This window comes from Halomonas sp. SS10-MC5 (genome assembly GCF_015992245.1).
GTDB classification, from domain to species: domain Bacteria; phylum Pseudomonadota; class Gammaproteobacteria; order Pseudomonadales; family Halomonadaceae; genus Halomonas; species Halomonas sulfidoxydans.
Map to the genome: position 1 here is coordinate 4,127,732 of NZ_CP065435.1, position 113,254 is coordinate 4,240,985.

A 113,254-nucleotide genomic window follows, 5' to 3' on the forward strand; every position below is an offset into this window, starting at 1 on the left:
GGTCAACATTCTGTTCCACCACCTCGGTCACGCCCGTCTCCCCGCACCCGCGACCAAGCAGGCCGACCTCGCCAGCGAACACATCAAGAGCAAGTAGAAAGGAACCCCATGGACACTCCGTCACAGGCCCGCAACGCCGCGGGCCGGGGGGCACTCTGCCCCGAGTCTTTCGCAGCCGACACTCTTCTGCTGCTGCCCGAGGAGGTACTGCTGGAGAGCGGCTGCGCCAGGAACAAGGCGGTCCTCGTCGCGAACGGCAAGTTCGCCGAGATCGACGAACGCGCGGCGCTGCTCGCTCGCCATCCCGAACTGGCGCCGATTGCACTGCCCGGCAAGCTGCTGATGCCCGGCTTCATCGACGCCCATCATCACCTGACCCAGTCGCTCGGCAAGTCGCTGGTGTTCGGCGAACCCTCCGAGATCTTCAAGCGCATCTGGGTCCCGCTCGAGGCCAGCCTCGACGAGCGATTGCTCTACCTCTCGGCCAAGCTCGCCGCGCTGGAGGCGCTGCGCGGCGGCTTCACCACCGCGGTGGACGCCGGCACCCGCGCCTCGGCGGAGATCGGCAGCATCGCCCAGGCCGTCGAGGAGACCGGCCTGCGCTGCGTGTTGGGCTTCATCTGCAATGATATGGGCGGTGGCAGGGAAGCGCACCAGGATGGCGCCGCGATACGTCGCGACGCCGAACGGCACCTGGCCCGTTGGGCCGGCCATGCGCTGGTCGTCCCCTCGCTGGCGGTGTCGATTCCCGAGGTGGCCAGCGATGGCATGCTGCGTGACGTGGCCGCACTCTGCGGCGAAGGCGGTGCCATCTTCCAGACCCACGTCAACGAGCATCTCCAGGCGGTGGAGCGTTCGCTGGTCGCACGCCGCCAGCGCCCCTTGGAGCACCTGCACGCGGTGGGCGCGCTGGGACCGCAGACGCTGATTGCCCACGCCACCCTGGTCACGCCAACGGAGCTCAACCTGCTGCGCGACACCGATACCGCGGTGGCCTTCAATCCCGTCGCCAGCGCGTGGAAAGGCAACGCCGTGGCGCCGGCCCTGCAGATGGCCGCGCTGGGTATTCGTTTCGGCCTGGGGACCGACGGCACGCGCAGCGATGCCTTTCGCCTGATGGATGCCGCCGAGACCAGTCAGCGTCTGTCCGCCGGCCTGGCAACCGGGGATTCATCGTGCGGCGGCGGCTGGCTGTGGCTCGAGCACGCCACCCGCGGCAGCGCCGAGGCGGCAGGGCTCGCGCGCCTGACCGGCGAGATCGCCCCGGGCCTGGCCGCCGATTTCCTGCTCCTCGACCTCGACGTGCCGGAAATGACGCCCTCCTGGGACCTCCCCTGGGAGCTGGTGCGCTATGCCAATCGCGATCAGATCGAGGCCGTGTTCACCAACGGCCGGCTGCGCCTGTGGCAAGGCTGGCCGGTAGACTGGGATGCTCGCGCGCTGCTTGCCGAGGTGCGCGAGGCGGCCGGCGCCGCCGTGGAACGCGCGCCGATCCAGCGGGTGCACGCGACGTCGTCGACGCACCGGGCAGCGGCCAAGAGGAGCGGGAATGACGACGCCGAGCCGACGGTGAAAGCGGCGCAACGCTCATGAACGAGATCGTCGTCTTTGCCGTCATCGCCACCGCCACCGGTATCGCTGCCTTCGTGCAAGGCGCGATCGGGATCGGCTTCGCGCTGATCGTCGCCCCGGTGCTGGGTTTCCTGCGCCCCGACCTGCTGCCGGTGGCCCTGCTGATCCTGATGCTGCCGCTCAATCTCTACGTCGGCCTGCGGGAACGTGAGGCGATCGACTGGAAGGGCGTGGGCTGGATCGGCCTGGGCCGCCTGCCGGGGACTTTCCTCGGCCTGTGGATCCTGGTCGTCCTGAGTGCCGACAGCCTCAACCAGGTGGTCGGCGCCTCGACGGTGATCGCCGTGCTCGCCGCCCTGTTCGCCCCGGTGTTTCGCCCCAAGGCGGGCGCCTGCGCCTCGGTCGGGGTCATCACCGGCATCACCGAAACCGCCACCGGCGTCGGCGGCCCGCCGCTGGCGCTGCTCTACCAGCATCGACCTGGCCCGGAGCTGCGCTCGACCATCGCCTGCTGCTTCCTGATCGGAGAGATCGTCTCGCTGGTCATTCTGGCCGTGGCGGGCAAGTTCCACCTCGACCAGCTGCGGTGGGCCCTCTACCTGCTGCCGCCGCTGCTCATCGGCAGCGTCGCCAGCCGCGTGACGCACCATTGCATCGATGCCCGGCGCCTACGCCAGGGCGTGCTGCTGTTCGCGCTGGTGTCGGGCGTCGTCCTGATGGTGCCCTACTAGCGCCCCCTCAATGCGCCTCGTCCCAGTTGGCCCCACTCTCGGCCTCGACGATCAGCGGCACGCTGAGTTCGGCGGCGGCCTGCATGCGCGCCTTGACCTCGTCGATGAACTCGCCCACCTGGGCTTCGCCGACCTCGAACACCAGCTCGTCGTGCACCTGCATCACCATGCAGGCGTCGAAGGCGCTCTGCTGCAGCCAGGCGTCGACCTCGATCATGGCGCGCTTGATGATGTCCGCCGCGGTGCCCTGCATCGGCGCGTTGATCGCGGTGCGCTCGGCGGCCTGGCGCCGGGCGTGGTTCTGGGCGCGGATCTCGGGGAGGTAGAGGCGGCGGCCGTACACGGTCTCGACGTAGCCATCGTCGGCGGCCTGGGCGCGGATGCGCTCCATGTAGCGGGCCACGCCCGGGTAGCGGTCGAAGTAGCGGTCGATGTAGGTCTGCGCCTGGCCGCGCTCGATGCGCAGCTGCTTGGACAGCCCCCAGGCGCTCATGCCGTAGATCAGCCCGAAGTTGATCGCCTTGGCGCTGCGCCGCTGCTCGCCGGAGACCTGCTCCAGCGGCACGCCGAAGACCTCGGCGGCAGTGGCGGCGTGGATGTCGCGCCCCTCGGCAAAGGCCGAGAGCAGCCCTTCGTCCGCAGAAAGATGCGCCATGATGCGCAGCTCGATCTGCGAGTAGTCGGCGGCGACGATGCGATAGCCGGGCCGGGCGATGAAGGCCTGGCGAATCTTGCGCCCCTCCTCGGTACGAATGGGGATGTTCTGCAGGTTGGGGTCGCTCGAGGAGAGCCGGCCGGTGGCGGCGACCGCCTGATGGTAGCTGGTATGCAGCCGCCCGGTGCGCTTGTTGACCAGCCGCGGCAGCTTGTCGGTATAGGTCGACTTGAGCTTGGCCAGGCCGCGGTGCTCCATGATCACCTTGGGCAGCGGGTAATCCAGCGCCAGCTCCTCGAGCACCGCCTCGGCGGTGGAAGGAGCGCCCTTGGGCGTCTTCTTGAGCACCGGGATCTTCTGCTCCTCGAACAGGATCTCACCGAGCTGCTTGGGCGAGCCGAGGTTGAACTCGCGCCCGGCGAGCTCGAAGGCTCGCGTCTCGAGCTCGCCGATGCGCGCCTCGAGCTCCTGGCTCTGGGCATGCAGGCGCGCGGCGTCGATCGCCACCCCGGTGCGTTCGATGCGCGACAGCACCGGGATCAGCGGCCGCTCGATGGTGTCGAGCACCTCGGCCAGGCGCCCCTCCGCCTCGATGCGCGGACGCAGCTCGCAGTGCAGGCGCAGGGTGACGTCGACGTCCTCGCAGGCGTAGGGCACGGCCTGCTCGAAGTCGATCTGGTTGAAGGTGAGCTGCTTGGCGCCCTTGCCGGCGATCTCCTCGAAGCTCACCGTCTTCTGGCCCAGGTACTTCAGCGCCAGCGAGTCCATGTCGTGACGGGTGGCGGTGGAGTTGAGCACGTAGGACTCGAGCATGGTGTCGGTGAGCGGCCCCTGGACGCGAATGTCGTAGTTGGCCAGCACCGAGATGTCGTACTTGAGGTTCTGGCCGATCTTGCCGCGGCAGGGGTCCTCCAGCAGTGGCTTGAGCGCGGCCAGCACGGCGGCGCGGTCGAGCTGGTCGGGCACGTCGAGGTAGTCGTGGGCGAGCGGCACGTAGGCGGCTTCACCGGGTTCGAGCGCCAGCCCCACGCCGACGATCTCGGCATCCATGTAATTGAGGCTGTTGGTCTCTAGGTCGAAGCAGAAGGCCTCGCAGGCGCCGAGCCGCGCCAGCCACTCGTCGAGCTCGGCCTGGGTCAGGATCAGATGGTTCTGGCAGGCGGCCACGCTGGCCGGCGGCGCCTCGGGGTCGAGGTTGCCCGCCGCGGCGGTACCGGCGACCCCGCTGCCGCGCTCGACGTCGTCGACCCCTTCATCCTTGCCCGAGAGCAGCTCGGAGAGCCAGGCCTTGAACTCGAGCTCGGTGTAGAGCCGCTTGAGCGCCTCGCGGTCGGGATGGGCGATGTCGAGGTCGCCGAGCCCCACCGGCAGCTCGCAGTCGGTCTTGATGGTGGCCAGCTGGTAGGAGAGATAGGCCATCTCGCGATGCTCCTCGAGCTTGCTCGGCAGCGACTTGGCACCGCGAAAATCGAGGGTGGCGACACGCTCGAGGTCGGCATAGATGGTGTCGAGCCCGCCGCCCATGCCTTGCAGCAGGCCCAGCGCGGTCTTCTCGCCCACCCCCGGAACGCCGGGGATGTTGTCGACCTTGTCGCCCATCAGCGCCAGGAAGTCGATGATCAGCTCCGGCGGCAGGCCGAACTTGGCCTTGACCCCTTCCACGTCGAGGGTCTCGTCCTTCATGGTGTTGACCAGCGTGATGTGGCCGTTGACCAGCTGCGCCATGTCCTTGTCGCCGGTGGAGATCACCGCGTCGCGGCCGGCCTCGGTGGCGAGCCGGGCCAGGGTGCCGATGACGTCGTCGGCCTCGACGCCCTCGACGCACAGCAGCGGCAGCCCCAGGGCGCGGACGCAGGCGTAGAGCGGCTCCACCTGGCTGCGCAGGTCGTCAGGCATCGGCGGACGCTGGGCCTTGTACGCCTCGAACAGCTCGTCGCGGAAGGTCTTGCCCTTGGCATCGAAGACCACCGCCATGGGGCTGTCGGGGTAATCCTTGATCAGCCGCTTGAGCATGTTGAGCACACCCTTGATGGCGCCGGTGGGCTGGCCGTTGGAGGTGGTCAGCGGCGGCAGGGCGTGAAAGGCGCGGTAGAGATAGGACGAACCGTCGACGAGAACGATGGGGGTATCGGCCATGTATCGGCATCCGTTGGGTCTGTGCAAGAAAATGTGATCTTGATCAGCCATGATACGCATTGCGCGCCGCTTTTGCCGCCATCGTTGGGATCGCGAGGTCCAACGTCATACACTGAGGTTAATCGCACACCGGGGCAGTCGCTCGGTGCAGCGTTCGTCGCAAGCGGTCTCTGGAGGCCCACCATGAACGTTTCACGCCGCATCCTCGCTGTCACTCTGCTCTCCCTGGGGCTCGGCATGGTGTCGGCCGCCCCCGCCCTGGCCCAGTCATCCGCCGATGTCGAGCCCGACATCACCATTCGCCAGGAGGAGGATCGCACCATCCGCGAGTACCGCGTCAACGGCCAGCTCTATGCCATCGAGATCCGACCCCGCCAAGGGGCCAGCTACTACCTGGTCGACCACGACGGCGACGGCAACTTCGAACGCCAGGAGGGCGACCGGATCGCCGTGCCCCAGTGGGTACTGATGCGCTTCTAGCCGGCGGTACCCTCGCCACAGCTGAGTGCCGGAACGTGTCCAGCAGGCGTGCATCGGAGTGCCAAGACGCTACAATAGTCGGCTTGGCAACCTGGGCGAGAGACACATGGCCGTATTCACCCCGTTGAGCGACGCACAGGTCGCGGAGTTTCTCAGGCGTTTCGATGTCGGCGAGCTGATCTCCCTGGAGGGAGTCGCCGGCGGTACCGAGAACACCACATTCTTCGTCACGACCGACCGCCGGGAGCTGGTGCTGACGTTGTTCGAGCAGGGCGAGCACGAGGAGCTGCCGTTCTTCGTCGAGCTGCTCGACTACCTCGACGAGCACCGCCTGCCGGTGCCCGGGCCGGTACACGATCGCGAGGGCATTGCCCTGCACAGCCTGGCCGGCAAGCCCTCACTGCTGTTCCCTCGCCTGCCCGGTCGTCACCCGATGGCGCCCAACCTGGCGCAATGCCGGGCCTTGGGCGACGCACTGGGACGCATGCATGCGGTGTCCCAGCATTTTCCCGGCCACCGCCCCAACCCGCGCGACCTCAACTGGCTGGTGGCCATGCACCACAAGGTGCTGGGCTATCTCTCGCCCGAGGATCAGGCACTGATGAAGGACGAGGTGGAGATCTACCAGGGCGTGTTCGGCTCAGCCCCCGAACTGCCCCACGGCGCGCTGCACGGGGACCTGTTCCGTGACAACACCCTGTTCGAGGGCGACCGCCTCGGCGGCCTCATCGATTTCTACAACGGCTGCACCGGCGACCTGCTGTTCGACCTGGCCATCGTGATCAACGACTGGGCATCGGGCCCCGAGGGGCTCCTGGACCACGAACGCCACGATGCCATCCTGCGCGCCTACCAGGCGCGCCGGCCGCTGACCCACGCCGAACGCGAGGTGTGGCCGACGATGCTGCGCATGACGGCGCTGCGCTACTGGCTGTCGCGGCTGCTGGTGGTCTACGTGGACCCGCCGGCCCACGACCTGACCCCGCACGACCCGACGCAGTTCCATACCATTCTCACGGCACGCCTGAAACATGGCGCTCTGCCCCTGCCCGAAGCGAGCCACACATGAGCCTATCCATGGGAGCTGCCTCCGGCCCCGCCCAACGCGCGCGCCGGACCTGGAACATCGACCAGTGGGGCAGCGGCTATTTCGACGTCGATGACAGCGGCCACGCCCTGGTGCGCCCGCTGGGCAGCGAAGCCGAAGGCCCCGCCCTGCCGCTCGCCCCGCTGGTGGATCAGCTGCGCGAGGCCGGCCTGCGCCTGCCAGTACTGGTGCGCTTCAGCGACATCCTGCACGATCGCGTCGAGCAGCTGTGCGAAGCCTTCGACCTGGCCATGACCGAGGAGGAGTACGCCGGCGGCTACACGGCCGTCTACCCGATCAAGGTCAACCAGCAGCGCCGCGTGGTCGAGGAGATCCTCGCCACCCGCGAGCGCGGCCATGGGCGGGTCGGCCTCGAGGCCGGCAGCAAGCCGGAGCTGCTGGCCGTGCTGGCGCTCTCCGCCGACGGCCCGTCGCTGATCGTTTGCAACGGCTACAAGGATCGCGAGTACATCCGCCTGGCGCTGATGGGCGAAAAGCTCGGCCATCGGGTCTACCTGGTGGTGGAGAAGTTCTCCGAGCTACCGCTGATTCTGGAGGAGGCTGAGCATCTCGGCGTCACGCCACGCATCGGCCTGCGCGCGCGCCTGGCCTCGGTGGGCATGGGCAAGTGGCAGGATACCGGTGGCGAAAAATCCAAGTTCGGCCTCACCGCCGGTCAGATGCTGGCGGTGGTGGAGCGCCTGCGCGAGGCCGACTCGCTGGCCAGCCTGCAGCTGGTGCACTTCCACCTCGGCTCGCAGATCGCCAACATCCGCGACATCCAGGTCGGCCTGCGCGAGTGTGCGCGCTTCTACCAGAGCCTGCTGGCGCTGGGTGCGCCGATCGATACCGTCGACGTCGGCGGCGGGCTCGGCATCGACTACGAGGGCACCCGCTCGCGCAGCTTCTGCTCGATCAACTACTCCATGCGGGAGTATGCCCGCAACGTGGTCAGCGCCTTCGCCCAGGCCTGCAACGAGGCGGAGATTCCCCACCCGCATCTGATCAGCGAGTCGGGCCGCGCGCTGACCGCGCACCACGCCGTGCTGATCGCCAACGTGATCGGCGAAGAGCGCGTCAACGACCGGGCGCCTGAGCGCCAGGCCGAGGACGACCCCCAGCTCGACGAGCTGTGGCGGGTGCACGATCTGCTGGGCAACTCCGTGGAGCCGCGCGAGCTGGTCGAGGCGTGGCACGACCTGCTGCAGGCGATGAGCGAGATGCACGACCGCTTCCTCATGGGGCTGGCCGACATCACCGTGCGCGCCGAAGCGGAGGGCGTTTATTTCGCCGCCTGCGCGCGGCTACGCGAGCGCCTCGACAGCCGCAACCGCGCCCACCGGGAGATCGTCGACGAGCTCGCCGAGAAACTCGCCGACAAGCTGTTCGTCAACTTCTCGCTGTTCCAGTCGGTACCCGACGTCTGGGGCATCGACCAGATCTTCCCCGTCCTGCCGCTCACCGGACTGAACCGCGAACCCACCCGCCGCGGCGTGATCCAGGACATCACCTGCGATAGCGACGGCCGCATCGACGGCTACGTCGATGGCCAGGGCGTGGAAACCACCCTGCCGCTGCCGGAGTGGCGCGACGACGAGGAGCGCCTGCTGGGCTTCTTCCTGGTCGGCGCCTATCAGGAGATTCTCGGCGACCTGCACAACCTGTTCGGCGACACCGACTCCGTCGATGCCGCCCTCGACGAAAACGGCGACTGGGTGCTCAGCCACGCCCAGCAGGGCGACCGGGTCTCCGACGTGTTGGCCTACGTCAACTTCGACGCCAAGGTGCTACGCGACCGGCTCGCTGGCCAGCTGCAGGAGAGCGGCCTCTCAGCCGCGGAGCAGGAGCACTTCCTCGACGACCTCTCCGCAGGGCTTCAGGGCTACACCTATCTGGAGTGAACGCCGCCGTGATCAATGCGGCCGAGAAGACGCCCCCTTGGATAGATGCCTTGGGGGCGTTTTCGTGACTGCCGGGCGCGGAACGGGGTTATTCCGCTACCTGGCCCTCGACCTCCAGCCCGCCGGTGAGCGTCAAGCGCAGGTTCGCACCACGCGGCAGCTCGCCGACGCCCGCCGGCGTGCCGGTGAGCACCACATCGCCGGGCTCGAGCGTGAAGTGGCGGCTCATCTCGGCCACCAGGGTAGGGACCGGAAACAGCATGTCGGCCCCTTCGCCGCGCTGGCGCAGCTCGCCGTTCAGCTCCAGCGTGAAACTCAGGGCGCTCCAGTTCGGCACGCGACTCAGCGGCAGGAAATCGCTCAGCGGACAGGCCCCGTCGAACGCCTTGGCCACCTCCCAGGGTTGCCCCTTCTCCTTGAGACGCGCCTGCACGTCGCGCAGCGTCAGGTCGAGGGCCAGGCCGATACCGACGACCGCCCGTTCGGCCTCCTCGGTCGTGGCGTGAGTCAGCCGCTCACCGATCAACAGCGCCAGCTCGGCCTCGAAGTGAACCTCGCCGCGAGCAAACGGGGCCTCGATGGGCCTATCGAAGCTGGCCGCGCTGGTGGCGGGCTTGATGAACAGCAGCGGCTCGCTGGGGATCGGGTTGTTAAGCTCCTTGGCATGATCGGCATAGTTGCGGCCGACGCAGACGATCTTGCCAAGCGGGTGGGAAAACGCCTGGCCATCGGTGAAACGGGGGACAAAGCGCATGGCGGGTCTTCTCCTTCTGGGTAGGCGTGCCGCATGTCGACGACAGGCCTACCAGTCTACCTCACCACACGCCCCGTTCCATCCACCCCCGACCGCACCGAGGGATCAGCCATGTGGCGTCCACGGCTCGTCCGGCGAATGCGCCAGGAAGCGCGGACGCCGACGGCGCGCGGCGAAGGGTTCGACACAGGCGTTGTCGCGCCGGTTGTAGACGAAGAAGACGTTGCTGCGCGGATCCGGCGACATGTTGGCGTTGGAACCGTGCAGCGTATTGCAGTCGAACAGCAACAGCCCGCCCGCCGTGCCCTTGGGCGCCTCGATGCCGTGGCGCGCGACCAGCTCGCGCAGCGCATCGCGGCCCGGCACGCCGAACTCCTGGCGCTTGAGCGACTGGCGATGATGATCGTCCGGCGTCTCGCCCAGGCACGGCACGAAGACACGATGCGAGCCCGGGATCAGCATCAGCGGGCCATTGAACTCGTGGTTGTCGGTCAGCACGATCGAAGCGCTGACCGCGTGCATGGCCGGCATGCCGTCCTCGGCGTGCCAGGTCTCGAAGTCGGAATGCCAGTTGAAGCCCTTGCCCTCGAAACCCGGCTTGTAGTTGATGCGCGACTGGTGCACGTAGGCATCGCCACCGAGAATCTGGCGTACCCGGCCCACCAGGCGCTCGTCGCGCGCCAGGCTGGCGAAGCGCTCGGACAGGTAGTGCACCGCGAACAGCGAGCGGATCTCCCGACTGCCGGGCTCGGTGATGCTGAAGTCGCGGCCGCGAAAATCATCGCGGTTGAGCAGCTCGCTCAGTTCACGACGCAGCTCGTCGAGCTCCTCGCCGCGGATGAAATTGGGCTCGAACAGGAAGCCCTTGCGCTCGAACTCGTCGAGTTGCGCCTGGTTCAGCGGCCCCTCTTCGTCGCGGCCACGCACCACGCCCTCCCGGCGCTCCAGCCAGAGGGTGTCGAGCGGCTCGGCCAGCCGGGTGGGATAGGCATCGCACATACGGTCGAGTACGCTTCCGACCTGCGAGGTCAGGGTTTCGCTACCGGCGTAATCGGTTGCCTGCTTGAGCTTACGGTTGGACGAAGTCTGTACTGTCATCCAATCACCTCCTGTGTATCCGTGATCAGTTTCAGTCCCAACTCGTGCAACGGCGTAGCGCCGCGGTGGGAGGCCCCACAGGGCCCTGCAGCGAAGATGTGGTGGCGTCGGGCTGCGCTTTCAAGAGCTTCGCGAAGGTCGGGCTTTTCCATGGCTTCGGCCCGGCTCGCCTTGCTACATTAGCGGCATCGAGGAGCGGCGAGCGCTCCTCGCTCCAGTTTCCACCGCCAGGAGAACCCGCATGCCGCCGACACCGGAACCGCCAACGCCTGGTCAAGGCCGCTGGGAGCGGCGCTTCGAACGCTGGCTGTGGAGCAGTCGCTTCCTCGTGCTGCTGGCCGTCATTCCCAGCCTGGCAGCCGCCCTGGCACTGTTCATCATCGGCACCATGGACATCCTCAAGCTGGTGCTTGCCACTGCCGGGTACTATCTCGTCGGGGGCGGGCCAGACATTCACGATACCGTGGTCCCCAGCGTGGTCATGGCCGTGGACATCTATCTGGTGGCGATCGTGCTGCTGATCTTCGGGCTCGGCGTCTATCGGCTGTTCGTTTCTCCCATCGAGCAGGCCGAAGAGCATGCGCCGGGTCATCCGTTCAACGTGCAGTCCTTCGATCAGCTCAAGGACAAGATCGCCCGCGTCGTCATCCTCGCGGTGATCATCGAATTCTTCCGGGCCGTCGTCGACATTCGCTTCCAGACCCCGCTGGAGGCCATCTACCTGGCACTGTCGGTGCTGGCGTTGGCCGGCGCGCTTTATCTGATGAGCCGCGCCCAGCCCCATTGAGCCGAGGACAGGCTACTTTCAGGAGTCGGCGTGGCGCTTACGCGATAACGAAAAAACCGCCCATCGAGGCGGTTTTAAATCTCTGCAAGTCGCTGATTTCCCGAAAGTCTTGATGGTGCCGGCACCAGGAGTCGAACCCGGGACCTACTGATTACAAGTCAGTTGCTCTACCAACTGAGCTATGCCGGCTCGGGACCGACGCTTGCGAACTGCAGAGTCGGAAAAGGGTTGGCGTGGCTGGGGTACCAGGATTCGAACCTGGGAATGCCGATACCAAAAACCGGTGCCTTACCACTTGGCGATACCCCAGCAGTGTGGTGGCCAGAGACGGAATCGAACCGCCGACACGGGGATTTTCAATCCCCTGCTCTACCGACTGAGCTATCTGGCCGCTGCCAACGGTGCGTATTAAACAAGATCAGCCTTGCAGCGTCAAGCCTTTCGTTTCATGCAGATGCCGCGACCCAGCGGGCGTCGTTCGGGCTAGCGCTCGGGCGGTACGTAGCCTTCCGCCTGGTCGGTTTCACGGTTGTCGAGGAAGCGCTCCATCTGCTCGTTGAGATAGGCCCGCGCCTCGGGGTCGAGCATGTTGAGGTGCTTCTCGTTGATCAGCCGGGTCTGCAACGCCTGCCACTCCTCCCAGGCACGCTTCGATACACTGGCCTGGATCTCCTGGCCCTTCTTTCCCGGCAATGGCGGGAACGGCAGCGCTTCGAGCTCCTGCTGGTACTTGCGACAGAAAACGGTCTGACTCATGGCGATCTCCTCGGCGATAGGGTGGAACGAGATTTCAAGAGGGCTCGGGGGCGGTCAGGGCGAACGGCGCTAGCGAGGCGAGCAGTGCCTTCACCGGAGCCGCCAGGCCAATGCGCCCGGGACTGCCTGGATCGTACCAGCAACGTGCCTCGCCAACCGAATCCAGCCCGTCGATCCGTGCCGGCTGCGGGGTGATGTCGAGGCGAAAGTGACTGAAGACGTGGCTGAAGGCCGGCCAGGCCGGATGGAGCAGCGCACCGGGGGCGTGCACATCGAGCCAGCACCGCAGCGCCGCCAGGTCATCGAACTGGGGCAGGCTCCACAGCCCGCCCCACAGTCCGCTGGCGGGGCGCTGTTCCAGCAGGACGCGGCCCCCTGCGTCCTGCAGCATCAGCATCAGGGTGGTGCGCGTCGGCAGCGCCTTCCTGGGCTTGGATTCCGGAAAGCGGCGCTGCTCGCCCCGCGCGTGGGCCACGCAGGCGTCGGCGAACGGGCAGCGGCCGCACTCCGGCGTGCCGCGGCGGCATAGCGTAGCACCGAGGTCCATTATCGCCTGGGTGTAGTCGGCCACGCGGTGTTCTGGCGTGTAGTGCTCGGCCAGCGCCCACAGCCTGCGCTCCACCACCGGACGCCCCGGCCAGCCCTCCACCGCATGCAGCCGCGACAGGCTGCGCTTGACGTTGCCGTCGAGGATCACCGCCCGACGTCCGGTGCTCTGGGCAATGATCGCCCCGGCAGTGGAGCGGCCGATGCCGGGCAGCCCGGCAAGCGCCTCCAGGCTATTCACCGGCAGCTCGCCGCCATGCTCCTCCATGACCCGCCGGGCCGCCTTGTGCAGGTTGCGCCCGCGGGCGTAGTAGCCGAGCCCGGTCCACAGGTGCAGCACCTCGTCCTGAGAGGCCGCGGCCAGCTCGGCGAGGGTGGGAAAGTGCGCCATGAAGCGCTCGAAGTAGGGGATGACGGTCGTCACCTGGGTCTGCTGCAGCATGATCTCGGAGACCCAGACGCGATAGGGCGTGCGCTCGCGCTGCCAGGGCAGATCGTGACGCCCGTCGCGATCGAACCAGTCCAGCAGGCGACGCTGGAACTCACCGGCGTCGAGCACCGGCGCAGGCATTTCACTCATGAACCACCTTGACACGGAAGTGACGAAAAAAAGCGCCGACTGGTGAGTCGGCGCAGAGACTGGCTTGTTGGGTCATCAGTTCAACAGACCACGCAGGGTGTCGCGAAGTTCCCGACCGGCTCCCTCGCCGAGACGCTCCTCGAGCCGCTCGAGCGGACGCTCCAGGCGCTCCTCCAGCTCCTCGCCGGCGCGGCGGGAGGCTTCGTCGCGCAGCAGCTCGGCCAGTGTCGCCTGAAACGCCTCACGATCGAAGCGACACCATTCGCCGCTGTCACCGGAGAGCTCACCGCTACAGCGCACCGGTAGCGGCACTCGCTCCAGGCGTCGATTGACCGGGCAGGCGGCATCCGCACCATCGACGAAGCGGGCGGCAGCACGCAGGTCGAAGCGTTCGCTGCCCAGGTCAAGCTCGCCGCTGCCGCCCAGCTCGATGCCGGGAATGAGAACCAGGATGTCTTCACTGCGAGCAACGCCATCGTTGATGCGCAGGCTCGCTTCGGCACGCTCGAAGCGCGTATCGGCGCTCCAGTCACGGCTGGTCTCGCGGCCTTCGAGCGTGGCCGCCAGGGTGCACAGCTCCTGCGATACGTTGACGTCGAGAACGGCCCCCTCGTCGATGTGCCCCTTCAGCCGCCCGTTGAGGTTGCGCTTGAGCGCCGGCCAACTGTTGGCACGCGTTTCAAGTTCACCGTCGAGGGTCAGGCGACCGCGCAGCGGCGCAGCGCTGCCGTCCTCGCTCAGCGCCTGCAGCAGCGGCTCCAGTCGCACCCGCGAAAGGCTGGGCTTCAGCTGCCAGTGAATCGGCTCGCGGGTCAAGTCGAGTGCACCGCTGGCGCTCAGCTCGCCGTCGTAGAAGACCGAGCCGAAGCGCTCGAGGCGCTGCTTTCCATCGCCGCCGGACAGGGCCAGCCCCACCTCGGTAAAGTCGAGCCCCGAAAGGTGCAGCTGCGCCAGGTCAAGCGTGCCGCTCAAGTTCAGCTGGCTCAGCCACTCGGCGGGCACCAGCGTGCCTGCATCCTGCGCATAGGCCTTGCCGAGGCCCGGGAGGTCACGCCGAGCGGCACTCTGGTCGGCGGGCTCGGGCGGCGGCAGGTAGCGATCCAGATCGAGGCGGTCTCCCTGCAACTCGAAGTCGAGCAGTTTTCCGTCGAAGCCGGCGCCCAGCCTGCCGGTAAAGGTGCTGCCGTCGAGCACCATGGTCAGGCCCGCCAGCTCGAGGCGCTCCAGATCGCCTTGCACCGGGCTGGTCAGCGCCACGTCGGTGAGCGCCTGCGGATCCGCCGTTTCGACCATCTTGCCGAGCCGCGAGAGCCAGGGCCGCAGCGAGAAGGGCGCCACGCTAAGCTGGCCGCTGTAGGCGGGCGCCCGGTCGAGGTCGGTGAGATTGAGATGTCCGCTCAGGCTCAGGTCATCGGGCCCGGTCAGCTGCAGGTCACGCAGCTGTGCCGAGTTCTCGGCCAGATCGGCATCCACCGCCATCACCAGCGCCAAGGGCACCGGTTCCTCGCCCAGGGCGGGATGCCGCAGCCCGGCCTCGAGCCGCCCCTCCTGCAACTGCAGGCGCTGCTGCGAGAGATCGAGAATGAGCTGCTGTCCGCTCAGATCGAGCTGTTGCCTGCCCTCGAGACCCGCCAGCAGGCTGGCGGTGCTGAGTTTCAGCCCCTCGAGCAGATAGCGGCGCTCGGCAAGGACGAGCCGCATCCGTCCCTCTAGCGAAATGTCGCTCGCCAGGGCCGGGCTTCGCTCCAGCTCCCGCCAATCGAGGGTTGCGTACGATTTCAACTTGAAAGAGGACTTGAACGGAAAGGCGCGCTGGGGATTGACGTTGGTACCGGAGAGATTGATCTCCTCGACGACCCACTCGGTTCGCTGTGTCAGGTCGCGGTATGTCGCCGCGCCGTTGCGCACCTGCACGCTGGCGATGTTGAGCGCCACGGCCAGGTTGCTGCTTTCCCGGCTAGGTCCGGCGCTGGCCGGCGCCAGCGCCGATTCGGCCCCCTCACGGCGTTCGTCGAGACGCTGCAGCAGGGTTTCCCAGTTGCCGCGTCCCTCCTCGTCGCGCGCCAGGCGTAGCTGCATGCCGTCGAGCGTCAGCCCTTCGATGGCGATCTCGCCGCGCAGTAACGGCGCGAACGCCAGGCTGACCTCGGCATGGGTGAAGGCCAAAAACGGCGCCTCCTCCTCGCTCTGCTCCGGGAGGCGGCCTTCGGCCTGCTCTACGCTGACCCCCAGGCGCGGATAGAAGGACCAGGAGAGCGGGCCGTCGAGGGTCAGCTCCAGCCCGCTCTGCTCGCGCACCACCTCGACCAGGCGCGGCTTGAAGTCCTCGGGGTCGAGAAAGGTCGTGACGTAGACCACGGCCGCCGCCACCACGACGCCGAGCACCCCGATGGCGGCCAGCAGCATCTGCAACAATCGCTTCATGGGTTACCGCCTCCTTGCAGCGGTGGAGCCAATACGAAATGGTCGCCGGTGATATCCAGGCGATATCCCAGGCGGGTCAGTAGCACCTGATCGGCGACCGGCAGCTGCCAAGAGTGCGTGCGCAGCTCCCGGCCCGCGGTGCGGGCGGCATCGCTGACCAGCGCCAGCAGCCGCGAGCCGACGCCGCGCCGGCGGGTGGCCTTGCGCACGCACAGTTCCGACAGCCACCAGGCCTGATCGTCGGCGCTCACCGCCACCGCGCCCAGCAGGCGTTCGTTGAAGCGTGCGCAAGCGAAAAAGTGGCCGGCCTCGAGGTGTTCGCGAAGGAAGGCGGCCACAGGCACGCCCAGGCGCTCGGCCGGAGCATCGGCATAGATCCGCTGCAGGTCGTGCTTGATCTGTGGATCGGTCGCCCAGACGGCCTGGTCTACGAGGTGAAGCGTTACCGGCATGACGGTCTCCCTGGGCCGCGGCACGGAGCCGCCGCTGTGAATGGGCGCATTGTAGCGGATGGGGGGGGCGATTCTCTATAATGGACGGCCCATGACGGCAAGCGCAGAGGCTTGCCCGCCCGGAAGCCGCCTGCGGTCAAGCCGGGCCCATACCATGCGACGCGCGCCAGCGCCAGAGAGAGTCCGACATGTCCGAGCGAATCGCCACGGTAACCCGTGATACCAAGGAGACCCAGGTCACGGTCAGCGTGAACCTCGATGGCGAGGGGCAGCTGAACTGCGAGACCGGCGTGCCCTTCCTCGATCACATGCTGGATCAGGTGGCTCGCCACGGCCTGATCGATCTTGACATCAAGGCGGTGGGCGACCTGCACATCGACGACCACCATACCGTCGAGGACCTCGGCATCACCCTCGGCCAGGCCTTCGCCCAGGCGATCGGCGACAAGCGCGGCATCCACCGCTACGGCCACGCCTACGTGCCGCTGGACGAGGCGCTATCGCGCGTCGTGGTCGACTTCTCGGGCCGCCCCGGACTCTACATGAACGTCGAGTTCACCCGCGCCACGATCGGCCGGCTCGATACCCAGCTGTTCTGGGAGTTCTTCCAGGGCTTCGTCAACCACGCCCGGGTCACGCTGCACATCGACAACCTGAAGGGTTTCAACGCCCATCACCAGGCGGAGACCATTTTCAAGGCCTTCGGCCGCGCCCTGCGCATGGCCGTGGAGCCCGACCCGCGCATGGCCGGCCAGATGCCGTCCACCAAGGGCTGCCTGTAACGCCTTCGACCGAACCTGAGAGGAGCCGCCATGACCATTGCCGTCATCGACTATGGAATGGGCAATCTGCATTCGGTTGCCAAGGCGCTGGAACACGTCACCCACGAGCACGTCGTGATCACGCGGGACCCACGCCGCATCCAGGGCGCCACCCGCCTGGTGCTGCCCGGCCAAGGGGCGATCCGCGACTGCATGGGCGAGCTCGAGAAGACCGAGCTGCGAGGCCTGGTGGAGGAACTGCTGGCCCGGCAGAGCAAGCCGCTGCTGGGCATCTGCGTCGGCCAGCAGATGCTGCTCGACCACAGCGAGGAGAGCGGCGGCATTCCCTGCCTGGGGTTTCTTGCCGGCGAAGTGAAGCGCTTTCCCACCGACATGGTCGACGACCGCGGGCAGCGTCTCAAGGTGCCCCACATGGGCTGGAACCTGGTGCACCAACACCATGACCACCCGCTGTGGCAGGGCATCGACCAGGACGAGCACTTCTACTTCGTGCACAGTTACTACGTGGCGGCCCAGGACGACGCCTGCGTGTTCGGCACCACCCGCTACGGGCGGATCGACGCGCATGTCGCCATCGCTCGCGACGCCACCTTCGCGGTGCAGTTCCACCCCGAGAAGAGCTCGCGGGCCGGACTCAAGCTGCTGGAAAATTTCGTTACCTGGGCGCCCTGAGGCTCCACCAGGCCATCCAGGCGCACCCGACCTGCGCAGCCGGCCAGGCCGCCCGACAACCCGGCGCCCCGAACGCGCCCGAGAGGACACGACATGCTGGTAATACCCGCCATCGATCTCAAGGACGGCAAGTGCGTCCGCCTCAAGCAGGGGCGGATGGACGATGCCACTACCTACGGCGACGATCCGGTGGCCATGGCGGCCCGCTGGGTCGAGGCCGGCGCGCGCCGCCTGCACCTGGTCGACCTCAACGGCGCCTTCGAGGGCAAGCCGATCAACGGTGAGGCGGTGACCGCCATTGCCCGCCGCTGGCCCGAGCTGCCCATCCAGATCGGTGGCGGCATCCGCAGCGCCGACACCATCGAACACTATCTCGCCGCTGGCGTCTCCTACGTCATCATCGGCACCAAGGCGGTCAAGGAGCCGGCCTTCGTCGGCGAGATGTGCCGCGCATTCCCCGGCCATGTGATCGTCGGCCTCGATGCCCGCGACGGCTACGTCGCCACCGACGGCTGGGCCGAGGTCTCCACGGTCAAGGCCACCGAACTGGCCCGGCGCTTCGCCGATGATGGCGTCTCCAGCATCGTCTACACCGACATTGCCCGCGACGGCATGATGAACGGCGTCAACGTCGAAGCCACGGCGCAGCTTGCCCGTGAGGGCGGCCTGCCGGTGATCGCCTCGGGCGGGGTGACCAATCTCGACGACCTGCGCGCCCTGGTGGCCGCGGGCGAGCCGGGTATTCTCGGCGCCATCACCGGCCGAGCCATCTACGAAGGCAGCCTCGACGTGGCCGAGGGCCAGGCGCTGTGTGACGAACTGACTGCAGGGCTCGATCGAGCCGGGAGCTGAATCATGGGACTGGCCAAACGCATCATTCCCTGCCTCGACGTCGACGCCGGCCGTGTGGTGAAGGGCGTCAACTTCATTGGCATCCGCGATGCCGGCGATCCGGTGGAGATCGCCCAGCGCTACAACCTGCAGGGCGCCGACGAGATCACCTTCCTCGACATCACGGCCAGCCACGAGGATCGCGACACCACGGTGGAGATGGTCGAGCGCATCGCCGGCGAGGTGTTCATACCGCTGACCGTGGGCGGCGGCATCCGCACCTGCGACGATATCCGCACCATGCTCAATGCCGGTGCCGACAAGGTATCGATCAATACCGCCGCGGTGACCAATCCCGACTTCGTGCGCGAGGCTGCCGAGCGCTTCGGCAGCCAGTGCATCGTGGTGGCCATCGACGCCAAGCGGGTCTCGGCCGAGGGCGAAGCGCCGCGCTGGGAGATCTTCACCCACGGCGGACGGCGACCCACCGGCCTGGACGCGGTCGAGTGGGCGAAGAAGATGGTCGAGTATGGGGCCGGCGAGCTGCTATTGACCAGCATGGACCGCGACGGTACCAAGGCCGGCTTCGACCTGGGCGTGACCCGCGCCATCAGTGATGCCGTGACGGTGCCGGTGATCGCCTCGGGCGGGGTCGGTAACCTCGATCATCTGGTCGACGGCGTGCTGGAGGGCGGCGCCGACGCGGTGCTCGCCGCCAGCATCTTTCACTTCGGCGAGTACACCATTCCCGAGGCCAAGCGCTACATGGCCGAACGCGGTATCGAGATGCGCCTTTGATCACGGCGCCGAGGAGCATGATCGTGCCGGCTGCCTTGGGGGGTGTCCTGCGCCGGGTGCTCGCCGCTCTCGCCACGCTCGTGCTGCTATCGTCGGCAGCCGTGGCCGCCCCGATGCCGAGCTGGCCACCACGGCTCGCACTCGACCACGCGCTACTGCAGACCAGCCTGTTCACGCGCCACTTCGATCCCGAGCCCGATCACAACGACTACCAGCAGCTGATCGGCCTCGAGCTGCATAACCCGCAGCGTTGGCTGCTCGGCGGGGCTCGCTTCCTCAACTCCTTCGACCAGGAAGCCTTCTATCTCTATGCCGGCCGTGAGTTCCCCTTATGGGCGCCACGCGACGACGTCACCCTACGCGCCAAGCTGACCGCTGGCTTGCTGCATGGCTACCGTGGCGAGTATCGCGACAATATCCCCTTCAACCGCCACGGCACCGCGCCGGCCGCCCTGCCCAGCGTGGGCCTGCGCTGGGGGCGCTTCGAGACCGACCTGATCGTCTTCGGTACCGCCGGCGCCATGGTCATCGGCGGTATCCGGTTCTAGGCGTCGGTCCTTCCGCGCCTAGCCGGCCTCGAGCCCCAGATTGCTCACGCCGTCGTTGCGCCCCAGACGCCGCAGCGCCCTGAGCGCCTCGCGATCGAGATTGCCCTCCACCGCCTCGAGCACGGCATCCTGGAAATCGTTTTCGTCCGCCATGAGTGGGTGCTCACGTACCAGTTTCGCCAGTCTGCCGGCATCCTCCTCGCCTTCGGTCAGCTCGATGTAGGCGCGCACCCCACCCTTGGAGATACGGCTGACCTCGAGCACCGCATCGGCGGATTCGCCGCGTAGCGTATCGAGCAGCGAGGTCAGGGCGACGACCATCTCCACGGCACGGCGGGCACCGAAGCTGTCGTCGTCGGCCGGCGGCTCGAGTTCGGCGAGCTTCTCGGCCTGGCGCTCGAAGTCGATGCGCGCCTCGCGCACGCTGAGCTGCTCCCACACCAGATCGAGGATCGCCTTCACTCCCGCCGGGTTCCCGGCCCCCGTCATCTGGGCATAGAGCGCATAGTTGGGCAGCAATCGCTCGCACAGCGCCGCCATGAAGACCTGCTGTCGGCGCGGCGAGAGGGCCTGGAGCCGCTCATGGAAGCCCCCCTTGGGCTGACTCATGGATTCTCCTCGTCAATTGGCGGTCTGATGATAGGAGTGAAAAAACGCCCGCTCATGGCCACAGCACCTCGGGCGCCACACGCCCTCGCGCATCGAACAGCACGCCCTCGGCGACCAGCCGCTGGCGCTGCTCGTGGGCGCCGGGATGATCGGCCAGCCGGCGCGAGGCGGTGATCACCCGAAACCACGGCAGGCCGTGATCGTCGGGCAGTTCGCGCAGTGCCCGTGCCACCAGGCGCGGCGTGCCGCCTTCGGTCATGGCGGCGATACGCCCGTAGGTGGTCACCCGCCCCGGCGGAATCGCGGCCAGGATGGTCAGGATCTGTTCGCGCAGTACCGGTTTCATGTACGCTGCCGCTCCCTGTCTGCATCACCTGAATGGCGAGGTCTCCATGCACCTGCATCTGCTTCAACACAGCCCGCATCACGGCCCGGGACGGATCGTCGACTGGCTGACCAGCATGGGCCACAGCCATACCGTCTTCCATCTGCATGACGGTGAAACGCCACCCAGCCTGGCCGATGGCGATGCGCTGATCCTGCTCGACGGGCCGATGGATATCCTCGACGATGCCCGCTATCCCTGGCTCAAGCGCGAGCGCAAGCTGATCGCCAAGGCGCTGGACGGCAACAAGCCGCTGCTCGGCATCGGCATGGGCGCCAAGATGATCGCCGCCGAACTCGGTGCCACGGTGGGCCGCGGTACTTACGCCGAAGTCGGCTGGCATGAGGTAACCCTGGCCCCCGAGAGCCCCTTCGACCTGCCGGAGCAGTTTACCGCCTTCATGTGGCATCGCGATGTCTTCGCTCTGCCCGACGACGCCCTGCCGCTCGGCGGCAGCCTGGGCAGCCCGGTGCAGGGTTTCGCCTGGGATGCCGGGCGGGCGCTGGGGCTGCTGTGCCATTTCGAAGTGACCCACGCCAGCGTCAGCGAACTGCTGGCGAACGGCGAGCAGCCGGAAGGCAGCGAGGCCAGCCCCCACGCGCAACCCGCCGCCAGCATCCTGGCCGATGGGCGGCGCTTCGATCGCCTGGCCCCGCTGCTTGACCGCCTGCTGAGCCAGTGGCTACGCAGTGCTCCGGCATGAGAGTTCGCTGGCCGGCGGCGTCTGCCCCGCGCCTTGCCGCATCGCCTCCGCCGACCACTCCCGTGCCGCCGCCAGGCAGCTGTCCCAGTCGCCCACATGCAGGAAGCGCGCGGGGTCGCGCTTTTCCAACTGGTAGCGGTACATGGGGTCATAATATTCGGTGAGTAGCGGTGCCAGCCAGGCCTCGTGGGCCTGGCGATTGCCCCGTTCGTGCTCGCGAAAGGCGAGCTGCTGAAGCCGCTGAAGGCGCGCCAGGCGGGCATGGCCAAGACGCTTCTTCAGCCTCGCCAGCGCCGTCGAGAGCTGCTTGCGCATCAGCGTCCAGCCCAGCCACTCGCCGCACTGCTGGCGATAGATCGCCCACAGGTCGTCGATGTAGTCCTTGCGGATCTGTTCCAGGCGCCAGTCGAGAGGCATCTCCACGCGCAGCCGCGGGGCTTGCTCCATCGCCCGCCAGAAGGCGAGCGGCACGTTGGCCGCACCGATATGGCGCGATTCGTCCTCCACCACCAGCGGGCCGTGGAGCTCGAGCAGGCGCCTCCCCATGGCGTGCTCGAAATCGATCTGGCTGGGCGCCGGCAGCGGATGCCGGCCGAAGGCCGAACCCTTGTGTCGGGCGCAGCCCTCAAGGTCGAGACCATTGGGCAGCGCCTGTACCAGGGCCGTCTTGGCACAGCCGGTCAATCCGCCGACCACCAGCAGCGGCTGCGCGGCCGCCGTGTCGATGCGCCGGCACAGCGCCTGGCGCATCGCCTTCCAGCCGCCGCGAATGCGTGGCCGTTCGATGCCGCTCTCGGCCAGCCACTGCTGGGCGATCTGTGAACGCAGCCCGCCGCGAAAGCAGTAGATCACGGCATCGGGATGCGCCTCGACGAGGCCCCGCCAGGCAGCGATTCGCGCTGCCCGGATACCGCCGCTGACCAGTCGCTGGCCCAGCGCGATGGCGGCCTGCTGGCCGTGCTGCTTGTACTCGATGCCGACCTGGTGACGCTCCTCGTCGTCCATCAGCGGCAGGTTGACCGCCCCCGGCAGGCTGCCCTGGGCGAACTCCACCGGCGCGCGCACGTCGATCAGTACCCGCCCCTGACGCAGCAAGGAGAGCTCGGGCTCAAGCAACGGCAGGGTCACCCGCGCACCTCGATCAGCGCCTGGCCCTCGGCCTTGACCATCTCGCCGAACGGCACCAGCTCGATGCCGTGCTCACGGCCGATGCGCTCGACGTCGTCTTCCCAGGAAGGATGCACCGAGAGCAGCAGCCCACCGGAGGTCTGCGGGTCGCACAGCCACTGCCAGTGCGGCTCGTCCATGTCCTTGAGCGCAGCCCCCAGGGCGTTGCGGTTGCGGCCGGTGCCGCCGGGTACCGCACCGCGGCGGCGATATGCCTCGGCCTCGGCCAGCCGTGGCAGGCGGCGGAAGTCGATGCGCGCGGCCACGCCGCTGGCCTGGCACACCTCGGTGAGGTGCCCCGCCAGGCCGAAGCCGGTGACGTCGGTCATGGCGTGTACGCCCTTGACCTTGGCCAGCGCCATGCCGATCTGGTTGGGCTTCAGCATGGTCTCGCGGGCCAGGGTCTGATGACCGGACTCCAGCAGCCCCTGCTTCTCGGCGGTGGTCAGAAAGCCGACACCCAGTGGCTTGGTCAGGAACAGCAGGTCACCCACCTGGGCGCCCTTGTTGAGCTTCAAGTGTTCGAGATCGACCAGGCCGTTGACCGCCAGGCCGAAGATCGGCTCCGGCGCGTCGATCGAGTGACCACCGGCCAGCGCCAGGCCCAACTCGCGGCACACGCCCTGGGCCCCCGCCACCACGTCGCCGGCGATCTCCGGGCCCAGCTTGTCCAGCGGCCAGCCGAGGATGCCAAGCGCCAGGACCGGCCTGCCGCCCATGGCGTAGACGTCGCTGATGGCGTTGGTCGCGGCGATGCGACCGAAGTCGAAGGGATCGTCGACGATGGGCATGAAGAAATCGGTGGTGGCAATCATGCCGCGGCCATCGCCCAGGTCATACACGGCCGCATCCTCACGGCCCTGGTTGCCCACGATCAGGCGCGAATGGGTGGCCCCCGGCCCGGCCTTGGCCAGGATGCCGTCGAGGACATCGGGGGCAATCTTGCAGCCGCAGCCGGCGCCATGGCTGTATTGGGTCAGGCGAATCGCGCTCATCTCGTTCTCCTTGGCGGTCGTATCGTCATTCTATCGCAGTGAGCGGTGCTTTCTCACAATGCCTCGAGCGCATCGGCCAGCTTGTCCACCGTCACCACCTCCATGCCCTCGGGGGCACGCTTCGGTGCATTGGCCCGCGGCACGATGGCACGGGTGAAGCCGTGCTTGGCCGCCTCGACGATGCGCTCCTGGCCGCTGGGTACGGGACGGATCTCGCCGGAAAGCCCCACTTCGCCGAAGGCCACCAGCTCGCGTGGCAAGGGACGGTTCTGCAGGCTCGACACCACCGCCAGCAGCACCGCCAGGTCGGCGCTGGTCTCGAGCACCTTGACCCCACCGACAACGTTGAGAAAGACGTCCTGGTCACCGGTGAACAGCCCGCCATGGCGATGCAGTACCGCCAGCAGCATGGCCAGGCGGTTCTGGTCGAGACCCACCGCCACCCGCCGCGGATTGCCCAGTGCCGACTCGTCGAGCAGCGCCTGCACTTCCACCAGCAGCGGTCGCGTGCCCTCCCACACCACCATCACCAGGCTGCCGGGCGAGCGCTCCTCGCTGCGGGAGAGAAAGATGGCGCTGGGGTTCTTTACCTCCTTGAGGCCGTTCTCGAGCATGGCGAACACGCCGAGCTCATTGACCGCCCCGAAGCGGTTCTTCTGCCCGCGCAGGGTGCGAAAGCGCGAATCGGCACCACCTTCGAGCAACAGCGAGGCGTCGATCATGTGTTCCAGCACCTTGGGCCCGGCCAGGGTGCCATCCTTGGTCACGTGCCCCACCAGCAGCAGCACGGTGTTGGACTGCTTGGCGAAGCGCGTCAGCACCGCGGCGGATTCGCGTACCTGGGCCACGCCGCCGGGAGCCGAGGCGATATCCTCGAGGTGCATGGTCTGGATCGAGTCGATGATCAGGATCTCGGGACGCTCCCGCTCGGCCACGGCGAGCACCGTCTCGACGCTGGTCTCGGCCAGCATCTTGAGCCCCTGGCTGGGCAGCTGCAGGCGATGCGCCCGCATCGCCACCTGAGAGAGCGACTCCTCGCCGGTGACGTAGAGCACCTTGCGCGCCTGGGCCAGCTTGCAGGCGGTTTGTAGCAGCAGGGTCGACTTGCCGGCACCGGGATGGCCGCCGAGCAGCACTGCCGACCCCGGCACCAGCCCGCCGCCCAATACGCGGTCGAACTCATCGAAGGTCGAGGAAAGTCGTGGCACCTCGGAGAGATCGACGCTGCCCAGGTCGACGACTTCCTTCGACAGTGCGCCAGCATAGCCGGAGCGCCCGGCACCACTCGAGGCCGCGGCCCCCGGACGCGGGGCGGCGAGCCTCACTTCGCTCAAGGTGTTCCACTCCAGGCAGCTCGAACATTGCCCCTGCCACTTGCGGTACTCCGCACCGCACTCGGTGCAGACGAAGGCACTCTTCGCTTTGGCCATGCAGGCCCCTCTCCGGCTTCATTTCGGCCCATTCTATCAGGCCAACCAAACGCGCGAAGGCGGCCCGCAGGCCGCCTTCGCCACTGCTCGAGCCCGACCTTACCGGCGCTGCAGCTGCAGGGCTTCGTTGTTCTGGAAGCGCCGACGCTGAGGGTCGATCAGCTCCAGGGTCTGCTCGTCGACGCGCAGGAAGTAGTAGACCTGCCCTTCGCCATCCGGTGTCAGCTCGTATACGGTGGCGTCGGGATCGACCGCGGTACCGCTAAGTACCTCCCAATTGCCGGCGTACTCTTCATCGGGCGGCTCCTGAGGGTGCTCCTGATAGCTGGCACGCAGTTCGAAGGTGCGCTCCTCGAGCGCCGCCTGCTCGTCGCCTCGCAGTGTCACGTTCAGGTCGATACCCGCACAGTTGCGGCAGGGCAGGGTACCTTGGTAAACGACTTCGGCATCGTCCATTGCCATGTCGGCACGGTCATCAGCCGGGCCGGCCGCACAACCGGCCAGGAAGGCCAGCATGGCCGAGCCAGCCAGCAGGGTCCTCACTTGCATTTGTACACTCCTAACCTATGGGTTTGTCGCCATGTACCGATGTCAGCGTATGTCACAGCATAACCCCTCAGGGCGCTGGCAGACAGTCTCGTCTGTTCCCGCCTGACAAGTCGCGTTTAGACGACCCCTGGGTGAACGTACATGAAGACCAGCGCCAGCACGAGGGGCATCACCACCAGGCTACCCAGGTTGCCGATCAGCACCAGGGAGGCGACCTTGTGGGGCTCCTGGCGATACTGCTCGGCCACCAGGTAGTTGAGCACGGCGGGGGGCAGCGCGGCAAACACCCATAGTGCCGCGGCCTGCAGCCCCGTCAGTTCCAGCCACAGGATCATCGGGGCAGCCAGCACGAGCCCCGACAGCGGGCAGAGTACCGCGCCGAGCAGTCCGGTTCTCCAGTCGCCGAAATCGATATCGAGCATGCGTACCCCGAGCGCGAACAGCATCAGCGGGATGCACACCCCACCCAGCATGTGCAGCGCCTCGAGCAGCCAGCCGGGCAGCGGTACGCCGCCCAGGTTGACGCCCAGCCCCGCCAGGCTGGCCAGCACGATCGGCATCCTCAGTAGGCGCCACAACGGCGTTCGCGGGCTGAGCATGTAAAGCCCCACCGAGAAGTGCAGCAGCATCTCGACGATGAACACCACCACCGCAGCGGGCAGCGCTGCCTCACCGAAGGCGAGCACCAGCAGAGGGATGCCCATGTTGCCGGAATTGTTGAACATCATCGGCGGCAGGAACGTCTTGGGCTCGAGCCTCAGCAGCCTGACCAGCGGCCACAGCACCAGGCCCGATCCCAGCACCACGACGACCGCCCCCAGCGCCAGGCCCGCATACTCCGCCAGCGGGGCTTGCCGGTCCGCCAGCACCGCGAACACCAGCATGGGCACGAAAATCTCCATGTTGAGGGTGTTCAGGCTGCGTATGTCCGGAGTACGAAAACGGCCGTAGAGGGTGCCGCAGCCGGCGATCAGGAACACCGGCAGCAGCGTAGCAATGATCTGGGCGGTCATGTATGGGTTCCAGCGTCCACGCGAAAGCGCCTAGGCTAGCACGCTAGCGGCTTGCGCGGTCAGGCCGCAGCGGTCAACATGGCCTAAAGTTCCGTCCGACGAGAAACGAGACACCATGAGCCAGTTCTGGAGCCCGGCGGTGCGCGAGCTGACGCCCTATGTCCCGGGTGAACAGCCACGCGAGAAGCTGATCAAGCTCAACACCAACGAGAACCCCTATCCCCCGGCCCCCGGCGTCGAGGCGAAGCTGCGCGAGTACCCGGTCGATCACCTGCGCCTCTACCCCGATCCGCAGTCCTTGGCCTTGCGCCAGGCACTCGCTCGAGAGCATGGCGTCGAGGTAGGGCAGGTCTTCGTAGGAAACGGCTCGGACGAGGTGTTGGCCCTGGCCTTCCAGGCCTTCTTCTGCCACGAGCGCCCGCTCGAGATGCCGGAGATCACCTACAGCTTCTACCCGGTCTACTGCAAGCTGTACGGTATCGAGCGTCGCGCTCTACCGCTCGACCATGAGTGGCGGGTCGATTTCGACGCCTTCACCGCCGGGAGCGGCGGCGCCATTTTCGCCAACCCCAACGCCCCCACGGCACACGGCCATCCGCGCGTGGCCATTGCCGCGCTGCTCGAGCGCCTGACCGAACAGGTCGTGCTGATCGATGAGGCCTATGTCGATTTCGGCGGAGAGAGCGCCGTGCCGCTGATCGAGCGCTTCCCCAACCTGCTGGTGACGGGAACCTTCTCGAAGTCGCGCAGCCTGGCTGGTCTGCGGCTGGGCTACGCCATCGGTTCGCGCGAGCTGATCGAGGGCCTCGAACGGGTCAAGGACTCCTTCAACTCCTATCCCATCGACAGTCTGGCCAGTGCGCTCGGCATCGCCTCACTGGAGGACCGCGAGCACTTCGACGCCTGTCGGGAGCGCGTCATCACCACCCGTGAACGTACCGTTCGCCGTCTTGCCGAGCTCGGCTTCGAGGTACTGCCCTCCCAGGCCAATTTCGTTCTTGCGCGCCACCCCGAGCACGATGCCGCCCAGCTCTTCGTCGGCCTGCGCGAGCGAGGCATCCTGGTGCGCCACTTCAACACCGAGGCCCTGCGCGACTTCCTGCGTATCTCGATCGGCACCGACGACGAGATGGACAGCCTGGTCGAAGCCTTCGAGCTGCTCTGTCGTTGATCCATACCAGGGCGCCGCCAGGCGCCCGACCCAGCCGAGGTGCCGTATGTCCACGTCTCCCCTCCCGCTGACGGGAGTCCATCATGTCGCCCTGATTACCGCCGACTATCCCCGCGCCAGGCGCTTTTATACCGACGTGCTGGGCGCCGAAGTGCTCAACGAGACCTACCGCGCCGAGCGAGACAGCCACAAGCTGGACCTGCGTCTCCCCGGCGGTATCCAGTTGGAACTCTTCTCCTTTCCCGAGCCGCCGGCCCGCCCCAGCTACCCCGAAGCCTGCGGCTGGCGTCACCTTGCCCTGGCCACCACCGATCTGGATGCCTGCGTGAAGCTGCTCGAGGCACGCGGTGCACGGCCCGAGCCCATTCGCACCGATGCCTCGACAGGGTCGCGTTTCACTTTCCTGAGCGACCCCGACGGCACCCCCATCGAGCTGTACGAAGTGAACTGACAGGCAAAGAAAAACCCCGAGCACTTTCGTACTCGGGGTTTTGGAATGGATGCCTGACGATGACTCGGGCGGCGCTCCGCTACTCTACGTGGGAGGCCCCTAAACGGCGAAACCCCGACCAGTTGGCCGGGGTTTCTGAAAAGATGCCTGACGATGACCTACTCTCGCATGGGGAGACCCCACACTACCATCGGCGCTGAGCGGTTTCACTGCTGAGTTCGGCATGGGATCAGGTGGTTCCCACTCGCTATGGTCGTCAGGCGAAAACGGTTGGAATCATGCTGCGTGATCGTCTCGCCCGCGCCTACAGGCGCGGTGCGTATCCGTCAATCGTGCGCGATGCGCAGACCCCTTGGGGTTATATGGTCAAGCCTCACGGGCCATTAGTATCGGTTAGCTCAACGCCTTGCAGCGCTTCCACACCCGACCTATCAACCAGCTGGTCTCGCTGGGCCCTTCAGGAGGCTCGAGGCCTCGGGGATGTCTCATCTTGAAGGGGGCTTCCCGCTTAGATGCCTTCAGCGGTTATCCCGTCCGCACGTAGCTACCCGGCAATGCCACTGGCGTGACAACCGGAACACCAGAGGTGCGTCCACTCCGGTCCTCTCGTACTAGGAGCAGCTCTTCTCAAACATCCAACGCCCACGGCAGATAGGGACCGAACTGTCTCACGACGTTCTAAACCCAGCTCGCGTACCACTTTAAATGGCGAACAGCCATACCCTTGGGACCGACTTCAGCCCCAGGATGTGATGAGCCGACATCGAGGTGCCAAACACCGCCGTCGATGTGAACTCTTGGGCGGTATCAGCCTGTTATCCCCGGAGTACCTTTTATCCGTTGAGCGATGGCCCTTCCATACAGAACCACCGGATCACTAGAACCTACTTTCGTACCTGCTCGACGTGTCTGTCTCGCAGTCAAGCACCCTTATGCTCTTGCACTCAATGCACGATTTCCGACCGTGCTGAGGGTACCTTCGTGCTCCTCCGTTACGCTTTGGGAGGAGACCGCCCCAGTCAAACTACCCACCACACACTGTCCTCGATCCGGATCACGGACCTGAGTTAGAACGCCAATGATGCCAGGCTGGTATTTCAAGGTTGGCTCCACCCGAACTGGCGTCCGGGGTTCCTAGCCTCCCAGCTATCCTACACAAGCAACATCAGCGTCCAGTGTGAAGCTATAGTAAAGGTTCACGGGGTCTTTCCGTCTAGCCGCGGGTACACAGCATCTTCACTGCGATTTCAATTTCACTGAGTCTCGGGTGGAGACAGCGTGGCCATCATTACGCCATTCGTGCAGGTCGGAACTTACCCGACAAGGAATTTCGCTACCTTAGGACCGTTATAGTTACGGCCGCCGTTTACCGGGGCTTCGATCAGGAGCTTCGCCCGAGGGCTAACACCATCACTTAACCTTCCGGCACCGGGCAGGCGTCACACCCTATACGTCCGCTTGCGCGTTTGCAGAGTGCTGTGTTTTTAATAAACAGTTGCAGCCACCTGGTATCTTCGACCGCCTCGTGCTCCAGCCGCGAGGGCCTTCACACTAACGCGGCGTGCCTTCTCCCGAAGTTACGGCACCATTTTGCCTAGTTCCTTCACCCGAGTTCTCTCAAGCGCCTGGGTATTCTCTACCTGACCACCTGTGTCGGTTTGGGGTACGGTCCCACTGTATCTGAAGCTTAGAGGCTTTTCCTGGAAGCGTGGCATCGATGACTTCCACCCCGTGGGGTGTTCGTCTCGCCTCTCGGCCTTGGGATCCCGGATTTGCCTAAGATCCCAGCCTACTGGCTTTCACCAGGACAACCAACGCCTGGCCCACCTAGCCTTCTTCGTCCCCCCATCGCAATACAGTGAGGTACGGGAATATTGACCCGTTTCCCATCGACTACGCCTTTCGGCCTCGCCTTAGGGGCCGACTCACTCTGCTCCGATTAGCGTCGAACAGAAACCCTTGGTCTTCCGGCGGGGGAGTTTTTCACTCCCCTTGTCGTTACTCATGTCAGCATTCGCACTCGTGATACCTCCAGCAGACTTCTCAATCCACCTTCATCGGCTTACACGACGCTCCTCTACCGCGAGCATGCATCCTTGATACCACTCTTCCCCTCCCGACTCGACGTTCGGGACGGCTTGGACGTCGCTTCGCGACGCCAATCGAATAGCATCAAGTGATGCATGCTCACCCGTAGCTTCGGTACCTGGTTTAGCCCCGTTACATCTTCCGCGCAGGCCGACTCGACTAGTGAGCTATTACGCTTTCTTTAAAGGATGGCTGCTTCTAAGCCAACCTCCTAGCTGTCTGAGCCTTCCCACATCGTTTCCCACTTAACCAGGATTTCGGGACCTTAGCTGACGGTCTGGGTTGTTTCCCTTTTCACGACGGACGTTAGCACCCGCCGTGTGTCTCCCACGCTTGCACTCACCGGTATTCGGAGTTTGCCTCGGGTTGGTAAGCCGGGATGGCCCCCTAGCCGAAACAGTGCTCTACCCCCGGTGGTGATACGTGAGGCGCTACCTAAATAGCTTTCGAGGAGAACCAGCTATCTCCGAGCTTGATTAGCCTTTCACTCCGATCCACAAGTCATCCAAATCTTTTTCAACAGATCCTGGTTCGGTCCTCCAGTTGATGTTACTCAACCTTCAACCTGCTCATGGATAGATCGCCCGGTTTCGGGTCTATTCCCAGCGACTGGTCGCCCAGTTAAGACTCGGTTTCCCTACGCCTCCCCTATTCGGTTAAGCTCGCCACTGAAAATAAGTCGCTGACCCATTATACAAAAGGTACGCGGTCACCCCACGAAGGGGCTCCCACTGCTTGTACGCATACGGTTTCAGGATCTATTTCACTCCCCTCTCCGGGGTTCTTTTCGCCTTTCCCTCACGGTACTGGTTCACTATCGGTCAGCCAGGAGTATTTAGCCTTGGAGGATGGTCCCCCCGTCTTCAGTCAAGGTTTCACGTGCCCCGACCTACTCGATTTCACGACACTCAGGTTTCGGCTACGGGACTATCACCCCCTATGGTCGAGCTTCCCAGCTCGTTCGCCTACCAGTCGTGCCGCTTAAGGGCTACTCCCCGTTCGCTCGCCGCTACTGGGGGAATCTCGGTTGATTTCTTTTCCTCGGGGTACTTAGATGTTTCAGTTCCCCCGGTTCGCCTCCCAACACCTATGGATTCAGTGTGGGATACCCAGCTGGTGCTGGGTGGGTTTCCCCATTCGGAAATGCCCGGGTCACAGGTTGTTTGCCACCTCACCGAGCCTTATCGCAGGCTACCACGTCCTTCATCGCCTCTGGCTGCCAAGGCATCCACCGTATGCGCTTAATCGCTTGACCATATAACCCGAAGGGGTCTGGTCTGCGATCACGTACGACAATTGCCGGATACGCTTGAAACGTATCACTTTTGCTTTCTCCTTGCGGAGAAAACGTGTCAGCATGATTCACATTGTTAAAGAGCAGACTGTCAATCGACAGTCATAAACCCGACATCGCAAGGTGCGACGATGGCTTATGACTGCAGATCCGATCAGGGTAGACTGCGGGGAAGTGGTGGAGCCAAGCGGGATCGAACCGCTGACCTCCTGCGTGCAAGGCAGGCGCTCTCCCAGCTGAGCTATGGCCCCACTGATCACCGCATTGCAACTGGCGATGAATTTCGTCGGAGACAAGGCGCTTTGGGCCGACGCATAGCTCGCTATGCGAGGTTCAAAGCAACGCCGTATCCGGCGAAATTGGTGGGTCTGGGCAGATTTGAACTGCCGACCTCACCCTTATCAGGGGTGCGCTCTAACCAACTGAGCTACAGACCCGGCTTACAACCACTGGGTCGTCGACCCAAACAGTCTTTGCTCTGGCCGATCAGGTAATTCATTGTGGGCACTTGCCGCGAGGCGTGATACGTCGTTTAAGGAGGTGATCCAGCCGCAGGTTCCCCTACGGCTACCTTGTTACGACTTCACCCCAGTCATGAACCACACCGTGGTGATCGCCCTCCCGAAGGTTAGGCTAACCACTTCTGGTGCAGTCCACTCCCATGGTGTGACGGGCGGTGTGTACAAGGCCCGGGAACGTATTCACCGTGACATTCTGATTCACGATTACTAGCGATTCCGACTTCACGGAGTCGAGTTGCAGACTCCGATCCGGACTGAGATCAGCTTTCTGGGATTGGCTCACTCTCGCAAGTTCGCAACCCTTTGTACTGACCATTGTAGCACGTGTGTAGCCCTACCCGTAAGGGCCATGATGACTTGACGTCGTCCCCACCTTCCTCCGGTTTGTCACCGGCAGTCTCCCTAGAGTTCCCGACCGAATCGCTGGCAAATAGGGACAAGGGTTGCGCTCGTTACGGGACTTAACCCAACATTTCACAACACGAGCTGACGACAGCCATGCAGCACCTGTCTCTGCGTTCCCGAAGGCACCCCTTCGTCTCCGAAGGGTTCGCAGGATGTCAAGGGTAGGTAAGGTTCTTCGCGTTGCATCGAATTAAACCACATGCTCCACCGCTTGTGCGGGCCCCCGTCAATTCATTTGAGTTTTAACCTTGCGGCCGTACTCCCCAGGCGGTCGACTTATCGCGTTAACTGCGCCACAAAGTCCGCGAAGGACCCAACGGCTAGTCGACATCGTTTACGGCGTGGACTACCAGGGTATCTAATCCTGTTTGCTACCCACGCTTTCGCACCTCAGCGTCAGTGTCAGTCCAGAAGGCCGCCTTCGCCACTGGTATTCCTCCCGATCTCTACGCATTTCACCGCTACACCGGGAATTCTACCTTCCTCTCCTGCACTCTAGCCTGACAGTTCCGGATGCCGTTCCCAGGTTGAGCCCGGGGCTTTCACAACCGGCTTATCAAGCCGCCTACGCGCGCTTTACGCCCAGTAATTCCGATTAACGCTCGCACCCTCCGTATTACCGCGGCTGCTGGCACGGAGTTAGCCGGTGCTTCTTCTGTGGGTGATGTCTTTCCTTCCGGGTATTAGCCGGAAGGCGTTCTTCCCCACTGAAAGTGCTTTACAACCCGAGGGCCTTCTTCACACACGCGGCATGGCTGGATCAGGCTTGCGCCCATTGTCCAATATTCCCCACTGCTGCCTCCCGTAGGAGTTCGGGCCGTGTCTCAGTCCCGATGTGGCTGATCATCCTCTCAGACCAGCTACGGATCGTCGCCTTGGTGAGCCGTTACCTCACCAACCAGCTAATCCGACATAGGCTCATCCGATAGCGCAAGGCCCGAAGGTCCCCTGCTTTCTCCCGTAGGACGTATGCGGTATTAGCCTGGGTTTCCCCAGGTTATCCCCCACTACCGGGCAGATTCCTATGCATTACTCACCCGTCCGCCGCTCGCCACCAGGGAGCAAGCTCCCCGTGCTGCCGCTCGACTTGCATGTGTTAGGCCTGCCGCCAGCGTTCAATCTGAGCCATGATCAAACTCTTCAGTTTCAAATCATTGCGGTTCTTGCTCGTCCCTTCCCGAAGAAACGGACGAAAGCGAACCAAACTCGGCTCAAGGTCAAAGCTTCTCAAAAGACCCGAAGGTCTCGACGAGTCGCTTGCCTTGAAATGGTGTGACTTCTCACCACCTCATCGACAAGCGCCCACATGAATTACCTGATCGATTGTTAAAGAGCAGCTCGCTTGCTGTCGTGGCCGTCGATCCCGTGACCGAGGGGCCTCGCCAGCGCCCTGCGAGGAAGGCGTATTCTACTGAAGCGTCGGAGTTTGTCAACTCTCTTCGAGGCCGTCACCGAGGTGATCCTGACCGCGAAGACCCGCCTGAGCCGGCGACCGCAAGCCCGCTTGCGGACTTGCCTTCGAGTGGGGTGCATTCTACCGAATCCACCGCGGGCGTCAAGCGCGAATCTTGCGAAACGAGTCGAAAAATTCAAAGCATGACAACCACTTACCACTCCTCCCACCGCTGGCCACGTTGCCCGTCGCCGGCAGCGGATGCGTACTTTACGGTTTTCCCTGCGTCCCTGCAAGAGCCGTTTGTAAAAAAATTTCACGACGATGACGGAGCGATGGCGCCACCTGGGCGAGCGGACTATCCACAGCCGCTCGGCGGCGAGGGGTTGTGGATGGCTTTGCGTGCCACAGCCGCTCGGCGGCGAGGGGTTGTGGATGGCTTTGCGTGAGGGGCGGAGACGACGACGCCCGCACGGGGCGGGCGTCGGTAGAGCCACTGACTTGGCATCAGTTGGCCGGAGGAGCGGTGAAATAGCTCAGCGTAGCGTCACCCGGGCGTAGCGCTTCTTGCCGGCCTGGATCACGTAGCTCTTGCCGGTGTCGAGCATGGCATCCTTGGCGACGACCTCCCCGTCGACCTTGACCCGGCCGTTACCCAGCATGTCCTTGGCCTGGGCACTGTTGCTGGCCAGCCCCGAGCGGTTGAGTACCGCGGCGATCGGCGCCTGGGCGCTGCCCTCGAAGTCGACCTCCACCTCGGGCAGGTCTTCGGGTAGCTCGCCTTCGGCCAGGCGGTTGCCGGCCGACCTGTGGGCATTGGCCGCGGCCTCTTCGTCGTGGTAGCGGCCGATCAGCTCGCGCGCGAGGATCATCTTGATGTCGCGCGGGTTGGCACCGGCCTCGACATCGCGCTTGAGCGTCTCGATCTCTTCGTTCGACTTCAGCGACAGCAGCTCGAAGTAGCGCCACATCAGGCTGTCGGGCATCGACACGAGCTTGTTGAACATCGAACCCGGTGCTTCGTCGACGCCGACGTAGTTGCCCAGCGACTTGGACATCTTCTGCACGCCGTCGAGCCCCTCGAGCAGCGGCATGGTGATGACCACCTGTGGCTCCATGCCGAAGTGCTTCTGGATCTCGCGCCCCATCAGCAGGTTGAACTTCTGGTCGGTGCCGCCCATCTCGACGTCGGCTTCGAGCGCCACGGAGTCGTAGCCCTGCACCAGCGGGTAGAGGAACTCGTGGATGGAGATCGGCTGACCCGACTTGTAGCGCTTGTCGAAGTCGTCGCGCTCGAGCATGCGCGCCACGGTGCTCTGGGCGGCCAGCTCGATCATCTTGGCCGCGGTGAGCTCGCTGAACCACTCGGAGTTGAAGCGCACCTCGGTTTTGTCGGGATCGAGGATCTTGAACACCTGCTCCTTGTAGGTCTGGGCGTTGATCCGAACCTCTTCCTCGGTAAGCGGCTTGCGGGTGACGTTCTTGCCGGTGGGGTCACCGATGCGCCCGGTGAAGTCGCCGATCAGGAAGATGATCTGGTGGCCCAGGTCCTGGAACTGGCGCATCTTGGTCAACAGCACGCTGTGGCCGAGATGCAGGTCGGGAGCCGTCGGATCGAAACCGGCCTTGATGCGCAGCTTGCGGCCGGACTCGAGCTTCTTGACCAGCTCTTCCTCCAGCAGTATCTCCTGGGTGCCTCGCTTCAGCAGCGCCAGCGCGCTTGCAACGTCGGTCATCGTCTCCCACTCCACGAATTGCGTTGATCCACCCTACGGCAGGGTCCACCGAATGGGGCACGATGGTAGCATGACTTGATGCCTCGCGGTCCCCCCAGCCTTCAGGGAGAAGTAGAGATGGCACTATTCGTGGGCTTGATGTCCGGCACCAGCCTGGACGGCATCGATGCTGCCCTGGTCGAGATCGACTCGGCGGGCCACCCCCGGCTCCTCGGCACTCACGCCGAACCGATGCCCGACACGCTTCGCGAGCGCCTGCTGCTGCTGTGCCAGGCCGACCGGGTCGCCTTCACCGATCTTGCGGCCGCCGAGGTTGCCTTCTGCCGGCTGCAGGCCGATGCCGTGCGGCAGCTGCTCGCCAGGCAGGCCATCGACGCGCCCCGCATCACCGCCATCGGCAGCCACGGCCAGACCATCGAGCACGCCCCCTGGGGGCACGCCGAGGGGCCCGCCTATACCTTGCAGCTCGACAACCCGAGCCTGCTCGCCGAGCTGACCGGCTGCACGGTTGTGGCCGACTTCCGCCGTCGCGACCTGGCGGCCGGCGGCCAGGCCGCCCCCTTGGCGCCGGCATTCCACGAGGCACTGTTCCGGCATCCGCAGCAGTGGCAGCTGGTGCTCAACCTGGGCGGCTTCGCCAACCTGACGTTGCTGCCGCCGAACGGAAGCGGCGCCGACATTCTCGGCTTCGACACCGGCCCGGCCAACGCCCTGCTCGATGCCTGGCATGCGCGGCACCGTGGCGGCCGCTTCGATGCCGATGGCGCCTGGGCGGCATCGGGCCGAGTGGACGAAACGCTGCTGGAGCGCCTGCTCGCCGAACCTTTCTTTCATCATCCGCCGCCGCGCAGCACCGGGCGCGAGGTGTTCCATCTCGACTGGCTGGGCCAGCACCTGACCGGACGGGAACGTGCCGAGGACGTCCAGGCCACGCTGGCGGAGTTGACTGCCACCAGCGTGGCCCTGGGCATCGAGATGGCACGTGAGCGGGTCGGTGCGCCGGTCGCCACGGCGCTGATCCCCTGCGGCGGGGGCGCTCACAACCGTGACCTGCTCTACCGCCTCGCCCAGCGCCTGCCCGAGACCGCCCTGGTGCCCAGCAGCGACTGGGGCTGGCCGGCCGACTGGCTGGAAGCCGGGGCCTTCGCCTGGCTCGCCTGGCGGCGCCTGGAGCACCTGCCCGGCAACCTGCCCAGCGTCACCGGCGCCGCTGGCCCTCGCGTCCTCGGCGGCGTCTACGCGCCTTGAAGCAGGAGGCCAAGGCTAGAAGTCATCATCGTCGCGCAGCGAAAACCGCTGCGCGCCGTCCTGCGCCTTGGCCAGCACGTCGCTCTTCTCGTCGCCGTACTTGATCATCATGCGCAGCTCGTTGGCCGAGTCGGCGTGCACCATGGCCACTTCCTCGCTGATCTTGCCGGCCTTGTAGAGCTCGAACAGCGCCTGGTCGAAGGTCTGCATGCCCTGGTCGCGCGAACGTGCCATGACGTTCTTGATCTCGCCCACGTCGCCCTTGCGAATCAGGTCGGCGATCAGCGGCGTGCGCAGCAGAATCTCGATAGCCGGGGCGCGCCCGCCATCGCGGGTGGGCAGCAGCTGCTGCGCGACGATGGCATGCAGGTTGAGCGACAGGTCGAGCCAGATCTGCTCGTGGCGTTCGTGGGGGAAGAAGTGAATGATGCGATCGAGCGCCTGGTTGGCGTTGTTGGCGTGCAGGGTGGCCAGGCACAGGTGGCCCGTCTCGGCGAAGGTCAGGGCGTGCTCCATGGTTTCGCGGGTGCGCACCTCGCCGATCAGCACCACGTCCGGTGCCTGGCGCAAGGTGTTCTTCAACGCCACCTCGAAGGACTCGGTATCGATGCCCACCTCGCGCTGGTTGATGATCGCCTTCTTGTGCGGGTGCACGTACTCGATGGGGTCCTCGACGCTGATGATGTGACCGCCGACGGTCTCGTTGCGCTGCTGGATCATCGACGCCAGGGTGGTCGACTTGCCGGTACCGGTGCCGCCCACCACGAACACCAGCCCACGCTTGAGATTGGCCAGCTCGCCCAGCTGCGGCGGCAGCGAGAGCTCTTCGAGATGGGGGATCTCGTAGGCGATGCGACGGATGACCATGGCCCACTGGTTGCGCTGCTGGAAGGCGCTGACACGAAAGCGCCCCCGCCCGCTGAGGCTGAGCGCGAAGTTGGCTTCGCGCTCCTGCGCAAAGCGCTCCCTGAGCCCTTCAGGCACCGCGGTGTTGACCAGCTCGCGCACCTGTTCCACCGAGAGCCGCTGGTCGCCCAGCGCGGTGAGCTTGCCGGCGGTCTTGATGGTGGGCGGCGCCTGCACCGAGATCAGCAGGTCCGAGGCCTCCTGGCGGGCCATGATGTCGAGCAGCTGCTCCAACCATTCCTGTGCTTTCATCTCCCTGCTCCCATGTCGGATAGCTTGGCGCTCAGCCAGTCAGCACGCTCTTGGCACGCGCCTGCGCCTCGTCGCGATTGATGACGTTTTCGGCCACCAGCTTGGCCAGGGCGGCGTCGAGGGTCTGCATCCCCAGGTTGCCGCCGGTCTGGATGGCCGAGTAGATCTGCGCCACCTTGTCCTCGCGGATCAGGTTGCGCACCGCCGCGTTGGCGACGAGGATTTCGTGGGCCGCCACCCGCCCCCCGCTGCGGCGCTTGAGCAGGGTCTGGGAGATCACCGCCTGCAGCGACTCCGACAGCATCGAGCGCACCATGGCCTTCTCCTCGCCGGGGAAGACGTCGATGATCCGGTCGATGGTCTTGGCCGCCGAGGTGGTATGCAGGGTACCGAACACCAGGTGGCCGGTCTCGGCGGCGGTGAGCGCCAGGCGGATGGTCTCGAGGTCGCGCAGCTCGCCGACCAGGATCACGTCGGGGTCTTCGCGCAGTGCGCTGCGCAGCGCCTGGGCGAAGCCGTGCGTGTCACGGTGCACCTCGCGCTGGTTGATCAGGCAGCGCTTGCTGCGGTGGACGAATTCCACCGGGTCCTCGATGGTGAGGATATGGTCGTAGCGGTGATCGTTGATATAGTCGATCATCGCGGCCAGGGTCGTGCTCTTGCCCGACCCGGTGGGGCCGGTGACCAGCACCAGCCCGCGCGGCAGCAGCGCCAGGCGGCGGAAGACCTCGCCCAGACCCAGGTCCTCCATGCTCAGCACCTCGCTGGGAATGGTGCGAAACACCGCACCGGCACCGCGGGCCTGGTTGAAGGCGTTGACGCGGAAGCGAGCCACCCCGGGGACCTCGAAGGAGAAGTCGGTCTCGAAGAACTCTTCGTAGTCACGGCGCTGGCGGTCGCCCATGATGTCGTAGATCAGCTTGCGGACTTCGCGGTCTTCCATGGCCGGCACGTTGAGGCGACGAATGTCGCCATCGACCCGAATCATCGGCGGCAGACCGGCCGACAGATGCAGGTCGGAGGCGTTCTGCTTTGCCGAGAACGCCAGCAGTTCGGTAATATCCATGCGTTTCCCCAGCTCCCCGGTTAAGGTTCCTGCGAGTATGACAGACCTTGTGGACATGATGGACTTCATGTGGATGAGATGACGGATAGCATGCTTTGCGAGTCGCTGGCCAGTGCCCGCCGGCGTCTGACCGAGGCCCTGGTGTCGGCCGGACGCCCGACCGACGCAGCCAGGCTGCTGGCAGTCAGCAAGACCAAGCCGGCCGGCATGATCCGCGAGGCCTGGTCACTGGGCCAGCGGGAGTTCGGTGAGAACTACGTGCAGGAGGCGCTGGAGAAGCAGGCCAAGCTGGCCGACCTGGGCGATATCGTCTGGCATTTCATCGGCCCGCTGCAGGCCAACAAGACGCGTGCCGTGGCCGAGCACTTCGACTGGGTCCACAGCCTCGACCGCGAGAAGGTCGCTCGACGGCTGAACGACCAGCGCCCCGAGGAGTTGGGGCCGCTCCAGGTGTGCCTGCAGGTCAACGTCAGCGGCGAGGCCAGCAAGTCGGGGGTCGCTCCCGGCGAGCTGGAGGCACTGGCGGAAGCGGTGCTCTCGATGCCGCGCCTGCGCCTGCGCGGACTGATGGCCATTCCGGCCCCGGCCCGGGACATCGCGAGCCAGCGCGAGCCCCTGGCGCGTTTGCGTCAGGCCCTGGAAGCGCTGCGCCGACGCTTCCCCGAGGCACCGCTGGATACCCTGTCGATGGGCATGAGCGACGACCTGGAAGCCGCCGTGCTCGAGGGGGCCACCCTGGTACGGCTGGGCACGGCCATCTTCGGTACACGAGACACCTCGCGTCGCTAGGCGGCGTATCCGCATCGGCCGCGAGCCGATCGCGCAATGACACAGAAGGACAAGATGCAATGGCCAGCAGAGTCACTTTCATCGGCGCCGGCAACATGGCCGGCGCCATCATCGGCGGGATGATCGACAATGGCCATCCGGCCGCCGCCATCACCGCCACCTCGCCGAGCGATGAGATCCTGGCGCCGCTGCGCGAACGTTTCGGCATCCGTACCGAGACCGACAACGCCGCGGCGGTACGCGATGCCGACATCGTGGTGCTGGCGGTCAAGCCGCAGATCATGCGCGATGTCTGCGAGGGGCTACGCGAGACCTTGCAGCGCCAGCGCCCGCTGGTCATCTCGGTAGCCGCCGGTCTCACGGCCGAATCGCTGCAGGCCTGGATGGGCGGCGGCCTGCCGCTGGTGCGCTGCATGCCCAACACGCCCTCGCTGGTCGGTGCCGGCGCCGCTGGCCTGTTCGCCACGCCCGAGGTCGGCGCCGAGCAGCGCGACCAGGCGACCACCCTGCTCGAGGCCGTGGGCCTGGCCGAATGGGTGGAGAAGGAGGAGCAGCTGGACGCGGTGACCGCGGTATCGGGCAGCGCCCCGGCCTATTTCTTCCTGATGTTCGAGGCCATGGAAGAGGCCGGCGTCAAGCTCGGCCTGCCGGCCGAGACGGCGCGCCGCCTGGCGATACAGACCGCCCTGGGTGCCGCACGCATGGCGCAGGGCAGCGAGTTCACCCCGGACCGCCTCAAGCGCAACGTGATGTCACCCGGCGGCACCACGGAGCGGGCCATCGAGCACCTCGAGCAGGCCGGCCTGCGCCGGATCATGGCCGAGGCCATGGAGGCCTGCGCCGCCCGCGCCCGCGAGATGGCCGAGGAACTCGGCAAGCGCTAGCCTTTCTGGCCGCTCGCGGTTACGCGGGCGGCCGTCTCGACGATAGGGAGGAGCCCATATGGGCCAACTGGGAAATGCCGGCCTGCTGCTGGTCAACACCCTGATCAACATCTACCTGTTCCTGATGATGCTGCGTTTCCTGCTGCAGGCGTCCCAGGCCGACTACTACAACCCCATCAGCCAGTCGGTGGTCAAGATCACCCAGCCGGTGGTGCGGCCCTTCCAGGGCTTCCTCGGCCCGGTGTTGGGGCGCTTCGACATGGCGACCCTGGCCGCCGCCTTCGTGCTCAAGGCGGTCAGCATCGTGGCGATCCTGCAGATTGCCGGTTTCGGCATGCCGCCGCTCACCCAGGTCGCGATCGGCGCCGTGGCGGCGATCGCCAATGCCATCCTCAAGATTTACTTCTTCGCCCTGATCGTGATGATCATCCTGAGCTGGGTCGCCCCCAACGCCAGCCACCCCGGGGCGCTGCTGGTCATGCAGCTGGTGGAGCCGATCATGGCGCCGGTGCGCCGGGTCATCCCGCCGCTGGGCATGATCGACCTGTCGCCGATCGTGGTCTTCATCGCCATCAGCCTCATCGATGGTATCGTGGTCGGCGCACTGACCCGTGCCGCCGGCATCGCCGGCGCCCTGGTGGGCCTGTGACCCCATCGCCGTGAAGAGGGCCCAACGACAGGACATGGAACGACACATGCCCGAGTTTCCCGACGACTCGGTCGGCCTGGTGACGCCGCAGACGGCGCACTTCGACGACCCCCTGGCGCTGGCCTGCGGCAGGACGCTGCCGGCCTATGATCTGGTCTACGAGACCTACGGCACGCTCAATGCCGCACGTTCCAATGCGGTGCTGATCTGCCATGCCCTCTCGGGACATCACCATGCCGCCGGCTACCACGGCACCGACGAACGCAAACCGGGGTGGTGGGATGCCCATATCGGACCGGGCAAGTCGATCGATACCAATCGTTTCTTCGTGGTCTCGCTGAACAACCTCGGCGGCTGCCACGGCAGCACCGGCCCGATCAGCCTGAATCCCACCACGGGGCGCCAATGGGGCCCCGACTTCCCCATGGTCACGGTGAGCGACTGGGTGCACAGCCAGGCGCGCCTAGCCGACCGCCTGGGCATCGAGCGCTTCGCCGCGGTGATCGGCGGCAGCCTCGGCGGCATGCAGGCGCTGCAGTGGAGCCTGACCTACCCCGAGCGGGTGGCCAACGCCGTGATCATCGCCGCCACGCCCAAGCTCTCGGCCCAGAACATCGCCTTCAACGAGGTGGCGCGCCAGGCGATCCGCTCCGATCCGGATTTCCACGACGGCTGGTACGCCGAGCACGCCACGGCGCCGCGACGCGGCCTCAAACTGGCGCGCATGGTGGGGCACATCACCTACCTGTCCGAAGACGCCATGGGCAGCAAGTTCGGCCGCGACCTGCGCAGCGAGGACCTGAACTTCGGCTATGACGTCGAGTTCCAGGTCGAGTCCTACCTGCGCTACCAGGGCGACACCTTCTCCACCGCCTTCGACGCCAACACCTACCTGCTGATGACCAAGGCGCTGGACTACTTCGATCCGGCGGCCGAGCACGGCGGCGTGCTCGCCGACGCCGTCGCGCCCAGCCGGTGCCCCTTCCTGGTGGTGAGCTTCACCAGCGACTGGCGCTTCCCGCCATCGCGCTCGCGCGAGCTGGCCAATGCCCTGACCCGCGCCGGCAAGCCGGTGAGCTACGTCAACATCGACTCGCCCCACGGCCACGACGCCTTCCTGCTACCGGAGCCGCGCTACCAGGCGGTCTTCGCCGCCTTCATGTGCCGTGTTGCCGGCGAACTGGGCCTGGAGGAGACCGCATGATGCGCGCCGACCTGGAGCTGATCCATCGCTGGGTACCCGAGGGCGCCCACATTCTCGACCTGGCCTGCGGCGATGGCACCTTGCTCGAAGCCTTGGCGCGGGACAAGCGGGTGACGGGCTACGGCCTGGAGATCGACCCCGAGGGCATCACGGCGTGTATCGCCAAGGGCGTGAGCGTACTCGAACAGAACCTCGACGAGGGCCTGGTCAACTTCGAGGACGACACCTACGACCTGGTGGTCATGACCCAGGCGCTGCAGGCACTGCGCCGGCCCGACCGCATGCTCGACGAGATGCTGCGCGTCGCCCGCGAGTGCATCATCACCTTCCCCAACTTCGCCTACTGGCGGCACCGGGTGCACCTCGGCATACGCGGCTACATGCCGGTCTCCAAGTCGCTGCCGCATGCCTGGTACGATACCCCCAACATTCATCTGTCGACCTTCAACGATTTCGAGCACCTGTGTCGTGAGAAGGGGCTGCGCATCACCGACCGGGCCGTCGGCATCGGCGATCACGAGGGACACTGGGCCACGCGCCTGTGGCCCAACCTGTTCGGCGAGATCGCCATCTTCCGCGTCGAACGCCAGAACCGCCGATAACCGTCGGCGGCGTCGATCGACAGCGCATCCAAGGAGAGCGCCATGCTGAAACGCATCGTGTCGTCCCCCCGTTCGCTGGCCGCCGCCCTGCTGCTGGGGCTGTGGCCGCTCGCAGGCCAGGCCCAGCAGTTCGAGCAGGTCGGCGACTACCAGATTCATTACAGCGCCGTGAGCACCAGCTTTCTGCCGGCGTCGGTGGCCGAGGCCCACGGCATCCAGCGCAGCCCGGCCATGGCGCTGCTCAACGTCAGCGTGCTCGAGGAGGTCGATGGCGAGCTGCGCCCGGTCAATGCCTCGGCCAGCGGCAGCGTGGGCGAGGTGCAGGGCAGCGAGCGGTCGCCGCTCAGCTTTCGCACTCTGCGCAGCGGCGATACGCAGTCGCAGGTCGCGGTGTTCCGCATCCGCGACGACGAGCCGATGCTCTTTACCCTCGAGGTGCGCTACGACCGTAACCGGGAGCCTGCCGAAGTGAGCTTCATCCAGCGCTTCCACATCGAGCGCTGAGTCGCCGCATGGGGCACCTGGGCCAGCTCGAGGCCGCGCCCTCGCGGGGCGTGGTACTGCCCGACGGCAGGAGCGCCTTCCTCGTGCGCGTGCACGGCCGTGTCAGCGCCTTCATCAACCGCTGCCCGCACCAGCGCGTGCCGCTGAATCGACCGGAGGGGAGTTTTCTCGAGGCGGGCGGCGAGCTGATCCAGTGCGGCATGCATGGCGCGCTGTTCCTGCCGGAGAGCGGCGAGTGCGTGTTCGGCCCCTGCCAGGGCCGCTTCCTGGAGCCGGTGGCGATCTCAATCGATGCCGAGGGCAACATTCACCTGGCGGGTGAGTGACACCGGAAGCGGGGCACCCAGGGTGATCGACACGGGCCGGCCATGGCGCCAGCCGATCTCGCAACCATGAGCCACGACCTCTACCCCACGCTCGACTGCCGCTTTCAGCGTGGCCGCATAGGCGGGGTCGAGGTGCACCGCCGGCGCCACGTCGCGGATGCCGGTATGCGCGACGCAGAACAGCAGCACCGCGCGCCGGCCCTGTTCGGCCAGGGCCGCCAGCGCCAGCAGGTGCTTGCGCCCGCGCTCGCTCACCGCATCCGGGAAGTAGCCGTGACCGTCGAGTTCCTTGAGTGTCACCTGCTTGACCTCGACGTAAGCCGTGCCGCGCCCGGCATCGTCGAGGCGAAAATCGAGCCGCGCCCCCTCGACCCCGGCCTCGCGCTTGAGGGTGGCGTAGCCGGCCAGCGGCACCACCCGCCCCGCCCGCAGCGCCTCCTCGACGATGCGGTTGGCGCGCCCGGTATGCACCGAGGCCAGCGCCACGCTGCCGTCGGGCTGGGTCAGCTCGATCAACTCCCAGGTCCAGGCCAGCTTGCGCGCCGGGTTGTCACTGGGCGCCAGCCATACGCGGCAGCCCGGCACGTTGACCGCCCGCATCGAACCGGTATTGGGGCAGTGCGCCACCACCTCGCGGCCGTCCTCGAGGCGCACGTCGGCGAGGAAGCGCTTGTAGCGGCGCAGCAGCACGCCGGGGACCAGAACGGGGTAATCCACGACGCCCCCTATTGCCGCGCCAGGAAGCGCTCGAGTCGGCTCACCGCCTCCTCCAGGCGGGCGATGCCGGTGGTGAAGGCGATGCGCACGTGGTGCTCGCCGCCACTGACGGCGAAGTCGACCCCGGGGGTGATGGCGACGTTCTCCTCCTCCAGCAGGCGCTGGCAGAAGGCCTGGCTGTCCCCCCCGTAGCGCGAGATATCGAGCCATAGGTAGAAGGCCCCCTGGGGCGGCAGCGAAGGCGCCAGGCCCAGCCGGGCGAGGCCTGCCAGCAGCGCGTCGCGGCGCCGGCCGAGTTCGCGACGGCGGCTCTCGAGGATGTCGCGGCACTCGGGGGTGAAGGCCGCCAGTGCCGCGTGCTGGGCCGGAGTGGGGGCGGCGAGGAAGACGTTCTGTGCCAGCCGGGTCAGCGGCTCCACGGCCTCCTGCGGTGCCAGCAGCCAGCCCAGGCGCCAGCCGGTCATGCCGAAATACTTGGAGAAGCTGTTGACCACGAAGACATCGGGGCTGAGCGACGCCACCGAGAGCGGCTCGAGGTCGTAGCTGAGGCCCTGGTAGATCTCGTCCACCAGCAGATGGCCACGGCGTGCCGCCACGGTCTCGGCTACCGCCTGCAGCTGTGCCGCATCGAGCATATGCCCGGTAGGGTTGGATGGCGTGGCGAGCATCGCCAGCCGGGTCGCATCTTGCCAGTGCCGTGCAATCAGCTCGGCATCGAGCTGCCAGCCGCTCTCCAGGCCCACGGGAACGGTGTCCACCTCGGCGCCGGCCAGGGCCATGAAGTGGCGGTTGCAGGGGTAGTTGGGATCGGCCATCAGCACCCGGTCGCCGGGCCCGACCAGCAGCTGGCTGGCCAGCAGCAGCGCCCCGGAGGCCCCGGGCGTGACCAGGATCCGTCGGGGATCGATGTCTGCATCGAAGTGCTCGCCGTAGTGCCCGGCGATCGCTTCGCGCAGCGCCGGCAGTCCCGTCGCCGGGCTGTAACGGGTGTGCCCTGCCGATAGCGCCGCCTGCCCGGCCGCCACCACCGGCGCGGGGGTGGCGAAATCGGGTTCGCCCACCTCCAGATGGATGACGTCATGGCCTGCGGCCTCGCGCGCCTGGGCGGCTTCCAGCAGGCTCATCACACGGAAGGGCGCGACGCGTTCAACGCGCGGATTCCACGACATCTAAGGCTCCTGAATAGTGATTGAACGACCGCCGGTGGGCACTTTTTCCGTTCCGACGGTCAAAAAACCATACCATCGATTCAGGTCGCTGGGAGGCCTCGGCCGATTTCGCCGGGTATTGCAAAACGCGGCGAATTCCGATAAACAAGCATGCCTTTGGCGTGAGATACCTTGCACCATGTTGCGGCGGGTATTGATCAGCAGTCACTCAAGTAATGAGGCAATCCCATGCCAGTAGCAGACAAGAAAGCGGAAGCGCCCAAAAAATTCACCCCGTACGAGGCGGCACCGGGTGAAGAGTACATGAACGAGCAGCAGCTTGAGCACTTCCGACAGATCCTGCTGGGCTGGAAACAGGAACTCATGGAAGAGGTCGATCGCACGGTGCGCCATCTGCAGGAGGAGGCGAACAACTACGCCGACCCGGCGGACCGCGCCACCCAGGAAGAGGGCTTCAGCCTGGAGCTGCGCACCCGCGATCGCGAACGCAAGTTGCTCAAGAAGATCAACGAGACGCTCGAAAAGATCGATGAGGACGACTACGGCTTCTGCGAGGCCTGCGGCGTCGAGATCGGCATTCGTCGCCTGGAGGCACGCCCCACCGCGACCCTGTGCGTCGACTGCAAGACCCTGGCCGAGCTCAAGGAAAAACAGCTCGGCGGCTGATGCCGGCGTGATGCGCCTCGCAGTTCACCGCAACGGGCACCGCTGGGTGCCCGTTTGCGTGCCAGCCACCGCCCTCAGGAGCCCGCCATGACCGGCTACCGCGGGCGCTTCGCCCCCACCCCCTCCGGCGCCCTGCACTTCGGCTCGCTGATCGCCGCCCTGGCCAGCTTTCTCGATGCCCGCCGCGCCGGCGGCGAGTGGCTACTGCGCATCGAGGATATCGACCCGCCACGCTGCCCGGCGGGAGCGGCGGATACCATCCTGCGTCAGCTCGAGGCCTTCGGTCTGAACTGGGACGGCCCGGTGCTGTGGCAGCACGACCGCGATCCGGCCTACGCCGACGCCCTCGAGCGTCTGAAGGCCCGCGGGCTGGCCTATGCCTGCAGCTGCTCACGCAAGCAGTGGCGTGACCACCCCATCTATCCCGGCTGGTGCCGTGACGGGGTGCGCGAGCCGGGCAAGCCGGTGGCCTGGCGCCTGCGCAGCGACCTCGGCCTGCGCCCGGTGACCTGGCAGGACCGGCTGTTCGGCGAGCAGCGCTTCGACCCGGCCGCGCTCGGCGATGTGGTGCTCCAGCGCAAGGACGGCCTCTGGGCCTATCAGCTCGCCGTGGTGGTGGACGACGCCGACCAGGGCATCAGCGACGTGGTGCGTGGCTACGACCTGCTCGACAACACGCCCTGGCAGCGCCAGCTGCAGCACGCCCTGGGGTTGCCCGAGCCGCGCTATCTGCACTTGCCCTTGATCGTCAACCGCGAAGGCCAGAAGCTGTCCAAGCAGAACCTGGCGCCCGCGCTGCCGCTCGAGGACAGCGAAGTGCGCCCGCTGCTGCACCGCGCCCTCACGGCGCTCGACCAGGCCCCACCTGCCGAGCTGAACACGGCGGCGGCGCACGAACAGTTGGACTGGGCGATCACTCGCTGGGAGCCGAACCGCATCCACCCCGAGGCCCAGCGCAGGGAGTAAGGAGCGCTCATGTACGTCTACCGCATCATGCTGTTCCTGGTCTTCGGCGGCTACCTGCTGTCGCCGCTGCTGATGAGCGGCTGGTCGAGCCCCGGCGTCGCCTGGTACCGCCCCTTCGCCATCTGGGGCGTGCTGATCGCCTTGACGCTGTGGCTGGAGCAGAAGAGGAAGCTCGATGAGCGCTAGCCTGGCCAGCGTCTTGTTCCTGGGCATCGGCTACCTGCTGCTGATGTTCCTCTGTGCCCTGGCGGTGGAGCGCGGCTGGCTCAGCCGCAGGGTGACCCGTCATCCCGCCGTCTATACCCTGGCGCTCGGCGTCTACGCCAGTGCCTGGGCGGTCTATGGCAGCCTGGAGCTGGCGGCCAGCTCGGGTTATGGCTATCTGGCCTACTACCTGGGCGCGGCGGGCGCCTTCCTGCTGGCGCCGGTGCTGCTGGTGCCGATCCAGCGCATGGCGCGGACCCACCAGCTCGCCTCGCTGGCCGACCTGTTCGCCTTCCGCTTCCGCTCGCGCTGGGTCGGCACCCTGATCACGGTGGTCAGCCTGCTGGCGGTACTCCCGCTGCTGGCGCTGCAGGTCCAGACCCTGGGCGACGCCATCCAGCGGATGACCGGCGCCGCCTCGCCGGCCCTGCTTGCCCTGGCCCTGTGCGCACTGATCGCGCTGTTCGCGATGATCTTCGGCACACGACACGGCAACGGAGCGGCCCGCCACGACACCCTGCTCGCCGTGATCGCGCTCACCTCGGTGGTCAAGCTCGTCGCCATGCTGGCCCTGGGCGCCTTTGCCCTGCTGGTGGTCTTCGACGGCCCCGCCGGCCTGCAGACCTGGCTGGATGGGCCCGGACAGGCCTTCCAGGCCAGCGTGGTGCAGCCGGACGCCGCCCACTGGCGCACGCTGCTGCTGCTGTTCTTCGCCACGGCGCTGCTGATGCCCCATATCTTCCACATCACCTTCGCCGAGACCCTGTCACGTCATACCCTGCTGCAGGCAAGCTGGTCGCTGCCGCTGTTCCTGCTGCTGATGGCGATCCCAGTGCCGCTGGTGCTGTGGGCCGGGCAGCGGCTGGGCAGCCATGAAGCGATGAGCGCCGCCTACCTGGCGTTCGGCCTGTCCGACGCGCTCTGGGTCCAGGCGCTGGCCTTCCTCGCCGGCCTCGCCGCCACCAGCGGCACCCTGGTGATCATCGCCATGGCGCTGTCGGGCATGATCCTCAACCACGTGCTGCTGGTCGCCCACCCGCCCGAGGCCCAGCCCAACCTCTACCGCTGGCTGCGCTGGCTGCGTCGAGGGCTGATGGCCGGGGTCATTCTCAGCGGCTGGCTGTTCTATCGCATGGTAGGGGTCCACCACGACCTGACCACCCTGGGGCTTGCGGCCTTCGTCGGCATGGCCCAGTGCCTGCCCGGGCTGCTGGCGCTGCTCTACTGGCCGGGCGCCAACCGCAAGGGCATGGTCTCGGGCCTGATCGTCGGCGTGCTGGTCTGGCTCGCCGGGCTGTGGCTGCCGCTGCTCACGGGCCTGCCCACCCTGCTGCTGATTCCGCCGGGCCTGGAGCTGCTCATCGGCGAGCCCGAGTGGTACGTGGTTACCCTGGTCTCGCTGGCGCTCAACATCCTCGTCTTCATCGTCGTCTCGCTGGCCACGCCCACCTCCGAGGGTGAACGCGCCGCCGCCGAGGCGTGTTCGGTGGATGCCGTGATCCGCCCCAAGCGGCTGCCGCTGATCGCCACCACCGGCGAGGAGTTCAAGCAGCCGCTGGCCCAGGCGCTGGGCGAGGACGTCGCCCAGCGCGAAGTGGAGCGCGCCCTCACCGACCTCGGCATGTCGCCGCTCGACGGCCGCCCCTATGCCCTGCGCCGGCTGCGCGACCGTATTCAGGCCAACCTCTCGGGGTTGATGGGCCCCTCGGTGGCGCAGGACATCGTCGACCGCTACCTGCCCTACCGACGCAGCAGCCAGGAGCCTACCGACGACATCCACTTCGTCGAGAGCCGGCTCGAGGCCTACCGCTCCCGGCTCACCGGCCTGGCACGCGAGCTCGACGGTCTGCGCCGCTACCACCGCCGCATCCTCGCCCGGCTGCCGGTGGGGCTGTGCGCCTTCGGTGTCGATGACGAGTTGCTGATGTGGAACGATGCCTTGGCGGAGCTGTCCGGCATCGACGGCGCAAGCGTGGTGGGGGCGCGACGCGACGGCCTGCCGCCCCCCTGGGGAGAGCTGCTCGGCCGCGCCCTGGGCGAACCCCACGATCATCTCTACAAGCAGCCGGTCGAACTCAAGGACGGAACGCGCTACCTGACGCTGCATCGCGCCGAGCTGCAGGCCGACGACGACGTGCGCGGCGGCACCGTGATCCTGATCGAGGACCATAGCGAGATGAAGTGGCTCGAGGACGAACTGGTGCATGCCGCACGACTGGCCTCGATCGGCCAGCTGGCGGCCGGCGTGGCCCACGAGATCGGCAACCCGGTGACCGGCATCTCGTCCCTGGCGCAGAACCTGCGCTACGACACCGACGACCCCGAGGTGCTGGAAACCGCGCGCCAGATCCAGCAGCTCACCGATCGCATCTCGCGCATCGTCGGTTCGCTGGTCGGCTTCGCCCACGGCGGGCGCCACGTCAAGGGCACCAGCCTGGCCCCGGTCTCCATCGCCGCGATCACCGACGAGGCCCTGCACTTGATCCAGCTGGCACGCTCGGGAGAGGATGTTCGTTACCGCAATCTCTGTCCTGCCGAACTCAGGGTGCTCGGCGACGCCCAGCGGCTGCAGCAGGTCATGATCAACCTGCTGAGCAACGCGCGTGACGCCAGCGAGCCGGAAGGCGAGGTGGTGGTCGATGCCGAGCCGGAAGGCGGCATGCTGAAGGTCACCGTCACCGACGAGGGGCATGGGCTCGACGACCGGGTGCGCGAGCACCTCTTCGAGCCCTTCACCACCACCAAGCCGCCGGGCGAAGGCACGGGGCTCGGCCTGCCGCTGGTCTACAGCATCGTGGCCGAGCATCATGGCAGGATCGAGATCGAGTCACCGCCCCCAGGGCAGGAGCGTGGCACCCGCATCTGCCTGTGGCTGCCCACCGAACGAGAGGATGGTGAAGATACCGATGAGCCGGATTCTGATCGTTGAAGACGAAGCCATCATCCGCACCGCACTGCGCCGGCTGCTGGAGCGCCACGGCTATGAAGTCAGCGAGGCCGGCTGCGTGGACGAGGCGCTGGCCCTGGAGCCGCGCGGCTTCGACCTGGTGATCAGCGACCTGCGCCTGCCCGGCGAGCCCGGCACCGACCTGATCGAGCAGGCCGCGCCGGTGCCGGTGCTGATCATGACCAGCTACGCCAGCATGCGCTCGGCGGTGGAGTCGCTCAAGCAGGGGGCGGTGGACTACGTGGCCAAGCCCTTCGACCATGACGAACTGCTGGAGACCGTGGCCCGCGTGCTGCACCAGCAGTCGGCGCACCGCGCCCCGCCACCCGATGTCACCGATGCCGGCGGCTCGCGTCAGCAGATGATCGGCGAATGCCCGGCGATGCAGGCGGTCTATACGCGCATCCGCAAGACGGCGCCGGCCGACGTCACCGTGCTGATCCAGGGTGAATCGGGCACCGGCAAGGAGCTGGTGGCACGCGCCATCCACCAGCAGAGCCAGCGCATCCATGCGCCGCTCATCTGCGTCAACTGCGCCGCCATCCCCGAGACTTTGATCGAGTCGGAGCTGTTCGGCCACGAGAAGGGCGCCTTCACCGGTGCCAGCGCCGCCCGCACCGGCCTGGTGGAAGCCGCCGACGGCGGCACCCTATTCCTCGACGAGATCGGCGAACTGCCGCTGGACGCCCAGGCGCGCCTGCTACGCGTGCTGCAGGAGGGCGAGATTCGCCGCATCGGCTCGGTCGAGACCCGCCATGTCGACGTGCGCCTGATCGCCGCCACCCACCGCGACCTTCGCGCTCTGTCCAAGACCGGCGAATTTCGTCTCGACCTCTACTACCGGCTCAACGTGATGCAGATCGACCTGCCGCCGCTGCGCGAGCGCGAGGACGACATCCTGCTGATCGCCGAGGTGCTGCTGGAGAAGGCGTGTCGGCGCCACCGGCGTGACGGGTTGCGCCTGTCCCGCGCGGCGCGCCGCGAAATTCGCGACTACCCCTGGCCCGGCAACGTGCGGGAATTGGAGAACGCACTCGAGCGGGGCGTCATCCTCGCCGAAGGCCACCTGATCCATCCCGACGACCTGGGGCTGAACCCGAGCCCGGTCACGCAGCTGCGCAGCGTCATCGAGCCCAGGCCGATGCCCGCCGACCAGGCGAGGGACGAGGAGGGTGACGACGAGGAGGATCTCTCGCTCGAGGACTACTTCCAGCACTTCGTGCTGGAGCATCAGGACCACATGAGCGAAACGGAGCTCGCCCAGAAACTGGGAATCAGCCGCAAGTGCCTGTGGGAACGCCGTCAGCGTCTGGGCATCCCGCGCAAGAAACAGGCCCGACGCAGCAACGCCTGACGCCCCCCTCCGCTCTCTTCGACTAATGTCCAAGCGCCTCGGCCGGCACGCCGCAGGCGCTTTTTCATGTCCGATCGGACTCGCCTGCACCAGGTGTTACCTTCCCACCCAGAGTGTGCCCCGACATGGCGCAACAGCGGTAACACATCTACCGCGCCGGACGGAGACTCGCCAAGGGTCGATTCATAATCGCTTGTTTTGTGTGGACTAAAAACCACCTTGGCATGTGCCGTGCAACATTCAGGGCAAGAAAAACAACATCCGGCTGCCACCCGAGCCAACAACAATAACAGGGCATCTGGGAAGGCAGGGCCTGCGCCAACAACAACAATGGCAGGCTGTGAAGAGGATGCGGCCAGGGGCAACAACAACAAGATGCCCCGGAGAGAGCCGCCCTTCGCTCTATTCGTTCAGTTCAACAACAACAAGACCCGAGCGAAGCACCGGATCCATCAGGACGCGACGCGCCAACCCCGGCCCACAACAAGAACAATGGCCGCAAAAGCGCACCTTCGGCAATAACGCCAACAAGCCGAAGGCAGGCATACCTCCTGTGCCGTCGTGGTTGGATTATTGTTTTGAATACGAGGCGGTCGCAACCAGGAACGTCAACAATCACAACAACACTGTTTGCCTGTGACTCTTGGTGACTGTGGTGCGTATTCAAGGCGATGCGCCATCACGAAGAAGAAACAGCCGCAAGGACGCAGCACCGTTTAGCTTGTCAGAGGAGGCCCAACGGCCTCCTCTTTTGCTTTGCGCTCTCCTGCGAGCCCTTGCGGTGAATGCCTCCGCCGCTTTGCAAGGTGTCGGCGGTCGGCTACACTCTACAGCTTTCGCACACTGCGAGTCGAAATCGCCGCATGTTCAAAGGATTTACCCGCTTTCTGCAGAGCCCTGGCACACACTTCAGGACCCTCTTCGGCCCCCAGGACGCTTCCGGGGGGCAGGCAGGCCCTCGAATCGTTCCCCGCGACCAGCATCCCATCTCGCGCCAGCACTTCAGCGAGGCGGCGTTGAAGGTGCTCTACCGCCTGCACAACGCCGGGTTCGAGGCCTATCTGGTCGGCGGCTGCATCCGCGACTCGCTGCTCGGCAAGATGCCCAAGGACTTCGACGTCGCCACCGATGCCACGCCGGAACAGGTGCGCGAGCTGTTTCGCAACTCGCGCATCATCGGCCGGCGTTTCCGCATCGTGCACGTGCGCTTTGGCCGCGAGGTGATCGAGGTCACCACCTTCCGCGGCACCCACGGCGACGACCATGGCGACCACATCGCCCAGCAGTCGGAGCATGGTCTGCTGCTGCGCGACAACGTCTGGGGCAACATTCAGGAAGATGCCATACGCCGCGACTTCACCGTCAACGCGATCTACTACAGCATCGCGGACTTCTCCATCCACGATTTTGCCGACGGCATGCGCGACATCGAGTCGCGCACCCTGCGACTGATCGGCGACCCGGCAGTGCGCTATCGCGAGGATCCGGTGCGGATGCTGCGCGCGGTGCGCTTCGCGGCCAAGCTCGATTTTCATCTCGCGCCGGATTCTGAAGCCCCTATCGCCGAGCTCGCGCCGCTGCTGCTGCAGATCCCGCCCGCCCGACTGTTCGACGAAGTGCTCAAGCTGTTCATGGCCGGCCACGGCGTGGAAACCTTCCAGCTGCTGCGCCACTACGGCCTGTTCGCCATGCTCTTCCCCGAGACCGACGAGGCCATGGCCGAGCTGCCGTGGGCGGAGCCGCTGATCGAGCAGGCCCTGGCCAGCACCGACAGGCGAATCCACGAGGAGAAACCGGTGACCCCGGCGTTTCTCTTCGCGGCCCTGCTGTGGGGCCCCGTACAGCGTCGCCAGAACGCGCTGGAAGCCGAGGGCATGCCGCCCATTCCCGCGCTGCAGCTCGCCTCCCAGCAGGTCCTGTCGCGCCAGTTGAGGCACATCTCGGTACCCAAGCGCTTCAGCCTGCCGATGCGCGACATCTGGGACCTCCAGCAGCGCCTGCCCCAGCGACGCGGCAAGCGCGCCCTGCAGACCCGCGAGCATCCGCGCTTCCGTGCCGCCTACGACTTCCTGCTGCTGCGAGAAGCGGCCGGCGAGATCGAGCCCGGTCTCGGCGAGTGGTGGACGGCCTACCAGGAGGGCGACGAGCACGAGCAGCGCCGCCTGCTGGAAAAAGCCGGTGCCAACGCCGGCCCCGGTAGCGACGGCCCCCGCCGCCGGCGCCCACGCAAACGTCGCCGGCGCAGCTCACCCGGCAGCTCATGACGCCCCACACCGAGGTGTACGTCGGGCTGGGCAGCAACCTCGACGACCCCATCGATCAGGTCCGCCGCGCGCTCGACGAGCTCGACTCCCTGCCGCTGACTCGGCGTGTGGCGGCATCACGGCTTTACGCCAGCCGCCCGGTCGGCCCTCAGGACCAGCCGGATTTCGTCAACGCCGTCGCTCACCTGCACACGCGACTCTCGCCTCTCGCCCTGCTCGACCAGCTGCAGGCGCTGGAGCAGCGCCACCGCCGCATCCGCGAGCGCCGCTGGGGGCCCCGCACCCTCGACCTCGACCTGCTACTGTACGGAGACGAGACCCTGGCGCTGCCGCGGTTGCAAGTGCCGCATCGTGAAATGACCTCCCGTGCCTTCGTCCTGCTGCCGCTCCTGGAGCTGGCGCCGCACCTGCAGCTTCCGGACGGGCATCGCATTGCGGCGCTGGCGGAAACGCTTGCCACGGCTGGCGAAGTCGAAGTGTTACCTGACAACGCGAACTGAGGCGTCAGGTGTTACCGGTCGACACGACCGCCGCATTCTGGTAACAATCAGGCGCAGCCTTGGCACACCGCTCCCAGCCAGGCGCCCCGAAACATAACGAGAGCACGCCATGAAAACCGTCACGCTAAGCACGCTGCAGGCCTACAAGCGCGCAGGTGAAACCTTCAGCTGCCTGACCGCCTACGACGCGACCTTCGCGCGCACCGCCGCCGAAGCGGGCATCGAGGTGCTGCTGGTCGGCGATTCGCTGGGCATGGTGCTGCAGGGCCACGCCAGCACCCTGCCGGTGACCCTCGATGACATCTGTTATCACACGCGCTGCGCCGCGCGTGCCAAGGGGGCGAGCCTGCTGATGGCGGACCTGCCGTTCATGAGCAATGCCAGCACCGAACGCCTGCTGAGCGATGCCGGGGCACTGATGCGCGCCGGCGCCGAGATCGTCAAGGTCGAGGGCGAGGCCTGGATGGCCGACGGGGTTCGCGAGATGACCCGCCGCGGCGTGCCGGTGTGTGCCCACCTGGGTCTGACGCCACAGACGGTCTACCAGCTCGGCGGCTACAAGGTCCAGGGGCGCGATGCCGAGCGTGCTGCCCAGATTCTCGAGGATGCCCGTACCCTGGTCGAGGCCGGCGCCTCGGTCATCCTGCTCGAGTGCGTGCCGGCCAGCCTCGGTCGCGCCATCACCGAGGCCCTCGAGGTGCCGGTGATCGGCATCGGCGCCGGCCCCGGCACCGACGGCCAGATTCTTGTCATGCACGACGTGCTCGGCGTCACCCACGGCCGCACGCCACGCTTCGTCAAGAACTTCCTGGCCGAAGCCGACGACATCCCCGGTGCCTTCCGTCGCTATCATGAGGACGTCAAGGCGCGCCGCTTCCCCGCCGAGGAACACAGCTTCTAGCTCCGATCGTTGCATCCAGGAGGCCCGCTGATGCGTACCCTTCAAGACATTCCTGCGCTGCGCGAGGTGCTCGGTGAATGCCGTCGCCGCGGCCAGCGCATCGGCCTGGTGCCGACCATGGGCAATCTGCACGAGGGACACCTGGCGCTGGTGGCCGCGGCCCGGCGCCGTGCCGATGTGGTCGTGGCCACCGTTTTCGTCAATCCGCTGCAGTTCGGCCCGAACGAAGATCTCGACGCCTATCCGCGCACCCTGGCCGACGACCAGGCCAAGCTCGAGGCGGCCGGCTGCGACCTGCTGTTCACACCGTCCGTCGCCACGCTCTACCCCCGCGGGCTGAACGACCAGACCCGCGTCTGCGTCCCTGGCGTCAGCGAGGGGCTGTGCGGCGGCTCGCGGCCCGGCCATTTCGATGGCGTCTCCACCGTGGTCAGCATCCTGTTCAACCTGGTTCAGCCCGACGTGGCCTGCTTCGGCGAGAAGGACTACCAGCAGCTGGCGGTGATTCGCAAGCTGGTCGACGACCTGCACTTCCCCATCGAGATCGTCGGCGTGCCGATCGAGCGCGCCGACGACGGCCTGGCGCTGTCATCGCGCAACGGCTATCTCGACGAAGCCGAACGCGCCACAGCACCCGAGCTCCAGCGCACCCTGGCCATGCTGCGCGAGAAACTCGAGGCCGGCGAGCCCGTCGATGCGACCCTCGCGGCCGGCCTGACCCGGCTGCGCGAGGCCGGCTTCGTGCCCGACTACCTGGAGCTGCGTGCCGCCGACCTGGGGCCGGTGAGCGCCACCACCCGCGAAGCCGTGCTGCTCACCGCGGCCCGCCTGGGCACGACTCGCCTGATCGACAACCTGACCCTGACCCTGCCGCGCTGAGGCGGCGCGATACACCCGGAGGAAGAAGCCCGCATGTTCACCGTCATGCTCAAGGCCAAGCTGCACATGGCCCGCGTCACCCATGCCGTGCTCGACTACGAAGGCTCCTGCGCCATCGACGGCGAACTGCTGGACATGTCCGGCATCCGCGAGAACGAGCAGATCCAGATCTACAACGTCGCCAACGGCCAGCGCTTCACCACCTATGCCATTCGCGCCGAGGAGGGCTCGCGGGTCATCTCGATCAACGGCGCCGCCGCCCACCTGGCCGGCCCCGGCGACCGCGTGATCATTTGCAGCTATGCTCACTACAGCGAGGCCGAACTGGAGAATCACCAGCCGCGTCTCGTCTACCTGCAGGAAGGCAATGTCGTCAGCCACACCAGCAACGCCATTCCCGTCCAGTTCGCCTGACGGCCTGACGGCGCGACTGGGCTATCTCGGCATGAGGCATTGCCGCAGCGCACAATAGTCGCCTATGCTGAGCTCTCAGCGACCGTGAACGACTCAGGAGAATTCCAATGCAAGACGTGGTGATCGTTGCCGCCCGCCGTACCGCCATCGGCGCCTTTGGTGGCTCACTGGCCGGTATTCCCGCCAGTGATCTCGGCGCCCTGGTGATCAAGGACATCCTGGCCTCCACCGGCGTGGCCGCCGACCAGGTTGACGAGGTGCTGCTGGGCCAGGTACTTACCGCCGGCGTCGGCCAGAACCCGGCACGCCAGGCCGCCATCAAGGCCGGCCTGGCCGCCGCCGTTCCCGCCATGACCATCAACAAGGTGTGCGGTTCCGGCCTCAAGGCGCTGCACCTGGCGACCCAGGCGATCCGCTGCGGCGACGCCGAACTGATCCTCGCCGGCGGCCAGGAGAACATGTCCGCCTCGCCCCACGTGCTGCCCAACTCGCGCAACGGCCAGCGCATGGGCGACTGGAAGGCCATCGACACCATGGTCCACGACGGCCTGTGGGACGCCTTCAACAACTACCACATGGGCATTACCGCCGAGAACCTGGCCGAGAAGTACGGCATCACCCGCGAAGCCATGGACGAGTTCGCCGCCGCCTCCCAGCAGAAGGCCGCCGCCGCCATCAGGGAAGGACGCTTCAAGGGCCAGATCGTGCCGGTGGAGATCCCCCAGCGCAAGGGCGACCCGGTGGTCTTCGACACCGACGAGAACCCGCGCGAGGTCACCGCCGACAAGCTCGCCGGCATGCGCCCCGCGTTCAAGAAGGACGGCACCGTCACCGCCGGCAACGCCTCCTCGCTCAACGACGGCGCCGCCGTGGTGATGATCTGCTCCGCCGACAAGGCCCGTGAACTCGGCCTCGAGCCGCTGGCGCGCATCGCCGGCTACTCGAACGCCGGCGTCGACCCGTCGATCATGGGCATCGGCCCGGCACCGGCCACCCGCCGCTGCCTGGAGAAGGCCGGCTGGAGCCTGGACGATCTCGACCTGGTCGAGGCCAACGAAGCCTTCGCCGCCCAGGCGCTGTCGGTCAACAAGGAGCTCGGCTGGGACACTTCCAAGGTCAACGTCAACGGCGGCGCCATCGCGCTCGGCCACCCCATCGGCGCCTCCGGCTGCCGCGTGCTGGTGACCCTGCTGCACGAGATGATCGCCCGCGACGCCAAGAAGGGCCTGGCCACGCTGTGTATCGGCGGCGGCCAGGGTGTCGCCCTCGCCATTGAACGATAAGCAGAGCGGCGCCGCGAACAGGCCGTAGAGGGGCCCTACGCCAGGGATGGCGTCGGTAGCGCCCAGGGAAGGGTTTACCGCGCCCCCTCGATGGTCCGACACTTCGGCCCTGTTCCCGGATCAGCCGCGGCGCGTAAAAAAAACCGCCCCCATGGCCAGGCCATGGGGGCGGTTCGCTTTGCGGGGTCGAGTGGCGCTTACAGCGCGGTCTCGGCCTCGCCGGCTTCGAAGGCGGCCTTCTCTTCCGGCGTGATCTCCTTGATGGTGAGCTTCACGCGGTTGCGGTTGTCGATGTCGAGCACCTTGACCACCACCTCGTCACCCTCGTTGAGGAAGTCGCGCACGTCGTTGACCCGCTCGGGCACGATCTGCGAGATGTGCACCAGGCCGTCGGTCCCCGGCATGATGTTGACGAAGGCGCCGAAGTCGGCGATGCGCACCACCTTGCCCTTGTAGAGCTTGCCGATCTCGGCCTCGGCGGTGATCGACAGCACGATGTCGATGGCCTTCTTGGCCGCCGCCTTGTCTTCGGCGTAGATGCGCACGGTGCCGTCGTCGTCGAGGTCGATGGAGGCGCCGGTGTCCTCGCAGATCTTGCGGATGGTGGCGCCACCCTTGCCGATGACGTCGCGGATCTTCTCCGGGTCGATCTTGATGGTGGCCATCGAGGGCGCGTTCTCGGACACTTCGGAGCGGCTCTGGGCGATCACCGCGTTCATCTGCTCGAGGATGTGCAGGCGGGCCTCGTGGGCCTGCTGCAGGGCGATCTCCATGATCTCCTCGTTGATGCCCTCGATCTTGATGTCCATCTGCAGGGCGGTGACGCCGGCGGAGGAGCCTGCCACCTTGAAGTCCATGTCGCCGAGGTGGTCCTCGTCGCCGAGGATGTCGGTGAGCACGGCGAAGCCGTTCTCATCCTTCACCAGGCCCATGGCGATCCCCGCCACCGGCGCCTTCATCGGCACGCCGGCGTCCATCAGCGCCAGCGAGGCACCGCACACCGAGGCCATGGAGCTCGAGCCGTTGGACTCGGTGATCTCGGAGACCACGCGGATGGTGTAGGGGAAGTCCGCCTCGTCGGGCAGCATCGCCTGCACGCCGCGCCGTGCCAGGCGGCCGTGGCCGATCTCGCGGCGCTTGGGGCCGCCCATGAAGCCGGCCTCGCCCACGCTGTAGGGCGGGAAGTTGTAGTGCAGCAGGAAGCGATCCTTGCGCTCGCCTTCCAGCGATTCGATCAGCTGGGCGTCGCGCAGGGTCCCCAGGGTGGCGATGACGATCGCCTGGGTCTCGCCGCGGGTGAAGATTGCCGAGCCGTGGGTCTTGGGCAGGCTGCCCACCTCGATGGCCAGCGGCCGCACGGTCTTCTGGTCACGGCCGTCGATGCGCGGCTCGCCCTTGATCACACGCGAGCGCACCACGCGCTTCTCGAGGCTGGCGAAGGCGCCCTTCACCTCGTCGGCGTCGAACTGCCCCTCTTCCTCGCCGGCCAGCTGCTCCACCGCCTGCTCCTTGAGCGCGGCGAGCGCATCCTGGCGCGCCATCTTGTCGGTGATGCGGTAGGCTTCGCCGACCTTGGCCTCGAAGGCCGCGGCAACGGCCTGCTTGAGAGCGGTATTCTCGGCGGGCGGCTGCCACTCCCACTTGGGCTTGCCGGCTTCGGCGACCAGCTCGTTGATGGCGCGAATGGCCGTCTGCATCTCCTGGTGGCCGTAGAGCACGGCACCCAGCATCTCGTCCTCGAGCAGCTCATCGGCCTCGGACTCGACCATCAGCACGGCCTTCTCGGTGCCGGCGACGACCATGTCCAGCTCGGAGCTTGCCAGCTCCTCCACGGTGGGGTTGAGGAAGTAGCCTTTCTCTTCGTCGAAACCGACGCGAGCGGCACCGATGGGGCCGTTGAAGGGCACGCCGGAGATCGCCAGCGCCGCGGAAGTGCCGAGCATGGCGGCGATGTCCGGGTCATGGTTGCGGTCGGTGGAGAGCACCGTGCAGATGACCTGCACCTCGTTCATGAACCCCTTGGGGAACAGCGGGCGGATCGGGCGGTCGATCAGCCGCGAGGTGAGGGTCTCCTTCTCGGTGGGGCGCCCCTCGCGCTTGAAGAAGCCGCCGGGGATCTTGCCGACCGCGTAGGTCTTCTCCTGGTAGTGCACGGAGAGCGGGAAGAAATCCTGCCCGGGCTTGGTGTCCTTGCGGGCCACCACGGTGCACAGCACCACCGTGTCGTCCATGGTGACCATGACGGCCCCAGTGGCCTGACGGGCGATCCGCCCGGTTTCCAGGGTGACGGTGCTGCGACCGTACTGAAACGTTTTCTTGACCGGATTCACGGCGACTTCCTTCAACTTGTCTCTATTCACATGTATGGGTCGTTTTTGACTCGGCGACCATTTTAGGGGTTGACGCGCGCGAGAGCCACCTATACCGCCCCTTTTCCCCCTGACAAAACGCAAAACGGGCAGCCCAAGGCTGCCCGTTTCGTACCCGCTCAGCGTCGATTAACGACGCAGGCCCAGACGCTGGATCAGCGCCTGATAGCGCGACAGGTCCTTGCGCTTCAGGTAGTCCAGCAGCTTGCGGCGCTGGTTGACCATGCGGATCAGGCCACGACGGGAGTGGTGATCCTGCTTGTTGGTCTTGAAGTGGTCCTGCAGGCCGTCGATGTTGGCGCTCAGCAGGGCCACCTGAACCTCGGGGGAACCGGTGTCGTTGTCGCCACGGCCGAATTCCTTGACGATCTCGGCCTTCTGTTCAGCGGTAAGTGCCATCTGTGTCTCCAGTAAGCAATATGCCTGAAACGTGAATGTGTGAGACCACGCATATTTGCAGTCTCGGGCGTCTCTCCCTCGGGGCAGCTCGCGCCGCCCCTCAATCGGCTGCCGTACTGAGCAGCCGCTTCGGTGCCACCTCCTGTGGCCCCGTCACCACGCCGAGCCCGAGGAAGGTCTCGTCGCAGTAGAGTCTCGCCAGCTTGCCGGTCTTCTCGCCGACGGCATCGACGCTGGCCGCCTGGCCGTGGACGAGCCGCTGCCTGGCGCGCTCGTCGACCACGAGCTTGGGCAGATGCGCCACCAGCACGTCGACCGGCAGCAGCGCGGCCTCGCGCTCATCCTGGCCCGACAGCGCTTCCAGCGCCTCCAGCGGCAGCATGCCTTCGCTGTCGAAGGGGCCGGTGGCGAGTCGCCGCAGGGCGGTGATGTGAGCCCCGCTGCCGAGCGCACGGCCGATGTCCTCGGCCAGGGTGCGCACGTAGGTCCCCTTGCTGACCCGCACTTCCAGCTCGAAGGCATCGCCCTCGAAGGCAAGCAGCCGGGCATCATACACCGTCACGCGGCGCACTGCACGCTCGACGCTCTTGCCCTCGCGGGCCAGCTCGTAGAGCTTGCGCCCCCGGTGCTTGAGCGCCGAGTACATCGGCGGCGTCTGCTCGATCTCGCCGCGAAAGCGCTCGAGCACCCGCTCGACATCCGCCGCCGTCAGCGCCGGCACCTCGCAGCGCTCGACCACCTCGCCCTCGGCGTCGCCGGTGGCGGTCACCGCACCGAGCTGCACCCGGGTACGGTAGACCTTGTCGGCCTCGAGCAGGTGCGCCGAGAACTTGGTCGCCTCGCCCAGGCATACCGGCAGCAGCCCGGTCGCCATCGGATCCAGCGTGCCGGTGTGGCCTGCCTTCTGCGCCTGCAGCAGGCGCCGGACCCGCTGCAGGGCGTGATTGCTCGACGCCCCCTTGGGCTTGTCGAGCAGCAGCACGCCGTCGATCGGCAGGCCGCGCCGACGCCGCGCCATCAGCCGCGCTCTCCCTCGTCGCCCGGGCCGTGCCCGTCGTCGGCGTGGCGGGCACGGTCGCTCTCGACCGCCTCGTCGATCAGCGAGGAGAGCCGCTGGCCGCGCACCACGCTCTCGTCATAGTGGAAGCGCAGCTCCGGCACGTGACGCAGCTTGATGCGCCGGGCGATCTGGCTGCGCAGGAAGCCTGCTGCCTGGCGCAGCACCTTGAGGTTCTCCTTGATGCGCTCGGGGCTGTCCTCGCCGAGCAGGGTCACGTAGACGTCGGCGTAGCCGAGGTCACGGCTGACCGTGACCCCGCTGACGGTGACCATGCCCAGGCGCGGGTCCTTGACCTCGCGCTGGATCAATACGGCCAGCTCCTTCTGCAGCTGGTCGCCGACCCGGTCGGTACGCTTGAACTCGCGCATGCTCCACCCCCGCTGCGATTACAGCGTCCGCTCGACCTTGACCTGGTCGAAGACCTCGATCTTGTCGCCGACCTGGACGTCGTTGTAGTTCTTGACGCCGATACCGCACTCCATGCCGCTGCGCACTTCCTGCACGTCGTCCTTGAAGCGGCGCAGCGACTCGAGCTCGCCCTCGTAGATGACGACGTTGTCGCGCAGCACGCGGATCTTCTTGTTGCGGAAGACGGTGCCCTCGACCACCATGCAGCCGGCCACGGCGCCGATCTTCGGCGCGCGGAAGACGTCGCGAACCTCGGCCACGCCGACGATCTCTTCCTTCCACTCCGGTGCCAGCATGCCGCTCATGGCCTGCTTGACCTCGTCGATCAGCTGGTAGATGACGCTGTAGTAGCGCAGGTCGAGGCCTTCGCGCTCGATGATCTCGCGGGCGGCGGCGTCGGCACGCACGTTGAAGCCGACCACGATGGCCTCGGAGGCCAGCGCCAGGTTGGCGTCGGTGCCGGTGATGCCACCCACGCCGGAGGAGACCACGGCCACCTGCACTTCGTCGGTGGAGAGCTCCTCGAGGGCACCCTTGATCGCCTCCAGCGAGCCCTGCACGTCGGCCTTGAGCACGATGTTGACCTTGGCCACCTCGTCCTGGCCCATCTGGCTGAACATGTTCTCCAGCTTGGCCTTCTGCTGGCGTGCCAGGCGCACTTCGCGGTACTTGCCCTGACGGAAGTTGGCGACCTCGCGGGCCTTCTTCTCGTCGGCCACGACCATGAAGTCGTCGCCGGCGTCCGGGGTGCCGTCGAGGCCCTGGATCTCCACCGGCATGGCGGGGCCCGCCTCGTCGACCTGCTGGCCGAGTTCGTTGGTCAGCGCACGCACGCGGCCGTAGTGCAGGCCGGCAAGCACGATGTCGCCCTTCTTCAGGGTGCCGTTCTGGACCAGCACGGTGGCCACCGGACCGCGCCCCTTGTCGAGGCGCGACTCGACCACCACGCCCTTGCCCGGCGCTTCCGGTACCGCCTTGAGCTCGAGCACCTCGGAGACCAGCTGGATCGCCTCCAGCAGATCCTCGATGCCTTCGCCGGACTTGGCCGAGACGTGGACGAACTGGGTGTCGCCGCCCCACTCCTCGGAGATCACGCCGTGCTGCGACAGCTCGTTCTTGACCCGGTCCGGGTCGGCCGCCGGCTTGTCGATCTTGTTGACCGCCACCACCATCGGCACGTCGGCCGCCTTGGAGTGCTCGATCGCCTCGATGGTCTGCGGCATGACGCCGTCGTCGGCCGCCACCACCAGGATGACCACGTCGGTGGCCTTGGCACCGCGGGCGCGCATCGCGGTGAACGCCGCGTGGCCCGGGGTATCGAGGAAGGTCACGCCGCCGTGCTCGTCCTCGACGTGGTAGGCGCCGATGTGCTGGGTGATGCCGCCGGCCTCGCCGGTGGCCACCTTGGCCTTGCGGATGTAGTCGAGCAGCGAGGTCTTGCCGTGGTCGACGTGGCCCATCACCGTGACCACCGGCGAACGGGTGATCTCCTCGCCCTCGTAGGAGATGCCTTCGAGCATCTCGGTCTCGAGCGCATCGTCCTTGATCAGCTTGGGCACGTGGCCCATCTCCTCGACGACGATGGCCGCGGTGTCCTGATCGATGGTCTGGTTGATGGTCACCGCCGCGCCCATGGTGAACATGGTCTTGATGACTTCGTTGGCCTTGATCGACATCTTGTCGGCCAGGTCGGCGACGCTGATCGACTCGGGAATCGAGACCTCACGCACGATCGGCTGCGTTGGCTTCTGGAAGCCGTGCTTGCCGCCACCGGCCTGACTGGAACCGCGGCGGCCACCGCGGCGCTCGGCGCGCTTGACCTTCTTGCCGCCGCCACGGCGCCGCTCCTCGCGGTCGCCGCGATCGTCGTCGTCACGATCATGGCGCCCCTTCTTGGCCGAGGCCTTCTTGGGCGGCGCGGTACGGCGGTCGGTGCGGCCCTCCTTGGGCGGCGCCGGCGGCTCGGGCTCGCCGGACGGCTCCTCGGAGCTTTCCAGAGCGGGCACCGGGATCTCGGGCTCAACCGCGGGCTTGGACGCCTCGGCCTTGGCGGCCTCCTCGCGCGCGGCCTGCTCGGCGGCACGCGCCTTGGCCTGCTCGGCCTCCTGGGCCTCGCGCTTGGCCTGTGAATCGGCCATGTCGCCCACCAGCTGACGCGGCCCGGACTCCTCTACCGGCTCGGGCGCCGGCACCTCTTCCTCGGCGCGCTTGACGTAGGTGCGCTTCTTGCGCACCTGCACCTCGATGGTCTTGCCGCGCTCGCCGGTCTTGATCCGGCTTCTGGTCTTGCGCGTCAAGGTGATGCGGTTGCGCGCGCCGGCCCCACTGCCACCGTGGCTCTTGGTCAGGTAGTCGAGCAGCTTGCGCTTGTCCTCCTCGGACACGGCATCGCTCTCGGACTTGTGCTCGAGCCCGGCTTCTTTCATCTGTTCCAGCAGGCGGGGCACGTCGCGGCCCACCTTCGCTGCAAAATCCTTAACGGTCATTTCCGACATCTCGACCCTCCTCAGCCCGTGACCCGTTTACTGTTCGTTCTCGAACCAGGGCGCACGGGCAGTCATGATCAGTGCTGCAGCGCGCTCCTCGTCCATGCCCTCGATGTCCATCAGATCGTCGACGGACTGCTCGGCGAGGTCCTCCATGGTGACGATGCCCCGACTGGCCAGGATGAAGGCCAGGTGACGTTCCATGCCATCCATCTCCAGCAGGTCGTCGGCCGGCTGTGCACCGTCCAGCTCCTCCTCGGAGGCAATGGCCAGCGTCAGCAGTTCATCCTTGGCTCGCGCACGCAGCTCTTCCACCAGCTCTTCGTCGAGCTCCTCGATCTCGAGGATCTCCTCGAGGGGCACGTAGGCGATCTCCTCCAGCGTGGTGAAGCCCTCCTCCACCAGCAGCCGGGCGAGATCCTCCTCGATGTCCAGGTGCTGGATGAAGTGCTCGACCAGGCTGTCGATCTCCTGCTCGCGCTTGTCCTCCGCCTCGCCCTCGGTCATGACGTTGATGCGCCAGCCGGTGAGTTCGGAAGCCAGGCGCACGTTCTGGCCGCTGCGACCGATGGCCTGGGCCAGGTTGTCCTCGGCCACGGCGACGTCCATGGCGTGCGCGTCCTCGTCGACCAGGATCGAGGCGACGTCGGCCGGTGCCATGGCGTTGATGACGAGCTGGGCGGGGTTGTCGTCCCACAGGATGATGTCGACCCGCTCGTTCTGCAGCTCGCTGGAGACCGCCTGGACGCGGGAGCCGCGCATGCCGACGCAGGCACCGACCGGGTCGATGCGCCGGTCGTTGGTCTTGACCGCGATCTTGGCCCGCGAACCGGGGTCACGCGCCGCGCCCTTGATCTCGATGAGCTGCTCGGCGATCTCCGGCACCTCGATCTTGAACAGCTCGATGATCAGCTCGGGGCAGGTCCGCGACAGGATCAGCTGCGCGCCACGCGCCTCGGCGTCGACCTTGAGCAGCAGCGCGCGAACCCGGTCGTTCATGCGGTAGCGCTCGCCGGGAATCATCTCGCTGCGCGGCAGGAACGCCTCGGCGTTGTCGCCGAGGTCGATGATCAGACCGTCGCGGGTGGTCTTCTTGACGATGCCGGCGACCAGCTCGCCCTCGCGCTCGGCGTACTGGCGCACCACCTCGGCGCGCTCGGCCTCGCGTACCTTCTGCACGATGACCTGCTTGGCGGTCTGGGCCGCAATACGGCCGAAGGCGGCGTTCTCGATCTGCTCCTCGACCACGTCCCCCAGCCCCAGCGGCGGGTCGCGGCGTTCGGCATAGGAGAGCTTGATCTCGGCGTCGGGATTCTCGAACTCGTCGTCCTCGATCACCTCCCAGCGGCGAAAGGTCTCGTACTCGCCCGTCTGGCGGTCGATATGCACCCTTACGCTGACCTCGCGCCCCTCGAAGCGCTTGCGCGATGCGCTGGCCAGCGCCGCTTCGACGGCCTCGAAGATCACGTTACGGGGCACGCCCTTTTCGTTGGAGATCGCATCCACGACCATCAGAATTTCTTTACTCATGCCTATGCCTCGCCAGAAAACCTGTTCTTGTGCACCAGCAACCTTGGCCGGCGACCTCAGTCTTCGAACCGGGGAACCACCCGTGCCTGATCGATGCTCTCGATGGGAAAGCAGTACTCCTCGCCGTCGAGCTGCAGCAGCACCTCGTCCTCTTCGACGCCGGCCAGCAGCCCCTGGAACTTGCGCCGCCCGTCGAAGGGAACGCGCAGCTTGAGCGCTACCTGGTGCCCAGCGAAGCGCGCGAACTGATCGAGGGTGAAGAGCGGACGATCCATGCCCGGCGACGAAACCTCCAGGCGATACTCCCCCGGAATGGGATCCTCCACGTCGAGCACGGCACTGACCTGGCGACTGACGTCGGCGCAATGATCCACGCTCACCCCCTCGGCATGATCAATGTAGATCACCAGTCGGGAGTGCTTGCCCTGGGGTCGATAGTCGATGCCCCAGAGTTCGAAGCCCATGGCGGTGACCACCGGCTCGATCAGCGCATATAGCGCAGCGTCCTTGAGTGCCACAGAAAGCTCCTACAGCCGTTGCATCAGGCACCTGGCCGGGAGTGAACAGGAAAGCTAGGTGGCTGATTGGCGTTGCCCGAACAAGCCCTGCCGGCCAGGCCGACAGTAAGCTGCTAACAAAAAGCCCCTTCGCAGGAAGGGGCCTTTCACAAGAAACCTGTAGTACCACTTTCGGCATCCTGCATCCCGTTCGGATGCCTGCCGGAAGATGGTAGCGGGGACCGGATTTGAACCGATGACCTTCGGGTTATGAGCCCGACGAGCTACCAGACTGCTCCACCCCGCAACATTCCAGGTCGGCGATTGTAGGCGCGATGCGGGCCTGAGTCAAGGTGACTTGAGCCAAGCGGGCGCCTACCCTCTTCCTGGTGCCAATCCTGCTTCTGACGACTCGCGACCCCTCGGGCCGCAGCGTTTCAGATGGTGCCGAAGGCGGGACTTGAACCCGCACGACCGTAAGGTCACTACCCCCTCAAGATAGCGTGTCTACCAATTCCACCACTTCGGCTTGCTAGACTGCCGGAGCCGCGACTCAGCCGTCGCTTTCCTCCAGCACTGGCGCGGTATTATCCACATCATCGGCGTCGTCGTCAAGGGTAGGCAGCCCGCGCTGCTGCTCGATCAGACGCGAGTCGGGAATGCCCGCTTCCGGCGCCTGCCCCGCCTGGCTGGCGAAGTAGGCCAGGGTCAGCGAGGTGGCGAAAAAGGCCGCCGCCAGCACCGCCGTGGTGCGCGAGAGGAAACCGCCGCTGCCGCGCGAGCCGAACACGGTCTGGGACGCGCCGCCGCCGAAGGCCGCACCGGCCTCGGCGCCCTTGCCCTGCTGTAGCAGGATGAGAACGACCAGCGCGATGGCGATCGCCACATGGATCATGAGAATGGCAACTTGCATGGGTTCAACCTGCTGACTGACAAATGGCTAGGAAATCGTCGACCTTGAGCGAAGCACCGCCCACCAGGCCGCCGTCGATGTCGGGCTGGGCCAACAGCTCAGCCGCGTTGCCGGCGTTCATGCTGCCGCCGTACAGCAGGCGCAAGCCTGCCGCGAGGTCACGATCGAAGCCGGCCTGGTACTCCCGGATGGCGGCCATGACCTCCTGGGCCTGCTGCGGCGTGGCGGTACGCCCGGTACCGATGGCCCACACCGGCTCGTAGGCGATGATCACGCGCTCGCGCTGGTCGGGTTCGAGACGCGCCATCGCGTAGCCCACCTGGCGCAGCACGACCTCCTGGGTCCGGCCGGCATCGCGCTCTTCCAGGGTCTCGCCCACGCACAGGATCGGCGTGATGTCGACGTTGAGCGCCGCCAGCAGCCGGTCGAGCACGGCCTCGTCACCTTCGCGGTAGAGCTGGCGCCGCTCGGAGTGGCCCGCCAGGGCGTACTCGACGCCGAACTCCCTGAGCATGCGCCCGCTCACCTCGCCGGTGCGAGCCCCGGAGTGCAGGGGATTCAGCGTCTGAGCGCCCAGGCGCAGCGGGGTACCGTCGAAGGCACGCCGCGCCGCGTCCAGATAGGGAAAGGGCGGCAGGATCACCACGTCCAGCGAAGCCGGCAGCGTCGTTTCGGCAAAGGCGCGACCGAACTCTTCGACCAGCGCGGCCGAACCGTTCATCTTCCAGTTCCCGGCGATCAGCGGCGTTCGCATGCTGCGTCCTCTTTCAAAGTGGAGCGAAATGGTATAGGAGCCGCCAGGCCAAGACAACCGCCGCAGCGTGTGTCAACCCAGCTCGCCCTCGACCTGGGCGGCCAGGCGGCTCGCCAGCCCTTCGACGTCGAGGTGAGCCCGCCCCTCGACCATCACACGGATCAGCGGTTCGGTGCCCGAAGGGCGCAGCAACACGCGCCCCTCCTCGCCCAGCTCCGCCTCCACCGCCGCCACGGCGTCCTTGACCGCCGGGCTCGCCATCAGCGCCTTGGCATCACTGCCCGGCATCAGGCGCACGTTGACCAGCGCCTGGGGCACCTTCTCCAGGCCGGCAAGCAGCACCTTGAGCGGCTTGCCCTCGCTGATCATGAGCGCCAGCACCTGCAGCGCCGAGACGATGCCGTCGCCGGTGCTCTGCACGTCGGCACAGACGATGTGGCCGGAGGATTCACCGCCGAGCTGCCAGCCGTTCTCCACCAGGCGCTCGACCACGTAGCGGTCGCCGACCTTGGCGCGCTCGAAGGGAATGCCCATGCCCTCGAGCGCCATGGCCAGGCCGAAATTGGTCATCAAGGTACCGACCACACCGCCGACCAGCTGGCCACGCTCGTGGCGGTCACGAGCGATGAGGTAGAGGATGTCGTCGCCGTCGACCTCGCGGCCGTCGGCATCGACCATCAGCACGCGGTCGCCGTCACCGTCGAAGGCGATGCCGAGGTCGGCGCCCTGCTGGATCACCGCGGCGCGCAGCGTCGCCGGCGAGGTCGAGCCGACCTCGCGATTGATGTTGAGGCCGTCGGGGCTGGCCCCTACCAGGCTGACCTCGGCGCCCAGCTCGCGGAACACGCTGGGGGCGATGTGGTAGGTAGCGCCATGGGCGCAGTCGAGCACCATGCGCAGGCCGTGCAGGCTGACGCGGTTCGGGATGGTCGACTTGCAGAACTCGATGTAGCGGCCGGCGGCGTCGTCGATGCGCACCGCCTTGCCCAGCTTGCCCGCCGCTACCGTCGTCAATGGCTCCTCGAGCATCGCCTCGATGCGCTCCTCGAGCGCGTCGGGAAGCTTGGTGCCGTCGGTGGAGAAGAACTTGATGCCGTTGTCGGCGAAGGGGTTGTGCGACGCCGAGATGACGATACCGGCGTCGGCACGGAAGGTTCGGGTGAGATAGGCGATGCCGGGCGTCGGCATCGGGCCGAGCAGCGCCACGTCGACGCCGGCCGCCGACAGCCCCGCTTCGAGCGCCGATTCGAACATGTAGCCCGAGATACGGGTGTCCTTGCCGATCAGCACCCGGGCGCGCCCCGACTCGCGCGCCAGCACCCGCCCCATGGCCCAGCCCAGCTTGAGCATGAAGTCCGGGGTGATGGGATACTCTCCGACCGTACCTCGTATGCCATCCGTACCGAAGTATTTTCTAGTCATTCTCGCAGCCTTCCCTTAGCACGGCCCAGGTCATGTTCACCGCATCCATGACCGGGCCAACGTCATGAACGCGCAAGATGCGCGCGCCGCGCTCGACGGCCAGCGACGCCAGCGCCAGGCCGCCGGGCAGGCGCTCCTCCACCGGCCGGCCCAGCACCTTGCCGATCAGGCTCTTGCGCGACATGCCCACCAGCAGCGGCAGCTCGAACTCGGCCAGGCGCTCCATGCGATGGAGCAGCCGCAGGTTGTGCTCGACGGTCTTGCCGAAGCCGAAACCGGGGTCAATCAGCAGGCGCTCGCGGCGCAGGCCGGCGGCCTCGCAGGCCGCCACCCGCTCGGCCAGAAAGCCATGCACCGCCTCCTCGATGGGCTCATCATAGCGGGGCGCCTGCTGCATGTCCTGCGGCTCACCCTGCATGTGCATCAGACACACCGGCAGCCCCGTGCCGAGCGCCGCCTCCAGCGCGCCCTCGCGCGCGAGCGAGCGAACGTCGTTGATCATGCCGGCGCCCAGCGCCGCGGTCTGGCGCATCACGTCGGGATTGCTGGTATCCACCGAGACCAGCGCATCGAGCTCGCATACCAGGCGCTCGACCACCGGCGCCACCCGGTCCAGCTCCTGCTGGGTGGAAACCGGCTGCGAGCCGGGACGGGTCGATTCGCCGCCCACGTCGATGATCGCCGCCCCTTCCGCCAGCATCTGCTCGGCGTGACGCAGGGCGTCATCGACGGCGACGTGGCGCCCGCCGTCGGAGAAGGAGTCGGGCGTGACGTTGAGTATGCCCATGATCCGGGGGTAGGAGAGGTCGAGGCGATGCCGCCCACACGGCAGCCAGGTCGGTGCGGGGTTGTCTGTCATGTCATGGATCCTGTGACGCAAGCCTGGGCCCGGGGCCCCATGGCAAAGGCGCCCCGTCGGGGCGCCTGCTTCGTACCGGTCGTCGTCACGACCCGGCGGGGCCGCCCAGCGGGTCGGAGGGACGGCGGCGGGGCCTCTCGTCTTCGTCCTCGTCGCCATGCCCGCCACCGGCACCGTCGCTCGGTTCCTGGGCGGATTCCTCGTCACGCTTGGGCTCGGCCTCGCCGCCGATGGGGGCGCCGGATCCGGAGTCGCCGTCTTCCCAATCCTTGGGCGGACGCGGAGTGCGGCCCTCCATGATGTCCCTGAGCTGGTCGGCGTCGATGGTCTCGTACTGCATCAGCGCCTCGGCCATGGCGTCGAGCTTGTCGCGATTCTCCTCGAGAATCTGCTGCGCCTTGGCGTAGCACTCGTCGATGATCTTGCGTACTTCCTTGTCGAGCCGGGTCGTGGTCTCGCCCGACTTGAGCTTGCCGCCGCCCTGACCCGGGCCGCCGAGGAACTGGTGCGACTCGTCCTCGTCGTACATGATCGGCCCCATCTCTTCGGAGAGGCCCCACTTGGCCACCATGTTGTGGGCCAGTTCGGTGGCGCGCTTGATGTCGTTCGAGGCCCCGGTGGTGACACCGTTCGGCCCCAGCGTCATCTCCTCGGCGATGCGCCCGCCGAACAGCGAACAGATCTGGCTGATGATCTGCTGGCGCGACAGGCTGTAGCGATCCTGTTCGGGCAGGAACATGGTTACGCCCAAGGCGCGGCCACGCGGGATGATGGTGACCTTGTAGACCGGATCGTGCTCCGGCATCACCAGGCCGATGATGGCGTGGCCCGACTCGTGGTAGGCGGTGTTGAGCTTCTCCTTGTCGGTCATGACCATGGAGCGGCGCTCGGCACCCATCATGATCTTGTCCTTGGCCAGCTCGAGTTCCTCCATGCCCACCAGGCGCTTGTTGCGCCGCGCGGCGAACAGCGCCGCCTCGTTGACCAGGTTGGCCAGGTCGGCGCCGGAGAAGCCCGGCGTGCCGCGGGCGATCAGCGACGGCTTGACGTCGTCGGCCAGCGGCACCTTGCGCAGGTGCACGTTGAGAATGTGTTCACGACCACGGATGTCGGGCAGCGGCACCACCACCTGGCGGTCGAAGCGGCCCGGGCGCAGCAGCGCGGGGTCGAGCACGTCGGGCCGGTTGGTGGCGGCGATGACGATGATGCCCTCGTTGGCCTCGAAGCCGTCCATCTCCACCAGCAGCTGGTTCAGCGTCTGCTCGCGCTCGTCGTTGCCGCCGCCCATGCCGGCGCCGCGCGAGCGGCCCACGGCGTCGATCTCGTCGATGAAGATGATGCACGGCGCCTGCTTCTTGGCCTGCTCGAACATGTCACGCACGCGGGAGGCACCCACGCCGACGAACATCTCGACGAAGTCGGAGCCGGAGATCGAGAAGAATGGCACCTTGGCCTCGCCGGCGATGGACTTCGCCAGCAGCGTCTTGCCGGTGCCCGGCGGGCCCACCATCAGCACGCCGCGCGGGATGGTGCCGCCCAGGCGCTGGAACTTGGAGGGGTCGCGCAGGAAGTCGACCAGCTCCTCGACCTCCTCCTTGGCTTCGTCGCAGCCGGCGACGTCGGCGAAGGTGGTCTTGATCTGGTCCTGGGAGAGCAGCTTGGCCTTGGACTTGCCGAAGCTCATCGGGCCGCCCTTGCCGCCGGCGCCCCCCTGCATCTGGCGCATGAAGAACATGAAGATGGCGAGAATCAGCAGGATCGGGAAGCTGGCGATCAGCAGCCGCGTCCACAGGCTCTGCTGCTGCGGCTCCTTGCCCACCACGGTGACGTTGTTGGAGAGCAGGTCATCCATCAGCTTGGGATCTTCCGCCGCTGGCCGGATGGTCTGGAACTGCGACCCGTCGGCGCGCTCGCCGGTGATGGTGTAGCCATCGATGGTCACGCTGCGGATCTGCTGGTTCTGCACCTGCTGGACGAACTGCGAATAGTTCATCGTCTGCGGCGTGCCATCGACAGAGAAATTGTTGAACACCGTCAGCAGCACCGCCGCGATGACCAACCACAGGATCAGATTCTTCGCCATATCGTTCAAGGGACCACCCTCATTGCAAGCATCTCTCGGCCGTAACGCCTGGCACCGTGACCACAAGGGACCACTGGTAACGCCTGGCACCGTGACCACAAGGGACCACTGTATGACCACAGGCGGGCAGGGCATGTTCCTCCCGGCCTTCTTGCCCACACTGTGACACAGTTGGGCCGCGCTGTCCGGTCATTGCGCCGTTAGTCTGTCTCTATCGGAAGGGCCGAGCCGGCGGTGCCGGCTCAGCCGCGGAAACCATCCGCCAGCAGGTAGACCTCGCGCGAACGAGCGCGGGAGGCCTCCGGCTTGCGGGTCACCACCTTGCCGAAGCTGTCACGCAGCTCCTTCAGGTAGGCATCGAAGCCTTCGCCCTGGAACACCTTGGCCAGGAAACGGCCGCCGGGACGCAGGGTCTGGCGCGCCAGGTCCAGCGCCAGCTCCACCAGGTACATCGCCTGGGGCTGGTCGATGGCGCTCATACCACTCATATTGGGGGCCATGTCGGACATCACAAGGTCCACCGGGCGGCCGCCCAAGGCGGCGAGGATCGCCTCGAGCACCGCCTCCTCGGTGAAATCGCCCTGAATGAACTCGACGCCGGCCAGGGCATCCATCTCGAGGATATCCGAGGCGATGACCAGCCCCTCCGGCCCCACCCGGTCCGCCGCCACCTGGCTCCAGCCGCCGGGGGCGGCGCCCAGGTCGATCACGCTCATGCCGGGCTTGAACAGCCGGTCCTTGTCGTCGAGCGCAAGCAGCTTGTAGCTGGCGCGGCTACGGTAGCCGTCCTGCCAGCTCTGCTGCACGAAGCGGTCGTCGAAGTGTTCCTTGAGCCAGGAAGCCGAACTCTTGCTGGCAGCCGGCTTGCCACCGCGGGGCGGGGAAGTGGATCGAGCCACACGATCACCTTGACTGAAGCTGCCGAACCTCGCGAGCACGCCGGCCCGGTTCGGTGGGATGCGGAGCGGGTCGAGGCCGAACTCGAGCCTCGCCCTGCTTTCGCCGGCGCGCGTTTCACCGTACCATGGCAGGTTACGCGCAACCGGGAAGACGCAAGATACCATGAGCTTGTCACAGGCACAAAAGAAAGCATTTCGCAGCATCGGTCATCACCTCAACCCGGTGGTGACGGTGTCGGAGAACGGGGTTTCCGAGGGCGTGCTGGCAGAGCTCGACCGGGCGCTCGCCGACCATGAGCTGATCAAGGTGAAGCTGGCCCTGGCCGAGCGCGACGACCGTGCCGCCATGCTCGAGGAGCTGCTCGCCGCCAGCGGCGCCGAGCGCGTGCAGACCATCGGCAAGATGGCGCTGCTCTACCGCAGAAACCCCCAGGCCAACCCCAAGCTCTCCAACGTCAAGCGCTTCGAGAACCATCACGGTCGCCACTAGGCGCCGACGCGCCAGCGGCGACCCCGGGCTCCGAGCTGCGGGGCACTCCACAAAAAGCCCGCGACAAACGGCCGCGGGCTTTTTGCTGGCTCGTCGCTCGTGGCTCAGCGATGCTCGACGCTCGAGATCTCGTACTCGACCTCGCCGCCCGGCGTGCTGACCACCACCACGTCGCCCTCCTCCTTGCCGATCAGGGCACGGGCGATGGGCGAGGTAACCGAGATCTTGCCGGCCTTGATGTCGGCCTCGTCCTCGCCGACGATCTGGTAGGAGACCTCCTCGTCGTTGCCGAGATTGATCAGCTCGACGGTGACGCCGAAGATCACCTTGCCGGTCTGCGGCAGCTTGTGCACGTCGATCACCTGGGCGCTCGCGAGCTTGCTCTCGATCTCCTGGATACGTCCTTCGATGAAGCCCTGCTGCTCGCGCGCCGCGTGGTATTCGGCATTCTCCTTGAGATCGCCGTGCTCACGGGCCTCGGCAATCGCCGCGATCACCCTGGGACGCGCCTCGCCCTTGAGCTCCTCGAGCTCCTTGCGCAGGCGTGCCTCACCGGCAACGGTCATCGGGACCTTGTTCATTGCGTTGCTCCTGCATGCAGTTCCTGTAGCCGCCGCACCGTAATTTCGTTGCCATATTCCAGCGCCATGCAAACGGCACTCGCCCCTGCCAGGGTGGTGGCATAGGGTACCTTGCGGGCCAGCGCGGTACGGCGGATGACCGAGGAGTCGTTGATCGCCTGGCGACCCTCGGTGGTATTGACGATATAGGCGATGTCGTCGTTCTTGAGCAGATCGACGATATGCGGACGACCTTCGTAAACCTTGTTGACGACCTCGACCTCGAGGCCGGCGGCTTCGAGGGCGGTGGCGGTACCGCGGGTCGCGCACAGGGTGAACCCCAAGCCTAGCAGAGAACGCGCCACCTCGATAACACCCGCCTTGTCAGGATCGCGCACCGAGAGGAACGCCTTGCGCTCGCCCGAAAGCGCCGGGATCGCCTCGCCGGCCCCCAGCTGCGCCTTGTAGAAGGCCTCGGCGAAGGTATCGCCGGAGCCCATCACCTCGCCGGTGGACTTCATCTCCGGCGACAGGATCGGGTCGACGCCGGGGAACTTGTTGAACGGGAACACCGCCTCCTTGACGCTGAAGAAGTGCGGCACGACCTCGCGGGTGAAACCCTGCTCGGCCAGCGTCTTGCCCGCCATGCAGCGTGCGGCGACCTGGGCCAGCGAGGTGCCGATGCACTTGGAGACGAAGGGCGCGGTGCGCGAGGCGCGCGGGTTGACCTCGATGACGTAGATCTCACCGTCCTGCCATGCCAGCTGCACGTTCATCAGCCCCACCACGCCGAGCTCGAGAGCCATGCGCTTGACCTGCTCGCGCATCTCGTCCTGCACCGCGGCGGGCAACGAGTAGGGCGGCAGCGCGCAGGCGGAGTCACCGGAGTGCACGCCGGCCTGCTCGATGTGCTGCATGATGCCGCCGATCACCACCTCGTGGCCGTCGGAGACGGCATCGATGTCGATCTCGATGGCGGCGTTGAGGAAGTGGTCGAGCAGCACCGGCGAGTCGTTGGAGACCTTGACCGCGTGGGTCATGTAGTTCTCCAGCTCGTCGGCGGAGTAGACGATCTCCATGGCACGACCGCCGAGCACGTAGCTCGGGCGCACCACCAGCGGGTAGCCGATCGCCTCGGCCTTGACGAAGGCCTCGTCGAAGCTGCGCGCGGTGGCGTTGGGCGGCTGCTTGAGGCCCAGCTTGTCGATCATCTGCTGGAAGCGCTCGCGGTCCTCGGCGCGGTCGATGGCGTCCGGGGTGGTGCCGATGATCGGCACGCCGGCGGCCTCGAGCTCGCGGGCGAGCTTGAGCGGGGTCTGGCCGCCGAACTGCACGATCACGCCGACCGGCTGCTCCTTGTCGGCGATCTCCAGCACGTCCTCCAGGGTCACCGGCTCGAAATAGAGACGGTCGGAGGTGTCGTAGTCGGTGGAGACGGTCTCCGGGTTGCAGTTGACCATGATGGTTTCAAAGCCGTCGTCGCGCATGGCGAAGGCGGCGTGAACGCAACAGTAGTCGAACTCGATGCCCTGGCCGATACGGTTGGGTCCGCCGCCCAGCACCATGATCTTCTGGCGCTCGGAGACCTCGGCCTCGCACTCCTCCTCGTAGGTGGAGTACATGTAGGCGGTGTTTGATGCGAACTCGGCGGCGCAGGTGTCGACGCGCTTGTAGACCGGGCGAATCCCGGCCTTCTGGCGAGTCCTGCGGAACTCCTTCTCGGAGACGCCGAGCAGCTTGGCCAGGCGCGCGTCGGAGAAGCCCTTGCGCTTGAGACCGAACAGCTCCCGGGCGCTGAGCTCGGAGAGCGAGCGCCTGGCCACGTCCTGCTCGATGCGCACCAGGTCCTCGAGCTGGACCAGGAACCAGGGGTCGATCTTGGTCAGGGCGAAGATCTCCGCCACGCTCATGCCGCTGCGCATGGCATCGGCAACATAGAAGATGCGCTCGGCGCCGGCGGCCTGCAGCTCGCCCTTGATATGCGCCATGGCGTCGTCGCTGAATTCAGTGACCTTGGGGTCGAGGCCGTCGTTACCGGTCTCGAGCCCGCGCAGCGCCTTCTGCAGCGACTCCTGGAAGGTGCGCCCGATGGCCATCACCTCGCCCACCGACTTCATCTGGGTGGTCAGGCGGTCGTTGGCCTGGGGGAACTTCTCGAAGGTGAAGCGCGGGATCTTGGTGACCACGTAGTCGATGGACGGCTCGAACGAGGCCGGGGTGCGCCCGCCGGTGATGTCGTTGGAGAGCTCGTCCAGGGTGTAGCCCACCGCCAGCTTGGCGGCGATCTTGGCGATCGGAAAGCCGGTGGCCTTGGAGGCCAGCGCCGAGGAGCGCGACACCCGCGGGTTCATCTCGATCACGACCATGCGCCCGGTATCCGGGTCGACGCCGAACTGCACGTTGGAGCCGCCGGTCTCGACGCCGATCTCGCGCAGCACCGCCAGCGAGGCGTCGCGCATGATCTGGTACTCCTTGTCGGTCAGCGTCTGCGCCGGGGCCACGGTGATGGAGTCGCCGGTGTGCACGCCCATGGGGTCGAAGTTCTCGATCGAGCAGACGATGATGCAGTTGTCGTTCTTGTCACGAACGACCTCCATCTCGTACTCCTTCCAGCCCAGCAGCGACTCGTCGATCAGCAGCTCGTGGTTGTTGGAGAGCTCGAAGCCGCGGGTGCAGATCTCCTCGAACTCCTCCTTGTTGTAGGCCACGCCGCCGCCGGAGCCGCCCATGGTGTAGGAGGGACGGATGATCACCGGGAAGCCCAGCGACTCCTGGATGCGCCAGGCCTCCTCCATGCTGTGGGCGACCTCGGCCTTGGGACACTCCAGGCCGATGCGCTTCATGGCCTGGTCGAACAGGTCGCGGTCCTCGGCCTTGTTGATGGCGTCGGCGTTGGCGCCGATCATCTCCACGCCGTACTTCTCGAGCACGCCGTGTTTGTCCAGGTCGAGCGCGCAGTTGAGCGCGGTCTGGCCACCCATGGTGGGCAGGATCGCATCGGGGCGCTCGGCCTCGATGATCTTCTCCACCGCCTGCCAGGTGATCGGCTCGATGTAGGTGGCATCGGCCATGGCCGGGTCGGTCATGATGGTGGCCGGGTTGGAGTTGACCAGGATGACCCGGAAGCCCTCCTCGCGCAGCGCCTTGCAGGCCTGGGCGCCGGAGTAGTCGAATTCGCACGCCTGGCCGATGACGATGGGGCCGGCGCCAATGATCAGGATGCTGTTGAGGTCGGTACGCTTGGGCATGTCGGTTCCCGCGGCTGGATTCGTTGAAATCAGGCGATTAAGACGGGGCGGCGCCGCTCAGCGGCGCTCGCGCATCATCGTCACGAAGCGGTCGAACAGCGGCGACACGTCGCGCGGTCCGGGGCTCGCTTCCGGGTGGCCCTGGAAGCTGAAGGCCGGACGGTCGGTCAGCTCGATGCCCTGCAGCGTGCCGTCGAACAGCGAGCGGTGAATGGCGCGCACGTTGCCCGGCAGGCTCGCTTCGTCGACGGCGAAGCCATGGTTCTGGCTGGTGATCATCACGCGGCCGCTGTCGAGGTCCTGCACCGGGTGGTTGGCACCGTGGTGGCCGTGATTCATCTTCACCGTCTTGGCGCCGGCGGCCAGCGCCAGCAGCTGGTGGCCCAGGCAGATGCCGAACACCGGCACGTTGGTCTCGAGGATCTCGCGGATCGCCGCGATGGCGTAGTCGCAGGGCTCGGGGTCGCCGGGGCCGTTGGCCAGCAGGATGCCGTCCGGGTTGCGCGCCAGCACCTCGGCGGCCGGGGTCTGGGCCGGCACCACGCTGAGGCGACAGCCGCGCGAGGCGAGCATGCGCAGGATGTTGTACTTCACGCCGTAGTCGTAGACCACCACGTGGAAGGGACGCTCGCTGCCGCCGGCATCGACGTTGCCCTGGCCCAGCACCCACTCCGCCTCGCTCCACTCGTAGGCCTCGCGGCACGAGACCTCCTTGGCCAGGTCCATGCCCTTGAGGCCCGGAAAATCGCGCGCCGCCGCCAGGGCGCGCTCGACGGCGTCGGCGCCCTCGGCCTCCCGCCCCGCCAGGATCGCCCCGTTCTGGGCACCCTTGTCGCGCAGGATGCGGGTCAGCCGGCGGGTGTCGATATCGGCGATGCCGAGCACGTTCTGGCCCTTCAGGTAATCGGAGAGCGACTGCTCGGAGCGGAAGTTGCTGGCGATCAGCGGCAGGTCGCGGATCACCAGGCCGGCGGCGGCGATCGAGCCCGACTCGACGTCCTCGGCGTTGATGCCGGTGTTGCCGATGTGCGGATAGGTGAGGGTCACGATCTGTCGGGTATAGGAGAGGTCGGTGAGGATCTCCTGATAGCCGGTCATGGCCGTATTGAACACCACCTCGCCGCTGGTTTGCCCATCGGCGCCGATGGCGGTGCCGTGAAACACACTGCCGTCTTCCAGGGCCAGTATCGCGGGTCTGTTCAATGCGGGGCTGTTCAAGACAAGGTCCTCCCATGCTGGTGCGAGCCTGAGGGGCACAGGCTCGGCGGCTATCGTCACAGCGACAGATTCGGCTCGTAAAAAAGCGGGACGAAGCCGATAAGGAACCGGTTTCATCCCGCTTGTTGTCTGTTTGCTCGGGGGCTGGCCACGCAACAAGCGCGCAGTTGGACTGCTGTTTTCAGGCGCCCGGCCAAAATTTTGGAGATGTTACAGGATTCTGCCCTTCTCGACCACCCCTTTAGTCCAAGCCCAGCACGTCCTGCATACCGTACCGCCCGTTGTTCTTGTCGGCGACCCAACGCGCCGCGCGCACCGCGCCCTTGGCGAAAGTCATGCGGCTAGAGGCCTTGTGGGTAATCTCGATGCGCTCGCCCTCGGTGGCGAACATCACCGTGTGCTCGCCGACGATATCGCCGGCGCGCACCGTGGCGAAGCCGATCTCCTTGTCGGTCCGCGGCCCGCACTGGCCGACGCGCTCGAACACGCCGTGCTCCTTCAGCGTGCGGCCGAGGCTCTCGGCCACCACCTCGCCCATCCTCAGCGCGGTGCCGGAGGGCGAGTCGACCTTGTGACGATGGTGGGCCTCGATCACTTCGATGTCGTAGCCCTCGTCGCCCAGCGCCCGGGCCGCGGTTTCGAGAAGCTTCAGGGTCAGGTTCACCCCCACGCTCATGTTGGGGGCAAAGACGAAGGGCAACCTGTCACGATAGCCGTCGAGTTCGGCCAGCTCATCGTCGGCAAGCCCGGTGGTACCAATCACCATGCGCTTGTCGTGCGCCGCGCAGAAGGCCAGGTTGGCCAGCGTCACCCGCGGCGCGGTGAAGTCGATCAGCACATCGAAGTCGTCGACGATGGCGTCGAGGGAATCCACCGCGGCGACGCCCAGCTTGCCGAGTCCCGCCAGCTCGCCGATATCGGCCCCGGCCAGCGAACTGCCCGGCTCGACGATACCGCCGGCCAGGGTGGCGCCGGCATCCTGCTGCACGGCGTTGACCAGGGTGCGGCCCATGCGGCCGGCGACACCGACGATGGCGATACGGGTCATGCGGACTCCTGCGAAATCTGACGAGTGGGGATCGAGGCAGTATACCAGAGCCACGGCCCCACTGGCCGAGCGCTTGGGCAAGTCAGGCGCCGTCACCCACACTGGTCATAACGATATCCGAGCAAGGAGCGCCATGACGACGACACCGGAGCTGTCCCCCGACCACCCGCTGCCGGCGCTGCTGGAGCGCCACCGGCGCCTGCTGCTCACCGGTCCGCCCGGCAGTGGCAAGACCACCCTCGCGCGTCAGGTGGCCACCCACCTGGCCGAGCGCGGCGAGGTGTGTCACTGCCTCGCCGCCGACCCCGGCCTGCCCGGCTTCGGCCCGCCCGGTGCCATCTGCCTGGGGCGCTGGGACGTGCACCTGGGCGCCTGGCGCCTGGAAGCCCTCGAGGCGCTGACCACCCTCGACAGCGCCCGCTTCCGCCTGCCCCTGGTCGAGGCGGTACGCCGCCTGGCCCAGCGAGTCGGGCCCGGGGCGCTGCTGGTCGACGCCCCCGGCGTGGAGCGCGGCATCGGGGGCGCCGAGCTGCTGCCGGCGCTGGCCGGCGCCGCCGGCGTGGGTGCCGTGGTGCGCCTGGCGCCGGCCCACCAGCCCGATCCGTATCCCCATGAACGCGCCGCGCTGGGCCTCGCGACGCTGCAGCTGGCGGCCGACGCCGCGGCCCGGCACCCCGGCAAGCAGCAGCGCAAAGAGTGGCGCACCGCGGCGTGGGATGCCTACCTGGCGCAGGCGAAGGAGCAGGAGCTGCCCCTGGCAGCGCTGGCCATCCTCGGCACGCCGCCACCGAACGATGCCGCCCACGCCTGGCAGGGACGCCAGGTCGGCCTGCTCGACGCCACCGGCAACAGCCTGGCACTGGGCGAGGTGCTGGCGCTGGAGGGCGACATGCTGCGACTGCTGGCGCCCGCGCTGAGCGCCACGCCCCGCCGGCTGGTGATACGCGACGCCGTTCGTCGTCGCGAGGGCGGCCTCGGTACCGCCGCGCACGTCCCATCGCCACGCACGTCACCGACATGCCGCGAGGAGGAGCCGGCACTTACCCCGGCACTGGACGAGCAGTTCATCGGCCCGCGCCCGACGCTGCGCCTGGGCAACATGCGCGCCACGCTGGTCAACGGCGTGTTCGGCGACCCGCTGCTGCACCTGCGTCTGCGCCACCGCAAGCGCAGCCTGCTGTTCGACCTGGGCGATCCCGGCCGGCTGCCGGCACGGCTGGCCCACCAGGTCAGCGACGTGTTCGTCAGCCATGCCCACGCCGACCACATCGGCGGCTTCCTGTGGCTGCTGCGCTCACGCATCGGCGACTACTCGCCCTGCCGGGTCTACGGCCCGCCCGGGCTCGCCGGCCACCTGGACGGCTTTCTGCGCGGCATCCTGTGGGATCGGGTGGAGGAGAAGGCGCCCCGCTTCGAAGTCTTCGAGCTGCACGGCGAGCGCCTGGCACATTACCGCCTGGTGGCAGGCCAGCCGATGAAGGCGCTCTCCCCGCGCGAGGTGGACGCCGGTGTGATCCACGCCGAGCCCGGCTTTCGCGTCAGAGCGACCACCCTGGACCACGGCACCCCGGTACTGGCCTTCGCCTATGAGCCGGAAACCCAGCTCAAGGTGCGCAAGGAGGGGCTCGAGGCCCACGGCTGGGCGCCGGGACCCTGGCTCGGCGAGCTCAAGCAGCGCATGCTGGAGCGCGATGACGCGGGCGATATCGCGCTGCCCGATGGCAGCCGGCGCCCGGTCGCCGAGCTGGCGGAGCTGCTGCTGTTCTCGCAGCCGGGCCAGCGCCTGGTCTACGCCACCGACTTCGGCGACACCCCCGAGAACCGCGAGCGCCTGCGCTCGCTGGCCCAAGGCGCCGAGGTGCTGTTCTGCGAGGCCTCGTTCCGCGAGGATCAGGCCGAGCAGGCCCGGCGCACCGGCCACCTGACCGCCCGCGCCTGCGGCGAGATCGCCGCCGCGGCCGGGGTCGGCCAACTGGTGCCGTTCCACTTCTCGCGCCGCCACGTGGAGGACGTGCAGGCGCTCTACGCCGAGATTCGCCGCCACTTCCCGCGGCTGGCCGCCACGCCTGGCAGCGAGCCGGATACCGAGGCACTGGATTAGCGCGCTTGAGCCCCTTTGCCATCCTGACGCAGCAGCAGGCCGATGGCAGCGAGCACCAGCGCGCTGCCCGGCAGCCAGTGCCAGCCGATCTGCTCGGGTGCGGTGGCGAACAGCAGCAACATCGAGACGAACGGCACCATGTAGCCGTAGGCGGTGACGGCGCCGGGCGTGAGTACCGCCGTGGCACGCTGCATCAGCCAGAAGGTGAGCGCACTGGAGAAGAGCCCGAGATAGATCACCAGGGTCAGGTCCTGCCAGCGCATCGCTATGAGCTGGCCGGCGGGCTCGATGGCGAGGCCCAGCAGGCCGATGGCGAGCCCGCCCAGGCCCAGGCTCCAGAAGGTGCGCACCGCCGCCGATTCGGGCAGCCACTCCCGCGCCAGCCCCCACTTGCTGAGCACCGGATAGAGCGCCGACGACACGCAGCCGAGGAAGAACACCGCCTCGCCGATGCCCAGCTGCATGGCTTCGCCATGACGGCGCGCCTCGGCAGCGGCGAGCCCCAGCGCGCCCGCCGCGCCCAGCGCGAGAATGGCCGGCAGCTGCCAGCCCGGCCGCTCGACGCGAAAGCCGAGCCCCAGCAGGTAGGCCAGCAGCGGCACGGTGACGTAGAGGGTGGCCATGGAGAGCGCGGTGGCATGGTGGGCGGCCCAGAACATGGCACCGAAGAAGCCGGCCAGGCACAGCCCCATCAGCGTGTAGAGCGGCAACACCCGCCAGGGCGGCAGGAACTCGGACGAGCGCCGCGCCAGCCACCACAGCCCGGCGCAGGCAATGGCGAAACGCAGAGCGGTGAGCGACAGCGGAGGAAGCTTGCCCATCAGTTCCACGGCGGGAAACGACAGCCCCACCAGCAGCGCCCAGAGCAGCATGCCCAGATGGGCCAGGCGCGGTGATATCGGCGCGCTCAATTTTCCCAGACGATGGCCAGGTCCTCGTCGCCCGCCATGCGCTGCAGGTGGGAATCCACCACGCCCTCCAGGCGATCGAGGGTCTCCTCGTCCAGCGCCTCGATGGCCACCAGCAGCTTGCCCGGTGCCACGCGCATCACACAGGAGCCCTCCTCGAACGCCACGCGGCTCTCCTCCTCGCCCTGCTCCACCTCCAGCTTGTGCGCCCAGTGCTTGCACAGCCGGCTCATCAGCCTCGCCCCGGACTCGGTAGCGATCTCGGCACGCGACATCGGCATAACAACGATCTCCCTTCGCATTGAAGTTAACAGACTAAGACGCCGGGGCGGGTTGGCGCCAGACCCGCGGTGCAGGGCCACACGAAACGATTGGTTCGATTAGTTGACTCCTTGCAACCCGGCCGACGTGGTAACTTGATTTCAGAATTGCATGGGGAGAAAGGAAGACAATGAAATGCTCGACGCACTTGCCTACCTAACTCGCTTGAGAGTTGGGCAACGCCGGGGGCATCCGGCACCCAACAAGCCTTGCTTGTTATTAGCGATCATCTGCGAAATCCAGACTGGCCATGTCGCATCGAACCGGGTCATCCTCGACGCCCGCCTGTTGGCGCGCTACCACGATATCTACGAAGTGCTTACTGGCGAGCGGCACAAGGCCAGTGCCTGGCTTCCCTTGTGGCACCTTCGCAGCGACAAGGGACCATCTGGGAAACTCTGGTCACCCGAATATGCGGAAAAGGTTGCTGGACTGGCAAGCCAGCTCGGCCAACCGAAGTCCCTCAATCAACTCTTGGAGCGCTTCCGCTCTGCGCGGCTCGATCCCGTGCTCTTCTCGGCGCTACAGGACCGGCAGTCGGCCGATGAGGCTTGCGCCCTGATCGCTCAATGCTATCTAGCATCGGATCCGACGGCCTACGAAGACCTCCTGACCTACCTTGAGACGGCGCTGGCCAGCGGCGAATATGAGAAGCATCCCGAGCGGCTGAAGGGCAATATCCAAGAATCACACAAGAAGTATGCTCGCTCCGTCGCCTTCCGCTCCTTGGTACTGGAGGCCTACGACTACCGATGCGCAGCCAGCCGGCTGCGCTATATCACTCCGGATTACCGCTACCTGGTGGAAGCGGCCCACTTGATACCTTTCTCCGAGAGCCAGGACGACCGTCCCGTCAATGGCCTGGCTCTGACCCCCAACCTGCACTGGGCAATGGATAATCACTTGATCGCCCCTGGTCCCGACCATCGCTGGCACCTTAGTCCCACGGTTGATCCCTTGGTGGCCGACAACCGCTGGCTCTGGGAGCTGGACGGACTACCTTTGGTGTTGCCCCGGGATCCGCAGCGGCAACCGGCCAGAGAAGCCCTGGCCTGGCGACTAGATCATCTGGAGCGCTGAGCCACGACATAATAAGGCCCCGACATCTGGGGCGATGCCGGGGCCTTGTTAGCATGAGAAGCAGGAGCCCTTTACGGCTTCATGTCCTCGAAGAACTTCTTCACGCCGTCGAAGAAGCTGGTCTTCTTCGGCGAGTGGCTGCGGCTGTTGCTGCCGTCGAGGCTCTCCTGGAGCTGGCGCAGCAGCGCCTTCTGCTCCTCGTTGAGGTTGACAGGTGTCTCCACCACCACCTTGCACAGCAGGTCGCCGGGGGGGCCTCCGCGTACCGGCTTGACGCCCTTGCCGCGCAGGCGGAACAGCTTGCCGGTCTGGGTCTCGGGCGGGATCTTGAGCTTGACCCGGCCGTCCAGCGTGGGCACCTCGAGTTCGCCGCCCAGGGCGGCGTCGACGAAGTTGATCGGTACCTCGCACTGCAGGTGCTTGCCGTCGCGCTGAAAGATGTGGTGCGGCTTGATCGCCACCTGCACGTAGAGATCGCCCGGCGGGCCGCCGTTGATGCCCGATTCGCCCTCGCCATTGAGACGAATGCGATCGCCGCTGTCCACCCCGGCGGGGATCTTCACCGACAGGGTGCGGGTTTCGCGCGTGCGGCCCTCGCCGTGGCACTTGTGGCACGGCACCTTGATGTGCACGCCGCTGCCGTGACAGGTCGGGCAGGTCTGCTGCACGGCGAAGAAGCCCTGCTGCATGCGCACCTGGCCGTGGCCGTTGCAGGTGGGGCAGGTCTCCTTGGTGGAACCCGGCTCGGCACCGCTGCCGTCGCAGCGGTCGCACTCCACGTGGCGCGGCACGCGGATATCGACCGTGGTACCGGCGACGGCGCTCTCGAGATCGAGCTCGAGGTTGTAGCGCAGGTCGCTGCCGCGCTGCGGGGCATGGGGGCTGCGCCGGCCACCGCCGCCGCCGAAGATGTCGCCGAAGACGTCGCCGAAGATGTCGCTGAAGCCGCCGGCGCCCGCGCCGCCGAAACCGCCGCCACCGAAGCCGCCGGCCTGGCCGTCGACCCCGGCATGGCCGAACTGGTCGTAGGCGGCGCGCTTCTCGCCGTCGGAGAGGATTTCGTAGGCCTCGGACACCTCACGGAAGCGCTCGGCCGCCGTGTCATCGTCCGGATTGCGGTCCGGATGGTACTTCTGCGCCAGCCGTCGGTAGGCCTTCTTGATGTCCTTCGTGTCGGCGCCCCGCTCGACGCCGAGCACCTCGTAATAATCGCGTTTGGACATGGGTCCATGCGCCTCCTGGTCTAGGCAGATCTGCCCGATCCGCGGAAACGGCAACGCGGGAGTCGTCCCCCCGCGCTACCGTCGTCCGTGGCATCGCCTTGGCGATTACTGCTTCTTCTGGTCGTCGTTGACTTCTTCGTACTCCGCGTCGACCACGTCCTCATCCGGCTTGCCATCGCCCCCGGCCTGCTCGCCGCCGGCCTGCTGAGCGGCTTCGGCCTGCTCGGCGTACATCTTCTGGGCGAGCTGGCCGGACGCCTCGGTCAGCGCATCGAGCTTGGCCTGGATGGCGTCCTTGTCGTCGCCCTTGAGCGCCTCTTCCAGCTCACTGATGGCGCTTTCGATGGCCTGCTTCTCCTCGTCGCTGGCCTTGTCGCCGGCCTCGCTGAGGGTCTTGCGCGAGGCGTGGATCATGCCGTCGGCCTGATTGCGCAGCTGGACGAGTTCCTCGAACTTCTTGTCCTCGTCGGCATGCGCCTCGGCGTCGCGGACCATCTGCTCGATCTCCTCATCCGAGAGCCCGCTGGAGGCCTTGATGACGATCGACTGCTCCTTGCCGGTGGCCTTGTCCTTGGCCGAGACGTTGAGGATGCCGTTGGCGTCGAGGTCGAACGCCACCTCGATCTGCGGCACGCCGCGCGGCGCCGGCGGGATGTCGGCCAGGTCGAAGCGGCCCAGCGACTTGTTCTGGCCGGCCTGCTTGCGCTCGCCCTGCAGCACGTGGATGGTCACGGCGGTCTGGTTGTCGTCCGCGGTCGAGAAGGTCTGGGTCTTCTTGGTCGGGATGGTGGTGTTCTTCTCGATCAGCGGGGTCATCACGCCGCCCAGGGTCTCGATCCCCAGGGTCAGCGGAGTGACGTCGAGCAGCAGCACGTCCTTGACGTCGCCGCCCAGCACGCCGCCCTGGATCGCCGCGCCCACGGCCACGGCCTCGTCCGGGTTGACGTCCTTGCGCGCCTCCTTGCCGAAGAAGTCGGCCACCTTCTTCTGCACCAGCGGCATGCGGGTCTGGCCACCGACCAGGATCACGTCGTCGATCTCGTTGGCGGACAGCCCGGCGTCGGCCAGCGCGGTCTTGCACGGCCCCATGGAGCGCTGCACCAGCTCCTCCACCAGCGACTCCAGCTTGGCCCGGGTCACCTTCACGTTGAGGTGCTTGGGCCCGGTGTTGTCGGCGGTGATGTAGGGCAGGTTGACGTCGGTCTGCTGCGCGCTTGACAGCTCGATCTTGGCCTTCTCGGCGGCTTCCTTGAGGCGCTGCATGGCCAGGTTGTCGCCGGAGAGATCGATGCCGCTGTCGGCCTTGAACTGATCGACCAGGTAGTTGATCAGCTTCATGTCGAAGTCTTCACCGCCGAGGAAGGTGTCGCCGTTGGTGGCCAGCACCTCGAACTGGGTCTCGCCGTCGACGTCGGCCACCTCGATGATCGAGATGTCGAAGGTACCGCCGCCCAGGTCGTACACGGCGATGGTCTTGTCGCCGCGCGCCTTGTCCATGCCGTAGGCCAGCGCCGCCGCAGTGGGCTCGTTGATGATGCGCTTGACCTCGAGGCCGGCGATGCGCCCGGCATCCTTGGTGGCCTGGCGCTGGCTGTCGTTGAAGTAGGCCGGCACCGTGATCACCGCCTCGGTGACGGTCTCGCCCAGGTAGTCCTCGGCGGTCTTCTTCATCTTCTTCAGCACTTCGGCGCTGACCTGCGGCGGTGCCAGCTTCTTGCCCTTGACCTCAACCCAGGCGTCGCCGTTGTCGGCCTCGACGATGCCGTAGGGCACCATCTTGATGTCCTTCTGCACCACGTCGTCCTTGTAGCGGCGACCGATCAGGCGCTTGATGGCGTACAGGGTGTTCTGCGGGTTGGTGACCGCTTGGCGCTTGGCCGCCTGCCCCACCAGGATCTCGCCATCATCGGTGTAGGCGATGATGGAAGGCGTGGTGCGGGCGCCCTCGGCGTTCTCGATCACCTTGGCGCTGTCGCCGTCGAGCACGGCCACGCAGGAGTTGGTGGTCCCCAGGTCAATACCGATGATGCGTCCCATAGGAAATCCTCGAAAATTCGTTTGCCTTGAATCATCTCAGCGGCAGCTGCCGCGGTTGACGTCTATCTGGGGGGCGTGAATGCGCTTTTCAAGCCCCACCCCCGTTTTCATCCGCTCGGCTCAGCCGGCCGCCTGGCTGACCACGACCATGGCCGGGCGCACCAGGCGACCGTTGAGCGTGTAGCCCTTCTGCACCACTTCCATCACGCTGTTGGGCTCGAGCTCGGGATTGGGCACCATGGCCATCGCCTCGTGATACTGCGGGTCGAACGGCTCGCCGGCAGGGTCGAGCCGCTCGACGCCGAACTTGGCCAGCACGTCCTGCTGCATCTTCAGCGTCATGGCCACGCCCTCGCGGTGGGCTTCGCTGGCGTCGTCGCCCATGGCCTCGAGCGCCTTCTCCAGGCTGTCGACCACCGGCAGCAGCTCCTTGACGAAGCGCTCCAGGGCGAACTTGCGCGCCTTCTCGGCCTCCTGTTCGGCGCGGCGGCGTACGTTCTGCGCCTCGGCGGCAGCGCGTAGCGCCTGGTCCTTGGCCTCGGCCAGGCTCTGCTCCAGCTCCTCGACCTGGGCGGCCAGCATGTCGGCCTCGGGATTGTCGCTCACCGTCGCCGGCTCCTCGGCGGCGACGGACTCGTCATCGTCAAGGCCGACCGCGTCGTCCAGCTCGCCTTCCATCGGCTCCGGCCGGGCCTCCTCCTCGCGCCGTTCCAGCTCGTCGTCAAGCGGGGTCTGGGGTTCTTTAGCCATGCGCATCTCCTGAAGCGTGGTTCGGCCATGCGGCCGCAACGGTTTCGATTGGGCGAAAGCCTGGTCTGCCGCCTATATGGGGGCCCTGCCCGCAATCTCAAGAGACCCGCGAGGCTCATGTGCCAGAGGAAGCGTTGAGCGGCAGTCTCGACTACTGTATAAAAACGCAATACCGTGTATGGATATCCAGCCCTGTCGCGGCTACCGGGAGGCCCCATGCTGACGCAGCTTGCCATTCGCGATTTCGCCATCGTCGATACGCTCGACCTGGAACTTGCCGGCGGCATGACCGCCATCACCGGGGAGACCGGGGCGGGCAAGTCGATCCTGCTCGGCGCCCTGGGGCTGTGCCTGGGCGAGCGTGCCGATGCCGGCAGCGTGCGCCACGGCTGCGAGCGCGCCGACCTCTCGGCGCGCTTCGACATCGCCACGCTGCCCGCCGCCCGGCGCTGGCTCGAGGAACGCGAGCTGCCCGCCGACGACTGCCTGCTGCGCCGCGTGGTAACCGCGGGCGGCCGCTCGAAGGCGTGGATCAACGGCCAGCCGGCCACGGTGGCCGACCTCAAGGCGCTCGGCGAGCATCTGGTCGAGATCCACGGCCAGCATGCCCATCAGCTGCTGCTGCGCGAGGAGACCCACCTGCGCCTGCTCGACGATTTCGCCGGCAACCGCAGCGCCGTCAACCAGCTCGGAGAGACCTTCCGCCGCTGGCAGTCGGCCCGGCGCCGCCTCAGGCAGCTGACCGAGAGCGGCGACGAGGTGCAGGCGCGCCGCCAGCTGCTGCGCTATCAGGTCGAGGAGCTCGACGCCCTGGCCCTGGGCGAGGAGGAACTCGCCACTCTGGAGCACGAGCAGGAGCAGCTCGCCCACGCCGAGGAGACGCTGCGCGAGGCGCAGTTTGCCGCCGAGTGCTGCGACGGTGACGAAGGCGGCGTGCTGACGCTGCTCCACCAGGCCACCCAACACCTCGACCCGCTGCCGGGCAGCGACCGAGGCGCGCTGGCCGAGGTGCTCGCCATGCTGGGCGAGGCACGCATCCAGATCGAGGAGGCCGTGCGCGAGCTCAACCGCTTCGCCGACGCCACCGAGCTCGACCCGGAGCGCTTGGCCTGGGTGGAGTCGCGGCTGGGCGAGGTGCATCGCATCGCGCGCAAGCATCACGTGATGCCTGAAGAGCTGCCCGCGCTGCATCGCCGGCTGCAGGCCGAGCTGGCGGGCCTCGAAGGGAGCGAGCATGACCTCGAGGCGCTGCGCGCCGAAGTGGAGGCCCTGCGCGACGGCTGGCGCGAGCGGGCGCGCACGGTCGGCGAGGCTCGCCGCCAGGCGGCGGGAAAATTCGGCAAGGCGGTGCAGGAGCAGCTCGCCTTCCTGGCCATGGGCAAGGCACGCTTCGAGGTGGAAGTGGAGGCGCGGCAGTCGCCGCAGCCGGACGGCATGGAGGCGGTGCGCTTCCTGATCAGTGCCAACCCCGGCCAGCCGCCGCGGCCGCTGGCCAAGGTCGCCTCTGGCGGCGAGCTGTCGCGCATCAGCCTGGCGATCCAGGTGGTCGCGGCACGCCACTCGACCATACCCAGCCTGGTGTTCGACGAGGTCGACGTGGGCATCTCTGGCGCCACCGCGGAGATCGTCGGCCAGCTGTTGCGCCGGCTGGGCGAGAACGGCCAGGTGATGACCGTGACCCACCTGCCTCAGGTGGCGGCCCAGGCCCATCATCACCTACACATCGAGAAGCGGGCCAAGCGCGACTCCACCCTGACGCGCATGGCGCTGCTCGACGAGGCCGGCCGGGTCAGCGAGCTGGCGCGCATGCTCGGCGGGGTCAACCTCTCCGACCGCACCCTGGCTCACGCTCGAGAGATGCTCGATGCCAGCCAGCAGGGCGCCGCCCACTAACCCGCTCCAGCCTCTTAACGCAAGCGGCCCCGATCGAGGATCGGGGCCGCCATGGCGCTGATTCGGCACTCACCCACGCCTCACTTGCGCGGCGAACCCTCCTGGCGCGTGGCATTGGAGCCGCGCGGACGCACGTAGAGCACCAGAGCATGATCGACGAGTTCGAAGCCGTGCTCCTCGGCAATCTCCTGCTGACGGCGCTCGATGGTCTCGTCGAAGAACTCGATGATCTCGCCACTGTCGAGGCACACCATGTGGTCGTGGTGCTCCTCCTGGGAGATCTCGAACACGGCATGGCCGCCATCGAAGTTGTGGCGAATCACCAGGCCCGCCGACTCGAACTGGGTCAGCACGCGATAAACGGTCGCCAGGCCGACGTCTTCCCCGGCTTCCAGCAGGGTCTTGTAGACATCCTCAGCGCTCAGGTGATGCTGACCCGTGGCATTCTCGAGGATCTGCAGGATCTTCACTCGCGGCAGGGTGACCTTGAGGCCCGCCTTGCGCAGTTCATGGTTCTGGTCGGCCATGTTCGCTCTTCGCAGTATCAGGTAGGGTCGGGTATGATCGACCGAATCCACGATAGTGAAGAACGGACACAAATGCAAAAGCTGATCAAAACCCTCCCGCTCGTCATCGCCCTGACCGTCGTCAGCGGCTGCGTCTACAAGCGCGACCTTCCCCAGGGCAACTACATCACCGAGGGCATGGTCCAGCAGCTCCAGCCCGGCCTGAGCCGCGCCCAGGTCGTCGACCTGCTGGGCCGGCCGCTGCTGGAAGCGCCCTTCGACGCCAACCAGTGGGACTATGTGTTCCGCCTCGACGAAGCCTACGGCGGCGTGCAGCAGCGCCGATTGACGCTGACCTTCGCCGGCGACCGCCTGGTCAACGTGCAGCAGGAAGGGGATTTCTCCGAGGACATCGAGCTGCGGGCGCAGGACGATCTCGGCCCGGCGGCCGAGAGCGCCGACCCCGCCGGCATGCTGCCCGAGAGCCAGCCGCAGGCCGTGCCCGAGCGCGCCCCGGACGCCGGCGGCACCCTGCCGCAAGGCGGCGAGCCGGCCTCCAGCGAACCGCTGGACATGTAACGCCGCGGCTGCACTAGCGCCCGGCGCGCCGGGCACGCGCCTCCATGGGGTCGACCTCAAGAGGACGATAGACCTCGACCCGGTCGCCAGCGCGCAGGCGATGGTCATCGGGGTCGCGCAGCCGCTTGCCGAAGATCCCCAGGTCCGCCTCGGCAAAGGTCGCGGGCGGCACCTCGGGGAAGAGGTCGTCCAGCTTGGCCAGGGCGACGGCCTGGCGCGCCGTGGTGCCCGGCGGCACCTCGAGCGTCACGATGCGCTGCCTCTCGGGCAGGGCAAAGGCGACCTCCACCTCGAGCTTCGCCTCAGCGGCCATAGATTTCGTCGGCCCGGCGGGTGAAGGCATCGACCAACTGCCCCGCTACCTGCTGAAACAGTTTGCCGAAGGCCATGCCCAGCAGCCGGTTGGCGAACTCGAACTCCATTTCCAGGCACACCTTGCAGGTACCCTCGCCCATCGGCAGGAACAGCCAGCGCCCGCGCAGGCGCTTGAACGGCCCGCTGACCAGCGACATCTCGATGCGCTCGGGTTCGATCAGGTCGTTGCGGGTGGTGAAGCTCTGCTCGAGGCCCGCCCGTCCCAGGGTCATCTCACCGATCAGGTGCGACTCGTCGCGCTCGAGCAGCCGAGCCCGCCGACAGCCCGGCAGGAACTCGGGGTAGCGCTCGAAGTCGTTGACCAGTTCGAACATGTCCTGAGGGGTGTGCCGCACCAGGGCGGACCGATTGACCATTGGCATTGAGCTCTCCGCTGACTTCACAGTGCCCAGGGCGTATCATGAGCGGTTATTTCACGCCTTGAATGGTACCACGCTTCCCCTCAGATCGAGGCAGCGTGACACGGCAGAACATGACATGAGGTTCCATGGCCAACAAGAAAGCCAAGGGCAAGGGTCCCGGCGGCAACGTCATCGCCCAGAACAAGAAGGCTCGCTTCGAGTATCACATCGACGAGACCTTCGAGGCCGGCCTGGTGCTGGCCGGCTGGGAGGTGAAGAGCCTGCGCGCCGGCAAGGCCCAGCTCACCGATACCTATATCCTGGTGAAGGACGGCGAGGCGTGGCTGCTGGGCAGCCACATCACACCGCTCAACACCGCCAGCACTCACGAGATCGCCGACCCCTCGCGCACGCGCAAGCTGCTGCTGCACAGGAAGGAGATCGCCAAGATCTTCTCGCGCTCGCAGGAGAAGGGGCACACCTGCGTGCCGCTCAAGCTCTACTGGAAGGGCAACCGGGTGAAGTGCGAGCTGGCGCTGGTGACGGGCAAGAAGCTGCACGACAAGCGCGCCACCGAGAAGGACCGCGACTGGCAGCGCCAGAAGGGTCGCATCATGCGGGAACATACCAAGGCCTGAGCGGTCATAGTGAGCGACACCGTGACTGGCTCCCCGAAATCGGCAAGAATCGGGGAATGCGTGGAACCAACCCACCCGGCAGGTGTCATAGAAGTGCCCATGCTGATATGATGGGCCTGCTACGGGGGCGACATGGCTTCGACGCCGGTGACAACCTCCTAGGTGCATGCCGAGAGCGTGATGTATCTCGTAAATCCAACATCACGACTAAATAGTCGCAAACGACGACACCTACGCTCAGGGCGCCCTGGCAGCTTAAACCTGCTAGCGGTTAGTCCGGCCCCAAAGCGATGTGCCCATTCATCGCGGAGGGGATACGAGCTAAAAATGATGGGATCGCGGTTGGCGACGTCCTCTCGTCAATCGCTAAACCTTCGAGGAATCGCGTCGCTGGATCCTGCCCGTCGGAGCCAGTGGCGTTAAATGAAAAGACGGACCTAAGCATGTAGAGCCGAAGAGCGAGTGCCGGCGGACGCGGGTTCGATCCCCGCCGCCTCCACCAATCAAGCGAAAAAAGCACCCCTCGGGGTGCTTTTTTCGTTTCTGCTGGCGCCCGCATGAGCGCGGGCGTGAGGTGGTGCCGTCAAGCGAAGCTGTGGAACACCGGTGGCAGGGCCTCGTCGATGTAGGTGTCGTTGAACTCGACCAGCCGCGCCAAGGCGTCCGGGTCGGGCAGGACCGTGTGCTGGCGGTCACGGATCACCAGCCCCTCGTCGCGCAGCATGGAGAAGGTGCGGCTGACGTGCACCGCACTCAGCCCCAGGGCATCGCCGATCTGCTCCTGGGAGAGCGGCATGTGGAAACCATTCTCCTTGACCGCCCCGATCCGCTTGAGGCGCAGGTAGAGCTCGTAGAGGAAGTGCGCCAGCCGTTCGTGGGCGGCGTAGCGGCCCAGGTAGACCAGCCGCTCGGTGAGAATCGCCTGCTGCCGCACCGCCGTTGCCATGATGCCGGCCGCTAGCGCCGGCGAGCGGCCGAAGAGCTCGAAGAGCTGCTGGTGCGTGAACGGGCTGACCACGCCGTCGTTGATCATCGCCACGCCCGCCAGACGGCGCGAGAAGCCGAAATCCCGTATACCAATGATGTCGCCGGGTAGATAGACCTTCAGTATCTGCATCGATCCATTGCCGAGATTGCGGTAGGAGTAGGCCCAGCCCTCCTTGACCACGCAGAACAGGTCCACGTCCGCACTCTCCTGCCACAGCACTTCCCCGGCCGACACGCGCCTTGGATTGAGCTCGAGGCCCAGCAACAGGGCCTTGTCCTCCGCCGTCAACACGGCGTGAAGACCAAGCCCCTGCATCACTACACTGTCGAGTAGGGTCACACTCTGCCTCTCCGGCTTGTGGTTAAGTGGCGTCATACTAAAACATAAGCTTATATAGAGATTCATAACGCAGGTTATCGACGCTCGAGAATGGCCAAACGGATGCCGGAGCGAGGCGAGGGAGGCGCAGCGAGCCCGTGTCAGCGCTCGCCATTCGGCCAGCGCCGCCCGCCCCCTGCTTTGGTCTAATGGGCCATGACGAAATCACTTGCCCCCGGCTTCACGGGGGGCCATTATCTGCGCGCAAGCGACGAGCGAGACCGGGGTGGCATCGGGCACGGGCATACGAGATGGCCGAAACTCCGATAAGACCCTACGCTTTCATACACATCCCCGATCTGGATTCGAGAGGCCCATGAGCAAAGTCCTGATTATCGGCGCCGGTGGCGTCGGAGGCGTCGTCACCCACAAGTGTGCACAGCATCCCGAAGTGTTCAGCGAGATCTGCCTGGCCAGTCGCAACGAAGACAAGTGCAAGGCCATCGCCGCCCAGCTGGATCGCCCGATCCAGACGGCCCAGGTGGACGCCGACAGCGTCGAGGCCCTGGTGGCGCTGATCGAGTCGTTCAAGCCGGACGTGCTGATCCACGTGGCCCTGCCCTATCAGGACCTGACCATCATGGAGGCATGCCTCAAGACCGGCGTGCCCTACCTCGACACTGCCAACTACGAGCACCCGGACGAGGCCAAGTTCGAGTACAAGGAGCAGTGGGCGTTCCACGACCGCTACGCCGAGGCCGGCAACATGGCCACCCTGGGCTGCGGCTTCGACCCGGGCATGACCAACATCTACTGCGCCTACGCCCAGAAGAACCTGTTCGACGAGATCCACCGCATCGACATCCTGGATGCCAACGGCGGTGATCACGGCTATCCCTTCGCCACCAACTTCAACCCCGAGATCAACATTCGCGAGATCACCGCGAACGGTCGCTACTGGGAGAAGGGCGAGTGGAAGGAGACCGCGCCGCTGGCCGAGAAGCGCAAGTTCGACTTCGACGGCATCGGCGAGAAGGACATCTACCTGCTCTACCACGAGGAGCTCGAATCGCTCAGCCAGAACATCAAGGGGCTGGAGCGCATCCGCTTCTGGATGACCTTCTCCGAGAAGTACATCACCCACCTCAAGGTGCTCGAGAACGTCGGCATGACCCGCATCGAGCCGATCAAGGTGGGCGATTGCGAGATCGCCCCGCTGCAGTTCCTCAAGGCGGTGCTGCCCGACCCGGCCTCGCTCGGCCCGCGGACCAAGGGCAAGACCAACATCGGCATCATTGCCGACGGCATCAAGGACGGCAAGCGGCGCAAGGTGTACATCTACAACATCTGCGACCATGAGGCCTGCTACCGCGAGGTGCAGTCCCAGGCGATCTCCTACACCACCGGCGTGCCGGCGGTGACCGGCGCCATGCTGATGCTGGAGGGGATCTGGAAGGGCGCGGGCGTGTTCAACGTCGAGCAGCTCGACCCCGACCCCTTCATGGCGCGCATCGGCGACATGGGCCTGCCGTGGCAGATGGTCGAGCTCGACCCCGACCACGATCCGCTGGCCTGATCCGCCATGACAGCAAGCGACATGGACGAACCGGTCTACCCGTTCGACCTCGACGCCTGCCCCTCGCCGGCCTACGTGGTCGACGACGCGCTGCTGCGCCGCAACCTGGAGTTGCTCAGGCAGGTCCAGGAGGAGAGCGGCGCGCGGATCCTGCTGGCGCTGAAGGGCTTCGCCATGTGGGACACCTTCCCGCTGGTGAGCCAGTATCTGGTGGGCACCACCGCCAGCGGGCAGGACGAGGCGCGCCTGGGCGCGGAGACCTTCGGCGGCGAGGTGCACGTCTACTCGCCGGCCTTCACCGCCGAGGAGATGGAGGTGGTCCTGCAGTATGCCGACCACATCAGCTTCAACTCCCCGGGGCAGTGGCAGCGCTACCGCGACACTGTCGCGGCGGCGGCGCGCCGGGTCTCCTGCGGGCTACGGGTGAACCCCGAGTACTCCGAAGGCAAGGTGGCCATCTACGACCCCTGCGCGCCCGGCTCACGGCTGGGCACGCGGGCGACGGACTTCGAGGGCGCCGATCTCGCCGGGCTGGAGGGCCTGCACTTCCACACCCTGTGCGAACAGAACAGCGACGCCCTGGAACGCACGCTGGAGGCATTCGAGGCCAAGTTCGGGCGTTATCTCGCCGACAAGCAGTGGGTCAATTTCGGCGGCGGGCATCACATCACCCGCCCCGACTACGACGTCGAACGACTGGTACGGGTGATTCGCGGCTTCCGCCAGCGCCACCCGCACCTCACCGTCTACCTGGAGCCTGGCGAGGCGATCGCGCTGAACACCGGCTACCTGGTCTGCACGGTGCTGGATATCGTCGACAACGACGGCCCCAACGCCATCCTCGACACCTCGGCCACCGCGCACATGCCCGACGTGCTGGAGATGCCCTACCGGCCGCAGATCATCGGCGCCGGCGAACCGGGCGAGAAGGCCCATACCTACCGCCTGGGCGGCACCACCTGCCTGGCCGGCGACGTGATCGGCCGCTACTCGTTCGACACACCGCTGGCCATCGGCGATCGCCTGGTGTTCACCGACATGGCCCACTACACCATGGTCAAGACCACCACCTTCAACGGCATTCGCTTGCCGTCGATCTGCCGGATCGACGAAGTCAGCCGCGAGGTGCGCACGGTGAAGCGCTTCGGCTATGAAGCCTACAAGGAGCGCCTCAGCTAGGCGCGCCGGCACGAGAAAGCCCCTGCTGGGGCTTTTTTCGTATCTGCACCGCCAATTGCACGGCATGCCGGCCTCCCCTTTCCCCGGTCGGCGTTATGCCCCATGGTGTAGGGCACGACGTCACCAGACAGGGAGAGCCCGACATGACGACCGTGTTCAAGTTCGGCGGCGCCTCGATCAAGGATGCCGATGCCATACGCCACCTGACCCCGCTGATCGAGAAGCACACCGATAGGCCGCTGGTCGTGGTGGTCTCGGCCATGGGCAAGACCACCAACAAGCTGGAAGCGCTGCTTGCCGCCGCCCGCAGCGAAGGCAAGGAAGAGGCCTACCGCGAGTGCTTCGAGGCCCTGCAGGCGGACCACCACGAGGCGATGGAGGTGCTGTTCGGCGATTCTCGTGACTCACCGGCCGAGCGCGTCGATGCCCTGTTCGACGAGCTCGACGCCCTGCACCGCAAGCACCGAGCCAGCCCCTATGCCAGGCACTACGACCAGACCGTGTGCTACGGCGAGCTGATCTCCACCACCATCGTCGCGGCCTGGCTCAACCACTGCGGTATCGCCACCGACTGGCACGATGCCCGCGAACTGGTGCGCACCGACGCCTGTCATCAGGCCGCCAATCTCGACTGGGCCGCCACCGCCGACGCCATTCGCGGGCGTCTGAGGGGCAGCGAACGCGTGATCCTGACCCAGGGCTTCATCGGCGGCACCGAGCAGGGTGAGGCCACCACCCTGGGCCGCGAGGGCTCGGACTTCAGCGCGGCGATCTTCGCCCACTGCCTCGATGCCCGCGAGGTGGTGATCTGGAAGGACGTCACCGGCCTGTTCAACGCCGACCCCAGGCGCTTCGACAACGCCATACAGCTCGAGCGCCTCTCCTACGCCGAGGCCACCGAACTGGCCTGGCATGGCGCCAAGGTGATCCACCCCAAGACCCTGGGGCCGCTGCAGGAGAAGTCGATTCCGCTGACGGTGCGCTCCTTCGAGACGCCCGATGCCGCGCCCAGCGTGATCGACGCCGAGCGCCGTTTCGATGCCGAGGCGCCCTGCTGCATCCTGCGTGAAGAGCAGGTCTGGGTAGAGGTGCTGCCGCGCGATTTCGCCTTCATGGACGAACCGCGCCAGCACGACATTCTCGGCCGGCTGGTGGAGGCCGGCCTGCATGCCAATCTGGTCGACAGCAGCGCCATGCGCTTCGCCCTCTGTCTCGACGACAAGCCCGAGCGGCTCGAGCAGCTGATCGACTCGCTCGAGGCCGACTACGAAATCAACCGCGAGGATGGGCTGACGCTGCTGACCGTGCGCCATCCCCGGCCGGGGATGATGGATATCCTCAGCGAGGGTCGCGAAGCGCTGGCCGAGCGGCGCAACGCCACCACCGCCCAGCGCCTGTTCCGCAGCAGCGACTGCCCCGAGACCTGGCATATCCCCGAATCCCGTTAGACAGATGGAGCGTTAGACGGAAGGACGCCAAACGGAGCGGACCGCGCCTGCCATCGTCAGGCGCGGTCCGCTTGCTCTGTCGGCTGGGCGATCAATCGTCGAGGTCGATATCGTCCTCGTCGGTGGCCGCTCCGGTCACGGCACCGGCACCGGCACCGATCGCCGCACCGCGTACCACGCTGCCTCCCGTGGCGGCACCCGCGGCACCGCCCACGGCAGCCCCGACGCCGGCACCGCTGGCGGCGCGCTCACCGGTGCTGGTACCGCAGCCGGCCAGGGTCAGCATCAACGCCGCCAGGCCGGCTACCCACATGCCTCGACTTCCCAATCCATAGCGTTTCATGACATACCTCCCGATCCATGGATGCACGATTCCAGCGTAGTCAAGGCGGGTGTCAGTGAGCAAAGTGACGTCTATCGGCGACAAGCACGGTCCGTTTCGACGAATCGCAGCTCCCTGGCTCGTACCGCCTGATATGCCGCTCCGATAGCACAAAGCGCCGGGACGGTTCCCGTCCCAGCGCTCATCTGCATGGCGTCACCGCTTCACATCACCCCTCACGCCGCCTCGCGCTTGGCGTCACTCGCGGCCTGCATGGCGAGCGCAGTGTCGAGCATGCGGTTGGAGAAGCCCCACTCGTTATCGTACCAGGCCATCACCTTCACCAGGCGGCCGTTCACCCGGGTGTGGTTGGCGTCGAAGGTGGAGGAGTTGGCGTCGTGGTTGAAATCGATCGATACCAGCGGCTGGGCGTTCACCGCCAGCACCGGTGAGGCGTCGGCGGCCTTGGCCAGGATGGCGTTGATCTCTTCCTTGGTGGTATCGCGCCCGGCGGTGAAGACCAGGTCCACCAGCGAGACGTTGATCACCGGCACCCGCACCGCCAGGCCGTCGAACTTGCCGGCCAGCTCCGGCAGCACCAGGCCGACCGCGGCGGCAGCGCCGGTCTTGGTCGGAATCATCGAGTGCGTGGCGCTACGCGCCCGGTAGGGGTCGCTGTGATAGACGTCAGACAGGTTCTGATCGTTGGTGTAGGCGTGCACCGTGGTCATCAGGCCGTTCTCGATGCCCACCGTGTCGTTGAGCGCCTTGGCCACGGGGGCCAGGCAGTTGGTGGTGCAGGAGGCGTTGGAGACCACCTTGTGCTCGGGCTTGAGCACGTCCTCGTTGACGCCGTAGACCACGGTGGCATCGGCGTCCGGGCTCGGCGCGGAGATGAGCACGCGCTTGGCGCCCGCGTCGAGATGCTTGGCGGCGGCCTCGCGCTTGGTGAACAGGCCGGTGCACTCCATCACCAGGTCGACGCCCAGCGTCTTCCAGGGCAGCGCAGCCGGGTCGCGCTGGGAGAGGATGGCGATGCGGTCGCCATCCACGCTCAGGCTCTCCTCGTCGTGCTCCACCTTGAAGGGAAAATGACCGTGCACAGTGTCGTGGCGCAGCAGGTGGGCGTTGAGGGCAGGGTCGCCCAGGTCGTTGATGGCCACCACTTCCACCCGGTTGCGGTAGCCGTTCTCGTACAGAGCACGCAGCACGTTACGACCGATACGACCGAAGCCGTTGATGGCGATCTTGAGCGTCATGTCCTCTCTCCTCCAGAGCGTCTCTGTCGTTTTCAGGTAGCGGATAGAGCCGGTGGGCAGAGATCGGGCATCGGTGATGCCGGCTGGGCAGCCTGCGGCTCCTGTTAAGTCTGTCTCCTAAATGTGACGCAAACCGATCAGGGACTCAAGAATTTTTTAGTAACTTTACAACATAAGCGGTTGGGTGAATCGATACACCTAGATTGGCCCGCGCACCTCGAGACGCTTCGCAACCTAGCAAAATCGCCATGCCGGGCAGGGCGGAGGGAGGCCATCTCATGCCGCGGCACAATGTAGTAAACTTACCGCAAAACCGATATGGTTGTAGTCTGACAACATTTCCTTCCCTTCAGGAGGCGCCTCGACATGCCGAAGCCACCGCCGCACACTCCCATCCGCCGCACCAAGATCGTCGCCACCCTGGGCCCGGCCAGCGACCGCGAGGGCGTGCTGGAGGCGATGATCCGCGCCGGCGTCGACGTGGTGCGCCTCAACTTCTCCCACGGCAGCGCCGCCGACCACCGCCGCCGGCTGATCGCCGTGCGCCAGATCGCCGACCGCCTGGGGCGCAGCGTCGCCGCCCTGGGCGACCTGCAGGGGCCCAAGATCCGCATCGCCCGCTTCCAGGACGGCGCCGTGGTGCTCGAGGAGGGCCAGCCCTTCGTCCTCGACATGGCGCTGGCCGGCGACGCCGGCGACACCACCCGCGTCGGCTGCGACTACAAGCAGCTGATCGACGACGTCGCCCCCGGCGACCGCCTGCTGCTCGACGACGGCCGCCTGGTGCTCGACGTGGAGCGGGTCGAGGGGGCGCAGGTCCACACCACCGTGGTCACCGGCGGCAAGCTCTCCAACAACAAGGGCATCAACAAGCAGGGCGGCGGGCTCTCGGCCCCGGCGCTCACCGACAAGGACAAGGCCGACCTCGCGACCGCCATCGAGATCGGCGTGGATTATCTCGCCGTCTCCTTCCCGCGGCATGCCGAGGACATGCACGAGGCGCGCCGGCTGCTCGGCGAGGCGGGCAAGGAGATCGGCCTGGTCGCCAAGCTCGAGCGCGCCGAGGCGGTGGCCGACGACGCCACGCTCAACGGCATCATCGAGGCCAGCGAGGCGGTGATGGTGGCGCGCGGCGATCTCGGCGTGGAGATCGGCGACGAGAAGCTGATCGGCATGCAGAAGCGCATCATCAAGCGCGCCCGCACCCTCAACCGCGCGGTGATCACCGCGACCCAGATGATGGAGTCGATGATCGGCTCGCCGCTGCCCACCCGCGCCGAGGTGTTCGACGTCGCCAACGCCGTGCTCGACGGCACCGACGCGGTGATGCTCTCGGCCGAGACCGCCGCCGGCGACTACCCGGTGGAGACGCTGGAAGCCATGCGCCGGGTGTGCCTCGGCGCCGAGCGCGAGCGCATCGCCCAGGAGTCGGGCCACCGCATCCACGAGGGCTTCTCGCGCATCGACGAGACCATCGCGCTCTCCGCCATGTACGCCGCCAACCACCTCAGCGGGGTGGCCGCCATCGCCTGCATGACCTCGACCGGCTACACGCCCTTGATCGCCTCGCGCATCCGCTCGGGGCTGCCCATCGTCGGGCTCGCCCACAGCCCCGTGGCCCAGCGCCGCATGGCGCTCTACCGCGGGGTGGTCTCGCTGCCGTTCGACACCACGGCGATGGCGGCCGGCGAACTCAACGACCGGGCGCTTTCGCTGCTGGTGGAACAGGGGATTGCCGAACCGGGCGATCATGTCATCCTGACCCGGGGCGACCACATGAACGCCCACGGTGGAACCAATACCCTGAAGATCCTCGAGGTAGGCCAGCCATGACCGACAGCCGCCCCCAACGCAGCGTGCGCCGCACCCTGCCGGCACGCAAGCGCATCGCCCTGATCGCCCACGACGGCAAGAAGGCAGAGCTGCTGGAGTGGGCCGAACGCTGGCGCGACACCCTGGCCGCCCACCAGCTGGTGGGCACCGGCACCACCGCCGGGCGCCTCTCGGCCAGCCTCGGGCTCGAGGTGGAGGGGTTGATGAGCGGCCCGCTGGGCGGGGACCAGCAGATCGGCGCGCGCATCACCGAGCAGCGTCTCGACCTGCTGATCTTCTTCTGGGACCCGTTCGCCCCGCAGCCCCACGACCCCGACGTCAAGGCGCTGCTGCGCCTGGCCGCGCTGTGGAACGTGCCGGTGGCGTGCAATGCCGCCAGCGCCGATTTCCTGGTCAGCTCGCCGTGGCTCGCCCAACCTTACGAGATGGCCATTCCCGACGCCGCTGCGTGGGTGGCCTCTCGCCGTCCCGAACAGGCTCCGTAGAAAAGAACTCGTACAGAACAAAGCGACCGGCGGGCCCGGCCCGCGACTCTTGTGAGGACACCATGTTCCAGCTCACCCGCAGCGTTACCTGGCAGGCTCTCGAGCGGCTGCAACAGGCCACCGCCAACGACCGCATCAGCGACTATTTCACCGCCGACCCGCAGCGCTTCGACAAGATGAGCCTGCGCGTCGGCGGGCTGTTCCTCGACTACTCCAAGCACCACGTCTCCGAGGCGGTGCTGACCAAGCTGCTCGAGCTGGCCGACCATTCGGCGCTGGTGCAGCGCCGCGCACAGATGTTCTCCGGCGACATCATCAACGTCACCGAGGACCGCCCGGTGCTGCACACCGCGCTGCGCAACCTCGGCGAAGGGCCGCTGATGGTCGACGGCAAGGACGTGATGCCCGAGATCCAGCGCACCCGCGAGCAGCTCCGCCGCTTCTCCGAGGCGGTGCGCAGCGGCGAGTGGCGCGGCTACAGCGGCGAGCGCATCCGGGACGTGGTCAACATCGGCATCGGCGGCTCGGACCTGGGCCCCAACATGGCCTGCCGCGCGCTGCTCAAGTACCGTCAGAGCGACCTCAACTTCCACTTCGTCTCCAACGTCGATGGCGCCCACATCCAGAAGGTGCTGTCGCGCCTCGACCCGGCCACCACGCTGTTCATCGTCTCGACCAAGACCTTCTCCACCCAGGAGACGCTGCTCAACGCCAAGACCGCGCGGCGCTGGTTCGTCGAGACCGCGGGCGAGGACGCCGACGTGGGCGCCCACTTCGTCGCCGCCTCGACCAACCGCAAGGCGGCCATGGAGTTCGGCATCCGCGAGGAGAACGTGTTCGAGTTCTGGGCCTGGGTCGGCGGGCGCTACTCGATGTGGTCCTCCATCGGCCTGCCCATCGCGCTCTCCATCGGCTTCGACGGCTTCATGGAGATGCTCGAGGGCGCCTACGAGATGGACCAGCACTTCATCGAGGCGCCCAACGCCCGCAACATGCCGGTGCTGATGGCGCTGATCGGCATCTGGTACATCAACTTCCACGGCGCCGAGACCCAGGCGATCGTGCCCTACGACCAGGCGCTGCATCAGCTGCCCGCCTTCCTGCAGCAGCTCGACATGGAGTCCAACGGCAAGTCGGTGGACATCTTCGGCCATCCGGTCAACTACAAGACCGGGCCCATCGTCTGGGGCCAGACCGGCTCCAACGGCCAGCACGCCTTCTTCCAGCTGCTGCACCAGGGCACCCGCTATGTGCCGATCGACTTCATCGCCTCGCTCAAGCCCGAGCCGGGCATGGAGGAGCACCACTTCGCCCTGCTCACCAACATGCTGGCCCAGGCCAACGCCTTCATGATGGGAAGCCAGGAGGGTAGCCAGCTCGACCCCTACAGCTGCCCCGGCAACCGTCCCTCCAGCGTGCTGCTGCTCGACGAGCTGACGCCGCGCAATCTCGGCGCGCTGATCGCGCTCTATGAGCACAAGGTGTTCGTCCAGGGGGTGATCTGGAACATCAACTCCTTCGACCAGTGGGGCGTGCAGCTGGGCAAGCGCATCGCCGGCGAGATCAGCGAGCGCATCGACGAGCACAGCCAGGACTTCGACGCCTCGACCCAGGGCCTGCTGGCGCTGGTGCGCGAGCGCTTCCGCTCCGCTCCCGAGAGGGTTGAACCCGCCAAGGCGGGCAAACCGGAAAAGAAGACGGCAAAGACCAGGCGCTGAAAAGGAGGCGTAAAAGGCAGGCCAGGAAGGCAGCGAAAGCGGCCCGTCAGCGGTGGCGGGCCCGCCCGAAACGGTCGCCCCACCAGGCCGCCGCCAGCCACAGCGGCACGCTTAGCACAACGTAGGCCAGCGCCAGTCCGGGACGGCCGCGCTCGAGCAGATGCAGCGTCTCCAGGCCGAACAGCGAGAAGGTGGTGAAGCCGCCGCAGAAGCCGGCCACCAGGAACGGCTGCCAGCGCGCCACCCGGCCCGTGCGGCGACAGGCGGCATGGGCGGCAAACGCGGCAATCAGCCACGAGCCGAGCAGGTTCACTGCGAGCGTGCCCCAGGGAAAGGCGGGGCCCAAGGCCGCCAGCGAGCCCAGCGACAGCAGCCAGCGCAGCACGCTGCCCAGCGCGCTGCCGACGGCGACCGCCGCATAGCGCTGCCAGCCGCTCATGCCAGCCCCTCCACCAGCCGCCAGCCCAGCGCGGCCAGGGCGAGCCCGGCGATCAGCGTCGCCGATACGTTGGCCAGCGCCGCGCGCCAACGCCCGCTCTGCCACAGCGCCAGGCTCTGCAGGCTCAGCGAGGAGACGGTGGTATAGCTCCCCAGCAGCCCCACCACCAGCAGCGCCCAGCCGCCTGACAAGCCCGCATCCGCGGGCAGGCCGAACCAGCCGGCCAGCCCGCCCGCCAGCAGCGCCCCGCTGAGATTGACGACCAGCGTGCCCCACGGAAACCCCGTGCCCGCCCGCTGGGCCAGTAGATCGGACAGCGCCAGCCTCGCCATGCCGCCCAGCGCGCCCCCGGCTGCCACGATCAGCAGCAGCCCCGTATGTGACCCCATGTCGTCCCCTCGCCGACCCTGCCAGCCGATGCTAGCCGAGTCGGCGGATGCAAACAAAAAAAGAGGCCATCCGGAGGGAGGATGGCCAAGGGGATGTAGAGCTTCGTTCAGGGAATCGCGCCCTGGGGAAGGGCGCAGGACAAATATGACACATTAACTTCATCGTGTACAATGCCTGCACAAGTAATCGTTGCCATTCGTTCCCGGCGCCCTGACGCCCTATCATGAGCGGGACGGAATATATATTGCTCCCTGCCCGACACGCCCGAGACGGAGGTCACGCGTGATAGCACACCGGTTTGTCCCCTGGCTGTTCGGCTGGCTGATCCTCGCCCTGCTGGTCACCGCACCGGCCCTGGCCCAGCCCGCCGACGACGCCGCCGTTCCCGCCCCCGAAGCCCTTGCCGAGCTGCTCGAGAACGAGCAGACACGACAGCAATTGATCGACCATCTGCGCCGCCAGGCGGCCGACCCGGCACTGGCCGATGCCGAGTCGGCCCCGGAGCAGATCTCGCTACCCAGGCGGCTGGCCGAAATGACCAGCCGCGTCGTCAGCGATGTCGGCGGCGAGGTGAGCAACCTGTTCGGCATCGTGGCGGGGCTGTTCAGCGCCGACACCGATACCGCCGCCCTGGACTGGGGCGACTTCGCCACGGCCGTGATCAACCTGGGGCTGGTGATCCTGGCCACCTTCGTCCTGTTCCTGGCGTTCCGGCACCTGTCGCGACCGCTCTTCTCGCGCCTGAGCCGATGGTCGCGGCACGAGGGCAGCGGCCTCAATCCGATCATTCGCCTGGTGCTCTGCGTCGCCGTCGCTGCGCTGGTCGACGTGCTGGTGGTCGCGCTGGCCTACGTGGGAGGCAACCTGATCGCCACCTTCGCCGTGGGCGAAACCGGCGAACTGTCGACCCGCGCCTCGCTGTTCCTCAATGCCTTCCTGATCATCGAACTGATCAAGGCGGCCCTGCGCATGCTGTTCTCGTCGCGCTACGAGGGGCTCAGGCTACTGCCCATCTCGGCCGGCGAAGCCTCCTACTGGAACCGCTGGATGGCACGCCTGGTCGGCCTGGTCGGCTACGGCCTGCTGGTGGTGGTGCCGCTGGTCGGTTTCTACCTGGCGCCCACGCTGGGCCAGGGTCTCGGCGCGCTGATCATGTTCATCGCCTTCCTCTATGCCGTGGGCGTGGTCCTCAAGAACCGCACCCGTATTCGCGATGAACTCTTTGCCATGGCGGCCCGCTCCGACTTCACCGCCACCCGGATCTCGCTGCAGCTGTTCGCCCGCACCTGGCACCTGTTCGCCCTGGCCTATTTCCTGATGGTGCTGGTGCTGACCCTGACGCGACCGGCGGATGCCCTGCCCTTCGTGCTCTTCGCCACGCTCAAGACGGTGGCGGTGGTCGTGGTCGGCATGCTGCTGTCGAGCCTGCTGACCCAGTCCATCGGACGGCGTATCCGGCTCTCCGACGACCTGCGCCGCAAGCTGCCGCTGCTCGAGCCGCGCCTCAACAGCTACGTGCCCAACGCACTGAGGGTCATCCGTACCGTGATCCTGGCGGCGGTCGTGCTGCTGGTGCTCAACGCCTGGGGCGCCTTCGACCTGGCCGCCTGGTACGCCTCCGAGGCGGGACGCGGACTGGTCGGCAAGCTGATCAGCGTGGCGGTGATCCTGCTGGTCGCCATCGCCGTGTGGCTGGCCCTGGCCAGCCTGATCGAGCACAAGCTCAACCCCGAGACCGGCAAGGGCGAGCCCGATGCCCGCGCCAAGACGCTGCTATCGCTGTTTCGCAACGCCCTGGCGATCGCCCTGATCACCATGACCGGGATGATCGTGCTATCCGAGATCGGCATCAACATCGGCCCGCTGATTGCCGGCGCCGGCGTGCTCGGCCTGGCCATCGGCTTCGGCGCCCAGAAGCTGGTACAGGACATCATCACCGGTATCTTCATTCAGGTGGAGAACGCCATGAACACCGGCGACGTGGTCACGGTGGGAGGGATCACCGGCACCGCCGAGCGGCTCAGCATCCGCTCGGTAGGCATCCGCGACCTGGCGGGGGCCTATCACATCGTGCCCTTCTCCAGCGTCGACACCGTCTCCAACTACATGCGCGAGTTCGGCTACCACGTGGGCGAGTACGGCATCGCCTATCGCGAGAGCATCGACGAGGCGATCGTCGCACTGCGCGACGCCTTCGACGAACTGGCCGCCGACGACGACCACAAGATGAACATCGTCGCCCCGCTGGAAGTGGCCGGCGTCGTGGCGCTGGCCGACAGCTCGGTGAACATCCGCGTGCGCATCAAGACCACCCCGGGTACCCAGTGGGGCGTGGGGCGCGCCTACAACCGCCTGGTCAAGCTGCACTTCGACGCCAAGGGCATCGAGATCCCCTTCCCCCACACCACGCTCTACTTCGGTGTGGGCAAGGAGGCCGAGGCACCGCCGGCCAACGTGCGCCTGATGCGGCAGGACTTCGACATCGACGGACGCCCCGGCGGCCAGCCCCGCTCCGGCGAGAGCAGCCGCGAAGGCGAGGACGATCCGCGCGCGAAGCCCAACCCCGAGTTCAGGGGCGACTACGAAGAGCGGGAGTGAGTCCTCGAGGTTCGTGATCCCGCCGGCATGAACGCCTCCCACCGCCCTGCGGTGGGAGGCGTTGTCGTCTCGGCCCTCGCATCGCCCGGCGCGGCAGGAAGAATCCCGCCACGTGCCTATACTGTTGCTGAGTTCCGGCGCAGCGCAGCCTGCACTCCGCCAGAGCCATCGCGCATGCTTCGAAGGCGTTCAAGGGATGGGACCACCATGACAAGCAAAGCACGAGGCACCGCCTACGGTGCCTGGCTGCTGCTCGCGATTTCAGCCATCTCGCTGATTCTCGCGGCAGTCGCCACGTTCAACGAAGGCAACGGCATCGCTCATACTCCGGGCACCTATCTGGTGCTGACCTCCACCGCACTGCTGCTGGTCGGGTCGCTGCTGCTGGCCCTGTGGCACGGCTTGCCACGCTGGCTGGGCGGGCTGCTCACTTTCCTGCTGTTGCTCGACCTGCTGGGTACGGGCCTGGCGGCCTACCTGCTGCAGACCGAGTGGCTGCTGGGCGCCGTGGGGGTCGGGCTCGTGGCGTGGCTCATTCATGTGATTGCCGATCCCGCTACGGGCACGCGCAACCAGCACAAGACGCAACGCCAGGGGGCCGCTTCATGACACGCCAGGACGTCATCACCCTTTTCTCCTCGCTGCTGCTCGCGGGCGCCATCGGCTACGCACAGGCGCAGGAGGCCCCCTCCACCGACGAGGAAGGCGGCCAGCCACAGGGTATCATCGAGACCCAAGACGACGAGTCCGAACAGGACGCCAGCGACGACGAAGCGCAAGCGGACCAGGACGCGGACGACAGCGAAGAATCCTCGGTGACGCCGACCGGCCCCGGCGGACGCGTCGAGACCGGGCCCGCCGGCGACGCGCCCGACGGCGGGGAGCCCTCGCCGCCCCGCACCGGACCGGACGCCTGGATGGAATCGCCGGACAGCTGGGCGACCTTCAACGGCGACCTGCGCGCCCAGAAGTACACGCCGGCCGACCAGATCACGCCGGAGAACGTCGGCGAGCTCGAGCCGGCCTGGGAGTACCACACCGGCGACGTCGCGGATGGCAGCGACGAGATTCCGATGTCGGTGTGGTCGGCGACCCCGCTGTTCGTCAACGACACGCTCTACCTGGGCACCCCCTTCTACCGCATCATCGCTCTCGATCCGGGCAGCGGCGAAGAGAAGTGGACCTTCGACCCCGAGGCGCCCCTCGAAGCGCTGACCCAGCCCAACATGAAGGGCCGCGGCGTGGCCTACTGGGAGGCCGACGAGCCCCGTGCGGGCGAGGCCTGCGAGAAGAGGGTCTACGTCGGCACCATGGACGCCAAGCTCTATGGCGTCGATGCCGACACGGGAGAGCCCTGTGCCGACTTCGGCGACGGCGGCATGGTCGACGTCAACCAGTGGAACACCGTCAACGACAAGTGGCCGCTGTCGCTGTTCCAGCCGCCCACGGTGTACAACGACACCCTGTTCCTCGGCTGGGCCGGCAAGGACTGGGAGGACGCCGTCGCGCCGCCAGGAACCGTCTTCGCTCTCGATGCCCGCACCGGCGAGCGCAAGTGGACCTTCCATGCGCTGCCCGAGGAGGTGGTCGAGCGGACCGGCACGGCCAATGTCTGGGCCTCGATGTCGCTGGACCCCGAGAGCGGACTGCTGTATATCCCGATCAGCTCGCCGAGCCCCAACTACTACGGCGGCGAACGCACCGAGGAGCTGCCGTTGGCCACCTCGGTGACGGCGCTCGACACCGAGACCGGCGAGGTGGTGTGGAGCCGGCAGCTCGTGCATCACGACATCTGGGACTACGATACCGTCGCCCCTCCCACCCTGGTCGACATCGAAAAGGATGGCGAGACGGTGCCCGCCCTGGTGCAGCCGTCCAAGCAGGGCTTTTTGTTCGTGCTGAACCGGGAGACCGGCGAACCCGTGTACCCGATCGAGGAGCGCGAGGTGCCGGCTTCGGATGCCGAGGGGGAGCAAGCCGCGCCGACCCAGCCGTTCGTCGACGTGCCCGAGCCGGTGATCCCCGACGAGTGGCCGGGGATCTCGAAACTGGCCGACATCGTCGGCCTGGGCGAGTGCAGCCGCAAGGCCGAGGGGCTGCGCTACGAAGGGCGCTTCACGCCGCCGAGCGTCGAAGGTACGCTCGCCTACCCACCGACGACGGGAGGCTCGCAGTGGGGCGGTGGCGCCGTCGATCCCGAAAGCGGCGTGTTCGTGATCAACTCCAACAGCGTGGTGCAGATCTACCGCCTCATTCCGCGCGACGAGTATGAGCAGCGGGAGCAGTCGGGCGAGACGGGCGGCTACTACGCCCAGGGCGACACGGCCTACGGCTTCCAGCTCGAGACATTCCTCAACTGGGCCGGCATGCCGTGCTGGAAGCCCCCCTACGGCACCCTCGCCGCCTACGACCTCACCACCGGCGAGCGCTTGTGGAACGAACCGTTCGGCCAGGTGCAGAAGCACGGCTTCTATATGCCGGAGTCGTGGGGGTCGGTCACCATCGGCGCGCCGGTGATCACCCGCTCGGGGCTGATCTTCATCGGCGCCTCGATGGATTCACGCGTGCGCGCGATCGATCTGGAGAGCGGCGAGGTGCTGTGGAAGCATCTGGTCGATGCTCCCGCCGTCTCGATGCCGGCGGTCTACACCTACCAGGGCAAGCAGTACGTCACCTTCGCGGTGGGCGGCAACTCCATCCTGCTGCCCAAGGTGAGCGATCAGGTCATCGCCTTCGCCTTGCCCGATTGACCCCGGCGTCGCATGACGACGCAGGGGCGCCTCACGGCGCCCCTGCGGTTCCCGGTGTCGGCGAATCAGTCCTTCGCCCCGCCGGCCTTCTCGGGCTGGACGGCCGGCTCGACCGGCTGCGGCAGTGAGGGCAGCGACTTGTCGAGCAGCTCGACGCTCTGGCGATAGTAGAGCTGGCTCTTGTTGTGCTCGCCCAGGTTGGCATAAAGCCGCGCCAGCTCGGCACACACCACGCCGCTGGGGCGCTGCCGCTGGCTCGCCTCGAAGTACTCCTGGGCCTTGCCCCAGTAGGCGTTGCGCAGCGCCAGGCGGCCCAGGGTGAGCAGCAGGTCGGGGTCGTTGGGGCGCTCCTGCAGCCACTTCTCGGCATGCACCAGTTGACGCGCCGGGTCGACGTCGAGCAGCCCGTAGCGCAGCACCAGGCGGCTGTCCCAGTGCTCCTTGAGCGAATGGCGCAGCAGGCGCTCGGCGATCCCCTCCTCGTTGCCGCGCACCAATGCCTCGGTATAGAGCACCACCAGCTCGACGTTGCCGCGCAGCGCATCCGGCATGTCGGCCCACAGGTTGCGGATGCGCTCGACGTTGCCCGGGTCGCGCGCCTCGTGAACCAGCAGCTCCTTGTAGGCGCGCAGCTCCAGTTGGGTGCGCTCCTGGGGCGAGATCAGCTGACGCGACGCCAGCCGCGGCATCAGCCGGCGCAGGCCGTCCCAGTCGTTGACGCTGAGATAGGCCTGCTTGAGCTGCTTGAGCACCTGGGGGTGGTTGGGCATCTGACGATCGAGGCGGGTCAGGATCGCCAGGGCCTCCTCGTACTGCTGGCGATCCAGCATCAGTTGGACCTGCATCAGGCCCACCGCGCTATCGGCCCCCTCGGTGGAGAGATGGGCTCGCTTGAGCAGCGTGTCGGCCTGTTCGTATCGCCCCTGGTAGTGGGCTGCCAAGGCGGCGGAGAGGTAGTTGACCAGCGGCGTGCTGGAGTCGTCGGCCGCCTTGACCAGTGACTTCTCGGCACGCTTCCAGCGGCCTTCGGCCAGCGCCACCAGCCCGCGCACGGTACGCTTCATGGCGTTACGGTGACGGGTGCGGCGGTTCCACACCTTGAGCCGGCTGACAGGGTGACGCAGGCGCATCAGCACCCGCAGGGCGAAGTGCAGAATCAGGAATACCGCCAGCAGCAGCACCAGACCGAACCAGAAGGAGGTCTGGTAGGAGGTGTCGCCCACCCGCACCAGCCAGTAGCCCGGCAGCGAGACCATCAACTGGCCGAACAGGGCTCCCAGCGCCAGGCCGAGGAGAACGATCAGCAGCAATTTTCTCATGCCTCATCTCCCTGGCCGCCGCGCGAACCGAAACGACGCTCGATGAATTCGGCCAGGGCCTGCTGGGAACCGCTGATGTCGGGGAGCTCGGGCTGGATAGTCTCGCCCTTGAGCGCCCGGAGCCGCTCGACGACGGCCTGCACCTCGCTGCGCTCGGTGTCGTAGTAGCCCTCGATCAGGGCCAGCGCCTTGTCGATGCTGGCTTCATAGAGCTCCTGTTCCTCCTTGAGCAGCGCCAGCTGGGCCTGCTCCAGCACCAGGCGCGCGCTCTGGCGCAGGTAGGACTCCTGTTCCGGTGTGATCAGCCCCTCGAGCGCCTCGTCATGATGGCGAATGACGACCAGCTCCTTGAGCTCCTGGCCGAAGCGCGAGAGCTGATCCTGCCAGCCGCCGCTGGGGGCCTCCTCGATGCCGGAACGTGCCGGGATCTCCTCCAGCTCGCGCGACAGCGGCAGCTGCGCCAGGCGCTGCTGCTGGGCGTCGAGCGCCAGGTAGAGGCCGGTTCGGTCGACCTGGGGCACGCCGTCGAGGATGGCAAGCTCCGAGGCGATGGCGCGACGGATGGAGAGCAGTGCCGGGTTGTCGGCCTCGTTCAGGCGCGCATCGGCGGTGCGCAGCAGCGCCTTGGCCCCTTCCACGTCGCGCTCGAGCTGCAGGCGCTGGTTGGCCAGGCGCAGCAGGTAGGCGGCCTCGGCATGGATCCATTCTCGCTCGTCGGTGTCCTGGGTGCTGGACAGCTCGTCGAGCACCTGGTCGAGCGCCTCGTCGACCTCGCTGCGGTAGCTGGCGAACTCGCCCTGCATGGCGTCGATCGCCTCCGACAGGGCGGCGTCGCGCTCCTGCTCGCCGCTCTCGAGGCGTTCGCGCAGGCTGGCGAGTTCGTCGGCCGAAGCGGCCCCGCCGGCGCGCTCCTCCAGTTCGGCCAGGCGCTGCTGCTGGGCGTCGAGCCGCTCCCAGGTATTCCACGCGAACAGCCCCGCACCGATGCCGAGGAACAGTACCAGGATCAGCGCCAGCACACCGGCGGCACGACCGGCCCCCTTGCCGCCATCGCCCCCCGTGGCAGGCAGGGTCGAGCCGCCGCCGCCCCCCGGGGCCGCCGGCTTGCCCGTGCTGTCGTCGGGCTTGCTCGCGCCCGTGGTCTTGCCCGTGGCGGCGGGCTTGTCAGGTCCGGCGTCCTTCGGCTTCGCGCTATCGGACTCGGCGCCCTTCGGCTTCGCGCTATCGGACTCGGCGCCCTTCGGCTTCGCGCTATCGGACTCGGCGCCCTTCGGCCTCGCGCTATCGGATTCGGCGCCCTTCGGCTTCGCGCCAGCACCGGAGTCGTCGCTGGCCTTGGCCGGGGCCGCCTTGGCCTCTCCCGGCGTGGCCGTAGAGGCAGGCTTGCTCGAGCTTGCGGAAGCATCGGCGGAGGCTGCCGGGGACGTCTCGCCGGCCTTGGCG

100 protein-coding genes, 7 tRNA genes, 3 rRNA genes and 1 other RNA gene (2 of these 111 cut by a window edge) are annotated in these 113,254 nt (G+C 66.8%); 50 read left to right on the plus strand and 61 right to left on the minus strand.

Features of this window, described 5'->3' with window-relative positions:
• The 3 genes in view from I4484_RS19285 to I4484_RS19295 are tightly spaced (at most 11 nt apart) and all read left to right on the plus strand, a layout consistent with a single transcriptional unit that may run on beyond the window.
• A protein-coding gene (locus tag I4484_RS19285; RefSeq protein WP_197448784.1) for a uracil-xanthine permease family protein crosses the window boundary here: on the plus strand, positions 1-97 show its 3' portion. It extends 1,286 nt beyond the left edge of the window; 97 of the gene's 1,383 nt are visible here — the last part of the coding sequence; its start codon lies off the left edge, out of view; its stop codon occupies positions 95-97.
• Positions 98-108: 11 nt separating this feature from the next.
• Complete coding sequence (locus I4484_RS19290) at positions 109-1,593, plus strand: amidohydrolase family protein (protein WP_197448785.1); 1,485 nt, start codon at positions 109-111, stop codon at positions 1,591-1,593.
• On the plus strand, positions 1,590-2,303 hold the full coding sequence (locus tag I4484_RS19295) for a sulfite exporter TauE/SafE family protein (protein ID WP_197448786.1): 714 nt from the start codon (positions 1,590-1,592) through the stop codon (positions 2,301-2,303). The genes I4484_RS19290 and I4484_RS19295 overlap by 4 nt, the downstream gene beginning before the upstream one ends.
• 7 nt (positions 2,304-2,310) lie before the next feature.
• Here I4484_RS19295 and polA read toward each other — a convergent pair whose 3' ends face one another.
• Positions 2,311-5,094, minus strand: a complete 2,784-nt coding sequence (gene polA, locus I4484_RS19300) for a DNA polymerase I (protein ID WP_197448787.1) — start codon at positions 5,092-5,094, stop codon at positions 2,311-2,313.
• Between the two features lie 183 nt (positions 5,095-5,277).
• Between polA and I4484_RS19305 the strand changes: the two genes are divergently transcribed.
• From I4484_RS19305 to speA, 3 genes are all read left to right on the plus strand, one after another.
• On the plus strand, positions 5,278-5,574 hold the full coding sequence (locus tag I4484_RS19305) for a DUF2782 domain-containing protein (RefSeq protein ID WP_197448788.1): 297 nt from the start codon (positions 5,278-5,280) through the stop codon (positions 5,572-5,574).
• Between the two features lie 106 nt (positions 5,575-5,680).
• Positions 5,681-6,643 (plus strand): homoserine kinase, encoded by a 963-nt coding sequence (locus I4484_RS19310; protein ID WP_197448789.1) that lies wholly within the window; start codon positions 5,681-5,683, stop codon positions 6,641-6,643.
• An 8-nt stretch (positions 6,644-6,651) separates the two neighbouring features.
• Complete coding sequence (gene speA / locus I4484_RS19315) at positions 6,652-8,562, plus strand: biosynthetic arginine decarboxylase (RefSeq protein WP_234283749.1); 1,911 nt, start codon at positions 6,652-6,654, stop codon at positions 8,560-8,562.
• Positions 8,563-8,650: 88 nt separating this feature from the next.
• Here speA and I4484_RS19320 read toward each other — a convergent pair whose 3' ends face one another.
• Positions 8,651-9,316, minus strand: coding sequence for a fumarylacetoacetate hydrolase family protein (locus I4484_RS19320; RefSeq protein ID WP_197448791.1), 666 nt, complete (start codon positions 9,314-9,316; stop codon positions 8,651-8,653).
• Positions 9,317-9,421: 105 nt separating this feature from the next.
• Positions 9,422-10,414, minus strand: a complete 993-nt coding sequence (gene thpD / locus I4484_RS19325) for an ectoine hydroxylase (protein WP_197448792.1) — start codon at positions 10,412-10,414, stop codon at positions 9,422-9,424.
• 241 nt (positions 10,415-10,655) lie between these two features.
• Here thpD and I4484_RS19330 point away from each other — a divergent pair, with 241 nt between their 5' ends.
• Positions 10,656-11,201 (plus strand): YqhA family protein, encoded by a 546-nt coding sequence (locus tag I4484_RS19330; RefSeq protein ID WP_197448793.1) that lies wholly within the window; start codon positions 10,656-10,658, stop codon positions 11,199-11,201.
• 113 nt (positions 11,202-11,314) lie between these two features.
• Here I4484_RS19330 and I4484_RS19335 read toward each other — a convergent pair.
• From I4484_RS19335 to I4484_RS19365, 7 genes are all read right to left on the minus strand, one after another.
• Positions 11,315-11,390: transfer RNA gene (locus I4484_RS19335), tRNA-Thr, on the minus strand.
• A gap of 45 nt (positions 11,391-11,435) precedes the next feature.
• Positions 11,436-11,510, minus strand: a tRNA-Gln gene (locus I4484_RS19340).
• A 6-nt stretch (positions 11,511-11,516) separates the two neighbouring features.
• Positions 11,517-11,592: transfer RNA gene (locus I4484_RS19345), tRNA-Phe, on the minus strand.
• 92 nt (positions 11,593-11,684) lie between these two features.
• Positions 11,685-11,957: an oxidative damage protection protein gene (locus tag I4484_RS19350; RefSeq protein ID WP_111414495.1), complete on the minus strand. Its 273-nt coding sequence runs from the start codon at positions 11,955-11,957 to the stop codon at positions 11,685-11,687.
• Positions 11,958-11,991: 34 nt separating this feature from the next.
• The gene (gene mutY / locus I4484_RS19355; RefSeq protein ID WP_197448794.1) at positions 11,992-13,083 is read right to left on the minus strand and encodes an A/G-specific adenine glycosylase; all 1,092 of its coding nucleotides are present in this window, start codon (positions 13,081-13,083) and stop codon (positions 11,992-11,994) included.
• Positions 13,084-13,158: 75 nt separating this feature from the next.
• Positions 13,159-15,507, minus strand: coding sequence for an AsmA family protein (locus I4484_RS19360; protein ID WP_197448795.1), 2,349 nt, complete (start codon positions 15,505-15,507; stop codon positions 13,159-13,161).
• Complete coding sequence (locus I4484_RS19365; protein WP_197448796.1) at positions 15,504-15,959, minus strand: acetyl-CoA sensor PanZ family protein; 456 nt, start codon at positions 15,957-15,959, stop codon at positions 15,504-15,506. The genes I4484_RS19360 and I4484_RS19365 overlap by 4 nt, the downstream gene beginning before the upstream one ends.
• Before the next feature lie 188 nt (positions 15,960-16,147).
• Between I4484_RS19365 and hisB the strand changes: the two genes are divergently transcribed.
• The 5 genes from hisB to I4484_RS19390 all read left to right on the plus strand — a co-directional run bounded on the left by hisB (position 16,148) and on the right by I4484_RS19390 (position 19,590).
• The gene (gene hisB / locus I4484_RS19370; protein ID WP_197448797.1) at positions 16,148-16,741 is read left to right on the plus strand and encodes an imidazoleglycerol-phosphate dehydratase HisB; all 594 of its coding nucleotides are present in this window, start codon (positions 16,148-16,150) and stop codon (positions 16,739-16,741) included.
• 30 nt (positions 16,742-16,771) lie between these two features.
• Entirely contained in the window at positions 16,772-17,413 is a 642-nt protein-coding gene (hisH, locus tag I4484_RS19375; protein ID WP_197448798.1) for an imidazole glycerol phosphate synthase subunit HisH, read from the plus strand.
• A gap of 93 nt (positions 17,414-17,506) precedes the next feature.
• Entirely contained in the window at positions 17,507-18,265 is a 759-nt protein-coding gene (hisA, locus tag I4484_RS19380) for a 1-(5-phosphoribosyl)-5-[(5-phosphoribosylamino)methylideneamino]imidazole-4-carboxamide isomerase (RefSeq protein ID WP_197448799.1), read from the plus strand.
• 3 nt (positions 18,266-18,268) lie between these two features.
• Positions 18,269-19,042, plus strand: coding sequence for an imidazole glycerol phosphate synthase subunit HisF (hisF, locus tag I4484_RS19385; RefSeq protein WP_197448800.1), 774 nt, complete (start codon positions 18,269-18,271; stop codon positions 19,040-19,042).
• Between the two features lie 23 nt (positions 19,043-19,065).
• Positions 19,066-19,590: a hypothetical protein gene (locus tag I4484_RS19390; RefSeq protein ID WP_234283748.1), complete on the plus strand. Its 525-nt coding sequence runs from the start codon at positions 19,066-19,068 to the stop codon at positions 19,588-19,590.
• Positions 19,591-19,608: 18 nt separating this feature from the next.
• On the opposite strand, the gene I4484_RS19395 is transcribed toward I4484_RS19390, so the two are convergent.
• Positions 19,609-20,199 (minus strand): YjaG family protein, encoded by a 591-nt coding sequence (locus tag I4484_RS19395; RefSeq protein ID WP_197448801.1) that lies wholly within the window; start codon positions 20,197-20,199, stop codon positions 19,609-19,611.
• Between the two features lie 52 nt (positions 20,200-20,251).
• Complete coding sequence (locus I4484_RS19400; protein ID WP_197448802.1) at positions 20,252-20,545, minus strand: MGMT family protein; 294 nt, start codon at positions 20,543-20,545, stop codon at positions 20,252-20,254.
• A gap of 46 nt (positions 20,546-20,591) precedes the next feature.
• Here I4484_RS19400 and I4484_RS19405 point away from each other — a divergent pair, with 46 nt between their 5' ends.
• Positions 20,592-21,287, plus strand: coding sequence for a type 1 glutamine amidotransferase (locus I4484_RS19405; RefSeq protein WP_197448803.1), 696 nt, complete (start codon positions 20,592-20,594; stop codon positions 21,285-21,287).
• On the opposite strand, the gene mnmH is transcribed toward I4484_RS19405, so the two are convergent.
• The 5 genes from mnmH to I4484_RS19430 all read right to left on the minus strand — a co-directional run bounded on the left by mnmH (position 21,267) and on the right by I4484_RS19430 (position 26,441).
• Complete coding sequence (mnmH, locus tag I4484_RS19410) at positions 21,267-22,415, minus strand: tRNA 2-selenouridine(34) synthase MnmH (RefSeq protein ID WP_197448804.1); 1,149 nt, start codon at positions 22,413-22,415, stop codon at positions 21,267-21,269. The two genes, I4484_RS19405 and mnmH, sit on opposite strands and share 21 nt — an antisense overlap.
• Positions 22,412-23,449: a selenide, water dikinase SelD gene (selD, locus tag I4484_RS19415; RefSeq protein ID WP_197448805.1), complete on the minus strand. Its 1,038-nt coding sequence runs from the start codon at positions 23,447-23,449 to the stop codon at positions 22,412-22,414. The genes mnmH and selD overlap by 4 nt, the downstream gene beginning before the upstream one ends.
• Positions 23,450-23,502: 53 nt before the next feature.
• Positions 23,503-24,879, minus strand: coding sequence for a DNA repair protein RadA (radA, locus tag I4484_RS19420; protein WP_197448806.1), 1,377 nt, complete (start codon positions 24,877-24,879; stop codon positions 23,503-23,505).
• Between the two features lie 99 nt (positions 24,880-24,978).
• Positions 24,979-25,428 carry a copper resistance protein NlpE N-terminal domain-containing protein gene (locus tag I4484_RS19425; protein WP_197448807.1) on the minus strand — a complete coding sequence of 150 codons (450 nt, stop codon included), beginning with the start codon at positions 25,426-25,428 and terminating at the stop codon, positions 24,979-24,981.
• Between the two features lie 116 nt (positions 25,429-25,544).
• On the minus strand, positions 25,545-26,441 hold the full coding sequence (locus tag I4484_RS19430) for an AEC family transporter (protein WP_197448808.1): 897 nt from the start codon (positions 26,439-26,441) through the stop codon (positions 25,545-25,547).
• A gap of 115 nt (positions 26,442-26,556) precedes the next feature.
• On the opposite strand from I4484_RS19430, the gene hisC reads away from it, so the two are divergent.
• Positions 26,557-27,612, plus strand: coding sequence for a histidinol-phosphate transaminase (gene hisC, locus I4484_RS19435; protein WP_197448809.1), 1,056 nt, complete (start codon positions 26,557-26,559; stop codon positions 27,610-27,612).
• Between the two features lie 46 nt (positions 27,613-27,658).
• Positions 27,659-28,063 carry a VOC family protein gene (locus I4484_RS19440; protein ID WP_197448810.1) on the plus strand — a complete coding sequence of 135 codons (405 nt, stop codon included), beginning with the start codon at positions 27,659-27,661 and terminating at the stop codon, positions 28,061-28,063.
• Between the two features lie 145 nt (positions 28,064-28,208).
• On the opposite strand, the gene rrf is transcribed toward I4484_RS19440, so the two are convergent.
• From rrf to tyrS, 6 genes are all read right to left on the minus strand, one after another.
• Positions 28,209-28,324: ribosomal RNA gene (gene rrf, locus I4484_RS19445) — 5S ribosomal RNA — on the minus strand.
• Between the two features lie 101 nt (positions 28,325-28,425).
• Positions 28,426-31,406: ribosomal RNA gene (locus I4484_RS19450) — 23S ribosomal RNA — on the minus strand.
• Between the two features lie 214 nt (positions 31,407-31,620).
• Positions 31,621-31,696, minus strand: a tRNA-Ala gene (locus I4484_RS19455).
• A 109-nt stretch (positions 31,697-31,805) separates the two neighbouring features.
• A tRNA-Ile gene (locus I4484_RS19460) sits at positions 31,806-31,882 on the minus strand.
• Positions 31,883-31,978: 96 nt separating this feature from the next.
• Positions 31,979-33,518: ribosomal RNA gene (locus tag I4484_RS19465) — 16S ribosomal RNA — on the minus strand.
• Together the 16S, 23S and 5S rRNA genes with 2 tRNA genes alongside form the textbook arrangement of a ribosomal RNA operon.
• 782 nt (positions 33,519-34,300) lie before the next feature.
• On the minus strand, positions 34,301-35,500 hold the full coding sequence (gene tyrS / locus I4484_RS19470) for a tyrosine--tRNA ligase (RefSeq protein ID WP_197448811.1): 1,200 nt from the start codon (positions 35,498-35,500) through the stop codon (positions 34,301-34,303).
• A gap of 117 nt (positions 35,501-35,617) precedes the next feature.
• Between tyrS and I4484_RS19475 the strand changes: the two genes are divergently transcribed.
• A complete protein-coding gene (locus I4484_RS19475) occupies positions 35,618-36,748 on the plus strand; it encodes an anhydro-N-acetylmuramic acid kinase (protein ID WP_197448812.1) in 1,131 nt (376 codons plus the stop codon).
• A gap of 15 nt (positions 36,749-36,763) precedes the next feature.
• Here I4484_RS19475 and I4484_RS19480 read toward each other — a convergent pair whose 3' ends face one another.
• Both I4484_RS19480 and I4484_RS19485 read right to left on the minus strand, forming a co-directional pair.
• The gene (locus I4484_RS19480; RefSeq protein WP_197448813.1) at positions 36,764-37,906 is read right to left on the minus strand and encodes a PilT/PilU family type 4a pilus ATPase; all 1,143 of its coding nucleotides are present in this window, start codon (positions 37,904-37,906) and stop codon (positions 36,764-36,766) included.
• A gap of 31 nt (positions 37,907-37,937) precedes the next feature.
• Positions 37,938-38,972 carry a type IV pilus twitching motility protein PilT gene (locus tag I4484_RS19485; protein ID WP_197448814.1) on the minus strand — a complete coding sequence of 345 codons (1,035 nt, stop codon included), beginning with the start codon at positions 38,970-38,972 and terminating at the stop codon, positions 37,938-37,940.
• A 78-nt stretch (positions 38,973-39,050) separates the two neighbouring features.
• Here I4484_RS19485 and I4484_RS19490 point away from each other — a divergent pair, with 78 nt between their 5' ends.
• Genes I4484_RS19490 through I4484_RS19520 form a run of 7 tightly spaced genes read left to right on the plus strand, consistent with a single transcriptional unit; the run spans position 39,051 to position 43,930 of the window.
• Positions 39,051-39,761 (plus strand): YggS family pyridoxal phosphate-dependent enzyme, encoded by a 711-nt coding sequence (locus I4484_RS19490; protein ID WP_197448815.1) that lies wholly within the window; start codon positions 39,051-39,053, stop codon positions 39,759-39,761.
• Between the two features lie 59 nt (positions 39,762-39,820).
• The gene (proC, locus tag I4484_RS19495) at positions 39,821-40,645 is read left to right on the plus strand and encodes a pyrroline-5-carboxylate reductase (RefSeq protein ID WP_197448816.1); all 825 of its coding nucleotides are present in this window, start codon (positions 39,821-39,823) and stop codon (positions 40,643-40,645) included.
• A gap of 58 nt (positions 40,646-40,703) precedes the next feature.
• The gene (locus tag I4484_RS19500) at positions 40,704-41,294 is read left to right on the plus strand and encodes a YggT family protein (RefSeq protein ID WP_197448817.1); all 591 of its coding nucleotides are present in this window, start codon (positions 40,704-40,706) and stop codon (positions 41,292-41,294) included.
• A 46-nt stretch (positions 41,295-41,340) separates the two neighbouring features.
• Positions 41,341-42,498 carry a homoserine O-acetyltransferase gene (locus I4484_RS19505; RefSeq protein WP_197451124.1) on the plus strand — a complete coding sequence of 386 codons (1,158 nt, stop codon included), beginning with the start codon at positions 41,341-41,343 and terminating at the stop codon, positions 42,496-42,498.
• Positions 42,498-43,100 (plus strand): methionine biosynthesis protein MetW, encoded by a 603-nt coding sequence (gene metW, locus I4484_RS19510; RefSeq protein WP_197451125.1) that lies wholly within the window; start codon positions 42,498-42,500, stop codon positions 43,098-43,100. The genes I4484_RS19505 and metW overlap by 1 nt, the downstream gene beginning before the upstream one ends.
• A gap of 42 nt (positions 43,101-43,142) precedes the next feature.
• Entirely contained in the window at positions 43,143-43,604 is a 462-nt protein-coding gene (locus I4484_RS19515) for a DUF4426 domain-containing protein (protein ID WP_197448818.1), read from the plus strand.
• A gap of 8 nt (positions 43,605-43,612) precedes the next feature.
• Positions 43,613-43,930 carry a Rieske 2Fe-2S domain-containing protein gene (locus I4484_RS19520; protein WP_197448819.1) on the plus strand — a complete coding sequence of 106 codons (318 nt, stop codon included), beginning with the start codon at positions 43,613-43,615 and terminating at the stop codon, positions 43,928-43,930.
• Here the strand turns inward: I4484_RS19520 and sfsA are convergent.
• Positions 43,889-44,647, minus strand: coding sequence for a DNA/RNA nuclease SfsA (gene sfsA, locus I4484_RS19525; RefSeq protein ID WP_197448820.1), 759 nt, complete (start codon positions 44,645-44,647; stop codon positions 43,889-43,891). The genes I4484_RS19520 and sfsA overlap by 42 nt on opposite strands.
• An 8-nt stretch (positions 44,648-44,655) precedes the next feature.
• Entirely contained in the window at positions 44,656-45,816 is a 1,161-nt protein-coding gene (locus tag I4484_RS19530) for a pyridoxal phosphate-dependent aminotransferase (protein WP_197448821.1), read from the minus strand.
• Positions 45,817-46,044: 228 nt separating this feature from the next.
• Between I4484_RS19530 and dksA the strand changes: the two genes are divergently transcribed.
• The 11 genes from dksA (at position 46,045) to I4484_RS19585 (ending at position 58,194) form a co-directional block, all read left to right on the plus strand.
• Complete coding sequence (dksA, locus tag I4484_RS19535; protein ID WP_111415238.1) at positions 46,045-46,482, plus strand: RNA polymerase-binding protein DksA; 438 nt, start codon at positions 46,045-46,047, stop codon at positions 46,480-46,482.
• Positions 46,483-46,569: 87 nt separating this feature from the next.
• Positions 46,570-47,448, plus strand: coding sequence for a tRNA glutamyl-Q(34) synthetase GluQRS (gluQRS, locus tag I4484_RS19540; RefSeq protein WP_197448822.1), 879 nt, complete (start codon positions 46,570-46,572; stop codon positions 47,446-47,448).
• Between the two features lie 9 nt (positions 47,449-47,457).
• Positions 47,458-47,634 (plus strand): hypothetical protein, encoded by a 177-nt coding sequence (locus I4484_RS19545; RefSeq protein WP_197448823.1) that lies wholly within the window; start codon positions 47,458-47,460, stop codon positions 47,632-47,634.
• Positions 47,624-50,581 carry an ATP-binding protein gene (locus I4484_RS19550; protein ID WP_197448824.1) on the plus strand — a complete coding sequence of 986 codons (2,958 nt, stop codon included), beginning with the start codon at positions 47,624-47,626 and terminating at the stop codon, positions 50,579-50,581. Before I4484_RS19545 ends, I4484_RS19550 begins: the two co-directional genes overlap by 11 nt.
• Positions 50,559-51,953 carry a sigma-54 dependent transcriptional regulator gene (locus I4484_RS19555; RefSeq protein ID WP_197448825.1) on the plus strand — a complete coding sequence of 465 codons (1,395 nt, stop codon included), beginning with the start codon at positions 50,559-50,561 and terminating at the stop codon, positions 51,951-51,953. Before I4484_RS19550 ends, I4484_RS19555 begins: the two co-directional genes overlap by 23 nt.
• Before the next feature lie 863 nt (positions 51,954-52,816).
• Positions 52,817-54,217 carry a polynucleotide adenylyltransferase PcnB gene (gene pcnB, locus I4484_RS19560; RefSeq protein WP_197448826.1) on the plus strand — a complete coding sequence of 467 codons (1,401 nt, stop codon included), beginning with the start codon at positions 52,817-52,819 and terminating at the stop codon, positions 54,215-54,217.
• Entirely contained in the window at positions 54,214-54,717 is a 504-nt protein-coding gene (gene folK / locus I4484_RS19565; protein WP_197448827.1) for a 2-amino-4-hydroxy-6-hydroxymethyldihydropteridine diphosphokinase, read from the plus strand. The genes pcnB and folK overlap by 4 nt, the downstream gene beginning before the upstream one ends.
• Before the next feature lie 109 nt (positions 54,718-54,826).
• A complete protein-coding gene (panB, locus tag I4484_RS19570) occupies positions 54,827-55,618 on the plus strand; it encodes a 3-methyl-2-oxobutanoate hydroxymethyltransferase (RefSeq protein ID WP_197448828.1) in 792 nt (263 codons plus the stop codon).
• 30 nt (positions 55,619-55,648) lie between these two features.
• Complete coding sequence (gene panC / locus I4484_RS19575; RefSeq protein WP_197448829.1) at positions 55,649-56,497, plus strand: pantoate--beta-alanine ligase; 849 nt, start codon at positions 55,649-55,651, stop codon at positions 56,495-56,497.
• A gap of 33 nt (positions 56,498-56,530) precedes the next feature.
• A complete protein-coding gene (gene panD / locus I4484_RS19580) occupies positions 56,531-56,911 on the plus strand; it encodes an aspartate 1-decarboxylase (protein WP_197448830.1) in 381 nt (126 codons plus the stop codon).
• A 107-nt stretch (positions 56,912-57,018) separates the two neighbouring features.
• Positions 57,019-58,194, plus strand: coding sequence for an acetyl-CoA C-acetyltransferase (locus I4484_RS19585; RefSeq protein WP_197448831.1), 1,176 nt, complete (start codon positions 57,019-57,021; stop codon positions 58,192-58,194).
• A 197-nt stretch (positions 58,195-58,391) separates the two neighbouring features.
• On the opposite strand, the gene pnp is transcribed toward I4484_RS19585, so the two are convergent.
• The 15 genes from pnp to rlmE form a co-directional block, all read right to left on the minus strand.
• Complete coding sequence (gene pnp / locus I4484_RS19590) at positions 58,392-60,524, minus strand: polyribonucleotide nucleotidyltransferase (protein ID WP_197448832.1); 2,133 nt, start codon at positions 60,522-60,524, stop codon at positions 58,392-58,394.
• 168 nt (positions 60,525-60,692) lie between these two features.
• Entirely contained in the window at positions 60,693-60,962 is a 270-nt protein-coding gene (gene rpsO, locus I4484_RS19595) for a 30S ribosomal protein S15 (RefSeq protein WP_111415227.1), read from the minus strand.
• Positions 60,963-61,062: 100 nt separating this feature from the next.
• The gene (gene truB, locus I4484_RS19600; protein WP_197448833.1) at positions 61,063-61,980 is read right to left on the minus strand and encodes a tRNA pseudouridine(55) synthase TruB; all 918 of its coding nucleotides are present in this window, start codon (positions 61,978-61,980) and stop codon (positions 61,063-61,065) included.
• Positions 61,980-62,390 carry a 30S ribosome-binding factor RbfA gene (gene rbfA / locus I4484_RS19605; protein WP_197448834.1) on the minus strand — a complete coding sequence of 137 codons (411 nt, stop codon included), beginning with the start codon at positions 62,388-62,390 and terminating at the stop codon, positions 61,980-61,982. Before rbfA ends, truB begins: the two co-directional genes overlap by 1 nt.
• Positions 62,391-62,408: 18 nt before the next feature.
• Positions 62,409-64,925, minus strand: coding sequence for a translation initiation factor IF-2 (gene infB, locus I4484_RS19610; RefSeq protein WP_197448835.1), 2,517 nt, complete (start codon positions 64,923-64,925; stop codon positions 62,409-62,411).
• Between the two features lie 27 nt (positions 64,926-64,952).
• Complete coding sequence (nusA, locus tag I4484_RS19615) at positions 64,953-66,446, minus strand: transcription termination factor NusA (protein WP_197448836.1); 1,494 nt, start codon at positions 66,444-66,446, stop codon at positions 64,953-64,955.
• A gap of 56 nt (positions 66,447-66,502) precedes the next feature.
• The gene (gene rimP / locus I4484_RS19620) at positions 66,503-66,964 is read right to left on the minus strand and encodes a ribosome maturation factor RimP (protein ID WP_197448837.1); all 462 of its coding nucleotides are present in this window, start codon (positions 66,962-66,964) and stop codon (positions 66,503-66,505) included.
• A gap of 209 nt (positions 66,965-67,173) precedes the next feature.
• Positions 67,174-67,250 (minus strand) — tRNA-Met (locus I4484_RS19625).
• Positions 67,251-67,385: 135 nt separating this feature from the next.
• Positions 67,386-67,472 (minus strand) — tRNA-Leu (locus I4484_RS19630).
• Positions 67,473-67,496: 24 nt separating this feature from the next.
• Positions 67,497-67,856: a preprotein translocase subunit SecG gene (gene secG, locus I4484_RS19635; protein WP_197448838.1), complete on the minus strand. Its 360-nt coding sequence runs from the start codon at positions 67,854-67,856 to the stop codon at positions 67,497-67,499.
• Between the two features lie 4 nt (positions 67,857-67,860).
• Positions 67,861-68,610, minus strand: a complete 750-nt coding sequence (gene tpiA, locus I4484_RS19640) for a triose-phosphate isomerase (protein ID WP_197448839.1) — start codon at positions 68,608-68,610, stop codon at positions 67,861-67,863.
• 72 nt (positions 68,611-68,682) lie between these two features.
• Complete coding sequence (gene glmM / locus I4484_RS19645) at positions 68,683-70,032, minus strand: phosphoglucosamine mutase (protein ID WP_197448840.1); 1,350 nt, start codon at positions 70,030-70,032, stop codon at positions 68,683-68,685.
• On the minus strand, positions 70,025-70,819 hold the full coding sequence (folP, locus tag I4484_RS19650; RefSeq protein ID WP_197451126.1) for a dihydropteroate synthase: 795 nt from the start codon (positions 70,817-70,819) through the stop codon (positions 70,025-70,027). Before folP ends, glmM begins: the two co-directional genes overlap by 8 nt.
• Positions 70,820-70,976: 157 nt before the next feature.
• Positions 70,977-72,983: an ATP-dependent zinc metalloprotease FtsH gene (ftsH, locus tag I4484_RS19655; RefSeq protein WP_197448841.1), complete on the minus strand. Its 2,007-nt coding sequence runs from the start codon at positions 72,981-72,983 to the stop codon at positions 70,977-70,979.
• 233 nt (positions 72,984-73,216) lie between these two features.
• Positions 73,217-73,873 carry a 23S rRNA (uridine(2552)-2'-O)-methyltransferase RlmE gene (gene rlmE / locus I4484_RS19660; protein WP_197448842.1) on the minus strand — a complete coding sequence of 219 codons (657 nt, stop codon included), beginning with the start codon at positions 73,871-73,873 and terminating at the stop codon, positions 73,217-73,219.
• A gap of 163 nt (positions 73,874-74,036) precedes the next feature.
• Between rlmE and yhbY the strand changes: the two genes are divergently transcribed.
• Positions 74,037-74,363 carry a ribosome assembly RNA-binding protein YhbY gene (gene yhbY / locus I4484_RS19665; RefSeq protein ID WP_111415216.1) on the plus strand — a complete coding sequence of 109 codons (327 nt, stop codon included), beginning with the start codon at positions 74,037-74,039 and terminating at the stop codon, positions 74,361-74,363.
• A gap of 104 nt (positions 74,364-74,467) precedes the next feature.
• Here the strand turns inward: yhbY and greA are convergent, their stop codons facing one another.
• The 4 genes from greA to dapB all read right to left on the minus strand — a co-directional run bounded on the left by greA (position 74,468) and on the right by dapB (position 80,437).
• On the minus strand, positions 74,468-74,944 hold the full coding sequence (gene greA / locus I4484_RS19670) for a transcription elongation factor GreA (RefSeq protein WP_197448843.1): 477 nt from the start codon (positions 74,942-74,944) through the stop codon (positions 74,468-74,470).
• Positions 74,941-78,171, minus strand: a complete 3,231-nt coding sequence (carB, locus tag I4484_RS19675; protein ID WP_197448844.1) for a carbamoyl-phosphate synthase large subunit — start codon at positions 78,169-78,171, stop codon at positions 74,941-74,943. Before carB ends, greA begins: the two co-directional genes overlap by 4 nt.
• A gap of 57 nt (positions 78,172-78,228) precedes the next feature.
• Positions 78,229-79,374, minus strand: a complete 1,146-nt coding sequence (carA, locus tag I4484_RS19680; protein WP_197451127.1) for a glutamine-hydrolyzing carbamoyl-phosphate synthase small subunit — start codon at positions 79,372-79,374, stop codon at positions 78,229-78,231.
• A gap of 256 nt (positions 79,375-79,630) precedes the next feature.
• Complete coding sequence (gene dapB, locus I4484_RS19685; protein WP_197448845.1) at positions 79,631-80,437, minus strand: 4-hydroxy-tetrahydrodipicolinate reductase; 807 nt, start codon at positions 80,435-80,437, stop codon at positions 79,631-79,633.
• Positions 80,438-80,570: 133 nt separating this feature from the next.
• Between dapB and I4484_RS19690 the strand changes: the two genes are divergently transcribed.
• Positions 80,571-82,538, plus strand: a complete 1,968-nt coding sequence (locus tag I4484_RS19690) for an MBL fold metallo-hydrolase (protein ID WP_197448846.1) — start codon at positions 80,571-80,573, stop codon at positions 82,536-82,538.
• Here I4484_RS19690 and I4484_RS19695 read toward each other — a convergent pair.
• Both I4484_RS19695 and I4484_RS19700 read right to left on the minus strand, forming a co-directional pair.
• Complete coding sequence (locus I4484_RS19695; RefSeq protein ID WP_234283687.1) at positions 82,535-83,449, minus strand: DMT family transporter; 915 nt, start codon at positions 83,447-83,449, stop codon at positions 82,535-82,537. The two genes, I4484_RS19690 and I4484_RS19695, sit on opposite strands and share 4 nt — an antisense overlap.
• Entirely contained in the window at positions 83,446-83,727 is a 282-nt protein-coding gene (locus I4484_RS19700) for a DUF2218 domain-containing protein (RefSeq protein ID WP_197448847.1), read from the minus strand. The genes I4484_RS19695 and I4484_RS19700 overlap by 4 nt, the downstream gene beginning before the upstream one ends.
• A gap of 175 nt (positions 83,728-83,902) precedes the next feature.
• On the opposite strand from I4484_RS19700, the gene I4484_RS19705 reads away from it, so the two are divergent.
• Positions 83,903-84,847, plus strand: a complete 945-nt coding sequence (locus I4484_RS19705; protein WP_197448848.1) for an HNH endonuclease — start codon at positions 83,903-83,905, stop codon at positions 84,845-84,847.
• 71 nt (positions 84,848-84,918) lie between these two features.
• Here the strand turns inward: I4484_RS19705 and dnaJ are convergent, their stop codons facing one another.
• The 3 genes from dnaJ to grpE form a co-directional block, all read right to left on the minus strand.
• Entirely contained in the window at positions 84,919-86,070 is a 1,152-nt protein-coding gene (dnaJ, locus tag I4484_RS19710; RefSeq protein ID WP_197448849.1) for a molecular chaperone DnaJ, read from the minus strand.
• 105 nt (positions 86,071-86,175) lie between these two features.
• On the minus strand, positions 86,176-88,107 hold the full coding sequence (gene dnaK / locus I4484_RS19715) for a molecular chaperone DnaK (RefSeq protein ID WP_197448850.1): 1,932 nt from the start codon (positions 88,105-88,107) through the stop codon (positions 86,176-86,178).
• A gap of 120 nt (positions 88,108-88,227) precedes the next feature.
• Entirely contained in the window at positions 88,228-88,857 is a 630-nt protein-coding gene (grpE, locus tag I4484_RS19720) for a nucleotide exchange factor GrpE (protein WP_197448851.1), read from the minus strand.
• Positions 88,858-89,073: 216 nt separating this feature from the next.
• Here grpE and recN point away from each other — a divergent pair, with 216 nt between their 5' ends.
• Positions 89,074-90,750, plus strand: coding sequence for a DNA repair protein RecN (gene recN, locus I4484_RS19725; protein ID WP_197448852.1), 1,677 nt, complete (start codon positions 89,074-89,076; stop codon positions 90,748-90,750).
• Positions 90,751-90,830: 80 nt separating this feature from the next.
• Here recN and fur read toward each other — a convergent pair whose 3' ends face one another.
• Positions 90,831-91,277: a ferric iron uptake transcriptional regulator gene (gene fur / locus I4484_RS19730; RefSeq protein WP_159555291.1), complete on the minus strand. Its 447-nt coding sequence runs from the start codon at positions 91,275-91,277 to the stop codon at positions 90,831-90,833.
• Positions 91,278-91,349: 72 nt separating this feature from the next.
• Here fur and I4484_RS19735 point away from each other — a divergent pair, with 72 nt between their 5' ends.
• Positions 91,350-91,835, plus strand: coding sequence for an outer membrane protein assembly factor BamE (locus tag I4484_RS19735; RefSeq protein ID WP_197448853.1), 486 nt, complete (start codon positions 91,350-91,352; stop codon positions 91,833-91,835).
• Positions 91,836-91,848: 13 nt separating this feature from the next.
• On the opposite strand, the gene I4484_RS19740 is transcribed toward I4484_RS19735, so the two are convergent.
• Both I4484_RS19740 and I4484_RS19745 read right to left on the minus strand, forming a co-directional pair.
• Complete coding sequence (locus tag I4484_RS19740) at positions 91,849-92,148, minus strand: RnfH family protein (protein ID WP_197448854.1); 300 nt, start codon at positions 92,146-92,148, stop codon at positions 91,849-91,851.
• Entirely contained in the window at positions 92,138-92,572 is a 435-nt protein-coding gene (locus I4484_RS19745; RefSeq protein ID WP_197448855.1) for a type II toxin-antitoxin system RatA family toxin, read from the minus strand. The genes I4484_RS19740 and I4484_RS19745 overlap by 11 nt, the downstream gene beginning before the upstream one ends.
• A 125-nt stretch (positions 92,573-92,697) precedes the next feature.
• On the opposite strand from I4484_RS19745, the gene smpB reads away from it, so the two are divergent.
• Positions 92,698-93,189 carry an SsrA-binding protein SmpB gene (smpB, locus tag I4484_RS19750; RefSeq protein WP_197448856.1) on the plus strand — a complete coding sequence of 164 codons (492 nt, stop codon included), beginning with the start codon at positions 92,698-92,700 and terminating at the stop codon, positions 93,187-93,189.
• Positions 93,190-93,312: 123 nt separating this feature from the next.
• Positions 93,313-93,691, plus strand: a transfer-messenger RNA (tmRNA) gene (gene ssrA, locus I4484_RS19755).
• A gap of 81 nt (positions 93,692-93,772) precedes the next feature.
• Here the strand turns inward: ssrA and I4484_RS19760 are convergent.
• Positions 93,773-94,516 carry a Crp/Fnr family transcriptional regulator gene (locus I4484_RS19760; RefSeq protein ID WP_330932866.1) on the minus strand — a complete coding sequence of 248 codons (744 nt, stop codon included), beginning with the start codon at positions 94,514-94,516 and terminating at the stop codon, positions 93,773-93,775.
• 355 nt (positions 94,517-94,871) lie between these two features.
• Here I4484_RS19760 and I4484_RS19765 point away from each other — a divergent pair, with 355 nt between their 5' ends.
• The 3 genes from I4484_RS19765 (at position 94,872) to I4484_RS19775 (ending at position 98,698) form a co-directional block, all read left to right on the plus strand.
• Positions 94,872-96,071 (plus strand): saccharopine dehydrogenase family protein, encoded by a 1,200-nt coding sequence (locus I4484_RS19765; protein WP_197448857.1) that lies wholly within the window; start codon positions 94,872-94,874, stop codon positions 96,069-96,071.
• Positions 96,072-96,077: 6 nt separating this feature from the next.
• Complete coding sequence (gene nspC, locus I4484_RS19770) at positions 96,078-97,250, plus strand: carboxynorspermidine decarboxylase (RefSeq protein WP_234283686.1); 1,173 nt, start codon at positions 96,078-96,080, stop codon at positions 97,248-97,250.
• 143 nt (positions 97,251-97,393) lie between these two features.
• Positions 97,394-98,698 carry an aspartate kinase gene (locus tag I4484_RS19775; RefSeq protein WP_197448858.1) on the plus strand — a complete coding sequence of 435 codons (1,305 nt, stop codon included), beginning with the start codon at positions 97,394-97,396 and terminating at the stop codon, positions 98,696-98,698.
• A 91-nt stretch (positions 98,699-98,789) separates the two neighbouring features.
• Here I4484_RS19775 and I4484_RS19780 read toward each other — a convergent pair whose 3' ends face one another.
• Both I4484_RS19780 and gap read right to left on the minus strand, forming a co-directional pair.
• Positions 98,790-99,041, minus strand: a complete 252-nt coding sequence (locus I4484_RS19780) for a hypothetical protein (RefSeq protein WP_197448859.1) — start codon at positions 99,039-99,041, stop codon at positions 98,790-98,792.
• A 215-nt stretch (positions 99,042-99,256) separates the two neighbouring features.
• Complete coding sequence (gene gap / locus I4484_RS19785; protein WP_197448860.1) at positions 99,257-100,279, minus strand: type I glyceraldehyde-3-phosphate dehydrogenase; 1,023 nt, start codon at positions 100,277-100,279, stop codon at positions 99,257-99,259.
• A 366-nt stretch (positions 100,280-100,645) separates the two neighbouring features.
• On the opposite strand from gap, the gene pyk reads away from it, so the two are divergent.
• The 3 genes from pyk to pgi all read left to right on the plus strand — a co-directional run bounded on the left by pyk (position 100,646) and on the right by pgi (position 104,315).
• Positions 100,646-102,112: a pyruvate kinase gene (pyk, locus tag I4484_RS19790; protein ID WP_197448861.1), complete on the plus strand. Its 1,467-nt coding sequence runs from the start codon at positions 100,646-100,648 to the stop codon at positions 102,110-102,112.
• On the plus strand, positions 102,109-102,597 hold the full coding sequence (locus I4484_RS19795; protein ID WP_197448862.1) for a methylglyoxal synthase: 489 nt from the start codon (positions 102,109-102,111) through the stop codon (positions 102,595-102,597). The genes pyk and I4484_RS19795 overlap by 4 nt, the downstream gene beginning before the upstream one ends.
• A 62-nt stretch (positions 102,598-102,659) precedes the next feature.
• Entirely contained in the window at positions 102,660-104,315 is a 1,656-nt protein-coding gene (pgi, locus tag I4484_RS19800; RefSeq protein WP_197448863.1) for a glucose-6-phosphate isomerase, read from the plus strand.
• A gap of 46 nt (positions 104,316-104,361) precedes the next feature.
• On the opposite strand, the gene crcB is transcribed toward pgi, so the two are convergent.
• Together crcB and I4484_RS19810 are read right to left on the minus strand one after the other, a co-directional pair.
• The gene (gene crcB / locus I4484_RS19805) at positions 104,362-104,754 is read right to left on the minus strand and encodes a fluoride efflux transporter CrcB (protein ID WP_197448864.1); all 393 of its coding nucleotides are present in this window, start codon (positions 104,752-104,754) and stop codon (positions 104,362-104,364) included.
• On the minus strand, positions 104,751-105,143 hold the full coding sequence (locus I4484_RS19810) for a CrcB family protein (protein ID WP_197448865.1): 393 nt from the start codon (positions 105,141-105,143) through the stop codon (positions 104,751-104,753). Before I4484_RS19810 ends, crcB begins: the two co-directional genes overlap by 4 nt.
• A 283-nt stretch (positions 105,144-105,426) precedes the next feature.
• Between I4484_RS19810 and ybiO the strand changes: the two genes are divergently transcribed.
• The 3 genes from ybiO (at position 105,427) to I4484_RS19825 (ending at position 110,492) form a co-directional block, all read left to right on the plus strand.
• Entirely contained in the window at positions 105,427-107,742 is a 2,316-nt protein-coding gene (ybiO, locus tag I4484_RS19815; RefSeq protein WP_197448866.1) for a mechanosensitive channel protein, read from the plus strand.
• A 207-nt stretch (positions 107,743-107,949) separates the two neighbouring features.
• Positions 107,950-108,351, plus strand: coding sequence for a hypothetical protein (locus I4484_RS19820; protein ID WP_197448867.1), 402 nt, complete (start codon positions 107,950-107,952; stop codon positions 108,349-108,351).
• Positions 108,348-110,492, plus strand: coding sequence for a pyrroloquinoline quinone-dependent dehydrogenase (locus I4484_RS19825; protein WP_197448868.1), 2,145 nt, complete (start codon positions 108,348-108,350; stop codon positions 110,490-110,492). The genes I4484_RS19820 and I4484_RS19825 overlap by 4 nt, the downstream gene beginning before the upstream one ends.
• Before the next feature lie 65 nt (positions 110,493-110,557).
• On the opposite strand, the gene I4484_RS19830 is transcribed toward I4484_RS19825, so the two are convergent.
• Entirely contained in the window at positions 110,558-111,811 is a 1,254-nt protein-coding gene (locus I4484_RS19830; protein ID WP_197448869.1) for a heme biosynthesis HemY N-terminal domain-containing protein, read from the minus strand.
• Positions 111,808-113,254 carry the 3' portion of a uroporphyrinogen-III C-methyltransferase gene (locus I4484_RS19835; RefSeq protein WP_197448870.1) on the minus strand. It continues 155 nt past the right edge of the window, so 1,447 of the gene's 1,602 nt are visible here — the last part of the coding sequence; the start codon falls outside the window, past its right edge — the gene reads right to left on this strand; its stop codon occupies positions 111,808-111,810. The genes I4484_RS19830 and I4484_RS19835 overlap by 4 nt, the downstream gene beginning before the upstream one ends.

Bases quoted from the DNA above. Each gene is read 5' to 3' on its own strand.
- I4484_RS19290 (WP_197448785.1), top strand. From the start codon at position 109: ATGGACACTCCGTCACAGGCCCGCAACGCCGCGGGCCGGGGGGCACTC.
- I4484_RS19295 (WP_197448786.1), top strand. From the start codon at position 1,590: ATGAACGAGATCGTCGTCTTTGCCGTCATCGCCACCGCCACCGGTATC.
- polA (WP_197448787.1), bottom strand. From the start codon at position 5,094: ATGGCCGATACCCCCATCGTTCTCGTCGACGGTTCGTCCTATCTCTAC.
- I4484_RS19305 (WP_197448788.1), top strand. From the start codon at position 5,278: ATGAACGTTTCACGCCGCATCCTCGCTGTCACTCTGCTCTCCCTGGGG.
- I4484_RS19310 (WP_197448789.1), top strand. From the start codon at position 5,681: ATGGCCGTATTCACCCCGTTGAGCGACGCACAGGTCGCGGAGTTTCTC.
- speA (WP_234283749.1), top strand. From the start codon at position 6,652: ATGGGAGCTGCCTCCGGCCCCGCCCAACGCGCGCGCCGGACCTGGAAC.
- I4484_RS19320 (WP_197448791.1), bottom strand. From the start codon at position 9,316: ATGCGCTTTGTCCCCCGTTTCACCGATGGCCAGGCGTTTTCCCACCCG.
- thpD (WP_197448792.1), bottom strand. From the start codon at position 10,414: ATGACAGTACAGACTTCGTCCAACCGTAAGCTCAAGCAGGCAACCGAT.
- I4484_RS19330 (WP_197448793.1), top strand. From the start codon at position 10,656: ATGCCGCCGACACCGGAACCGCCAACGCCTGGTCAAGGCCGCTGGGAG.
- I4484_RS19350 (WP_111414495.1), bottom strand. From the start codon at position 11,957: ATGAGTCAGACCGTTTTCTGTCGCAAGTACCAGCAGGAGCTCGAAGCG.
- mutY (WP_197448794.1), bottom strand. From the start codon at position 13,083: ATGAGTGAAATGCCTGCGCCGGTGCTCGACGCCGGTGAGTTCCAGCGT.
- I4484_RS19360 (WP_197448795.1), bottom strand. From the start codon at position 15,507: ATGAAGCGATTGTTGCAGATGCTGCTGGCCGCCATCGGGGTGCTCGGC.
- I4484_RS19365 (WP_197448796.1), bottom strand. From the start codon at position 15,959: ATGCCGGTAACGCTTCACCTCGTAGACCAGGCCGTCTGGGCGACCGAT.
- hisB (WP_197448797.1), top strand. From the start codon at position 16,148: ATGTCCGAGCGAATCGCCACGGTAACCCGTGATACCAAGGAGACCCAG.
- hisH (WP_197448798.1), top strand. From the start codon at position 16,772: ATGACCATTGCCGTCATCGACTATGGAATGGGCAATCTGCATTCGGTT.
- hisA (WP_197448799.1), top strand. From the start codon at position 17,507: ATGCTGGTAATACCCGCCATCGATCTCAAGGACGGCAAGTGCGTCCGC.
- hisF (WP_197448800.1), top strand. From the start codon at position 18,269: ATGGGACTGGCCAAACGCATCATTCCCTGCCTCGACGTCGACGCCGGC.
- I4484_RS19395 (WP_197448801.1), bottom strand. From the start codon at position 20,199: ATGAGTCAGCCCAAGGGGGGCTTCCATGAGCGGCTCCAGGCCCTCTCG.
- I4484_RS19400 (WP_197448802.1), bottom strand. From the start codon at position 20,545: ATGAAACCGGTACTGCGCGAACAGATCCTGACCATCCTGGCCGCGATT.
- I4484_RS19405 (WP_197448803.1), top strand. From the start codon at position 20,592: ATGCACCTGCATCTGCTTCAACACAGCCCGCATCACGGCCCGGGACGG.
- selD (WP_197448805.1), bottom strand. From the start codon at position 23,449: ATGAGCGCGATTCGCCTGACCCAATACAGCCATGGCGCCGGCTGCGGC.
- radA (WP_197448806.1), bottom strand. From the start codon at position 24,879: ATGGCCAAAGCGAAGAGTGCCTTCGTCTGCACCGAGTGCGGTGCGGAG.
- I4484_RS19425 (WP_197448807.1), bottom strand. From the start codon at position 25,428: ATGCAAGTGAGGACCCTGCTGGCTGGCTCGGCCATGCTGGCCTTCCTG.
- I4484_RS19430 (WP_197448808.1), bottom strand. From the start codon at position 26,441: ATGACCGCCCAGATCATTGCTACGCTGCTGCCGGTGTTCCTGATCGCC.
- hisC (WP_197448809.1), top strand. From the start codon at position 26,557: ATGAGCCAGTTCTGGAGCCCGGCGGTGCGCGAGCTGACGCCCTATGTC.
- I4484_RS19440 (WP_197448810.1), top strand. From the start codon at position 27,659: ATGTCCACGTCTCCCCTCCCGCTGACGGGAGTCCATCATGTCGCCCTG.
- tyrS (WP_197448811.1), bottom strand. From the start codon at position 35,500: ATGACCGACGTTGCAAGCGCGCTGGCGCTGCTGAAGCGAGGCACCCAG.
- I4484_RS19475 (WP_197448812.1), top strand. From the start codon at position 35,618: ATGGCACTATTCGTGGGCTTGATGTCCGGCACCAGCCTGGACGGCATC.
- I4484_RS19480 (WP_197448813.1), bottom strand. From the start codon at position 37,906: ATGAAAGCACAGGAATGGTTGGAGCAGCTGCTCGACATCATGGCCCGC.
- I4484_RS19485 (WP_197448814.1), bottom strand. From the start codon at position 38,972: ATGGATATTACCGAACTGCTGGCGTTCTCGGCAAAGCAGAACGCCTCC.
- I4484_RS19490 (WP_197448815.1), top strand. From the start codon at position 39,051: ATGACGGATAGCATGCTTTGCGAGTCGCTGGCCAGTGCCCGCCGGCGT.
- proC (WP_197448816.1), top strand. From the start codon at position 39,821: ATGGCCAGCAGAGTCACTTTCATCGGCGCCGGCAACATGGCCGGCGCC.
- I4484_RS19500 (WP_197448817.1), top strand. From the start codon at position 40,704: ATGGGCCAACTGGGAAATGCCGGCCTGCTGCTGGTCAACACCCTGATC.
- I4484_RS19505 (WP_197451124.1), top strand. From the start codon at position 41,341: ATGCCCGAGTTTCCCGACGACTCGGTCGGCCTGGTGACGCCGCAGACG.
- metW (WP_197451125.1), top strand. From the start codon at position 42,498: ATGCGCGCCGACCTGGAGCTGATCCATCGCTGGGTACCCGAGGGCGCC.
- I4484_RS19515 (WP_197448818.1), top strand. From the start codon at position 43,143: ATGCTGAAACGCATCGTGTCGTCCCCCCGTTCGCTGGCCGCCGCCCTG.
- I4484_RS19520 (WP_197448819.1), top strand. From the start codon at position 43,613: ATGGGGCACCTGGGCCAGCTCGAGGCCGCGCCCTCGCGGGGCGTGGTA.
- I4484_RS19530 (WP_197448821.1), bottom strand. From the start codon at position 45,816: ATGTCGTGGAATCCGCGCGTTGAACGCGTCGCGCCCTTCCGTGTGATG.
- dksA (WP_111415238.1), top strand. From the start codon at position 46,045: ATGCCAGTAGCAGACAAGAAAGCGGAAGCGCCCAAAAAATTCACCCCG.
- gluQRS (WP_197448822.1), top strand. From the start codon at position 46,570: ATGACCGGCTACCGCGGGCGCTTCGCCCCCACCCCCTCCGGCGCCCTG.
- I4484_RS19545 (WP_197448823.1), top strand. From the start codon at position 47,458: ATGTACGTCTACCGCATCATGCTGTTCCTGGTCTTCGGCGGCTACCTG.
- I4484_RS19550 (WP_197448824.1), top strand. From the start codon at position 47,624: ATGAGCGCTAGCCTGGCCAGCGTCTTGTTCCTGGGCATCGGCTACCTG.
- I4484_RS19555 (WP_197448825.1), top strand. From the start codon at position 50,559: ATGAGCCGGATTCTGATCGTTGAAGACGAAGCCATCATCCGCACCGCA.
- pcnB (WP_197448826.1), top strand. From the start codon at position 52,817: ATGTTCAAAGGATTTACCCGCTTTCTGCAGAGCCCTGGCACACACTTC.
- folK (WP_197448827.1), top strand. From the start codon at position 54,214: ATGACGCCCCACACCGAGGTGTACGTCGGGCTGGGCAGCAACCTCGAC.
- panB (WP_197448828.1), top strand. From the start codon at position 54,827: ATGAAAACCGTCACGCTAAGCACGCTGCAGGCCTACAAGCGCGCAGGT.
- panC (WP_197448829.1), top strand. From the start codon at position 55,649: ATGCGTACCCTTCAAGACATTCCTGCGCTGCGCGAGGTGCTCGGTGAA.
- panD (WP_197448830.1), top strand. From the start codon at position 56,531: ATGTTCACCGTCATGCTCAAGGCCAAGCTGCACATGGCCCGCGTCACC.
- I4484_RS19585 (WP_197448831.1), top strand. From the start codon at position 57,019: ATGCAAGACGTGGTGATCGTTGCCGCCCGCCGTACCGCCATCGGCGCC.
- rpsO (WP_111415227.1), bottom strand. From the start codon at position 60,962: ATGGCACTTACCGCTGAACAGAAGGCCGAGATCGTCAAGGAATTCGGC.
- truB (WP_197448833.1), bottom strand. From the start codon at position 61,980: ATGGCGCGGCGTCGGCGCGGCCTGCCGATCGACGGCGTGCTGCTGCTC.
- rbfA (WP_197448834.1), bottom strand. From the start codon at position 62,390: ATGCGCGAGTTCAAGCGTACCGACCGGGTCGGCGACCAGCTGCAGAAG.
- infB (WP_197448835.1), bottom strand. From the start codon at position 64,925: ATGTCGGAAATGACCGTTAAGGATTTTGCAGCGAAGGTGGGCCGCGAC.
- nusA (WP_197448836.1), bottom strand. From the start codon at position 66,446: ATGAGTAAAGAAATTCTGATGGTCGTGGATGCGATCTCCAACGAAAAG.
- secG (WP_197448838.1), bottom strand. From the start codon at position 67,856: ATGCAAGTTGCCATTCTCATGATCCATGTGGCGATCGCCATCGCGCTG.
- tpiA (WP_197448839.1), bottom strand. From the start codon at position 68,610: ATGCGAACGCCGCTGATCGCCGGGAACTGGAAGATGAACGGTTCGGCC.
- glmM (WP_197448840.1), bottom strand. From the start codon at position 70,032: ATGACTAGAAAATACTTCGGTACGGATGGCATACGAGGTACGGTCGGA.
- folP (WP_197451126.1), bottom strand. From the start codon at position 70,819: ATGGGCATACTCAACGTCACGCCCGACTCCTTCTCCGACGGCGGGCGC.
- yhbY (WP_111415216.1), top strand. From the start codon at position 74,037: ATGAGCTTGTCACAGGCACAAAAGAAAGCATTTCGCAGCATCGGTCAT.
- greA (WP_197448843.1), bottom strand. From the start codon at position 74,944: ATGAACAAGGTCCCGATGACCGTTGCCGGTGAGGCACGCCTGCGCAAG.
- carB (WP_197448844.1), bottom strand. From the start codon at position 78,171: ATGCCCAAGCGTACCGACCTCAACAGCATCCTGATCATTGGCGCCGGC.
- dapB (WP_197448845.1), bottom strand. From the start codon at position 80,437: ATGACCCGTATCGCCATCGTCGGTGTCGCCGGCCGCATGGGCCGCACC.
- I4484_RS19690 (WP_197448846.1), top strand. From the start codon at position 80,571: ATGACGACGACACCGGAGCTGTCCCCCGACCACCCGCTGCCGGCGCTG.
- I4484_RS19700 (WP_197448847.1), bottom strand. From the start codon at position 83,727: ATGCCGATGTCGCGTGCCGAGATCGCTACCGAGTCCGGGGCGAGGCTG.
- I4484_RS19705 (WP_197448848.1), top strand. From the start codon at position 83,903: ATGCTCGACGCACTTGCCTACCTAACTCGCTTGAGAGTTGGGCAACGC.
- dnaJ (WP_197448849.1), bottom strand. From the start codon at position 86,070: ATGTCCAAACGCGATTATTACGAGGTGCTCGGCGTCGAGCGGGGCGCC.
- dnaK (WP_197448850.1), bottom strand. From the start codon at position 88,107: ATGGGACGCATCATCGGTATTGACCTGGGGACCACCAACTCCTGCGTG.
- grpE (WP_197448851.1), bottom strand. From the start codon at position 88,857: ATGGCTAAAGAACCCCAGACCCCGCTTGACGACGAGCTGGAACGGCGC.
- recN (WP_197448852.1), top strand. From the start codon at position 89,074: ATGCTGACGCAGCTTGCCATTCGCGATTTCGCCATCGTCGATACGCTC.
- fur (WP_159555291.1), bottom strand. From the start codon at position 91,277: ATGGCCGACCAGAACCATGAACTGCGCAAGGCGGGCCTCAAGGTCACC.
- I4484_RS19735 (WP_197448853.1), top strand. From the start codon at position 91,350: ATGCAAAAGCTGATCAAAACCCTCCCGCTCGTCATCGCCCTGACCGTC.
- I4484_RS19740 (WP_197448854.1), bottom strand. From the start codon at position 92,148: ATGGCCGCTGAGGCGAAGCTCGAGGTGGAGGTCGCCTTTGCCCTGCCC.
- I4484_RS19745 (WP_197448855.1), bottom strand. From the start codon at position 92,572: ATGCCAATGGTCAATCGGTCCGCCCTGGTGCGGCACACCCCTCAGGAC.
- smpB (WP_197448856.1), top strand. From the start codon at position 92,698: ATGGCCAACAAGAAAGCCAAGGGCAAGGGTCCCGGCGGCAACGTCATC.
- I4484_RS19765 (WP_197448857.1), top strand. From the start codon at position 94,872: ATGAGCAAAGTCCTGATTATCGGCGCCGGTGGCGTCGGAGGCGTCGTC.
- nspC (WP_234283686.1), top strand. From the start codon at position 96,078: ATGACAGCAAGCGACATGGACGAACCGGTCTACCCGTTCGACCTCGAC.
- I4484_RS19775 (WP_197448858.1), top strand. From the start codon at position 97,394: ATGACGACCGTGTTCAAGTTCGGCGGCGCCTCGATCAAGGATGCCGAT.
- I4484_RS19780 (WP_197448859.1), bottom strand. From the start codon at position 99,041: ATGAAACGCTATGGATTGGGAAGTCGAGGCATGTGGGTAGCCGGCCTG.
- gap (WP_197448860.1), bottom strand. From the start codon at position 100,279: ATGACGCTCAAGATCGCCATCAACGGCTTCGGTCGTATCGGTCGTAAC.
- pyk (WP_197448861.1), top strand. From the start codon at position 100,646: ATGCCGAAGCCACCGCCGCACACTCCCATCCGCCGCACCAAGATCGTC.
- I4484_RS19795 (WP_197448862.1), top strand. From the start codon at position 102,109: ATGACCGACAGCCGCCCCCAACGCAGCGTGCGCCGCACCCTGCCGGCA.
- pgi (WP_197448863.1), top strand. From the start codon at position 102,660: ATGTTCCAGCTCACCCGCAGCGTTACCTGGCAGGCTCTCGAGCGGCTG.
- crcB (WP_197448864.1), bottom strand. From the start codon at position 104,754: ATGAGCGGCTGGCAGCGCTATGCGGCGGTCGCCGTCGGCAGCGCGCTG.
- I4484_RS19810 (WP_197448865.1), bottom strand. From the start codon at position 105,143: ATGGGGTCACATACGGGGCTGCTGCTGATCGTGGCAGCCGGGGGCGCG.
- I4484_RS19820 (WP_197448867.1), top strand. From the start codon at position 107,950: ATGACAAGCAAAGCACGAGGCACCGCCTACGGTGCCTGGCTGCTGCTC.
- I4484_RS19825 (WP_197448868.1), top strand. From the start codon at position 108,348: ATGACACGCCAGGACGTCATCACCCTTTTCTCCTCGCTGCTGCTCGCG.
- I4484_RS19830 (WP_197448869.1), bottom strand. From the start codon at position 111,811: ATGAGAAAATTGCTGCTGATCGTTCTCCTCGGCCTGGCGCTGGGAGCC.